At 64.8% G+C, this 110,970-nt stretch carries 113 protein-coding genes, 1 tRNA gene and 6 pseudogenes (1 of these 120 only partly in view); 52 read left to right on the plus strand and 68 right to left on the minus strand.

Going from position 1 to position 110,970, the window contains the following annotated elements; genetic code table 11:
- Positions 1-678 precede the first annotated feature (678 nt).
- From BJF89_RS20080 to BJF89_RS16280, 5 genes are all read left to right on the plus strand, one after another.
- Positions 679-828, plus strand: a complete 150-nt coding sequence (locus tag BJF89_RS20080; protein WP_369803768.1) for a helix-turn-helix domain-containing protein — start codon at positions 679-681, stop codon at positions 826-828.
- A gap of 784 nt (positions 829-1,612) precedes the next feature.
- Positions 1,613-1,777, plus strand: a complete 165-nt coding sequence (locus tag BJF89_RS18940; protein ID WP_158026090.1) for a hypothetical protein — start codon at positions 1,613-1,615, stop codon at positions 1,775-1,777.
- The gene (locus BJF89_RS16270) at positions 1,761-2,096 is read left to right on the plus strand and encodes a hypothetical protein (protein ID WP_075816133.1); all 336 of its coding nucleotides are present in this window, start codon (positions 1,761-1,763) and stop codon (positions 2,094-2,096) included. The genes BJF89_RS18940 and BJF89_RS16270 overlap by 17 nt, the downstream gene beginning before the upstream one ends.
- 610 nt (positions 2,097-2,706) lie before the next feature.
- Complete coding sequence (locus BJF89_RS18715; protein WP_139312131.1) at positions 2,707-3,192, plus strand: hypothetical protein; 486 nt, start codon at positions 2,707-2,709, stop codon at positions 3,190-3,192.
- Positions 3,189-3,518 (plus strand): hypothetical protein, encoded by a 330-nt coding sequence (locus BJF89_RS16280; protein WP_075816135.1) that lies wholly within the window; start codon positions 3,189-3,191, stop codon positions 3,516-3,518. Before BJF89_RS18715 ends, BJF89_RS16280 begins: the two co-directional genes overlap by 4 nt.
- Before the next feature lie 286 nt (positions 3,519-3,804).
- On the opposite strand, the gene BJF89_RS16285 is transcribed toward BJF89_RS16280, so the two are convergent.
- From BJF89_RS16285 to BJF89_RS16330, 10 genes and pseudogenes are all read right to left on the minus strand, one after another.
- Positions 3,805-4,194, minus strand: a complete 390-nt coding sequence (locus BJF89_RS16285) for a DUF1304 domain-containing protein (RefSeq protein ID WP_075816136.1) — start codon at positions 4,192-4,194, stop codon at positions 3,805-3,807.
- A 52-nt stretch (positions 4,195-4,246) separates the two neighbouring features.
- On the minus strand, positions 4,247-5,224 hold the full coding sequence (locus tag BJF89_RS16290) for a zinc-binding dehydrogenase (protein ID WP_075816137.1): 978 nt from the start codon (positions 5,222-5,224) through the stop codon (positions 4,247-4,249).
- Between the two features lie 59 nt (positions 5,225-5,283).
- Positions 5,284-5,705 (minus strand): annotated as a pseudogene (locus BJF89_RS16295) (organic hydroperoxide resistance protein).
- A gap of 1 nt (position 5,706) precedes the next feature.
- Positions 5,707-6,159: a MarR family winged helix-turn-helix transcriptional regulator gene (locus BJF89_RS16300; RefSeq protein ID WP_075816138.1), complete on the minus strand. Its 453-nt coding sequence runs from the start codon at positions 6,157-6,159 to the stop codon at positions 5,707-5,709.
- A gap of 131 nt (positions 6,160-6,290) precedes the next feature.
- Positions 6,291-6,776 carry a DUF805 domain-containing protein gene (locus BJF89_RS16305; protein ID WP_075816139.1) on the minus strand — a complete coding sequence of 162 codons (486 nt, stop codon included), beginning with the start codon at positions 6,774-6,776 and terminating at the stop codon, positions 6,291-6,293.
- Positions 6,777-6,813: 37 nt separating this feature from the next.
- Positions 6,814-7,335, minus strand: coding sequence for a hypothetical protein (locus BJF89_RS16310; protein ID WP_075816140.1), 522 nt, complete (start codon positions 7,333-7,335; stop codon positions 6,814-6,816).
- A 365-nt stretch (positions 7,336-7,700) separates the two neighbouring features.
- Positions 7,701-10,736 (minus strand): hypothetical protein, encoded by a 3,036-nt coding sequence (locus BJF89_RS18945; protein ID WP_158026091.1) that lies wholly within the window; start codon positions 10,734-10,736, stop codon positions 7,701-7,703.
- A gap of 132 nt (positions 10,737-10,868) precedes the next feature.
- Positions 10,869-11,105, minus strand: coding sequence for a hypothetical protein (locus BJF89_RS16320; protein WP_075816142.1), 237 nt, complete (start codon positions 11,103-11,105; stop codon positions 10,869-10,871).
- 237 nt (positions 11,106-11,342) lie between these two features.
- Positions 11,343-11,747 (minus strand): hypothetical protein, encoded by a 405-nt coding sequence (locus tag BJF89_RS16325; protein WP_075816143.1) that lies wholly within the window; start codon positions 11,745-11,747, stop codon positions 11,343-11,345.
- Positions 11,748-11,870: 123 nt separating this feature from the next.
- Complete coding sequence (locus BJF89_RS16330) at positions 11,871-12,707, minus strand: MspA family porin (RefSeq protein WP_083650961.1); 837 nt, start codon at positions 12,705-12,707, stop codon at positions 11,871-11,873.
- 593 nt (positions 12,708-13,300) lie between these two features.
- On the opposite strand from BJF89_RS16330, the gene BJF89_RS16335 reads away from it, so the two are divergent.
- Entirely contained in the window at positions 13,301-13,624 is a 324-nt protein-coding gene (locus BJF89_RS16335; protein WP_187344732.1) for a hypothetical protein, read from the plus strand.
- Between the two features lie 463 nt (positions 13,625-14,087).
- Here the strand turns inward: BJF89_RS16335 and BJF89_RS16340 are convergent.
- Positions 14,088-15,291, minus strand: a pseudogene (locus BJF89_RS16340) (IS3 family transposase).
- A 337-nt stretch (positions 15,292-15,628) separates the two neighbouring features.
- Between BJF89_RS16340 and BJF89_RS16350 the strand changes: the two are divergent.
- Positions 15,629-16,699, plus strand: coding sequence for an NAD(P)-dependent alcohol dehydrogenase (locus tag BJF89_RS16350; protein WP_075816145.1), 1,071 nt, complete (start codon positions 15,629-15,631; stop codon positions 16,697-16,699).
- Between the two features lie 423 nt (positions 16,700-17,122).
- Here the strand turns inward: BJF89_RS16350 and BJF89_RS16355 are convergent, their stop codons facing one another.
- On the minus strand, positions 17,123-17,704 hold the full coding sequence (locus tag BJF89_RS16355) for an LGFP repeat-containing protein (protein ID WP_075816146.1): 582 nt from the start codon (positions 17,702-17,704) through the stop codon (positions 17,123-17,125).
- Positions 17,705-18,281: 577 nt separating this feature from the next.
- Positions 18,282-18,557: a hypothetical protein gene (locus tag BJF89_RS16360; RefSeq protein WP_075816147.1), complete on the minus strand. Its 276-nt coding sequence runs from the start codon at positions 18,555-18,557 to the stop codon at positions 18,282-18,284.
- 501 nt (positions 18,558-19,058) lie between these two features.
- Between BJF89_RS16360 and BJF89_RS16365 the strand changes: the two genes are divergently transcribed.
- Complete coding sequence (locus BJF89_RS16365; protein WP_139312134.1) at positions 19,059-19,451, plus strand: hypothetical protein; 393 nt, start codon at positions 19,059-19,061, stop codon at positions 19,449-19,451.
- A gap of 650 nt (positions 19,452-20,101) precedes the next feature.
- On the opposite strand, the gene BJF89_RS16370 is transcribed toward BJF89_RS16365, so the two are convergent.
- A complete protein-coding gene (locus BJF89_RS16370; protein WP_075816149.1) occupies positions 20,102-20,548 on the minus strand; it encodes a MarR family winged helix-turn-helix transcriptional regulator in 447 nt (148 codons plus the stop codon).
- Positions 20,549-20,650: 102 nt separating this feature from the next.
- On the opposite strand from BJF89_RS16370, the gene BJF89_RS16375 reads away from it, so the two are divergent.
- The 3 genes from BJF89_RS16375 (at position 20,651) to BJF89_RS16385 (ending at position 21,916) form a co-directional block, all read left to right on the plus strand.
- A complete protein-coding gene (locus tag BJF89_RS16375) occupies positions 20,651-21,286 on the plus strand; it encodes an NAD(P)-dependent oxidoreductase (protein WP_075816150.1) in 636 nt (211 codons plus the stop codon).
- 138 nt (positions 21,287-21,424) lie between these two features.
- On the plus strand, positions 21,425-21,604 hold the full coding sequence (locus BJF89_RS16380; RefSeq protein ID WP_075816151.1) for a hypothetical protein: 180 nt from the start codon (positions 21,425-21,427) through the stop codon (positions 21,602-21,604).
- A gap of 102 nt (positions 21,605-21,706) precedes the next feature.
- Positions 21,707-21,916 (plus strand): hypothetical protein, encoded by a 210-nt coding sequence (locus BJF89_RS16385; protein ID WP_075816152.1) that lies wholly within the window; start codon positions 21,707-21,709, stop codon positions 21,914-21,916.
- A gap of 6 nt (positions 21,917-21,922) precedes the next feature.
- Here BJF89_RS16385 and BJF89_RS16390 read toward each other — a convergent pair whose 3' ends face one another.
- On the minus strand, positions 21,923-22,867 hold the full coding sequence (locus BJF89_RS16390) for an ABC transporter permease (protein WP_075816285.1): 945 nt from the start codon (positions 22,865-22,867) through the stop codon (positions 21,923-21,925).
- A gap of 95 nt (positions 22,868-22,962) precedes the next feature.
- Between BJF89_RS16390 and BJF89_RS20085 the strand changes: the two are divergent.
- Positions 22,963-23,064, plus strand: a pseudogene (locus BJF89_RS20085) (TetR/AcrR family transcriptional regulator); the annotation flags it as partial.
- 26 nt (positions 23,065-23,090) lie between these two features.
- Here the strand turns inward: BJF89_RS20085 and BJF89_RS19050 are convergent.
- Positions 23,091-23,309 (minus strand): hypothetical protein, encoded by a 219-nt coding sequence (locus BJF89_RS19050; protein ID WP_187344734.1) that lies wholly within the window; start codon positions 23,307-23,309, stop codon positions 23,091-23,093.
- Between the two features lie 48 nt (positions 23,310-23,357).
- On the opposite strand from BJF89_RS19050, the gene BJF89_RS19055 reads away from it, so the two are divergent.
- The gene (locus tag BJF89_RS19055; RefSeq protein WP_187344735.1) at positions 23,358-23,537 is read left to right on the plus strand and encodes a hypothetical protein; all 180 of its coding nucleotides are present in this window, start codon (positions 23,358-23,360) and stop codon (positions 23,535-23,537) included.
- On the opposite strand, the gene BJF89_RS16400 is transcribed toward BJF89_RS19055, so the two are convergent.
- Positions 23,497-24,501: a DNA glycosylase AlkZ-like family protein gene (locus BJF89_RS16400; protein WP_075816153.1), complete on the minus strand. Its 1,005-nt coding sequence runs from the start codon at positions 24,499-24,501 to the stop codon at positions 23,497-23,499. The two genes, BJF89_RS19055 and BJF89_RS16400, sit on opposite strands and share 41 nt — an antisense overlap.
- Complete coding sequence (locus BJF89_RS16405) at positions 24,502-25,398, minus strand: GDSL-type esterase/lipase family protein (RefSeq protein ID WP_083650972.1); 897 nt, start codon at positions 25,396-25,398, stop codon at positions 24,502-24,504.
- A gap of 146 nt (positions 25,399-25,544) precedes the next feature.
- On the opposite strand from BJF89_RS16405, the gene BJF89_RS16410 reads away from it, so the two are divergent.
- On the plus strand, positions 25,545-26,597 hold the full coding sequence (locus BJF89_RS16410; protein ID WP_139312136.1) for a methyltransferase: 1,053 nt from the start codon (positions 25,545-25,547) through the stop codon (positions 26,595-26,597).
- Here BJF89_RS16410 and BJF89_RS16415 read toward each other — a convergent pair.
- Positions 26,594-27,043, minus strand: a complete 450-nt coding sequence (locus BJF89_RS16415; protein ID WP_075816154.1) for a DUF4442 domain-containing protein — start codon at positions 27,041-27,043, stop codon at positions 26,594-26,596. The genes BJF89_RS16410 and BJF89_RS16415 overlap by 4 nt on opposite strands.
- A gap of 161 nt (positions 27,044-27,204) precedes the next feature.
- Here BJF89_RS16415 and BJF89_RS16420 point away from each other — a divergent pair, with 161 nt between their 5' ends.
- From BJF89_RS16420 to BJF89_RS16460, 9 genes and pseudogenes are all read left to right on the plus strand, one after another.
- Entirely contained in the window at positions 27,205-28,230 is a 1,026-nt protein-coding gene (locus BJF89_RS16420; protein ID WP_139312137.1) for a glycerophosphodiester phosphodiesterase family protein, read from the plus strand.
- 94 nt (positions 28,231-28,324) lie between these two features.
- Complete coding sequence (locus BJF89_RS16425) at positions 28,325-29,377, plus strand: triacylglycerol lipase (protein WP_075816155.1); 1,053 nt, start codon at positions 28,325-28,327, stop codon at positions 29,375-29,377.
- Between the two features lie 129 nt (positions 29,378-29,506).
- Complete coding sequence (locus tag BJF89_RS16430) at positions 29,507-30,556, plus strand: ABC transporter substrate-binding protein (RefSeq protein WP_075816156.1); 1,050 nt, start codon at positions 29,507-29,509, stop codon at positions 30,554-30,556.
- Between the two features lie 271 nt (positions 30,557-30,827).
- Positions 30,828-31,223: pseudogene (locus tag BJF89_RS19775) on the plus strand (lipase family protein); the annotation flags it as partial.
- Positions 31,224-31,790: 567 nt separating this feature from the next.
- Positions 31,791-32,567 (plus strand): SDR family oxidoreductase, encoded by a 777-nt coding sequence (locus tag BJF89_RS19780; RefSeq protein WP_255372725.1) that lies wholly within the window; start codon positions 31,791-31,793, stop codon positions 32,565-32,567.
- Between the two features lie 93 nt (positions 32,568-32,660).
- On the plus strand, positions 32,661-33,521 hold the full coding sequence (locus tag BJF89_RS16445; RefSeq protein ID WP_075816157.1) for an ABC transporter ATP-binding protein: 861 nt from the start codon (positions 32,661-32,663) through the stop codon (positions 33,519-33,521).
- Positions 33,518-34,285 (plus strand): ABC transporter permease, encoded by a 768-nt coding sequence (locus tag BJF89_RS16450; RefSeq protein ID WP_075816158.1) that lies wholly within the window; start codon positions 33,518-33,520, stop codon positions 34,283-34,285. Before BJF89_RS16445 ends, BJF89_RS16450 begins: the two co-directional genes overlap by 4 nt.
- The gene (locus BJF89_RS16455; RefSeq protein ID WP_075816159.1) at positions 34,282-35,346 is read left to right on the plus strand and encodes a sensor histidine kinase; all 1,065 of its coding nucleotides are present in this window, start codon (positions 34,282-34,284) and stop codon (positions 35,344-35,346) included. The genes BJF89_RS16450 and BJF89_RS16455 overlap by 4 nt, the downstream gene beginning before the upstream one ends.
- Positions 35,343-35,954: a response regulator transcription factor gene (locus BJF89_RS16460; protein WP_075816160.1), complete on the plus strand. Its 612-nt coding sequence runs from the start codon at positions 35,343-35,345 to the stop codon at positions 35,952-35,954. The genes BJF89_RS16455 and BJF89_RS16460 overlap by 4 nt, the downstream gene beginning before the upstream one ends.
- Here the strand turns inward: BJF89_RS16460 and BJF89_RS16465 are convergent.
- From BJF89_RS16465 to BJF89_RS16495, 7 genes and pseudogenes are all read right to left on the minus strand, one after another.
- Positions 35,936-37,117, minus strand: coding sequence for an MFS transporter (locus BJF89_RS16465; protein WP_255372713.1), 1,182 nt, complete (start codon positions 37,115-37,117; stop codon positions 35,936-35,938). The genes BJF89_RS16460 and BJF89_RS16465 overlap by 19 nt on opposite strands.
- A gap of 73 nt (positions 37,118-37,190) precedes the next feature.
- A complete protein-coding gene (locus tag BJF89_RS16470; RefSeq protein WP_075816161.1) occupies positions 37,191-37,769 on the minus strand; it encodes a hypothetical protein in 579 nt (192 codons plus the stop codon).
- Positions 37,770-37,850: 81 nt separating this feature from the next.
- Positions 37,851-41,137 (minus strand): annotated as a pseudogene (locus BJF89_RS16475) (carboxyl transferase domain-containing protein).
- A complete protein-coding gene (locus BJF89_RS16480) occupies positions 41,137-42,867 on the minus strand; it encodes an AMP-binding protein (protein WP_075816162.1) in 1,731 nt (576 codons plus the stop codon). The pseudogene BJF89_RS16475 and the gene BJF89_RS16480 overlap by 1 nt, the downstream one beginning before the upstream one ends.
- Positions 42,851-43,519, minus strand: a complete 669-nt coding sequence (locus tag BJF89_RS16485) for a TetR/AcrR family transcriptional regulator (protein WP_083650986.1) — start codon at positions 43,517-43,519, stop codon at positions 42,851-42,853. The genes BJF89_RS16480 and BJF89_RS16485 overlap by 17 nt, the downstream gene beginning before the upstream one ends.
- A gap of 253 nt (positions 43,520-43,772) precedes the next feature.
- On the minus strand, positions 43,773-44,651 hold the full coding sequence (locus BJF89_RS16490) for an HAD family hydrolase (RefSeq protein WP_222843858.1): 879 nt from the start codon (positions 44,649-44,651) through the stop codon (positions 43,773-43,775).
- Between the two features lie 24 nt (positions 44,652-44,675).
- Entirely contained in the window at positions 44,676-45,605 is a 930-nt protein-coding gene (locus tag BJF89_RS16495; RefSeq protein WP_075816164.1) for a LysR family transcriptional regulator, read from the minus strand.
- Between the two features lie 493 nt (positions 45,606-46,098).
- On the opposite strand from BJF89_RS16495, the gene BJF89_RS19785 reads away from it, so the two are divergent.
- Positions 46,099-46,584, plus strand: coding sequence for a DMT family transporter (locus tag BJF89_RS19785; RefSeq protein WP_255372726.1), 486 nt, complete (start codon positions 46,099-46,101; stop codon positions 46,582-46,584).
- Positions 46,585-47,373: 789 nt separating this feature from the next.
- Here BJF89_RS19785 and BJF89_RS19790 read toward each other — a convergent pair.
- Positions 47,374-48,093: pseudogene (locus BJF89_RS19790) on the minus strand (flavin-containing monooxygenase); the annotation flags it as partial.
- Positions 48,094-48,133: 40 nt separating this feature from the next.
- On the opposite strand from BJF89_RS19790, the gene BJF89_RS18950 reads away from it, so the two are divergent.
- Positions 48,134-48,289, plus strand: a complete 156-nt coding sequence (locus BJF89_RS18950; protein ID WP_158026092.1) for a hypothetical protein — start codon at positions 48,134-48,136, stop codon at positions 48,287-48,289.
- A gap of 24 nt (positions 48,290-48,313) precedes the next feature.
- On the opposite strand, the gene BJF89_RS16510 is transcribed toward BJF89_RS18950, so the two are convergent.
- Entirely contained in the window at positions 48,314-49,966 is a 1,653-nt protein-coding gene (locus tag BJF89_RS16510) for a hypothetical protein (RefSeq protein ID WP_075816166.1), read from the minus strand.
- Positions 49,967-50,183: 217 nt separating this feature from the next.
- Here BJF89_RS16510 and BJF89_RS16515 point away from each other — a divergent pair, with 217 nt between their 5' ends.
- The gene (locus tag BJF89_RS16515; RefSeq protein WP_075816167.1) at positions 50,184-50,717 is read left to right on the plus strand and encodes a peptidylprolyl isomerase; all 534 of its coding nucleotides are present in this window, start codon (positions 50,184-50,186) and stop codon (positions 50,715-50,717) included.
- A gap of 137 nt (positions 50,718-50,854) precedes the next feature.
- Positions 50,855-51,334 carry a rhomboid family intramembrane serine protease gene (locus BJF89_RS16520; RefSeq protein ID WP_255372714.1) on the plus strand — a complete coding sequence of 160 codons (480 nt, stop codon included), beginning with the start codon at positions 50,855-50,857 and terminating at the stop codon, positions 51,332-51,334.
- Here the strand turns inward: BJF89_RS16520 and crgA are convergent.
- Entirely contained in the window at positions 51,297-51,581 is a 285-nt protein-coding gene (gene crgA, locus BJF89_RS16525; protein ID WP_075816169.1) for a cell division protein CrgA, read from the minus strand. The genes BJF89_RS16520 and crgA overlap by 38 nt on opposite strands.
- 91 nt (positions 51,582-51,672) lie before the next feature.
- On the opposite strand from crgA, the gene BJF89_RS16530 reads away from it, so the two are divergent.
- Positions 51,673-52,350, plus strand: coding sequence for an aminodeoxychorismate/anthranilate synthase component II (locus BJF89_RS16530; protein WP_075816170.1), 678 nt, complete (start codon positions 51,673-51,675; stop codon positions 52,348-52,350).
- 9 nt (positions 52,351-52,359) lie between these two features.
- Here BJF89_RS16530 and pknB read toward each other — a convergent pair whose 3' ends face one another.
- From pknB to BJF89_RS16565, 8 genes are all read right to left on the minus strand, one after another.
- A complete protein-coding gene (gene pknB, locus BJF89_RS16535; RefSeq protein ID WP_075816171.1) occupies positions 52,360-54,297 on the minus strand; it encodes a Stk1 family PASTA domain-containing Ser/Thr kinase in 1,938 nt (645 codons plus the stop codon).
- A gap of 97 nt (positions 54,298-54,394) precedes the next feature.
- Positions 54,395-55,966, minus strand: coding sequence for a serine/threonine-protein kinase (locus BJF89_RS16540; protein WP_369803757.1), 1,572 nt, complete (start codon positions 55,964-55,966; stop codon positions 54,395-54,397).
- Positions 55,967-55,989: 23 nt separating this feature from the next.
- A complete protein-coding gene (locus BJF89_RS16545; RefSeq protein WP_075816172.1) occupies positions 55,990-57,444 on the minus strand; it encodes a penicillin-binding transpeptidase domain-containing protein in 1,455 nt (484 codons plus the stop codon).
- On the minus strand, positions 57,441-58,847 hold the full coding sequence (locus BJF89_RS16550; protein WP_083650989.1) for an FtsW/RodA/SpoVE family cell cycle protein: 1,407 nt from the start codon (positions 58,845-58,847) through the stop codon (positions 57,441-57,443). The genes BJF89_RS16545 and BJF89_RS16550 overlap by 4 nt, the downstream gene beginning before the upstream one ends.
- Position 58,848: 1 nt before the next feature.
- On the minus strand, positions 58,849-59,574 hold the full coding sequence (locus tag BJF89_RS20090) for a hypothetical protein (protein WP_255372730.1): 726 nt from the start codon (positions 59,572-59,574) through the stop codon (positions 58,849-58,851).
- Positions 59,469-60,446 (minus strand): PP2C family serine/threonine-protein phosphatase, encoded by a 978-nt coding sequence (locus tag BJF89_RS20095; protein ID WP_369803758.1) that lies wholly within the window; start codon positions 60,444-60,446, stop codon positions 59,469-59,471. Before BJF89_RS20095 ends, BJF89_RS20090 begins: the two co-directional genes overlap by 106 nt.
- On the minus strand, positions 60,443-60,937 hold the full coding sequence (locus BJF89_RS16560) for an FHA domain-containing protein (RefSeq protein WP_075816173.1): 495 nt from the start codon (positions 60,935-60,937) through the stop codon (positions 60,443-60,445). The genes BJF89_RS20095 and BJF89_RS16560 overlap by 4 nt, the downstream gene beginning before the upstream one ends.
- Positions 60,938-61,022: 85 nt before the next feature.
- Positions 61,023-62,024 carry a DUF3662 and FHA domain-containing protein gene (locus BJF89_RS16565; RefSeq protein ID WP_075816174.1) on the minus strand — a complete coding sequence of 334 codons (1,002 nt, stop codon included), beginning with the start codon at positions 62,022-62,024 and terminating at the stop codon, positions 61,023-61,025.
- A 270-nt stretch (positions 62,025-62,294) separates the two neighbouring features.
- On the opposite strand from BJF89_RS16565, the gene BJF89_RS16570 reads away from it, so the two are divergent.
- Positions 62,295-62,377 (plus strand) — tRNA-Leu (locus BJF89_RS16570).
- A 645-nt stretch (positions 62,378-63,022) separates the two neighbouring features.
- Positions 63,023-63,181: a hypothetical protein gene (locus tag BJF89_RS18955; RefSeq protein ID WP_158026093.1), complete on the plus strand. Its 159-nt coding sequence runs from the start codon at positions 63,023-63,025 to the stop codon at positions 63,179-63,181.
- 46 nt (positions 63,182-63,227) lie between these two features.
- On the opposite strand, the gene BJF89_RS16580 is transcribed toward BJF89_RS18955, so the two are convergent.
- Both BJF89_RS16580 and BJF89_RS16585 read right to left on the minus strand, forming a co-directional pair.
- Positions 63,228-64,238: a hypothetical protein gene (locus BJF89_RS16580; protein ID WP_139312140.1), complete on the minus strand. Its 1,011-nt coding sequence runs from the start codon at positions 64,236-64,238 to the stop codon at positions 63,228-63,230.
- Between the two features lie 209 nt (positions 64,239-64,447).
- Positions 64,448-65,161, minus strand: a complete 714-nt coding sequence (locus BJF89_RS16585) for a helix-turn-helix domain-containing protein (protein ID WP_075816177.1) — start codon at positions 65,159-65,161, stop codon at positions 64,448-64,450.
- 346 nt (positions 65,162-65,507) lie between these two features.
- Here BJF89_RS16585 and BJF89_RS16590 point away from each other — a divergent pair, with 346 nt between their 5' ends.
- On the plus strand, positions 65,508-65,819 hold the full coding sequence (locus BJF89_RS16590; RefSeq protein ID WP_075816178.1) for a hypothetical protein: 312 nt from the start codon (positions 65,508-65,510) through the stop codon (positions 65,817-65,819).
- Between the two features lie 276 nt (positions 65,820-66,095).
- Here BJF89_RS16590 and BJF89_RS16595 read toward each other — a convergent pair whose 3' ends face one another.
- Genes BJF89_RS16595 through BJF89_RS16605 form a run of 3 tightly spaced genes read right to left on the minus strand, consistent with a single transcriptional unit; the run spans position 66,096 to position 66,828 of the window.
- The gene (locus tag BJF89_RS16595) at positions 66,096-66,386 is read right to left on the minus strand and encodes a helix-turn-helix domain-containing protein (protein WP_075816179.1); all 291 of its coding nucleotides are present in this window, start codon (positions 66,384-66,386) and stop codon (positions 66,096-66,098) included.
- Between the two features lie 27 nt (positions 66,387-66,413).
- The gene (locus tag BJF89_RS16600; RefSeq protein WP_075816180.1) at positions 66,414-66,596 is read right to left on the minus strand and encodes a hypothetical protein; all 183 of its coding nucleotides are present in this window, start codon (positions 66,594-66,596) and stop codon (positions 66,414-66,416) included.
- The gene (locus tag BJF89_RS16605; RefSeq protein ID WP_075816181.1) at positions 66,589-66,828 is read right to left on the minus strand and encodes a hypothetical protein; all 240 of its coding nucleotides are present in this window, start codon (positions 66,826-66,828) and stop codon (positions 66,589-66,591) included. Before BJF89_RS16605 ends, BJF89_RS16600 begins: the two co-directional genes overlap by 8 nt.
- 250 nt (positions 66,829-67,078) lie before the next feature.
- On the opposite strand from BJF89_RS16605, the gene BJF89_RS16610 reads away from it, so the two are divergent.
- A complete protein-coding gene (locus BJF89_RS16610; RefSeq protein ID WP_075816182.1) occupies positions 67,079-67,270 on the plus strand; it encodes a hypothetical protein in 192 nt (63 codons plus the stop codon).
- A gap of 88 nt (positions 67,271-67,358) precedes the next feature.
- Here the strand turns inward: BJF89_RS16610 and BJF89_RS16615 are convergent, their stop codons facing one another.
- The 4 genes from BJF89_RS16615 to BJF89_RS18735 all read right to left on the minus strand — a co-directional run bounded on the left by BJF89_RS16615 (position 67,359) and on the right by BJF89_RS18735 (position 71,782).
- Entirely contained in the window at positions 67,359-67,634 is a 276-nt protein-coding gene (locus BJF89_RS16615) for a hypothetical protein (protein WP_075816183.1), read from the minus strand.
- Positions 67,624-69,093, minus strand: coding sequence for a metallophosphoesterase (locus BJF89_RS16620; protein ID WP_075816184.1), 1,470 nt, complete (start codon positions 69,091-69,093; stop codon positions 67,624-67,626). The genes BJF89_RS16615 and BJF89_RS16620 overlap by 11 nt, the downstream gene beginning before the upstream one ends.
- Before the next feature lie 315 nt (positions 69,094-69,408).
- A complete protein-coding gene (locus tag BJF89_RS16630) occupies positions 69,409-70,161 on the minus strand; it encodes a hypothetical protein (protein WP_075816185.1) in 753 nt (250 codons plus the stop codon).
- Between the two features lie 46 nt (positions 70,162-70,207).
- A complete protein-coding gene (locus BJF89_RS18735; RefSeq protein WP_075816186.1) occupies positions 70,208-71,782 on the minus strand; it encodes an N-6 DNA methylase in 1,575 nt (524 codons plus the stop codon).
- A gap of 124 nt (positions 71,783-71,906) precedes the next feature.
- Between BJF89_RS18735 and BJF89_RS16640 the strand changes: the two genes are divergently transcribed.
- The 4 genes from BJF89_RS16640 to BJF89_RS16655 all read left to right on the plus strand — a co-directional run bounded on the left by BJF89_RS16640 (position 71,907) and on the right by BJF89_RS16655 (position 76,529).
- Positions 71,907-72,680: an HNH endonuclease gene (locus tag BJF89_RS16640; RefSeq protein WP_083650994.1), complete on the plus strand. Its 774-nt coding sequence runs from the start codon at positions 71,907-71,909 to the stop codon at positions 72,678-72,680.
- Between the two features lie 527 nt (positions 72,681-73,207).
- Complete coding sequence (locus BJF89_RS16645) at positions 73,208-73,423, plus strand: hypothetical protein (RefSeq protein ID WP_075816188.1); 216 nt, start codon at positions 73,208-73,210, stop codon at positions 73,421-73,423.
- A gap of 224 nt (positions 73,424-73,647) precedes the next feature.
- Positions 73,648-74,742: a hypothetical protein gene (locus BJF89_RS16650; protein ID WP_075816189.1), complete on the plus strand. Its 1,095-nt coding sequence runs from the start codon at positions 73,648-73,650 to the stop codon at positions 74,740-74,742.
- On the plus strand, positions 74,739-76,529 hold the full coding sequence (locus BJF89_RS16655) for a hypothetical protein (protein WP_075816190.1): 1,791 nt from the start codon (positions 74,739-74,741) through the stop codon (positions 76,527-76,529). Before BJF89_RS16650 ends, BJF89_RS16655 begins: the two co-directional genes overlap by 4 nt.
- Before the next feature lie 558 nt (positions 76,530-77,087).
- Here the strand turns inward: BJF89_RS16655 and BJF89_RS16660 are convergent.
- From BJF89_RS16660 to BJF89_RS16685, 6 genes are all read right to left on the minus strand, one after another.
- Positions 77,088-77,801, minus strand: a complete 714-nt coding sequence (locus BJF89_RS16660) for a helix-turn-helix domain-containing protein (RefSeq protein WP_075816191.1) — start codon at positions 77,799-77,801, stop codon at positions 77,088-77,090.
- A 279-nt stretch (positions 77,802-78,080) separates the two neighbouring features.
- The gene (locus BJF89_RS16665; protein WP_075816192.1) at positions 78,081-78,371 is read right to left on the minus strand and encodes a helix-turn-helix domain-containing protein; all 291 of its coding nucleotides are present in this window, start codon (positions 78,369-78,371) and stop codon (positions 78,081-78,083) included.
- Between the two features lie 27 nt (positions 78,372-78,398).
- On the minus strand, positions 78,399-78,707 hold the full coding sequence (locus BJF89_RS16670) for a hypothetical protein (RefSeq protein WP_369803760.1): 309 nt from the start codon (positions 78,705-78,707) through the stop codon (positions 78,399-78,401).
- Positions 78,700-79,944: a hypothetical protein gene (locus tag BJF89_RS16675; protein WP_075816193.1), complete on the minus strand. Its 1,245-nt coding sequence runs from the start codon at positions 79,942-79,944 to the stop codon at positions 78,700-78,702. The genes BJF89_RS16670 and BJF89_RS16675 overlap by 8 nt, the downstream gene beginning before the upstream one ends.
- A gap of 39 nt (positions 79,945-79,983) precedes the next feature.
- The gene (locus BJF89_RS16680) at positions 79,984-80,163 is read right to left on the minus strand and encodes a hypothetical protein (protein WP_075816194.1); all 180 of its coding nucleotides are present in this window, start codon (positions 80,161-80,163) and stop codon (positions 79,984-79,986) included.
- On the minus strand, positions 80,157-81,086 hold the full coding sequence (locus tag BJF89_RS16685) for a metallophosphoesterase family protein (RefSeq protein WP_075816195.1): 930 nt from the start codon (positions 81,084-81,086) through the stop codon (positions 80,157-80,159). Before BJF89_RS16685 ends, BJF89_RS16680 begins: the two co-directional genes overlap by 7 nt.
- Before the next feature lie 1,067 nt (positions 81,087-82,153).
- Between BJF89_RS16685 and BJF89_RS16690 the strand changes: the two genes are divergently transcribed.
- On the plus strand, positions 82,154-82,552 hold the full coding sequence (locus BJF89_RS16690) for a transposase (RefSeq protein ID WP_255372727.1): 399 nt from the start codon (positions 82,154-82,156) through the stop codon (positions 82,550-82,552).
- A 10-nt stretch (positions 82,553-82,562) separates the two neighbouring features.
- Here BJF89_RS16690 and BJF89_RS16695 read toward each other — a convergent pair whose 3' ends face one another.
- From BJF89_RS16695 to BJF89_RS16700, 3 genes are all read right to left on the minus strand, one after another.
- Positions 82,563-84,311 (minus strand): AMP-binding protein, encoded by a 1,749-nt coding sequence (locus BJF89_RS16695; protein ID WP_075816197.1) that lies wholly within the window; start codon positions 84,309-84,311, stop codon positions 82,563-82,565.
- Positions 84,312-84,449: 138 nt separating this feature from the next.
- Positions 84,450-84,587, minus strand: coding sequence for a ribbon-helix-helix protein, CopG family (locus BJF89_RS18335; RefSeq protein ID WP_083651003.1), 138 nt, complete (start codon positions 84,585-84,587; stop codon positions 84,450-84,452).
- Between the two features lie 127 nt (positions 84,588-84,714).
- On the minus strand, positions 84,715-85,044 hold the full coding sequence (locus BJF89_RS16700) for a helix-turn-helix domain-containing protein (RefSeq protein ID WP_075816198.1): 330 nt from the start codon (positions 85,042-85,044) through the stop codon (positions 84,715-84,717).
- Positions 85,045-85,165: 121 nt separating this feature from the next.
- Here BJF89_RS16700 and BJF89_RS16705 point away from each other — a divergent pair, with 121 nt between their 5' ends.
- A complete protein-coding gene (locus BJF89_RS16705; RefSeq protein WP_075816199.1) occupies positions 85,166-85,375 on the plus strand; it encodes a 2-hydroxymuconate tautomerase in 210 nt (69 codons plus the stop codon).
- 33 nt (positions 85,376-85,408) lie between these two features.
- Positions 85,409-85,750 carry a VOC family protein gene (locus BJF89_RS16710; protein ID WP_075816200.1) on the plus strand — a complete coding sequence of 114 codons (342 nt, stop codon included), beginning with the start codon at positions 85,409-85,411 and terminating at the stop codon, positions 85,748-85,750.
- On the opposite strand, the gene BJF89_RS16715 is transcribed toward BJF89_RS16710, so the two are convergent.
- The gene (locus BJF89_RS16715) at positions 85,690-86,304 is read right to left on the minus strand and encodes a GNAT family N-acetyltransferase (protein ID WP_075816294.1); all 615 of its coding nucleotides are present in this window, start codon (positions 86,302-86,304) and stop codon (positions 85,690-85,692) included. The two genes, BJF89_RS16710 and BJF89_RS16715, sit on opposite strands and share 61 nt — an antisense overlap.
- Positions 86,305-86,360: 56 nt before the next feature.
- Here BJF89_RS16715 and BJF89_RS16720 point away from each other — a divergent pair, with 56 nt between their 5' ends.
- Positions 86,361-87,893: a diacylglycerol kinase family protein gene (locus BJF89_RS16720; RefSeq protein ID WP_075816201.1), complete on the plus strand. Its 1,533-nt coding sequence runs from the start codon at positions 86,361-86,363 to the stop codon at positions 87,891-87,893.
- Here BJF89_RS16720 and BJF89_RS16725 read toward each other — a convergent pair.
- Genes BJF89_RS16725 through BJF89_RS16735 form a run of 4 tightly spaced genes read right to left on the minus strand, consistent with a single transcriptional unit; the run spans position 87,860 to position 90,433 of the window.
- The gene (locus tag BJF89_RS16725) at positions 87,860-88,528 is read right to left on the minus strand and encodes a phosphatase PAP2 family protein (RefSeq protein ID WP_075816202.1); all 669 of its coding nucleotides are present in this window, start codon (positions 88,526-88,528) and stop codon (positions 87,860-87,862) included. The genes BJF89_RS16720 and BJF89_RS16725 overlap by 34 nt on opposite strands.
- A complete protein-coding gene (locus BJF89_RS16730; protein ID WP_255372729.1) occupies positions 88,525-89,694 on the minus strand; it encodes an NAD(P)/FAD-dependent oxidoreductase in 1,170 nt (389 codons plus the stop codon). Before BJF89_RS16730 ends, BJF89_RS16725 begins: the two co-directional genes overlap by 4 nt.
- Positions 89,583-89,966, minus strand: a complete 384-nt coding sequence (locus BJF89_RS19810) for an NAD(P)-binding protein (RefSeq protein WP_255372715.1) — start codon at positions 89,964-89,966, stop codon at positions 89,583-89,585. Before BJF89_RS19810 ends, BJF89_RS16730 begins: the two co-directional genes overlap by 112 nt.
- Before the next feature lie 38 nt (positions 89,967-90,004).
- Positions 90,005-90,433 (minus strand): hypothetical protein, encoded by a 429-nt coding sequence (locus BJF89_RS16735; protein ID WP_075816203.1) that lies wholly within the window; start codon positions 90,431-90,433, stop codon positions 90,005-90,007.
- Positions 90,434-90,658: 225 nt separating this feature from the next.
- Here BJF89_RS16735 and BJF89_RS16740 point away from each other — a divergent pair, with 225 nt between their 5' ends.
- On the plus strand, positions 90,659-91,972 hold the full coding sequence (locus BJF89_RS16740; RefSeq protein WP_083651007.1) for a DUF3500 domain-containing protein: 1,314 nt from the start codon (positions 90,659-90,661) through the stop codon (positions 91,970-91,972).
- Between the two features lie 143 nt (positions 91,973-92,115).
- Here the strand turns inward: BJF89_RS16740 and BJF89_RS16745 are convergent, their stop codons facing one another.
- Entirely contained in the window at positions 92,116-92,784 is a 669-nt protein-coding gene (locus BJF89_RS16745) for an enoyl-CoA hydratase-related protein (RefSeq protein WP_075816204.1), read from the minus strand.
- Between the two features lie 24 nt (positions 92,785-92,808).
- Positions 92,809-93,210, minus strand: coding sequence for a thioesterase family protein (locus BJF89_RS16750; RefSeq protein ID WP_075816205.1), 402 nt, complete (start codon positions 93,208-93,210; stop codon positions 92,809-92,811).
- A gap of 155 nt (positions 93,211-93,365) precedes the next feature.
- Here BJF89_RS16750 and BJF89_RS16755 point away from each other — a divergent pair, with 155 nt between their 5' ends.
- Genes BJF89_RS16755 through BJF89_RS16775 form a run of 5 tightly spaced genes read left to right on the plus strand, consistent with a single transcriptional unit; the run spans position 93,366 to position 97,603 of the window.
- Entirely contained in the window at positions 93,366-94,418 is a 1,053-nt protein-coding gene (locus tag BJF89_RS16755; protein ID WP_075816206.1) for a pirin family protein, read from the plus strand.
- Positions 94,415-94,780 carry a GNAT family N-acetyltransferase gene (locus BJF89_RS16760; RefSeq protein ID WP_075816207.1) on the plus strand — a complete coding sequence of 122 codons (366 nt, stop codon included), beginning with the start codon at positions 94,415-94,417 and terminating at the stop codon, positions 94,778-94,780. The genes BJF89_RS16755 and BJF89_RS16760 overlap by 4 nt, the downstream gene beginning before the upstream one ends.
- Positions 94,777-95,247: a carboxymuconolactone decarboxylase family protein gene (locus BJF89_RS16765; RefSeq protein WP_075816208.1), complete on the plus strand. Its 471-nt coding sequence runs from the start codon at positions 94,777-94,779 to the stop codon at positions 95,245-95,247. The genes BJF89_RS16760 and BJF89_RS16765 overlap by 4 nt, the downstream gene beginning before the upstream one ends.
- A 60-nt stretch (positions 95,248-95,307) precedes the next feature.
- The gene (locus BJF89_RS16770; protein ID WP_075816209.1) at positions 95,308-95,697 is read left to right on the plus strand and encodes a helix-turn-helix transcriptional regulator; all 390 of its coding nucleotides are present in this window, start codon (positions 95,308-95,310) and stop codon (positions 95,695-95,697) included.
- Positions 95,690-97,603, plus strand: coding sequence for a cation-translocating P-type ATPase (locus BJF89_RS16775; RefSeq protein WP_075816296.1), 1,914 nt, complete (start codon positions 95,690-95,692; stop codon positions 97,601-97,603). The genes BJF89_RS16770 and BJF89_RS16775 overlap by 8 nt, the downstream gene beginning before the upstream one ends.
- Positions 97,604-97,609: 6 nt before the next feature.
- Here BJF89_RS16775 and BJF89_RS18740 read toward each other — a convergent pair whose 3' ends face one another.
- Positions 97,610-97,963: a hypothetical protein gene (locus BJF89_RS18740; RefSeq protein WP_139312141.1), complete on the minus strand. Its 354-nt coding sequence runs from the start codon at positions 97,961-97,963 to the stop codon at positions 97,610-97,612.
- Positions 97,964-98,104: 141 nt separating this feature from the next.
- On the opposite strand from BJF89_RS18740, the gene BJF89_RS16785 reads away from it, so the two are divergent.
- The 5 genes from BJF89_RS16785 (at position 98,105) to BJF89_RS16805 (ending at position 103,777) form a co-directional block, all read left to right on the plus strand.
- Positions 98,105-98,773 carry a hypothetical protein gene (locus BJF89_RS16785; RefSeq protein WP_075816211.1) on the plus strand — a complete coding sequence of 223 codons (669 nt, stop codon included), beginning with the start codon at positions 98,105-98,107 and terminating at the stop codon, positions 98,771-98,773.
- Positions 98,774-98,949: 176 nt separating this feature from the next.
- A complete protein-coding gene (locus BJF89_RS16790; RefSeq protein WP_075816212.1) occupies positions 98,950-100,305 on the plus strand; it encodes an MFS transporter in 1,356 nt (451 codons plus the stop codon).
- Complete coding sequence (locus tag BJF89_RS16795) at positions 100,305-101,531, plus strand: CaiB/BaiF CoA-transferase family protein (protein WP_075816213.1); 1,227 nt, start codon at positions 100,305-100,307, stop codon at positions 101,529-101,531. The genes BJF89_RS16790 and BJF89_RS16795 overlap by 1 nt, the downstream gene beginning before the upstream one ends.
- Positions 101,528-102,733: an acyl-CoA dehydrogenase family protein gene (locus BJF89_RS16800; protein ID WP_075816214.1), complete on the plus strand. Its 1,206-nt coding sequence runs from the start codon at positions 101,528-101,530 to the stop codon at positions 102,731-102,733. Before BJF89_RS16795 ends, BJF89_RS16800 begins: the two co-directional genes overlap by 4 nt.
- Positions 102,734-102,742: 9 nt before the next feature.
- Positions 102,743-103,777: a LysR family transcriptional regulator gene (locus tag BJF89_RS16805; RefSeq protein ID WP_075816215.1), complete on the plus strand. Its 1,035-nt coding sequence runs from the start codon at positions 102,743-102,745 to the stop codon at positions 103,775-103,777.
- Here the strand turns inward: BJF89_RS16805 and BJF89_RS16810 are convergent.
- The 4 genes from BJF89_RS16810 to BJF89_RS16825 all read right to left on the minus strand — a co-directional run bounded on the left by BJF89_RS16810 (position 103,767) and on the right by BJF89_RS16825 (position 109,272).
- Positions 103,767-104,351, minus strand: a complete 585-nt coding sequence (locus BJF89_RS16810; RefSeq protein WP_075816297.1) for a nitroreductase family protein — start codon at positions 104,349-104,351, stop codon at positions 103,767-103,769. The genes BJF89_RS16805 and BJF89_RS16810 overlap by 11 nt on opposite strands.
- A gap of 61 nt (positions 104,352-104,412) precedes the next feature.
- Positions 104,413-105,648 (minus strand): oxygenase MpaB family protein, encoded by a 1,236-nt coding sequence (locus BJF89_RS16815; protein WP_075816216.1) that lies wholly within the window; start codon positions 105,646-105,648, stop codon positions 104,413-104,415.
- A gap of 108 nt (positions 105,649-105,756) precedes the next feature.
- Positions 105,757-107,694: an alkyl/aryl-sulfatase gene (locus tag BJF89_RS16820; protein WP_075816217.1), complete on the minus strand. Its 1,938-nt coding sequence runs from the start codon at positions 107,692-107,694 to the stop codon at positions 105,757-105,759.
- Between the two features lie 204 nt (positions 107,695-107,898).
- A complete protein-coding gene (locus BJF89_RS16825) occupies positions 107,899-109,272 on the minus strand; it encodes a glutamate decarboxylase (protein WP_075816218.1) in 1,374 nt (457 codons plus the stop codon).
- A 267-nt stretch (positions 109,273-109,539) separates the two neighbouring features.
- Here BJF89_RS16825 and BJF89_RS16830 point away from each other — a divergent pair, with 267 nt between their 5' ends.
- The gene (locus BJF89_RS16830) at positions 109,540-110,874 is read left to right on the plus strand and encodes a DUF1254 domain-containing protein (protein ID WP_083651010.1); all 1,335 of its coding nucleotides are present in this window, start codon (positions 109,540-109,542) and stop codon (positions 110,872-110,874) included.
- Between the two features lie 38 nt (positions 110,875-110,912).
- Here BJF89_RS16830 and BJF89_RS16835 read toward each other — a convergent pair whose 3' ends face one another.
- Positions 110,913-110,970, minus strand: the end of a protein-coding gene (locus BJF89_RS16835; protein ID WP_083651013.1) for a DUF1254 domain-containing protein. 1,259 nt of this gene lie beyond the right edge of the window; only the last 58 of its 1,317 coding nucleotides appear in the window; its start codon lies off the right edge, out of view — the gene reads right to left on this strand; it ends in the stop codon at positions 110,913-110,915.

Below are 110,970 nucleotides of genomic sequence, written 5' to 3' on the forward strand. Positions count from 1 at the left end.
CTACATGCGCCACTCGCAGGAGCATCTGACTGAGGGCGTGGAGCGTGTGGGGAGACCGTCTGCGGGGGGATTGCGCCTACCGAGTAGGGGGCGGGGTGGTCGCGCGGACGGGGTTGGGGGGGGTTGACTCTGTGGGGGAAGTGTGGGCGGTGTGTCATGCCAGGTCCGGGAGGTGGGTTTGGGCTGAGTCTACCGTGTTCTCGCCTAGTTTTGGGGGATTCCAGGGCTGATCTGGGCTGTTTGTGTAAACAATAGATGAAAAGTTGGTCACGTTTTGGTCACTAACTGAATGGCGTTAACCCGAATAGTCGTAACGTCACGCTCTCTACCAGCGGTTATCCAAAAGTCATGGTCACATTTGCGCTTAAAAGTAGCTCAAGATTCAAGATAGCGTGTGGTATACTCTACGAAGTGGGAAAAAACTCCGGGTTCAATCACAAGCCAACGCAGGCGAACTAACCCGTCGCAGTACGCCCCATCACCCGCCAGACTCCGCTGCCCCGGACACAAAGGGTGCAACGAAGCGCGCCCAAAATAGGCGACTAGCGGACCCAAACAACACTCCCGGGCTGACCGCCCGTCCTCTTCCCATGCCCGGAAGAGTCGGCAGGTCAAGCCCGTAAAAAAGCAGCTCTAACGAAAGGAGACGGATGAATGATTGCCCCCTCTAGAAGCTACATGTCGGTCGCGGAAGCAGCAACCTACGTGGGCTGTCACCCTCAAACGATACGCCGCTGGCTCAAAGCAGGACGAATCCAGCGCTACCAGGTCGGTGGCCTTATCCGGGTTGACCAGAACGACCTAGATCAGCGTATGGCCGGCGACTAGCCAACCAGAATCCCCCAGAGTCCTACAGAAAAGAGCGCCAATGACCACTTGCATTATCGATAGGAACGCACTGCTCGGCGGTATCACACCGGTACAGCCTGAACCACGAATCGCACTCACTAAGAAGGAGGCGGCCGCCGCTCTCGGCGTGAGTGTAGACACTTTCGATCGCCACATTGACGCTGGTGTATTTACGCCGCGCAAGCCAGGTGGCCGGGGAAACCTTGTCCTATTCCGCGTAGACGAACTAACCGATGCGCTTATCGCGCTCCCGACTGCAGGGACTATCGCCAGAGGGCAAGTACCGGCGTGAGCCAGGAGAACACACGTCTTCCACGGTGACAGCGGCCATGGTGACGCGCCGGGAGGTTCGCCAACCCCTTAGACGGCTTCTCAGCGCGTTTATTGTTTGGCTCCCGGTGCGAAACTAGCGGCGAAAAAGACATATTCAGAACATATTAGTGAAGGAGCACGGAATGCATGTTTATGAAGACTATCCGCTGACACTGGTGTGTCGTGATCGACAAACAGGCCTTGACTGGATGAATGACGTTGTCCGTTACCACCGCGCCGGGGCACGATTGTCGGACGGGGCGGTACGGGTAGCGTCCGCGCTGGAATACCTTGTTCAGAAAGCAGGCGGCACATTCGTAGTTGACTGGACTGAGGTTGAATCTACGGCCGGCGTGACCGGTGGACCGTCTGCGGTTGCGTCTGCGTTCCGCTCATTGGCAGAGGTTGGTCTGATGCGTGGTTTCAGTGCCGAGAAGACGGAGGTAGCGGCATGAAGGGTAGGCCATTTATCCAGCGGTACCGAACGAAGGACGGCACGCTGCTGTGGGAGGTTGGTACGTCCGACTGGAATCGGAGGATGCTGCTCAACGATGAGCAGTTGAGGGAACTGTCCGCTATCGCCGGAAAGGCTATCGAGAATGACGAATCAGACTGAGTACTACGCCAACGGCAACCGTAAGCGCGACTTCACCATGCACGACAGGTCATTGCACCTGACTATCGCCAGGAATGAGGACGCGCCGAACTGGTTGCGTGTCGCTCACTACTGCTATGCCATGATGGACAGTAACGGCAGGTATGACCCGAGGCCGGGGGAGCTGGTGGAGCTGCTGGGGATGCGTGACAGTCGCAACGTGTCGCATTACGTGTCGAAGGCGGTGAAGTGCGGCCTGCTTGAAGAGGGGTCGCGGGGGTCGAGGTTGGTGGCTCCTGGTGGAGTGGAGTACCGGCCGAAGAAGTGGGATGGGAGCTAGTTTCATTCTCTGGGTACTTATTATACTAAGTAGGGATACTTACTATACTAAGTCAAGTACTTACTATACTAAGTAGCGCAACGCTGTGACCTGCGGTTTCTACACGCCCTTCTAAAGGAATCTAAGTAGGGACGGGCACGTCCCAACTCGGCGTAGCCGCTCTCTTTCTTTTCATCGCTGGGGAACAAGGACAGCAGGGGGGAACCATCGGGGCATCGGGCGTGGATCACGTCGGGGAACATTCATCGCCGTCATTTGACCGCTTCGCAGTTGGCGGCGGTTGCCCAGGACTGGTTGGCCTACTTCGAAGCCGACGCGAAACAGAAGCAGAGCGAAAACGGACGACTCCGAGCATCTATAAACAATGGGAAAGCCGCACAGAACGAGGCAACAGCGTCTCATTCTGGCGAACGTGCCCCGCAGTCTCGTGACATTGCCGCCGCAATGTTCCACGTCAGTGGCCGCTCAGTCGGGACCGCCAAGGCAGTCAAGAAGGCTGACCCCGAACTGTTCGACAAAGTCAAAGCCGGCGAACTACCCGTCAGTGGCCCCTCAGCGGCTCTCACTGACCCCTCTCGCGCCCTCAAGCCTGGATTCCTACCCCTCCGAAATGGAATCTCAACCTCTCAAATCAACGATCAGACGATCAAAACTGAAAGGCTACTACATGCGAATACTCAAAGATCCTTTTCCAGCCGTCGATCCCCGTCCAGACGTGAGGGTGGTGAATCCAATTACCGAGTTCTGGCCTGCGCCCATCACGTTCGATGACGAAACGGCACCTACCCGGAATGACCACCACGCCCCGGTCACGAACTGGCACATCCGAAAGAAGCCAATTGACCCAGTGCTAGACCCCTGGAATGCCGCGATTGAAGCCTTCATCGACTACCTGACGGGTACCGAGAAAGCACCGTCAGTGGCGCTATCTCATCATTCCGACGACATGCCCGAGTACGGTGCCCACGGCTACGACTCAACGATTACGACCTTCGAGGAGTGGGACCTGGACGGCGACCCGATCGAACCGGCACTACCCGAACCGCACGGCTGGACGATCCAGACTGAGGATGCACCGCTCGAGGTGGCGGCATGAGCGAGTCCAACATCATGCACGAAGCAACAGCCCGCATCTACCACCAGTGGAATGCTGGCCTACCAATCAACGCCGGACAACTCATCCGAGCGTGGTTTGAGGCACCGCAACCGGAATCGGACATTCCTCCGGCCTGGTGGGTCGCCCGACTGAGGGAGACGAACCCCGACACTAATGCTGTGAATCTAGTTCACCTGTACCGTGCGGCAACCACGACCGAGATAGATAACGGCTTCATGGGGGTGCAGTGGACGACAGCGCGGGGCCACGCTGAGGCCGAAGCGCGGAAGTGCTTGCGGTGTGACTTTGTTCGCTACATGGCGTGAAATCTTGAGTACTGTGTGGCGCCTCGGAGTGCCTCCTCGTGAGACACGGCTCCGGTATGACGGTCAGCATTTACGATGGAGCGTGCGTCGGGCAGGATCATATGGTCGGTGTCGAGCTGCTCGTCCGCGGGGCGTCGTCTGTCGCCTCGAGGCGCTGCCAGGCCGTGCTGCGCCAGGCGTATTCGCACTAGACACGCCAATCCGGCGACCTGGTCCTATGGCACCGTCACGGCTACTGACGGCGCGAGGATGCCTGCTCGTCCTCACGGACGGAGCAGGGATGCGGCTACATAATCGCAGCGACTGTCAACATCACGGTGGCCAGCAGGGGGAGCGCTCCCTGTTTGAGGGCCGCGCCACGCTTGTCTGGTGACGTCAACCAGAGCACCGCGGCGGCGCATGACATGCTCGCGGTGCCGGCCAGGACCAGTGCCAGTCCGGCTCCGTCGGAGGCACCTGCCGTGAGAAGGACCACGCCGAAGATGACCTCGATGGCCAGGAACAGGTTGTAAAAGCCCTGGTTGAAAGCCATCTCTCTGGTGCTGTCCGCCTCTTCCTCCGTGAAACCGAAGACGGCCCGGGCGCGCTCGGACGTCCACACCATAGATTCGAGGTAGAAGATGAACACGTGAAGTAGTGCGGCTGCGACTGCCAGGATCGAACCTGTGATGAGCATTGCGTGTCGGCCTCTGTTTCTTTGTCTGTGGTCTGGTTTTGGTGTGGACCGGTCAGAACCGGAGAAGCACTTTGCCGGTACGCCCGGAGGACTTGCTGGCGAGCATCGCCTCGCGGAAGTCGGAGACATCGAAGACGCCGGCGACCGGAAGGGTGACACTACCGTCCGAGATCCGTGAGATCAGTTCGGCGAAGAGCCCGGACTTCTTCTCAGGCTCCATCTCTTGGCTGACCTTGCTGCCCCAGAATCCCCGGACGGTGATGTCCTTGAAGATCACCGGGCCGGAGGGGACCGTCATCGTCGGACCGCCCATCGCACCGAAGCACACCAGGGTGGCGCCTTCGCCGAGCACCGAGACGAGATCTGCGGTCGACTTGCCGCCGACCGAGTCCAGACCGGTCGAGACGGGTGCGCCACCGGTGAGGTCGAGGAGCGTGTCACGCCAGGCCGGGTCCTCGGTCGACAGCACCTCGGTGATGCCCTCTGACGCCAGTTGGGCGATAGCCTCGTCGCGTCGGACCAGGCCGATGACGTGGATGCCACGTGCCTTGGCGAGCTGGGCAAGAATTCTGCCGACGGCTCCGTTGGCGGAGTTCTGGATCAGCCAGTCACCCTCGTTCAGGTCCAGGAAGTCCAGCAGACTAATGGCGCTGAAAGGCATCGATACCAGCTGCGATGCACTGTCGTCGGTCAACTGGTCGGGAACCGGGATCGCTCCTGCAGCATCGATCAGCGCGTACTCTGACCAGGTTCCGAAGGAGGTTCCGCTGACGACCCGCTGCCCGGCTACGAGGCCGGAGACGCCGGGGCCGAGAGCATCAACGGTGCCGAGGACCTCCGTGCCGGCGTGTGCGGGGAGATCGGGCACGAAGCCGTAAGTTCCCCGGATCGTCCAGATATCGTGGTTGTGGATGGGTGACAGGGTCACCCGGATCCTGACCTGCCCCTCCGAGGGCTCGGGTATGTTTTCCTCGGTGAGGTGCAGGACATCCTCGGGTTCTCCGAAGCTGTCGTGGATGAGGCTACGCATTGGTGTCTCCTTCGTGTGTGGTTGGGGGATACTGGTCCGGTAGGTGGCCGCGGGAGTGGTTAGTCGTCGACGACGGAGACTGTCACCTGAATGTTCCCGCGGGTGGCGTTGGAGTAGGGGCAGACCTGGTGAGCGGCATCGGCGAGGGCCTGAGCCTCCTCGGTCGGCATGTCGGGAATCGTGACTTCGAGGTGCACGCTGAGCTCGAATCCGCCGTTGCCGTTGGAACCGATGCCGACCCGGGTGCCACCGTGCTGTCGGCCACGGAGACCTTCTTCGTTCGGGCAACCGTCTGGAGAGCGGAATGGAAACAGGCCGCGTAACCGGCAGCGAAGAGCAGCTCGGGGTTGGCGCCGTCGCCGCTGCCTCCCATTTCGGTGGGGATGGCGAGATTCAGGTCCAGGCGTCCGTCGGGTGTTGCGACGTGTCCGTTGCGGCCGGCGCCTGTGGCTAGTGCCTCTGCGGTGTAGAGCGGGTTCATGTCAGTCCTTTCGGGTAGGGGTGTGTGATGTGGGGGCGGGGCCTTGATGGCCGATTTGCCGCAGGCTCCGGATGAGCCCGCTGGCGGTGGCGTCATCGGGGACTCCCATCGCGGCTGCGACGTCCCGGGGGATCCGGGACAGTGGTTCCCGCAGTTGCTCACCGGCTTCTGTGAGCCTGATGTTGACCACCCGCTCGTCTTCCGGGGTGCGGTGCCGGCTGACGTAGCCGGCCTGCTCCAGGCGCTTCACCAGGGGGGAGAGGGTGCCGGAGTCCAGTTCCATCTCCTCACCGAGTTTGCGGACGGTCTGCGATCCCTCGTTCCAGAGGACGTAGAGCACCAGGTACTGGGGGTACGTCAGGTTCCAGGGGTCGAGAAACTCCCGGTAGGTGCGTATGGTCTTGCGGCTTGCGGAATAGAGGGCGAAGCACAGCATGCGGTCGGTGGCTCCCATGACGAAAACTATTGCACACATTTCAATTGTGCGCAACCTTTATTGCGGCAGCAGGCCCCTCACGGTGCCATCCTCAACTTTGCAACAGCACCCTGGATCGTCACTCCTGAGCGCGGTGGGGTTGATGGTTTTTAGGTGTGTGGTGTGAGGGTCGTCTGTCCGGGGTGATCCCATGAGGCGGAGCGCTTGTCGGTGCGGGTGGGCAGCATAAGCATGATGAGCACCGCAAGGCCGCCGAGAACCGGGATGAGACTGATGAAGAACCATGGTCCTGCGAACCCGGCGTCGTGCAGTCTTCGCCACAGCAGTGACAACGTCGGAACCACGAACATTAGGAAGAAGACCAGACTCAGCCTGTTGGCGATCTCCGAAGAGATAAACAGTGTTGCCAGGATGCTGAGAACTGAGCTGGTGAGGAAGGTGAACAGGAAAAACCACCAGTATTCACCACGGGATGCGTAGCCTTTGAAGTCGATGGTTTTGTGGAGTGCTCGTAGTATCGATTGACCGAAGCTGATTCCGTAGTAGGGGTCGGCCAGGTTGTCCTGGTCATTATCGGGCGGTGTGTGGTTGCGCAGGCCGTACGGCGATGGATATGGATTGTGCAGTTCTGACATGGATAATCGTTACCTTCGCTGTGACGGTGCCGAAGAGCTATCGGGCTGGATTCTCGCGCAGTGCATTCAGTACGATCTTTCCCTCGTGCTCGGCATTGGTTGCCACCACCGCCCAGACAACACCCCGGTCAGCGTCGTGGTAAAGGTACTCGGTCACGTAAGCGTCGTGTCCGCTGTCGGTGGTGTAGGTCGCTGACATGCTGGCAGTCGTGTCAGTGTTATCCCCGGCGCCTGCGGTCACGGAGCTTTCGCGGTAGAGCGGGCTGGTCGCCTCCAGGTGCAGGGCGTCGGTCAGCGCAGAAGGCAGTGTCGAGGGTGATTTTGTTGAACAGTAATGGCCGTAGGCGATCACGGTGGGTGAGAAGCCTGCGGGCCGTGGTGGATTGGGCAGGGTGACCATCACATTGTCCGCGGACGTAGCCGATCCCCACTGAGGTGCCAGGGCGCCAGCGATGTGTTTCAACTGTTCTTGATCCCAGGGGACAGTTGTGGTCAGTAGTCCTTTGTCGAGCAAATGCTGCACAGCGGAGAACACGGCTGCGGAGGTGATGTGGGTCATGGGTGGTCCTTCCTCGTGATGGATCTAAAGAGGGTCTTCTCGGCGTTCCAGATGTATCTCGGAGACGGCGGAAGTGCGCGAAGACCCATACGAGAACGCATGGCAATATGAATTAATGATGCTCCAATGCAAAATAGGAGCATCTCCTTGGTGGATCCCTCTAAAAAAAGTGTTGCAGGGACGGGGATAAAAAGGCAAACCGTAGAGGTGAAAAATATTGCCTCGGAAACTTCTTTTGGATGCTGAACTGACTCTATGAACTCTCCGAAAATTGGCACGAGAATGCCAGATATGAGGAATACTGCTAGCGATGTCAGAAACCATAACTCCATGGCGGTCATAAAGAAGTGCACACCACCTTCAAGTTACTTGAATAGGTTCTGGATTGCTTGGCCGACTGGCTTAAGGGCTCGTTTCCCGACTTCTCCGCCAATCACTCCGCCAATAGCACCACCGAGGGGGATCGTCACTGGGGCAAGCGGGCCGCCCAGCGCTCCAATAGCCCCGCCGACATAGGCGCCACCAGCTCCGCCGCCGACTGCCCCCAGTCCGCCGCCGAAAGCTCCACCAGCGTGATCTGGGTTATCAATCGCATCGGAGATTGCTTGAGCTCCCGTGACGGCGTTTCCTGCGAAGCCCAGTGCTCTGGCCGGGACTTTCGCGCCGACACCTCGGCCGGCTCTTTCCGCTGCCGTATCTTGCCTGTGAACTCCGACGGGTTTCCCGTTTCGACCGTTTTCGTTGTTGGCACGGTCAGCGGCACTGGCCGCTCCTGCAGCACCACCAAGAGCAACGTCGCCGGCACCCGGCCCTGCCACAACAGCACCGGGGTCGCCACCCCCCGGGTCAGCAGACGCCGGGTCTGTCGCTGGTGGTGTGTTGTTGATGGTGTCGGGTACCCAGTCGAAGGTGCGGGGTACAAACGGTCCCTGCTGCGGATTGTCGGTGGTGCCCAAACCGATCTGCTCACCAGTCTGCGGGTTCACACGCACGGTCTGTTGTCCATCCCCGGGGTTCACGTCAGCAGAGTTCTGTCCCGGATGGTTCACCACACTCGGAGGGTCTGCAGGATTGATCGGCTCGGCACCTTGCACGGCTTGTCCCGCGATCGGCGGATCCGCCGGAGTAGTGTTCGGGTCGGCGGCTACCCTAGGCGGATTCGACGGGATGGTACCTAGGGCTCCCAACGCCTCCGGGGAGCCTTCCGGGGCAACACTATGGGGTTTGCCAGGCTTGGTGACCTCGGTGCGCTGACCGTTTTGCATCATCACCTGGGTGGTTTGATCGGTTTCCGCATCGTAGTGGATACTCTCGACGAAATTACCTCCACCATCCCCACCATCTTCTGGGGCTGGGATGTAGCGGGTGATGTTGCCGTCGGCGTCTTCCGTCTGGGCAGAGCCGTCCTCAAACCTGGTGACCTGTGAATCCTCGTCCATCCTGAGTGGATCGATGTCATAGGCACCGTTTTCATCCTTGGTGAGATGGTCGCCGTACTCCGAGGGTGCGTCTGTCAACGGTGGCTGGTTGGCGGTACCGCCGCTGCGGCCGTCTGGGTCAGGATCCTTGGGCTGTGAGGCGCCCGCGCCAGCAGTGCCTGCGTTTCGGCCCGTATCACCATCGCTAGCACCCGATGTGCTGTCTGAGTCCCCAGCGGCGTCAGCTGGGTTCTGGTTACCGTTGGCAACGCGGGAGAAATCGTTGTTGTCTTGCCGCTGCTCTTCAGGGTCAGGTTGCGGTGAGTTCTGGTTACTGTCAGCAGGAGGCGTGTTGGCCTCAATGACGGCGTCCTGGGCCCTGGCTGCCGGACTATCCGACAGATCTTCGGTGTCCTTGCCGCTAGCATCACCGCTGGTGTCAGCGTCGGCGGGGTTCTGGTTGCTGTTGGCAGCGCGGGAGAAATCGTTGTTGTCTTGCCGCTGCTCTTCGGCCTTTTGCTCTGCCGCAGCGTACACGTCTTTCGTCGACCCCTCATACATGGGATCCAGGGGATCACGCTCGCCACCGGAGTCACTATCGGAGTCGGTGTTGGCGTCTTGTGTGTCGGGGTCGGCGAGGATCGGTAGGGCCGTGGTGTGCTGCGGGTCTATGACCTGCACCAACTCCCCGGTCTCATTGTCGACCTCGTAGTAGGTCTCCACGGGCCGGCCGAGTGCATCATAGGCCCACGGGGCCTTGACGTGCTTCACCACGATGCCGTCTGCGTCGAGGACATCGACACTACCGTCAGCGTTTTTCACCATCTGTCCGCCCTCGGGCACATCCATGTCAAAGCGGTGCTCACGCGGGGAGTCCGGGCCCTCCAGCAGGATGAGGGACTGCTCACGACCACCACCCCAGTCAATATCAGCGCGGTGGGTACCATCACGCCGGCGCCCCCGCGCTGAGCCTGCGCCACGTTGGGCCAACAGTGCCCCGACACCACCGGCAACAGCACCACTGGCACCCAACGGGCCGGCCAGGCCCGCTGGAACTGGGGTGCCACCATCATCACCGTCGCCGGTGGCCCCGCCAGCGCCACCGGCACCAGCGGCCTCGGACGGCTCAGAAGACTCAGCAGGCTCAGAAGACTCCGTGGGGCGCGGGGTGCTAGGGGTGCTGGATGTGGTGGCGTCTTGCTCGGTGAGGTTCACCCCGGCCAGGCCCTCGACCCGGCGAACACCGGGGCTACCGGCGCTGTCATCATTATTCGTGGTGTCGGTGCTGGTAGCGCTGGTGGTGAGGATCTCACCGGTGGCGACACCATCATCATCGATGACCGCTGGGCCGGCATCGGTATCGATGACCCGCACACGTCGGGGGTTACCGTCGTCATCGGTGATGGTGTCTTGCCTGGGTGTGGCCCAGGGGGTGACGGTGGGAACATTCGACCGGGCGGTGTCAGTCGCCCGTGGCGCACCACCACCGGCACCGTCCGTTGCAGCCGTGGTGTCACCGGGGGTGTTCATCCGCTCAGCCAACCCGGTGCGTGGGGAACCCAGGGGGCCCAGATCCATGTCCTGCTGGTACTGACTGGGCCCACGATCGAAGCCTTCATACTGGTGGTCACGCCCCGGGGAACCGTCCCCACCATTGTTGTCCCCACCGTTTCCACCGCCGGGTAGGGGCGGGGGTGTGGGGCCGTCCTGACACACATAGGGTGGCCACGCACCGGGACCGGGTTCTTCACCCGGGTGGGCGGCCCGCCATGCGGTGTCCATGGCCTGATTGTAGGCGGCGGTGTCGCGTTGGCAGCGTTGTTCGGGAGTCTCCTGCGCGGAGGCGACACCAACCACACCACCACCGGTGCTGCCTGTGCCGGTCGTGCCGGTTGTGCTGAATGGTCCGGCCCAGATCGGCGCGGTGATCAACACGGCAGCGGCGACACCGGCACCCCACCGCACACCCAGTCGTGCGCCCACACGGGAACCCAGCCGACTGCCCAGTCTTCTGTCCAATCTTCTGCTCGGTCTACTGGCGGTGGTCGTGGGGAGGGTACTATCGCCGCGGTTGGGGACCTGATCGTGACGCGGGGATGTGTGGTGGGTCATGAGTCACGACTCCCGTGATCCCCGGTTGTCCCGCTTGCCGCGGTTGTCTCGGGTGTCGAGGGTGAAGGCGGTGAACCCGGTGACCATCAGTGCCCCGCCGATGATCATGATGATGATGTAGACGAACATCACCGGGATGTAGCCGAAGCGGTCCATGGCGCCGTCGAAGTGCTGGGACCACGCCAACGCGGCGATGATGATGGCCACACCGATGATCAGTTTGACCAGGGGAATCCACACCGGCGATGACTGCTCATCACGACCGGCAGCCGATGACTGTGGCTGCGTCTTGGGGCTGCCGGGTGCGGCGGTGACCGGATAGGCCTGGGAAGCCTGGGTGGGTTGGGGCCGTGCGCACCGGTGGTGTGGGGCGTGTTGTCGGTCGTGGCGTGGGTCATGGTGTGGGACAGCTCCTATTACAACGAGGCGGGCAAACAGTGGCTAGGAAAACACCGCCATCGGCGGGATCGGCAACGGTCAGGGCACCGGAAGGTTCCACTGGTTCAACACGAGCCCGGTGTAGGTGTTGCCGTCGGGAGCGGCGACACTGCCGATGAACCACACCCCGGGGTATGACCCTGCACCGGGGGTGTACTCACCGGTGGCTTTACGGCAGTTGCCGTCGGTGGTGCCGGCGACAATCGGTCCGGCCTGGACGTCGTGATCCACGACGCAGTCGACTCTGGTGCCATGTGTTAGGGCGGTACCCGCTGTTGCCGCAGCGCTGGTGGGTGCGGTGATCCCGGCGGTGAGTGCGGCGGTGGCCACTGCTATCGCGGCGGTGCCGGCAAGACGACGTGCACGCTGAGCACGCTGAGCACGCCGGGGGCGACGGGTGTGCGGTGTGCGGTCGGTGATGCGGGGTGAGGGGGTGGTGGTCATGGCAGCTGACATCTCCTTGAAGCGAGCTCTGTGGTGGTCGGTGCGGGACCGACTCGTGGGTGGTTCTGGCGGGGTCAAACCGGGTGGTACCGGTTCGAGTAGCAGTGTGCGGGGCTGGGTGCTCTAGCGGATGCGGGTGGCGGTGCCATAGACACTCACCGCATCGACTGAGGTCGGCGAGGTGGCCGACACGGTGACATAGGAGCGCACACTGACTGGCCCGGCACAGCCGTTGACCTGAAGATGAGCACCGGTGAACCCACCGGAGGCGCGCTTGTACTCGGGGTTGATGGGCATGGACACCAGATCCACATCAGTGACCCCACCAGGGTCCAGGTGGGCCGACACCGTTGGGGAGGCCTCGATCTTGCCGTCGAGACCGACTTCACCGCGTCCGGTGGCATCAGCGCCGGCGGACACCCCGGTGATGTTGGGCAGTTCGACCTGCACGCTGGGCCCGCCTTCGATGCCGGCGGTGGCATTGGGTGCGATACCGGCGGTGCCGGCGAGTTCGACGTCCACCCCGCCGGAGATGTCGACCCCGCAGCCGATCTGGTAGCCGGTGGTGAACATCGCTCCGGTGAGTTCGGGGGCGCCGGCACCGTCGATGACGACGTTGCCGGTGAGGCTGGCGAAGGTCTCCCCGGTGGTGGTTGAGGAGTCCAGGGGCGGGGCGATGTTCAGTGACTCGCCGGTCTTGGAGGCGTGCAGCACCCAGCCATCAGCGGTGGTGCGTGAGACCTGGCGGTCAGGCAGGTCGGTCGGCCCGCCGGTGACCGGTACCGGCCACGGCAGGTCAGGCAGGGTGGGCGCGGCCGCCGCCGGGGTGATCGCTGTCAGGCCGAGGGTGGCGGTTGCAGCGATGCTCAGCGCTGCAGCCGAGACCTTCGAGGCTGTCGAGGGTCGCGAGTTCTGGGAGAGCCGGGAGCTTTTATGTGTGGTTGTCCTCGTGGTCGTCATGGCAGGTAAATGTAGTGTGCGCTCTGCAGGTGTGTTGGGTGAATGATTGTCACAGTTTGGTCTCATCACTGCAGGCCGGGGGTGTTCTACCGTCACGGTCAGGTCACAGCAGAGGTGCACAGATGCTGGATGGTGCGCAGCAGGTGGGCCACAGTTGCCGTGTGTGCGACAGCCTGACAGATAGACCATGTCGACTGGGGTCGACCAGGACGAACTGTTCTGATTGTGATGGTTGACATGTCACAGAGATAGATACCGCTCAGTATGTGGGCAGGTTACTGCCAGTATTCTGAAAGATTGTCAGGGGCTGTCAGCGGCTGCCGGAGTCTTTGTGAGCGCTGCCGAATGTTATCGGGCCGCACGGAGTTGTGTGGCTGCGCAGGGCGCTGCGGTGTGGTGGTGTTGATCGTGCTGCTGGTGTGGGTGATTGCTGTGGTGGCGGTCACGGTCAGGTCACGGCGGGATGAATGCCGGGGGTATGTGTACCCAGGTGGCTCGATAGATGAGTTTGCCCGGGTAACTCCTTTCGGGGGTAGGTACCCCGCAGGGTGTTGAACCCGACGCTTCTTAAGTGCAGTAGTGCCGTCAGGGCCATGTGGAACAACTACGCCGCCGACGGGTATCGCCGGCTGGTCTACACCAACACCATCAGTGTTCTGGAAGCAGACAAGCTAGCTCAGGCACTGGGGGAACAGACAAAAGTAACCTCCGTACTGCTGCAAGCATCAGACAAGACGGCGGAACAGAGGCTGGGGCGTCGCGAACAAGGCGACAGCCTGAGCGAACATGTCGCCAGGAGCATCCGGACTGACCGATTCCTCGACGCACGCTCCCCGAGTTTCGTTCACCGGATCACCACCGACACCCTAGAGTCCGGCGACATTGCCGAGGAGATCATCCAGATCCTTAGATGGTGAACCCTACACATTGTCCTTAGTAGATAAAACATATAAACAGCGTATATTCCGAACTTCAGGTGTGCATGCCTCTTAATCGTAAAGATTTACAAGACACCTACAGCGAACGCACCAAAACCGGGCGCTTGTCGTTTTCAGAAGCTGGATGCACTGAAGCCCACGGCAACAACGACGTTGACCTCCACTCCTGAAGCCCTGTTCATCAGCACTCCTGTGCACTAACGTGGGATCTGCAGAACTCACCTGCACCAGGAGATGCAGCATGGCCCACAACGGCCGCGAAGTTACCGCCACTGAGCAGCTAACGATGTCTGACCAGGGATGGAAACTCGCCGTTCACCGTCATCGGGTGGTATCGGAGCTGGCTTTAAAGCAGCCTGCAAGCCGAGTGTTAGTTGCCGAGGCCTCAGATGAGCTCGGAGTATCACCGGGGTCTGCTGCACGTTTAGGTGACAGTTTGTAGTCACGCCGCGAGGGCGACGTCCTTGGTCATGATGGCCTCGAATTTAATCGGGGTCAAACGTCCCAGACGGGCTTGCCGTCGGCGACGGTGGTAGGTCCTCTCGATCCAGGTGATGATCGCGATCCGCAACTGCTCACGCGTGGCCCATGAACGCCGATCAAGGACGTTCTTTTGCAGGAGAGAGAAGAACGATTCCATGGCGGCATTGTCGCCGCTGGAACCGACCCTGCCCATCGAGCCGACCATGCGGTGACGGGCCAGAGCGCGCAGGAACTTCTTGCTTCGACATTGAGATCCCTGTCCGAATGAACCACGCAGCCGCCCACGTCGCCACGCATCTGGACCGCGTTCTCGAGCGCGTTCTCGAGCGCGTGAACAGCCAAGCGGGACTTCATCCTGGAGTCGATTGAGTAGCCCACGATCCGCCCGGAGAAGGCGTCTTTGATCGCACACGCGTAGAGCTTGCCTTCACTCGTTTTATGTTCCGTGATGTCCACGAGCCAGAGCTCGTTCGCCCGCGTCGCGGCGAACACATGCCGGGTGCGTCCGTGCTCGTCAACGACAGCGCAGCGGTCGTCATGGACGGGCGGGCCGGGCTTCTTCCCGTTCTTGCCGCGTTTCTTCCCGAACACGGACCACCAACCATTCGCTGAGGTGATCCGCCACGCAGTCCGGTCAGCCATCGCCTCACCCGCATCGCGGGCTTTGTCAGCGAGAAAGCGGTGCCCGAACTCCGGATCGTCACGATGCGCGTCGAACAGCGCGTTCGCGCGCTATGCCTCCACCACCTCGCTGGGCGTGATCGGAGCGGAAAGCCACCGGTAGTAGGGCTGGCGGGAGAGCTTGAGAACCCGACACGTCGCCGTCACAGGGATCCCTGCTTCGGCGAGCTCCGTCACGAGCGGGTAGAACCTTTTCCCGGCAGGTTCGCCTGCGACAGATACGCCGCCGCCCGGCGCAGCACCTCGTTCTCCTGCTCGAGGAGCCGGTTCCGTTTCTTCAGCTCTCGGATCTCCGCCGCCTCGGCCCGCGACTGGCCCGGCTTCACACCCTCGTCAACATCGGCACGACGCAACCACTTCGTCAGCGTCATCGGGTGAACCCCGAAGTCTTTCGCGATCTGCTCGATCGTCACTCCAGGCTCCCGGTTCCTTGCGACGCGCACGACGTCATCACGGAACTCGGTCGGATAAGGCTTTGCCACGATGCCATCCTTCCAGGCCAGCCCTCCCAGGCAAGCCAGATCAGATGTCACCTAACCGTGCAGCAGACCCTATAATTCTCTCGTTGAGAAAGTTTCGTACGCCGACCAATCCGACTGTGATGTTTTCGCGGGCGGGCTTTGGTGGAAGTACGCTCGGTCGTGTTCTCGTCGTCGGCCCGCGGTCTACAGGCATTAGTCGCGTTGACGGCCGAGCGGTCACGAGGTGCGGGCAGCAAGGGGATCAGGTTTCATGCCACGCACGGAGAGCGTACGATCTCGTCAGGTACAGCCACGTTACCTGGCGGCTAATGCCAGAAAATAGCTACAGGAGGCTATCTTGTCCCTCACCGTGAAGGCACTCCAGAAGACCAGCGCCGACGACCCGTTCCGTGTTGTAGAGATAGAGCGCCGTGACCCGCGTCCTGATGATGTTGTCATCGACATCGCAGCGGCCGGCATCTGCCACAGCGACATCCACACGATCCGTAACGAGTGGGGTAGCGCCCACTTTCCCCTTACCGTCGGCCACGAGATCGCGGGCACGATATCCGCTGTCGGCTCCAACGTGACGAACTGGAAGATCGGGGACCGGGTCGGCGTCGGCTGCATGGTCAACTCCTGCGGCGAATGCGAACAATGCCGAAACGGCCAAGAACAAGACTGCCTCAAGGGTGCGATCATGACCTACGATTCTGTCGACGTTGACGGAAGCATCACACAGGGTGGTTACTCGCAGAAGATCGTCGTTAACGAGCAGTTCGTCTGCCGTGTCCCTGACAGTATCGACTTCGACGTTGCTGCGCCGCTGCTGTGCGCCGGGATCACCACATATGCGCCCCTGAAGCGATGGGGCGCTGGGCCGGGAAAGAAGGTCGCGATCCTAGGCCTTGGCGGGCTGGGGCACATGGGCGTCCAGATCGCTGTCGCGATGGGTGCGGATGTGACGGTGCTGTCGCGTACCCGTAAGAAGGAACAGCTCGCCGCCGAGCTCGGAGCCTCTGGAACACTCGCGACCGAGGACGAGGGCTTCTTTAGCGACCATGCCGGGGAGTTTGACCTGATCCTCAACACGATCAGTGCCGACATCCCCCTGGACAACTACCTGTCCCTGCTGAAACCCCATGGTGCGTTGGCCGTGGTGGGCATGCCGCCCGCAGCACAGCCCCTGCACTTCGGCTCAGTGGTTGGGGGATCGAAGATCCTCGCTGGGTCGATGATCGGCGGAATCACCGAGACTCAAGAGATGCTGGACTTCTGCGCCGAACACAACATCGGTGCGATCATTGAAAAGGTCGGTGTAAACGAGGTGGACACTACATACGATCGGGTCGTACGAGGCGAGGTTTACTTCCGCGCTGTGATTGATACGAGCGAGTTCGATGGTCAAGAGGCCACCGCGTTGGCGTGACATTGCTGCGGCCCTTGCGCGATTCACGATATAAACGAGATTCGCGGGACATGTACGCCGGTTCAGACTATGGCTTCTGGGGAAGTTATTGAACGAGGCATCCTCGTCCGCCCGCCGCACATCCATCTCCCCGGTGATGCCTGAGACTGCGCTTCGAGAACTGACCGACATTATTCGAGAGCACCGACTCAACCGCTCGATCGTAATCGCCGTGTACGACTTCGATATCGAGGCTAGCTTCAATAAGTATGGCTTGATTGAGGGGAACGACGGGTAGATTAGCGAGGTACCGGACGAATCGGACGCCGAGATTGAATCCGGAACACGCCGGGTGCTCATCGACGGCAGCAACAGGCCCTCAGCGATGGTAAAGCGACAAACCCCCCGCCATGTAAGGCAGGGGGAAGGGTCGAGAGGTTTTGGCTACTGGCCGCTCTCAATATCAGCGTCCCAGTTGCCTTCGTCATCCTGCATCCACGAAATCGTGCCGTTCTCGAACTGCTGAGTCCAGCCCTGCATCGCGTCGCCTGATTCCGGGGCGGTTGGCAGACCGATGTCATTATCGAGGCCACCGTCGTTGGCCCAGGTCTCGCCGATCTTCCCGATCAGCGGGGTCACCTCGCCGCTATCATTCTCAACCGCCCAGCCATTCTCAAACGTAGCCAGGGTCGCACCGTCAGCGCTTTCAACGCTCTTCACAGCGCCCCAAGCACCCTGCTCGCCGCCTGCCTCGTCGTAGGCGGACTGCAGGCCCTCGGTGAGCTCGGTGTTCGCAGTTTCCTCCGATTCTGAGCCTGCACCCTCCGACTCAGTGCTGGAAGCGTCCGCAGATTCAGACGAATCCGAACCGCTCATTGCGTCGGATGCTTCCGCTGCACCGCTTTCAGCGGCTGAACTTGCGCCTGAAACGGCGTCCGAAGCGTCATCTTCACTGCATGCTGCAGCTCCGAGGAGTAGGCCGCCTGCAGCAACGACGGTGATTGTGCGCTTGAGGTTGATTCTCATAGTGGAACTGCCTTCCGTGTCAACGTGCGGGATGTAGTTCACTTCCTGTTGTACATGAGACCTCGGTTTCTTGCATGGTTTTTCTTCGGTGCGAACGAGGGGATGTGGCGAAAGTATCGTTCCTATAAATCTCGGGAATGATTTCCAAAAAGGTTCAGAACCCGTACAGTTTTAACGGCTCTATGACCTCGGTGGCGGCTGAACCGCAGTTGTCGGGTGCCCCCCGGGGTGGGTACGTGGTCGTGGTGGTCGCTGTTTGTGCCGGTGGTGGGGGTGTCTTATGTGTCGAGACGGCGGAGGTTAGGGGCTGTCGTTCGTGATGACGAGGTGCGGGGCATTGGCGGGTGAGGTGGTAGTCCTCCGAGGGTCGTCCTTCGGTGGTCTTCTTGACAGCACCGGCAAGAGGCCTGTTCACGTCATGTCTTCCCCGGTTGTCCGACCCCCTGTGCCGCTTCCGTGAGTGCCGCCGTATGCGGCCTGTACGCCTGTCTGAGAGGTCGAATAGTAGGATGACGTAGTGAAGCCCCAATGCCGATGTGAGCGGCATTGGGGCTTCTTCTGTGCTTGCTGGTCAGTGTTACTCGGTGGTGTTCATGCCTGCTTCTTGTGCCTGGCTGGTGAGGATGTCCAGGGTGTAGGCGAGGTCGTGCGCGTGAGCGGCTGCGTCTGCATACATGTCGGCCTGAGCGCGGTATCCGTCGGGCTGTCCGGTGCGCTCGTGGTGTGCGAGGGTCAGTAGATCGTTGATAGCGTCGGTGGTGCGGAGGGCCAATCGGCTGTTCTCATTCGGGGTATCGATGTTCATGTAGTCGTCGAGGATGATCGGGCCGTAGGTCTCGGTGTAGTCGCTCATAGCTGGTGCCTTTCTGCGGCTGTTCTACTATTCTTTTCCTACAGGATCGTAGGGGAGTAGCATGGTTACTGGTCCTGACCTGCAGATAATGTCATTATGTTGTGGATTCCCCATAGCTCCACAGAGTGCCGTTCATGAACTGCAGAGGCCGGGGATCACACACTCTTTACGAGAGTGTGTGATCCCCGGTTTTTCGTTGTCCCACCGGCGCGGGGCTCGAGAATCGCAGGGTACGTTCCTTTCGTCAGAAGCAGCGCGTCGGGGCCGCGGCGCTTCGTGAAGGCGCCTCCCGACAGCCGTTCAAGACGGGACTGCAACTACCTAAGCGGATGAATGTTGCGAATAGTCGTGCGGGACGAGGGGTCTCATCACATATATCATGCACGTAACGAGTTCCTGACTGCGATGGGACGATACAATCGCCACGTAGGCTTCGATGATATTTGTCTCCGCCCGACCGTAAAGGGGCCCATCATGCTATCCAACCCCAAAATCCTTCAGATGCAGAACGAACACCAGGCGGAGGTTCGTCGGCTCAAGGAGGAATCAGGATCAATCGACCACCCGGACCTCGTTGAGATCCTGAAGTGTGATGACCCGGCTGATCAGGACCAACTCGGTGCTTCTCTCGACGCCCTCGAATCCTCGATACGGAGCGGCGAGTTAGCTGTTAACGAGCGAGAACTTCTGCTCTTTCTCGGCCGGATGCTACTCCAACACCACGGAGGGCAGTGGGGAGTTATAACGCGGACAAAGAGTGACGGAGAGCCGACGCCAATGGCAGGGGTCTTCGCGATGGGCGGCACCTCGTTCGATCCAGTTTCCATGTGGGCAGAGTACCTGCTTAATGATCGCACTGCCCCGCCACTGAGGCTGTTGATGGGGTTCGAGTGACCGCTCGTTCATCGGTTAGAGTCCGGACTGTTCATGGCCAGGCTCCAACTCTTGGGTACGGCGGCGGTGAGGTCTTCGGTATGAAGACTGGAATCACGCGGGAGCCATTGAAGACAAGGGGTTGTAAGGCGTGTTCAAGGCGTCAACTACAGTGGGCGCCAGCAACGTTGCTGAAATTCTGAAAGAACCCGTGATTCCCGGGAACTTTCCAGTCTCGGGGGAGTGCCCGTCCACTCTCTTCGGCGGTGGGGTCGCCACCCATAAGGGTGGCGGACGGGGTCTCTGTGATACCCCCGGCCGTATGGTTAATTCACCGTATGAATTACTGAGCCGTTAGATTCTCCTTAGGCGTGTCACCATCCTGCGCGTAACCACCACAAGGAGGGCCCGTGAACAACCGAAAGCTTGCTACGGCAGCCGTCGTCGCCGCACTAGCCCTCGCCACGGCGGCCTGTGGTGGGGAATCCGAGGCCGAAGACGCACCGAAGGTGCCTGCGGTGACGAGCTGCATTACTCCTGTGCCACCGCATACGACCACGCCCGCGCCCAGTACTGAAAAAAGTGCAGAGCCTGCCCCTCATCAGGAAGATGACTCCTCAGTCGCTGACAAAGCGGCACGTTAGTGGACATTCGGCTGTCGCTATGCGTGTTCAGCGCCGGGGATCATCCGGTGTGTAGAACTCGCGCATGGCTGTGAGGAACCGGATGACGGTGTCGAGCTCATCGGCACTGAAGCTGGCCGCGAGGGTGGCGAACCGCTCGTCGACGTCGCCGTAGAGCGACTGTAGGGGACCGACGGCTTCCGGGATCAGGTTAATGACCGTGCGGCGGCGGTCCATGTTGTCAGGGGCTCGGCGGACGAAACCGGCGCGTTCGAGTCGGTCGACGATCCGAGTGACCGTGCTGGTCGGAATCCCCGTTGCTGCGCTGATCTGCCGTGGAGTGCGAATGTCCTCATTGAGGACCAGCAGGTGCAGGGTCTGCAGGTCGGTCATCTGCAGTCCGTTGTCGCGCGCGATGCGGTCATTGCCCAACGTGGCATCCACGATCTGCCGTTGTAGTGCAATGCGTACCTGTTCTACCAGCGCATTCGTCACAAGCGAACCTCCTTGTTAAAGTATTCCCATATCGGGAATATCTATGATCGGGATTATCTGGCGAGTATATCTGGTGATCCCTCGGACAGGAGGCGAGACACGATGAGAATTCTGGTGCCCGGCGCCACCGGCATGGTTGGCCGTCACGTCGTTGAACAGGCCCTGGAACGGGGTCACGAGGTCACCGCCATTGCACGGCGGCCGGAGTCCTTGGGCGTTGAACACCCCCGCCTTTCGGTTGAGCCGGCGGATATCACCAAAGCCGGATCGGTCGACCCGCTTCTCGAGGACATCGATGCGGTCGTGAGCACGGTCGGTATCGGCACATCGAGGGAACCGACGACCCTCTACTCGGAGGGGACTCGGAACCTTCTGCGTGCGATGAAACATCACGGAGTAACACGCATTGTCCTCATCTCTTCCGAGGTCGCTGACCACTGGGCACACCAGGGCCTGCTGAAACTCTGGGTGGTGCTGCCGCTTCTCCAGAAGTTCCTCGGTGCCACCTACGACGACATGCGCCGCATGGACGTCGTGCTCTGGGAGGGGGATGCGCAATGGACGGCGGTCCGTGCTCCTCGCATCCGTCCCGCGAAGGCCAAGGGAAACTACCGCCTCAATACCGAAGAACCATTGCGACGTGGGTGGTCAATCACCGCGCCAGACATGGCCACCGCGCTGCTCGACATTGCAGAGCGTCAGGATCTCGGTCGCACCCACCTCTACGTCGCGAACTGAGCGGCTTGCAGCCGTACGATATCCCGGTGCTGAGCGCGGAGGAGTTCTTTCGCTATTTTCCCTTGCACGGGAAAAGTTCCGCCTAGTGTGGTGTTCGTCACTTTGGCAACAGGCACCAACACTATCGGAAGGTAATTCATGGAATCTCTGATCAACCTCATCGAGTCGCTCATCGGCTTCGGATCGTCGACCCTGGATCTCGGATCCTCGATTCTTTCCGGAGACGGATCACTCGCCGTCGGTTCCAACGTTCTCGACCTCGGCTCGTCCGGAGCGGAACTCAGCGGCGCAGGCTCCGACGTGATTTCGGGGAGCTGACCGGGGGTAGCTGCAACGTTCCTGTTGCAAGAGGGGAAGGGTTGCCTAAGATAGTGGCCGTACAGCGTCCGCTGGCACCCCTCTCACGTGGAAAGGTCCACCATGGATACTCTCATCGAGCCCCTCATCAACTTCCTGACCTCTGCCTTCAGTCTCGGCTCGTCGGTCGCCACCGGTAACCCGATCGGCATCGGTTCCTCCACCCTGGAGCTCGGCTCCTCGGCGATCGATCTGAGCAGTGCCGGCTCCTCCGTCCTGGAGGGTGCAGGGGTTGGCGACGGTGCCAGCGCGGCCGGAGAAGCTGCGAACTAGCCTGTACTAGGCCTCCACCGGGTGCTTCTCTCCTGCGAGCCGGGAGGTGAACCTGTGGTACCGCAGTGCGGCGAGCCCCACCAGGCCCATGCCGATCACCACCCAGGCGAGCAGTACCCACACGGAGTGTGCGATGCCGGCACCGTCGAAGAACGCCACGGAACGGGTGGCGTTCCCGGCGGCACCGATCGGCAGGAACTGGCCGATCGCGCCCCACGGGGAGGGCAGCCACTGCCATCCCGTGGCGATACCCGACAGCGGGTTGGAGACGAACAGCGTCAGCAGTGCACCGATCCCCAGCCCGGGGAAGCCGATCAACGCCTCGAGTCCGAGCACGAACAATGATGTACCGGCGATGCCGAGTGCGAGCACGCCCGCGGTCTCCCAGTAGTTTCCGTCGAAGGTGCCGAAACCGAACTGCAGGATGGCTCCGACCACGAGACCGGCGAGGATCGAGAACACCACCGATCCGATGATCCGCAGGCCGTAGCGCTTCTTCATCGTCATCGAGAGGACGGCCGCGGACACCATGCCGCCGAACGCCAGCGGCAATGCGAGTGCGCTGAGCCCGCCAGTGGTCGGATCGTCCTGCGTGGTCGGAGCGACGTCCTCGACCTCGGCCTTCATGCCTTCTGCGACGCCGGTGAGGACCTGGGTGTACGGCTGACCGGCGCCGGAGGCGGTGTAGACGGTGGCCCCGTCAGGGGTGACGGTGACGGCACCGACAGCATCGCGGTCAAGAACGGCCTCCTTGGCGTCAGACGGATCGTCGTAGACGGTGACGTCGAAGTTCTCGCTGAGCTGGTTGACCACCGGCTCGGGTGCGGTGACCGCGACGGGAATGTCATCGGGGCCTGAGTTCATCTGGGGTGAGAGGAAGGCAAGCAGCATCAGGGTGACGGCCGCGGTGAGGCCGAGGATGATGCCGCCGAGCTTGAGTGTCGTCTTCACGGGGATCTCCTGCATGGTAGCGTATTAATCGGAGCGAAACGCTCCGTTTTTCTGGAGCGTAATCCTCCGGTTACTGAGATGCAAGAGGAGAGTTGATGCGAGCCGATGCACGGGAGAAGAGGGCCGCGTTGATCGCCGCGGCCTGGGACCTGTTCGCCCTGAACGGTCCGGAGGTGCCACTGCGTACCGTCGCCGCCGAAGCAGGTGTCGGTATCGGCACGCTCTACCGCCATTTCCCCACGCGGGATGACCTCGTGATCGGTCTCATCGAGGACATGGCCCACCGTGTGCTCGAGATCATTGACCGGCACACCGGGAACTGGGACGGATCGGCGGAGGGGTGGCGCACCTTCGTGCATGAGGTCGCTGCGCTGAAAGTCGCGGCACTGGCGGAACGCACCATCGCCGTCACCCCGGTGGACGGACGGGTGTGGATCGACACCGAGCCGCTCCGCGAACACTTCCTCTCCGCCTACCAGGCATACTGGAGTTGGCTGCAGCCTCGGGTTTCGTGGAACCGGGGCTGTCGCCCTGGCGTTTCCACCTCGGGCTGGCGGCGGTGTCACGTCCGATGCCGGAGAAGGCCGAGAGTTTCGCTCCCGGTCAGGCGGAGTGGTTGGTCGACACGTTCATCGCCGGGCTCGCGGGTAATTCCGGACCGCGCGGGTGACATCGCGTTCTGCGGTGGCGCTCAGTGGAGTGAATGGTTCAACTCCGGCGGCCGACCAGGTGGCGATGAACTTGCCGCCGCGCACCACTGTCCGACGGAAGACGCCACGGTTGCCGGGCGCGACCTGGTCGTGGTGGGTGGACGCCATGAAAGCCAGCCGGTCACGGTAGCCCAGCACGATCTCGTCGAAGGCGGGTAGCGCGAATGTTCCGTGCGCCCGTCGTCTCATGCTGGCGACCTCGTCGTACAGGCCGGGACGGTGGTGCAGTCCGTCGGTGGTCTCCACCTCATCGGCGATCTCGGTGAAGGCCTCCTTCACCACCCGTTGCGGCAGTTTCGTCCACCAGGCGAAATCCCGGAGGTCCGCCGGGCCGTGGCCGGTCAGGTAGCGCAGCAGGAGTTCCGAGGCGGGGGAGTGCTCCCCGGTGTAGGGCACCGGCGTGGCGGGGACGATGAGCTGGTCGTCACCGTCGAAAGGTCCGTAGACCGCTGTGCCGTGCAGCATCATGTCGCGGATCATCAGGTAGCGGAATCCCGTGTCGTCCGGGAAACCGTGACGGGCCCAGAGGTTGCCGAGGGCCTTACGGGACAGTCCGGGCGACTCCAGGAAGACATCGTGGGCGCGGGTCACCTCGGCGGGGCTGAGCCCTTCCTTCTCCCAACGGCGGGTGGATTCGCGACGTTGCTGGCCCGCGCACAGTTCGGTGATCCAGCCGGCGTCGCGGGCAGACATCGCGAAGACGGTGGAGCGCATCGGGTACCCCCGCACGAGTTCCCCGGCGGTGAAGGCGTCGCGTACGTCTGTGACGTCCGTACCCGAGGGAAGACGCAGGGCGAGGGAACTGAGGACCCCCGTCAGGTCCTGACCCTGCATCGGGCCCATGGTCTCGAGGAGGGCGACGGCGGAGTCGGCGGGTGTGAGCAGCCGCTGCGCCACCAGTCGCGCCTCAACGAGTGAGTCCATCTAGACGGCGCCGGCCATGCGGTCGGCGATGAAGGTGGAGCCCTTCAGAGACGGGTGGATCATCATGTTGTAGTTCGGGGTGGTGGTGTCCAGGATGCCGGCGACGTAACGGTTCTGGTCCGGCGAGCAGGTGGCGTTGCCGGCCGTCTCGGTCTTCAGGTCCACGAAGGATGCGCCGATCTGGCGGGCGGCCTCCTGCTGGTTGCCGCGCAGCCACTTCTCCACGTCGCTGAGCACCGGGATCGGCAGGCCCGCGGGGAAGTTGGGTACGACATTGGCGAAGCAGAACATGCCGTTCGAGGTGATCGCCATCTGCCCGGCCATCACGATCCGGGCACCCGGGGCGGCGGAGCGCACCTTGGCGGCGGCTGCACGGACGTCGGCGAGGTACCGGTTGCGGACGTCGCCGGGGTTGAGGAAGTCGGCGCCGTTGTCGGTGCCGCCGGGGCCGAAGTTGTTCATGCCGTAGTTCAGGACGACGGTGCGGGTACCGCGGTGGATGTCGCCTGCGTTCACGGCCCGGTCGATCCGGCCCAGGGCGCTGTGCGAGGTCATGCCGGAGCACGACCAGTCGTTGACGGCCAGACCGTGGCGCTGCTGCATCAGGCGTGGCCAGTTGTTCGGGGCCTGCAGGCAGTTGCCGGTCACGGGGTAGTTGTCCGGCACGAATCCGTCGATACCGCGCAGCGTGTTGTAGTACTGGTCGGGGTTCGCCGCGTAGGAGTCGCCCATGATCACGACGTTGCCCGCGGGGGCGGCGGAGGCCGCCGGAGCGGCGACGACAGCACCTGCGCCGACGGACAGGGCCGCGGCAACGGCCAGTGCGCCGGCCCGGATGCGCCGGACGAGTCTGTTGCGGTGGGGCCTGGGACTGGGGGTTGCCCTGTGGGTGGTCACGTCGTTCGTCCTCTCGAAACGCAGGCGGGTGTCGGCCGCGCTGGTGTGTAACAGTGTGAAACAGTCTAAGGGATCCCAACGCTCCGGTGGGTGTTCTTGTTACTTTTGGATCCGAGATCACCGCGTCCCGTGGGAGAATCACTGTCATGACCGAGACTGCGGACGACACCACCACGGCTGACCAGGCATTGCGCCACCTGCGGGCCGGAAGGTCACTGGTGTGGAGGGGCGACTTCCACAATGGTCGTCAGCTGCTCAAGGCCGTCGACCGTCGGTTGAACCGACAGGCCCAGAAAGCCCAGAAAGCCCGGAAAGCCCGGAGCAATGCGCCGGCGGACGCGACGGCCTTGTTTCTCCGGCAGCGTGCTGACCGGGCCGACCGGGCCGATGTCCTCGGGCGCATCCTCGTGGAACTGGGGGAGGACTACACGCTGGACCTGCGGCGCGCCCCTGACGTCCGCGACGCCTGCCGTCACGCCTACGGCGACGATCATCCGGGGACGGTGCCGTTCACCGAACTGCAGGGCGTGCTCGGCGCCTGGCAGTGGCACCAGCGGGGGGTCTGGGTCGAGGAACTGGGGGACCACATCTACCCGGACTACGGTGTCTTCTCACCGACGCGCAGTGAGTACATCGGTCTGGTCGCCGCACTCGCCGACGAGGTGGCCGGCCGGGACGTCCTGGAGATCGGGACGGGTACCGGCGTTCTCGCCGCGGTGCTGGCACGTCATGGCGCGACGGTGACGGCGACGGACGTCAGCCCCCGCGCGGTGGTGTGTGCACGGCGGAACCTGGAGCGGCTGGGATGCGAGGTCGACGTGGTAGAGGCGGACCTGTGGCAGGAGGGCCACCGGGCGGACGTGGTCGTGTTCAACCCGCCGTGGCTGCCGGGGACGCCGACCTCGGACCTCGAACTGGGGATCTACGATGCGGACTCCGGGGCGCTACGGCGTTTTCTCGCCGGACTGGCCGACCACCTGACCGACGGAGGGGAGGGATGGCTCGTCCTCTCCGACCTGGCCGAGCACCTGGGGCTGCGGAGCCGGGAACAACTCGACCAGTGGATCGCCGAGGGAGGTCTGCGCGTCGTCGGACGCGAGGACACCGCCCCACGTCATCCCAAGGTCCGTGACGCCGACGATCCGTTGCACGTCGCGCGCTCCCGCGAGGTCACCTCGTTGTGGCGGTTGTCGGTCTAGCGCTTCCTGCGGTAGTAGACCTGCCGTCGTACCCGTGCGACGGTGTCCCCCCGGTCGTCGGTGACGTCCACCTCGAACCAGTGCAGGTACTTCGCACCGTCGGCGGTGCGTTCCCTGATGAGGTCGTAGGTGGCGTCGTCGATCCGCATGTCCGCGGTGATGGTGCCGCGGCCGGGTTTCACGAAGTCGACCTCAGCCTTGATGTCCCACACGTTGTAGTCACGACCCAGGCGTGCCATGGACGCGAGCATGTAGAAGGGGTCGGTCATGGACATGATCGTGCCGCCGAACGCCGTGCCGACGGCGTTCTTCGTCAACCGTCCGGGTCGGTGGGTCACGACGACGCGGGAGCCGTCGTCGGCGAAGTCCCTGATTTTCACACCGGCACCGAGGAACGGCGGCCAGTACTGCATGAATCGTCGGAGCTGCTGTGGTGAGAAGGCCATGCACCGTATGTACCACGATAGACAACTTGTTTCCTATGTTTCGGTGTTCTGGAGCGGAATATCCGGTGAACAGTCGGTACATCGGGGTCCTGCGCCCGGCGGCGCCGGCGCCGGTCCTTTACCGTCATCGGCGTCAGTGAACCGACGTTCCAGGAGCCTCCATGTCCCGCACCCTGCGCACCCTGTACACTCCGCGCCTTATCGTCTCCCTTGCCTCCCTTGCCTCCCTTGCCGCCCTGGCCGTCGCCACGGCCCCGATCGCCGTCGCCGACGAACTGACGGGGAGCGTCTCCGGCAGTGTCGGAACCCCGGACGTCTCGCCCGTGGACAACCTCCCGTCCACCTTCGACCTGCAGGCACACCGCGGTGGTCGCGGGGAACACACCGAGGAATCCCGGGCGGCCTTCGACCACGCCCTCGACCTCGGGGTGACCACCCTGGAACTGGACGTCCACCTGTCGAAGGACGGTGTCCCCGTCGTCTGGCACGACGCCTCCGTCCAGGCCGACAAATGCACCGGCGAATACGTCGGTCAGGACGTTCACGACCTCACCTGGGAGCAGCTGCAGACGCTGAACTGCAGTCGTGCTCTACCGGACTACCCGGAGGCCGTCCATGACCCGGACAACCGGATGCTGCAGCTGGCGGACGTCTTCGACATCGCCGCACGTGATCCGCAGGTGCACTTCAACATCGAGACCAAGATTGAGGCGGAGAACCCGGAACGTTCCGCGCCTGCACAGGACTACGTCGATGCCATCCTCGATGCGGCGGAGGACGCCGGGACCACCGACCGTATCGCCGTCCAGTCCTTCGACTGGTCGTCCCTGCCGCTGGTCCGGGAGCGCGCGCCGCAGGTCCCGCTGATTGCACTGTGGGACGGGACCACGTGGAACGCGGACTCGCCCTACCTCGGGCCGGTCGACTACGACGAGGTCGGCGGGGACGTCATCGCGGCTGCGCAGCAGCTGGGGGTCGAGGTGCTGAGCCCGGACTACGGCTACGAGGACCCCACCACGTTCATCGACCGTGCTCACGCCGCCGGTTTCCGTGTGGTGCCGTGGACGGTGAACGAGACAGCCGACATGGAGGAGTATCTCGCCGCGGGCGCCGACGGCATCATCACCGACTACCCCACACGGTTGAAGGGGGTTCTCGAGGAGCGCGGAATCGCCTTCCGGATCTGAGACGCCCCACAGGTCAGTAGTCGGCCGGGCCAAGAAATGCGAGAAATGACCGAACCTCCCATGCGTCCACACCGCCCGCGGTATTCTCCCGTTCATGTTGAGCATCAAAACCAAATCTGTCGTTGCGCTGCTGGGCGCCGCTGCCGTCGCGGCGGTGGCGACAACGGCCCCGACGGCCGTCGCTGAGACCCGTTCGCCGTCCAACTTCGTCGACGCCTTCGTCGACAGCTTCCATGACCCGCAGCGGTCACCGGCCGGGGCCAACGACTGGGACTGCACCCCCGGCAAAGACCACCCGAACCCGGTTGTCCTCATCCACGGAACATGGGAGAACGCCTACGACAACTGGTCAGGGCTGGCACCGCAGCTCGCCGCCGACGGGTACTGCGTCTTTGCCCCGAATTACGGTCGTGCCGAGATCCTCGACAAGGGCGGGGTGGGCACCGTCCTGCCGAACACCTTCGGCACGGGCGACATCGCCGCCTCCGCCGGTGAGATCGCGGCGTTCGTCGACCGGGTGCTCGAGGCAACCGGTACGAGGGAGGTTGACCTGGTCGGTCACTCCCAGGGTGGGTTGCTCGCCCGCCAGTACCTGGCCTACAACGGGGGAGCCGAGAAGGTCGACAAGACAGTGACACTCGGCGCGACGAACCACGGCACCACCTTGTCCGGCATCGCCAATCTCAACCGGTTCATCGGTGGTCTCGGCCTGGATCTCGACCCGGCCCTGGACTACGTCATCGGGGAGGCGGGGACCCAGCAACAGTACGGATCACCTCTGCTCACCAGGCTCAACGAACGCGGTGACACGGTACCCGGCGTCGACTACACCGTGGTGGCCACGGAGTACGACGAGGTCACCACCCCGTACGACTCCACTTTCCTCACTGCCGGGGAGGGCGCGACGGTCAGCAACGTCACGGTTCAGGACGGCTGCGCACAGGACCATTCCGACCACATCTCCATGTCCTACTCACCGCGGGTCGTCGACATCGCGCGCGACGCCCTGGATCCGGGCAGCGTCCCGGAGAAACGCTGCACCCCCAACTCGCCGATCATGGGTGGCGGGACCACGGAATTCACCGAGGGACTGACCGGACCGTTCGGACGGTTGTCTGAGAACGCCAGGCCTTTGATCGGTCACTGAACGGTCACTGGACGGTCACCGAACCGTGCGGCACCAGGGCTACCTTGCTTTAGGCTTGCCTTGCTAAGTATCTCTCCGTAGATTGAGAGCGGTCCGGAGTGGCCGGACCGTTTCCGAGGAGAACTCCATATGACCGTCACCTTCCGTCGCCGCCCTGCTGCGGCCCTCATGTCAGCCGCCCTGCTGGGGCTCAGCATCAGTGCCTGTTCATCGGACGGAGGTGACGACACCGCCGCCTCAGACTCCGCTGACGGCACGTACCCCGTCACATTCACCTCCCCGTGGGGAGAATCCACGCTCGAGGAGAAACCGACCCGCATCGCCTCACTCGGGTACAAGGACTCCGATGTGCTCGCCGCGCTGGGGGAGACACCGGTGATCATGTCGGACGCCACGCAGGCACAGGAGTTCTACACCATGGACGCCATGCCTGGGGAACCTGAGTTGACCTTCACCTACGACGAGAACCAGATGGCGCCGATCGAGGAGATCGCCGCCGCCGAGCCGGACCTCATCGTGGCGAGCCAGATGGACCTCAGCGCCGACTACGACAAGTTGAGCGAGATTGCTCCCGTCATCGCCGCCGAGACCACCGAGGACGTCGCCGGTAACTGGCAACAGACAGCCACGAACCTCGGTGAGGCGCTCGGCAAGCAGAACGAGGCGGAGGCCGTGATCACGGAGACCACAGAGACCGCCACGAGGATCAGGGACGAACACCCGGAGTTCGACGGTAAATCACTGACGATGATCAACTACTTCGGACTCGATCAGATGCTCCACCTGAACCCGGAGGGCACCGATCTCGCCGATCTGCTCTCCAGCATCGGCTTCAGTGGTACCCCCGGAGCAGTCGATCTGCCGGAGGGCTCCATCCCCGAGGAGCGCATCTCCGATCTTGCCGCCGACGTCCTCGTCATCATCGACAATTCTGACGGCAAGATCGCCGAGCTGGAGGACAATCCGGTATTCCAGAACCTGCAGCCGGTGAAGGACGGGCACGTCCTGGTCATCCACAACCACGCCTTCATGACACCTCCGGAGGCTGCCTTCGACATCGACGGGGAGAAGCAGGAGGGCAATCTGGCGTGGGCCATCGGATACCCCGGACCCCTGTCGACCCAGTGGGAGCTTGAGACGCTCGCCCCGTTGCTGGCAGACACCGTGTCCGGTGAATAGCCGTCGTCGGACCACGACAGGTCTGTTGCTCTGTGTGGCATTGGCGGGTGCCGGTACCGGCCAGGCTGCTGCCGGTCAGGCGTGGCCTGATGCGCCGGGGACAGTGATCCGGACTGAGGACGTCTCGGCCGTCCCGGACGCCGGAGTACGTGGAGCGGTCGCAGTGCACAGGATCACCTACATCTCCGTGGGGGCTACGGGCGGTCCGGTGGAGACGCAGGCGAACGTGTACGTCCCCGCGCGTACGCGTGAGGACGGCACCGTGCGGCTGATGGCCTACAACCACGGCACCGTCGGACTCGGCCCGGAGTGTGGCGTCGGACTGCGTCTCGGCACGGGAGGAGGATACGACGACTGGCTCGGGCCCTGGCTCGAGGAGGGTTACGCTCTCGTCGTGCCGGAGTACGCCGGCATCGGGCAGGACGGTGACGCCGTCGGCCACGCCTACAACCACGGCGAGATCTCGGCGAAGAACTCTGTCGACGCAGTCCGTGCCGCCCGGGCGGTCTACCCGGTTCTCACCGGGCAGGAACTCGCGCCGGGCTTTGTCACCGACGGCGGCTCGCAGGGTGCGCACACCTCCGTCTGGGTCAACCGGATCATCGAGGACTATGCGCCGGATGAAACTCTGGTGGGCAGTTCAGCGGGGTCACTGCCGGCCGACATCGGCGGCTACGTCAGTTTCCTCAGCCCGGGTATCCCCGCCGTTCCCCGGGTCACCGGGCAGCTGGTGACCTATGTCAGCTATCTGCTCGCGGGGATGGACAACGCCGGGACCGGGATCGCCGGAAGCCCGGTGTTCACCGACCGTGCCCGGAACCTTGTCGCAGCCGGCCAGGACCTCTGCTACCGGGACATGGTGGACAAGTCATCTGGAGTTGCCCCGGGAGATCTGGTGACCCGTCCTCTGGCGGGGACCCCGGAACTCGCACGGCTCCGGGCCGACACGGCGATCCCTGACAGCGGTTTTTCCGCTCCCATCCTTGTGCAGCAGGGTGACCTTGACGTGGTCACGCCGCGTGCACAGGTCGATCCCTGGGTGTCACGGGTGAGAGGTACCGGCGCCGAGGTGGAGCTGCGAACGTATCCGACACAGGGACACGGACTGTCGGCGATAGCGAGGCGAATGCTTTGGCCTGGTCAGAAGAGCAGGACTGGCCTCTGTAGCGAGGAATACCTAATCTTTTCTCCGAATGTGATGTATTTATGTTCGAGCCCTGATAGATTGCCGTCCATGAACAACTCGAAGAGCATTTTCATCTCCGGTGGTGCCGCCGGCATCGGCCGCGAAGTGGCGCTGAAGTTCCGCAACGCCGGGTGGACCGTCGGCGCCTACGACATCGACGAACAGGGGCTGGAACTGCTCAAGGAGCAGTACCCCGACATCATCACCGGACGCCTCGACGTCACCGACTACGAGTCCTGGGAGCAGGCCCTGGCCGACTTCACCTCGCACACCGGCGGCAAGCTCGACGTCCTCGACAACAACGCCGGCATCATCGGCGACCACGATGTCGCCGAGCAGGCTCCCGGCCTCATCGCCAAGCAGATCGAGATCAACTGCACCGGAATCACCTTCGGTGCCCGCGCTGCCCACCGGTACCTGAAGAACACCAAGGGCTCGCACATGGTGTCGATGGGGTCGGCGTCCGGCATCTACGGACAGCCGCACATCACCCCCTACTCGGCGTCGAAGTTCTACGTCCACGGTTTCACCCAGGCCATGAGTCTGGAGTGGCGCAAGGACAAGATCCGCGTGGTCAACATCATGCCGCTGTGGGTCAAGACGAAGCTCGCCGACGTCGAGGCCGCCTCCACCAAGCGTCTCGGCGTGCGGATCAAGACCGAGGACGTCGCCGACGCCGTGTGGAAGTCCGTGCACCCGAAGAACTGGTTCGAGCGTCAGCGCCAGGACTACTCGGTGTCCACACCTGACCTGTTGCTGCGGTGGTCCGCCAAGTTCGCCCCGTCGCCGGTGGTGCGTCAGGTGAACAGGCTCATCGCCGGCTGACGGTGGCACTCCGCTGACACCATGACAACTGTCACGGGGAAACGGTGACAGTGGGGCGGGGTACCGGCTGCGGTCCCGCGGTTGAGTGGGGGTATGAACACCGCAGACACCACAGGTACCGCAGCGGTACACACAGAGCGGCTGGGCAAGACGTTCCGGGGAACCGGTAACCGCCGGGTCGTGGCTCTGGACGACGTCGACCTCACCGTCGACCGGGGCGAGATCGTCGCCCTGCTCGGCCCCAACGGAGCAGGCAAGACGACCCTGATCGACCTCATCCTCGGCCTGACGAAACCCACCACGGGCAAGGTCGCCGTCGTCGGAGGAACACCGCGGCAGGCGGTCACGGGTCAACGGGTCGGTGCCGTGATGCAGACCGGGGGGCTGCTGCCCGACATGACCGTCGAGGCGACGGTGAAGATGATCGCCGCGACCCTGACCAATCCTCGTCCCGTGGACGAGGTGCTGGAGCACGCCAAGCTCACGGACATGCGCCGACAGCGGGTGGGACGCTGCTCGGGCGGTGAACAGCAGCGGCTGCGCTTCGCCCTCGCCCTGCTCGGCGACCCCGAGCTGCTCATCCTCGACGAGCCCACCGCAGGGATGGACCCCGCCAACCGGCACGAATTCTGGGAGTCGATGCGCGTCCAGGCCGACCGCGGGGTCACCGTCCTGTTCGCCACCCACTACCTGCAGGAGGCGCAGGACTTCGCCCGACGCATCGTCCTGCTCGACGCGGGCGTGATCATCGCCGACGGCACCCCGGCCGAACTCCAGGACGGCGACGTCGTCGTCGAGTACGACCTGGACGGACACCACCGGGTGACCACCACCGCGTCCGATGAACTTGCGCGCGAGCTGCTCGCCCGTGGCGCGATGAACCTGCGGATCTCCGCACAGACACTGGAAGACACCTTCATCCGGCTCACCAGCAACGGGAGTGACCAGTCATGACCACCACCCTGCACTTCGCCCTCCACGACCTGCGCCGCCTGTACCGCGACGGTGCGATGCTCTTCTTCTCCATGGGACTGCCGGTCCTGTTCTACCTGGTCTTCGGCCAGGCCATGGGTTTCGGCGATGAGCCTGTCGGGAAGGGTGACGTCTCCGCCTACATCATGATCGGGATGGCGCTCTACGCCGGCGTGACCGGTGCGGTCGCCGCCGCCGGTCAGATCGTCGTGGAGAGCACCACCGGGTGGGGACGCCAGCTTGCGCTCACCCCGTTGACCCACGGACAGTTGCTGGCGTCGCGTCTGCTCGGCATCACCATCCGCTCGGTGCTGCCGGTGGCGGCCGTGTTCACTGTCGGAGCCGTGACGGGGGCATCGATGCCCGGTACGGCGTGGGCGACGTCCTTCCTGCTGTGTGTCGTCGGTGCGATCCCCTTCGGCTTCTACGGGATGATGTGGTCGCAGATGTGGCCGACCGAGAATTCGGTGAGTATCGCCGGGACGAGCATCGTTGTGCTGGCATTCCTCGGCAATCTCTTCATGCCCCTGCCGGAGACCATGATGACCGTCGGACGCTTCAGCCCGCTCTACGGTCCGGCGTCCCTGGCACGCTCGCCGCTGACCGAGGGTTACCAGTCGGTCTCGTACGACCCGGGCCTGGTTCATGACCCGCTATGGTGGGCCATAGTGAACTTCCTGGCCTGGTCGGCGGTGTTCATCCTCATTGTCCTGGCACTGCACAACCGGGAGAAGGGTCGGCGATGAAGAATTTCGACGGTTCCTCCAGCCTGATGGCCTCCATCTGGCTGGTCGTCCTCGTCGTACCGGCCCTCGTGCTCGTGGTGACGGAGGGGGTGACGGGGCGCACTGTCGCCGGTATCGCCCTGCTCATCCTCTTCAGCGCCGTCTACGCCGTCGCCTTCGGGATGATCGACCAGTGGCCGCAGCGGTTGACGATATCGCGGCGGTACCTGTTCTGGTTCACTCTGCTCGCGCTGGTGGCTGTGGCGACCGCCGCGGTGATCGGCTCCCTCGCGGCGTTCCTCGTCCCGTTCTTCGTCGCCGTGCTGGCCTTCCCCCTGCCCCTGGTACTCAGTCTTCCGGCGACGGTTGCGCTGGTCCTCGGGTCGACGGGGCTGATCTACCTCACTGAGCCCGAGGCCATGCCGGGCGTGTTGGGAGGCACGCTTGCGTCACCGTTGATGGTGTACGCCGTGGTGCTGGTGACCCGTCGGTACGAGGAGAGGGCGCATCTGGAGCACGAGCTCGCGATCGCGCGGGAGCGCGAGTCCATCGCCGCGGACGTCCACGACCTGTTGGGCCATTCCCTCACTGTGGTGACCCTGAAGTCGGAGCTGGCGGGCCGGTTGATCGACACCGACCCCTCTGCGGCGAAGAATGAACTCGAGCAGATCACGCGGCTGTCGCGGACGGCACTGGCGGAGGTGCGTTCCACGGTGACCCGGATGCGGTCGCCGGACCTCGCCGGTGAGGTCGAGGCCGCACGCCGGGCGTTGACCACGGCGGGTATCGAGGCTGTGTTGCCGGGGGACGTGTCGGTGGCGGGCGTGAACGCACACCTGTATTCGTGGGTGGTGAGGGAGGGCGTCACCAACGTCATCCGGCATTCGCGTGCACGGCGTTGCGAGGTGACCATGTCCACCGATCGCGTCGAGGTCGTCGATGACGGCGTCGGGTGGGACGGTGAGCGGGGCAACGGGCTGTCAGGGCTGGGCCGTCGGGTGGAGGACGCCGGCGGCACGCTGACGGTCACGGCGGTGGAGCCGGGGACGCGCCTGTCGGTGTCGATGACGGGAGAATCATGATCCGTGTCCTGATAGCCGATGACCAGGATCTCGTGCGGGGTGCACTCGCGGCACTGCTGGGTACCGAGGATGACCTGGAGGTGGTGGCCGAGGTGGGCCGGGGCGATGAGGTGGTTGAGGCGGTGCGGTCGCACCGGGTCGATGTCGCGTTGCTCGACATCGAGATGCCGGGGATGACCGGGATCGAGGCGGCTGAAGCGTTGCAGGCAGAGGGGTCGGGGCTGTCCTGTCGGACGGTGATCGTCACCACGTTCGGGCGTCCCGGTTATCTGCGCAAGGCGCTGGCCGCCGGGGTCAGTGGCTTCGTCGTGAAGGACACCCCGCCGTCCCAACTGGCCGAGGCGGTGCGGCGTGTCCACCAGGGACTGCGGGTCGTGGACCCGGCGTTGGCGGAGGAGTCGCTGTTCACCCCCGACTCACCGCTGACCGGCAGAGAGGTCGAGGTCTGCCGCGCGGCACGGGGCGGTGCGGGCATCCGGGAGATCGCGGCGGAACTGCACCTGTCCCAGGGCACGGTCCGTAACCACCTCTCCTCGGTCATCGGGAAGACCGGTGCCTCGAACCGTTTCGAGGCGGTCACCGTCGCGGATCAGAACGGCTGGCTGTGACGGGAGGCGACCGCCACGGCCACTGCGGAAATCACGCAGACCGCGACACCGACGAGGAACACGGTGACGTATCCGACCAGTGGTGCGATCAACGCGATGGCGAACGGCATGAAGAACCCCAGGTAGGTCAGGGCGTAGAACACGGCGGTGAGGGACCCCAGCTCCTCCGGTGCGGCGATACGCTGCACCTCCCGCAACCCTGACACCATCATGATGCCGTAGGCGGTGCCGAGGATCATCGCGGTCGGCACCAGGAACCACACCGCATGGGTGGTGACCACGATGACTGCAGCGCCCATGCCGATCACGGCAGTGCCTAGTGCGTACAGCGGCGGGGAGACGGGTGCCCCGGTCGGCAGCCGTCCGGCCCAGGGTTGCACGACAGTGCCGGTCAGCATGGCGACCCCGGCGATCAGACCGGTGTACGCCACGGGCGCGGACACGTCCGACGTCACCAGCGGCGGGAGCACGGCGAAAGACGTCGTCGCCAGTCCGAACGCCCACGGAGCCCACAGCGCCACGGTGAACAGGAACCGGGGAGTCCTCGCCGACGGCGGGAACTGCAGACGGGAGGCTGTCCGCCGTCCTGCTTCCGGGGTGACCCACACCAGTGGGGTCAGCACCAGGATCATCACCAGGTGGATGATCAGCGGGGTGGTGTCCGGCCCCGGCAGCCATTCCGCGACGGGCCCACTGACCAACGGGCCGACACCGAACCCGGCGGAGGTGGCTGCGGTCGCGCGTCGGGCGGCCGCACCGTCGTTCCCGTCGGTCACCGCGGTGACCTCCTTGAGCCACGACGCCCCGGCGGCGAGCACCAGGCCCACGGCGATGCCGGTCAGCATCCGTCCGACACAGAGCAGGACGGGCCCCCACGTCGCGTCGACGCCGAGATGGGCCGCGAGCGTCACCACCGTCCCTGTCGCGGAGAACAGCAGCGCGGGCCGGACGACGGAACGCCGACCCCGCCTGTCGGACAACGGTCCACCGACCATCAGGGCGGGGATGAGGCCCAGGACGTACACGGCGAGGATGAAGTTCACCGGTGCCTGGCCCAGCCCGTGCATCTCGCGCATCACAGGCAGGAGTGGGGCGAAGAGGTTCGCGCCGTAGGAGACGGCGAACATCCCCAGGGCGATCCGGACCCAGGGTGCAAGTGTCATGGCTCACACTCTGGCATAGGATTCACATAATGTCGGATACTTATGGTTCCGGGGTGGGCTGACGGGGGAGGGCTCAGTTCACCACGAGGCCGGTCTGGGACGCGCCGCGGGCGCAGGCGTCCGGCAGGCCGTCGAGCTCGCTGAGCTTCATGGACACCACGTCGACATCCATGTTCTCGCCCACATACACGGTGTCCTTGTCCGGCAGCGTCACCGACGGACGACCACCCTGGGTGACGAATTCGGAGTCCACGGGCAGAACCAGCGGCCGGGGAGTGTTGTCGCCACCGCGGTTGCCGAACTCCTTGAGCGCGAAGCACGAACCGGGGCCGACGACGAGCGTGCCGGAGGTCCCGTAGGTTTCACCCTCCGGGGTGTCCTCGGTGGTGATCGCCGTCGGCCCGCTACCCGAGGTGGAGACGGTGATGTGACCCTCGGGGACCTGGGTCTCAGAGGTCTCAGAGGTCTCAGAGGTCCCAGCGGTCTCGCTGGCTTCCGTGGTCACCGTCTCGGTCACGGTCTCCGGGGCAGCGGTGCTGTCAGCGCTGTCGGCGGTGTCACTGTCATCGCTGCAGGCGCTGAGGGTTCCGAGGGTTCCGAGGGTGAGGACGGCAGCCAGGGCGGTGGTGCCGGCGGCGCGGCGTCGGTTCATCGTTGTTCTCTCTCCACGTCGAGGTACGTTCAGGTACCCCCCAGGTTTACCAGGCCTACCAGGTCACGTCCCACCTCTCCCTCAGGGCACGAGGGTCCTGATCCACGCACGCGTGTCCGCAGGGTCGATGACGTCGTCGAGTTCGAAGGTCATCGCCGCGTTCACGGCCCGCCCCTTCGCGTAGGCGTCGGCGAGCAGTGAGTCGAAGAGCGCGTCCCGGTCGGCTCCGTCCACCGCGGCGAGCTCCTTGCGGTAACCCAGACGGACGGCACCCTCCAGACCCATGGCGCCGATCTCGCCGGTCGGCCAGGCGACGGTGAACTGCGACGCGCGGAAGGACCCGGCCGCCATGGCCATCGCACCCAGCCCGTACGCCTTGCGCAGGATGACCGTCCCGGTCGGTACGGTCAGCTTGGCGCCGGCCACGAACATCCGGCCGAAGCGTCGGACGGTCGCCTCCTTCTCCGACTCCGGTCCGACCATGAACCCGGGGTGTCACAGAAGGACACGACGGGCAGGCGGTGGGCCTCACAGAGAGTGAGGAAGTCGGTGAATTTGTCGGAGGCGACGGCGTCGATGGCACCGCCGAGGGAACCTGCCGCGTTGGCCACGACACCGTAGGGCTGTCCCTCGACCCGGATCAGGGCGGTCACGGCCCCGGTCGCGTAGTCGGGACGCAGTTCGAGCACCGATCCCACGTCGGCGACGGCGTCGATGGCCGCGCGCATGTCATAGGCGCGCAACCGGTTTTCCGGGACGACGTGCCGGGCCAGCCGCGGATCCGGGGCCTCCCAGTCGCCGGTCCCCGACGCACCGAAGTAGGAGAGGTACTGCCGGGCCAGTGCGACGGCGTGCGCCTCGTCATCGGCGGGCAGGTGGATGACACCGTTGTGCCGCTGAATCTCGACCGGTCCGATGTCCTCAGGGCGGTGTGCGCCGAGGCCACCGCCCTCGATCATCGCCGGGCCACCCATCCCGATGTTCGCGTCCGGGGTGGCGATGATCGTGTCGCACACTCCGGCCAGGGCGGCGTTGCCGGCGAAACACCGGCCGGAGACGACCGCGACCAGCGGTACCTTCCCGTTCAGGGACGCCAGGGAGCGGAAGGTGCCGACGTCGAGCCCCACCCCGACGACGTCCGTGTCCCCGGGACGACCGCCGCCGCCCTCGGCGAACAGCACGAGGGGGATACCGCGCCGGGTAGCCACGTCGATGATGCGGTCGGTCTTGGCGTGGTTACGCATGCCCTGGGTGCCGGCGAGCACGGTGTAGTCGTAGGAGAGCACCGCGGTCTCCCGGCCGTCGATGGTGGCGACACCGGTGACCATGCCGTCGGCGGGGGTGTTGGCGATGAGGTCCTCCTCGCTGCGGCGGGAGGCCTGGGCCGCCACGGCCAGGGCACCGTACTCGACGAAACTGCCCTCGTCGACGAGGTCCTCGATGTTCTCCCGTGCACTGCGGCGACCGCGTCCGTGACGCTTCGTCATCGCCTCGGGACGCGCCTCGTCGAGGACGCCGGCATGACGGTCCCGGATCAGGGTGAGGTCGTCACGGGTGGCGTCGAGATCGACGGCCTCGGCGGCGGCCGTGTCGGCCCCGGACGTCCCGGGACGCAGGACGGCGACGGGGTCCCCGGCCACGACGGTGTCACCGGCGGAGACGAGGATGCGGGAGACTGTCACGTCCTGACCTGCGGTTACGCCGTGGTGCATCTTCATCGCCTCGAGCAGGATGACCTCCGCGTCTGCGGTCACCGAGGTTCCGTCGTCCACGGCCTGGACGACGACACCGGTCATCGGTGCGTCGAGGGTGATCTCCCCGGGCTCCAGATCCGGTACCGCGGCGGAACGGACGGTGGTGTCCTCCGGGGCCGGTGCAGTGGCGGGCGGGTATGCCGCAGCGGTCTCGACCAGGTCGGGGAGACGTCTGGCGAGGTAGGACGTCGGCACGGCCCCGGCACGGAACTCCTCGTCGTCGAGGACGGCGCGCAGGAACGCCGCATTGGTGGCGACACCGTCGACGGTGAACTCGGCCAAGGCGTCGGCGGTCTTGCGTGCGGCGGTGTCCAGGCCGCCGGTGCGGGTGTGGGCGATGACCTTCGCCAGCAGGGAGTCGTAGCGGGGGCTCGGGGTCAGGCCGGTGCGGCCGAAGGTGTCGACCCGGATGCCCGGCCCGGCGGGTGGGGCGAAGAGGCGCAGGGTGCCGGAGGACGGTGTGGTGGAGCCGTCCGTCGACATTGTCTCCATGTTCACCCGGGCCTGGATCGCGGTGCCGGTGGCGGCGGCGGGCGACCCGCTCACCGCGGTGTCGCGGGCGCCGGTGGCGGTGACACCGTCCGGCAGGTCCAGGTCGTCGGTGGCGGTGCCCAGGGCGATGAGGAGCTGGAGCGCCACGAGATCGGTCCCGGTGGTTTCCTCGGTGACGGTGTGCTCGACCTGCAGGCGCGGGTTCATCTCCAGGAACACAGCGCGGTCGCCGGAGACGAGAAACTCGACGGTGCCTGCACTCCGGTAGTCCACGGCGGCACCGAGGCGGACCGCCGCCTCATGCACCGTCCTGCGCACGGCGTCGTCCAGCAACGGGGCGGGGGCGATCTCGAGGAGCTTCTGGTGGCGACGCTGCACCGAACAGTCCCGGTCTCCCAGCGCACGGACGACGGTGGCACCGGAGCGGTCGGTGCCACCGAGGATCTGGACCTCGATGTGACGGGCGTCGAGCAGGAGCTCCTCGGCGAAGACCGAACTGTCACCGAAACCGGCCTCGGCTTCCGCGGCGCAGGCGGAGTACGCGGCAGCGACGGCGTCCGGGTCGATGGCTCCGCCGTCGGCGCGGAGTTCGCGCATACCGCGCCCGCCACCGCCGGCGAGTGCCTTGATCATGACACCGTCGCGCCCCTCGGTGAAGGTGAGAACCTCGTCCAGGCTGCTCGGACCGCTGGTCGCGGGCAGGACGGGGACGGAGGCGGACTCGGCGAGTCGTCGGGCGGCGGACTTGTCACCGCAGTTGTCGAGGACCTCGGCCGCCGGGCCGACCAGGGTGAGTCCGGCGCGGTCGCAGGCCCGGGCGAACTCGGGGTCCTCGCTGAGGAACCCGTATCCCGGATGGACCAGCACCCGGTCGCCACCGTGCGCGACCCCTGCTGCGACGATCGCGTCGCGGTCGAGGTAGGCGCGCGGGCCCGCCCCGTCCAGCGCGACGGCGTCATCGGCGGCGGTGACGTGTGGTGCTGCCGCATCGTCCTGCGCGTAGACGGCGAGGGTGTGCAGGCCCAGTTCCCGGGCGGTACGGATGATGCGCAGGGCGATCTCCCCGCGGTTGGCGACCAGGACGGTCACGCCGGTCTCATCGGCGGTGTCGGTGCTGGTCATCAGCGGTTCTCCTCGTTCTCGAACAGGTCGCCCTTGCGGATCTTCCCGGTGGTCGTCATCGGCATCTCGTCGATGATGGTCACGACGGGGACCTTGTACCCGGCCATGTTCAGCTTGGCCCAGGCGTGCAGGGCCTCCTCGCCGGCGGCGCTGTGTTCGGTGTCGGCGTCCTCGGTGAGAGTGACGAATGCGGCCGCGACCTGGCCCTTCTCCGGGTGGGACCGGGGGACGACGGCGACGGTGTCGATGTCGGGGTGCAGCCGCATGATCGTCTCGACCTCCGCGGGGAACACCGACATGCCGTTGGTCTTGATCATCTCCTTGTTGCGTGCCCGGTAGTGCAGGGTGCCGCCCTCATCGATGCTGCCCACGTCGCCGGTCCGCAACCAACCGTCGATGAACGCCTTCTCCGTCGCCTCCGGGTTGTTGTAGTAGCAGGTCAGGATGGACGGACTACGCAGGATGATCTCGCCGGTCTCCCCGAGTGGGACGGGGTGACCGTCCTCGTCGATGATGAGGATGTCGGTGCCCGGCAGTGGCATCCCGCAGAAGATCGGCTCACTGTGCAGGTCGGCGTCGTCGTCCTGGAAGCCGAGGGTGAAGGTGTCGAGGGTGTGGGTCTCGGTCATGCCGTAGGACGCCTCCCGCAGGGTCTGGCCGGCGGCGTCCCTCCACCGCTTCCGGATCTCCGGGTTGAGCTTGGTGACGAAGGAGATGCCGAGGACGCTGACCAGGCTGCTGACCTTGTCCTGGCTGAAGTCCGGGTGGTCGAGCAGCTCCAGGGCGTTGTCGACCATGCCCGACAGGTCGGTCGCCTGGTGACGTTCCACCGCGTCCAGCACTGCGGTGGCGTCCCAGCGGGTGAACAGCACCGAGGTGCCGCCGTTGACCAGGGGGAGCAGGATGCCGAGGTCCTCACCGGCGATCCAGAAGATCGGGAGGAAGGCGATCGCGCGCAGCGGGTGCTCACCGACCTGGCGTCCCGTGCCGACGGTCCCCGACGCTGCGGTGTAGAGCATGTGGCCCTGGGTGTGCTCGCACCCCTTCGGCAGCCCCGTCGTGCCGCCGGTGTAGTTCAGTGAGGCGAGCGCGTCCGGGTCACTCGGGCGACGCGGAGCGCGGTCGGCGGACAGGATCTCATTCCAGTCGTCGCTGGCGCCGGGGGAGACGGGGAACGGCGGTGCCACCGGCGGGGTGTCGGTCAGCATGTCGCTGAGTCCGGTGGTTGCCACGTGCCGGACGCTGGTGTCCGGCCGGATCTCCTCGACGATCTGCGCCGATTCGACGTCGGTGAGCAGGACGGTCACCCCGGCGTCGTTGAGCTCGTGGCGAAGTTCGTGCTCGCGGAACAGCGGGTTGATCGGCACGTGCACGGCCCCGACCTTCAGGATGCCGAGCATGGCGATATTGAACTGCGGGCAGTTCGGCAGGTGCACGCCCACACGGTCGCCGGGTTGGACGTCCTGCGCCAGCAGCCACCCGGCGAAACGGTCGCTGAGCTCGTCGTACTCCGCGTAGGTGATTGTCCTGCCGTAGAAGATGATCGCGGGTTCATCGGGGCGGGTGGCGGCCCAGTGCCAGAGGTACTCGACGATGCCGTCGGTTCCGGCGGGGTAGGTGACGGTGCGGGGCACCTGGGACGGCCAGTTCTTCTCCTGGACGGCGCGGACCTCGGCGATGGCTGCGTCGAGAACGGTGGGTGTGGTGGGTGTGTCAGTTGTGTCGGTCATCGGGGGTCTCCTCGGTGTGGTTGGTGTGGTGTGGGATGCCCAGCAGACGGAGGAACATCGCCGTGGCGTCGGCGACGACGCGGTCGCGCTGACCCGGGTCGGCGGCCACGACGTCGGCGTAGGACGCCAACATTCCGCCTGCTGCACGGGCGACGGCATCGGGTGGAGCGGCCGGGTCAGCGCGACCGGCGGCGACGAGCCGCTCGATGTAGCGGGCGGAGCGGCGGAGCGACCGGTGCTGCGTCTCGACGTACAGCGCCCTCATGTCGGCGTCGGCGAGCGCCTGGTGTTCCAGGACAGTGAGGAACGCGAGGTTGTCGGTGTAGGCGTCCAGGTATGCCCCGACGGTGGCGAAGGCGACGGCCCGGTCATCGTCGCCGTCGAGGTTCCTGAGATCCTGCGCCGCGAGGAACCGGTCGCGGACCTCGTGGGCGAGTACGGAGAAGACGTCCTTCTTCGAGGAGAAGTAGACGTAGAAGGTGGCGCGGCTGACACCGGCGGCGGTGGTGATGTCACTGACGGTCATGCGCGTGTAACCGCAGTCCGAGACCACGGTACGGGCCGCGTCGAGCAGAGCCTTGCGGGTGGTGCTGTCCTCCCGGCTCTTTTCGGTGCGGACCGACCATTCTGTGGCCTGTGGTGTGTCCATCATCACATCATGTGTGACATTGACGTCAATGTCAATAGGTTGGACCTACTAAGTTATGGGTCAGCGTTGGCGGGAGGCTGGGAACCCCAGGGTTGTGGTGGTTTTTCGCTGCTTGACCACCCCCTGCAGCGTCCATGCCAGGGGAGGGTGTGTCAGGGAGGGGGCGTCAGGGCCTGCGGCGGAAGGGGTACAGCACCTGTTCTGTGTAGTTCATGCTCGTATTTCCCTCGTTATCGATAATGAGAATCTGCGCGGTTCACACCCCCAGTAACTGCCGCAGCACCTGCACCACGCCGTCCTCGGTGTTGGCCGGGGCGGTGTAGTTCGCCGCTGCGGTGATGCCGGGGTGCGCATTGGCCATTGCGAAGGACAGGTCGCCCTCGCCGATCATCTCCAGGTCATTGAGGTAGTCGCCGAACACGGCGGTGTCGGCCGGCGAGACACCTAGTTCTTTCTGCAGGTCACGCAGGGCAGCACCCTTGTTGGCGTCCGTACGCATGATGTCGATCCAGTTCGCCCCGGAGATCACCACCGCGTTGGTCTTCTCCACCTCGGGAGCTGCGGCGTCCTCGCCCGTGAACAGGCCCGGGGCAGCGTCCTCGGCGGAACCGAAGGCGAAGACGGCGACCTTCACCACCGGAGCGTCCACCGTGGTGAGGTCATCGACCTGCTCAAGGGAGTGGTAGTACTTCGCGGCCTCGTCGAGGAACTCGCGGTCGGCGCTCTCCACGTAGGCAACGTCGGGCGTGCAGATGACCAGGCCTAGACGACGGTCGGTAGCGCGTACCGCAGAGATGCACTGCCGCACCGTGTCGTCGGACAGGGGAGAGGTGGCGACGACCTCGTCATCGTGGACGACGACGGTACCGTTCTCCGCGAGGTACGTCCGGATCCCGTGGTCACCGAACATGTCGTGCAGCGTCGCGTGTTGACGTCCGGAGGCGGGCACCACGACAATGCCGCGGTCCTGCATCACCGGCAGCAGGTCCCAGAACCCCGGGGGCACAGTGCCGTCCGCCCGGAGCAGGGTGCCGTCCATGTCAAGGACCACAAGGCCCAGGTCAGGGGTGGGGGAGAGGTCGCGCCAGGAGGTGGAGGCGGCGGTGGGCTCGGAGGTGGTCGGGGTTTCCGTCATGCCCCCATGGTTTCACATGAAACATCAGAGTTGCTCCGGCGTGTCCGGTGACTCCCGCCGGGCAGCCGCCCCCAGTGCGGTACGGAACGCGCGCACACCGGGATGGCCGGTGTAGCCGTCGCGCACCGCGGTGAACAGCTGACGGTGCGGCGAGCCGGGCATCGCCAACGCCTGGGTGTGGTCAAGGTGGGGTCCGGCCAGCATCGCCGGGATCACCGTGACACCGTGCCCGGTCCTAGCCATGTGAGCCCGCAGGATGGGATCGGTGGTCTCACACTTCACCCGCGGCTCCACTCCGGCTTCGCGCAGGACGGTCCGTTCCCACCGGCCCTGCGGCATCGTCGCCGGCTCCAGGATCCAGGGGGTGTCGGCCAGGTCGGCCAGCCCGTCCAGTTCCTCGGCCGGTACCGCCCAGCGTCCCGCTGTGGGCAGGACCAGCAGCATCGGGTCGGCGAAGAGCTCCTCGCGGTGCAGCCCGGGGCGCACCGGCTCCGGCTGTCCGGGGAACTCGTCACCGATGACCACGTCGTAGGAGTGTGCGGCCAGCCCTTCGAAGGCCTCGCCGACCTCGCGGTGGTAGACCTCCACATTCAACTCCGGGTGCCGCTTCTCCAGCATCGTCAACGCTGTCGGCAGGATCGTGGCCAGCGCGGACTGGAAGCTGGTCACCCGCAGCGTCCCCTCCGCGCCGGAGCGCGACGAGGCGAGCTCGGCCTCGGCGGTGTCCAGGATCGTCAGGACCTCGTCGGTACGTGCCACGAGCCGGAGAGCAGCCTCGGTGAGCCGCACACCACGTCCCACCGTCTCCAGCAGCGGAACCCCGGCCTCACGCTCCAGCTGGCTGAGCTGGTGGGACACCGCGGACGGGGAATAGTGCAGCTCGCGGGCCACGGCGGCCAGAGTGCCGCGCTGGTGGACCTCACGCAGCAGGGTCAGACGGTGAATGTTCAGCACAGTTCACCATTATCGTTCATATTCCTGAGATAGACGAACCAATACTCCGGGCCCCACAATGAGAGCCATGAGCATCACCCGTTCCTCCTCCCTCGTCCTGGCGTCCTGCGCATCCCTGCAGTTCGGCGCGGCGACCGCTGTCGGCCTCTTCGATTCCCTCGGGACCTGGGGCGTCACCTTCCTCCGTCTGACCATCGCAGGTACCCTGCTGCTGCTGATCGCGCGGCCGGCACTACGCTCCTGGTCCCGGGGAGACTGGCGCGCCGTCGTCTTCTTCGCCGTGATGATGGCCGCGATGAACGGGTTCTTCTACGCCTCCCTGGACCGCATCCCGATGAGCGCGGCGGTGGCCATCGAGTTCATCGGTCCGCTGGTCTACGCCGGGCTGACGTCGAGGCGTCGCGGCGACCTGGTCTGGGTCGGCCTCGCCGCCGCCGGCATGGCCGTTCTCGGCCTCGAGGCCCTGTCCGACGCCGCCCTCGATCCGGTCGGCATGCTGCTGGCGCTGATCGCCGGGGTGTTCTGGGTCGGCTACATCGTCGGTTCCGCCGCCGTGGGACGCCGCATCGCGGGCACCGGTGGCCTGGCCGTGGCCATGCTGCTCGGCGGTCTGATGCTCGCACCGGTCGGAGGCGCCGCCGTCGAAGGCATCAGCGTCGACCCGTGGCTGCTGATTCCCGCGGTGGTCACCGCACTGATGGCCTCGGTGATCCCCTACTCGCTGGAACTCGCGGCGCTGCGCCGCCTGCCGGCCGCCGTGTTCAGCGTCCTGATCAGCCTGGAACCCGCATTCGCCGCACTCGCCGGGTTCGTCCTGCTCGACCAGGAGATGACGGCGATGCGCGGCGTCACCGTCGTGCTGGTCATCGCGGCGTCCGTCGGCATCACATGGTCGGCGCACCAACGGACTGTCCGGCCACCGCGGGAAGAGCGCGTGCGACGTCCACTGCTGCGTCGTCGAACACCATCTCATCAGTGAGGTCGCCACGGGCGAGCTCCGGCCATTCGCGCAGGTAGTCCTGGCGGTACAGCCACGGCGACCGGTCGCCTGCCGGGGTGTGATGTGCTCCGAGCGTTTGATGTAGCCCGCCTCGAATTCCAGCAGCGGCCGCCGTCCGACGTCATCGCCGGGGAACACCGGGGCCGCGACAGTCTCACCGCGGTTGACCATGTGGTGCCACAGCCGGACCAGGTACCGGGCCGTGAGGTCCGCCCGGGTCGTCCAGGACTGGTTCAGGTATCCGACGGTGAAGCTCAGGTTGGGTAGAGCGGAGACCAGCACGCCGCGGTAGGCCACGGTCTCGGCCGGGTCGACACCGCGGCCGTCGACGGTGACCTCCGCGCCGCCGAACAACTGCAGCTGCAGCCCCGTCGCAGAGATCACCGTGTCCGCCTCCAGCACCGTCCCGTCCGACAGCCGCACCCCCTCCGGGACGAGACGGTCGATCGTCGCTGTGACGACCTTCGCCCCCTTGTCCCGGATCGCCGCGAAGATGTCCCCGCCAGGCGCCTTGCATACACGCTGGTCCCAGGGCTTGTAGGGCGGCGTGAAGTCCCGTTTGATCTGTGCGGGTGTCAGCCACCTCAACTGCAACGCATGCAGGAAGCCACTGAACAGGAACGGCGTGCCCTTGGCGAGGTACCACTGGACCATGTCACGGGTGATGTGGTTGACGCGGGCGACCTTGTGGGCGAGCCGTTTGTTCGGGATCAGTGTCGTCCAGATCGTGGAGATCGTGTCGAAGCGCGGCAGAGCGGCGACCCAGGTCGGGGTGCGCTGCAGCATCGTGACATCCGCACCGTCCTCCGCCAGTGCCGGAAGCAGGGTCACTGCAGTGGCGCCGGAGCCGATGATCACGATCTTCTGCCCTGCGACGTCCCCCTGCTCGTCGGGGTGCCACTGCTGCGCATGGATCAGCTGACCCTCGTAATCTTCCTGGCCGTCGAAGGTGGGCTGGAACCCCGCCCGGTGGTCGTAGTAACCGCACGCCATGTGGAGCCGTCGCGTCCGGGTGACGGTCTCGACCGTTGCATCATCGGCAGCGTCCGGACGGTCATCGGGTCCGTGTCGCCATGCGCGGACGGTCGTGACCTCCCAGTGGGGTCCGTGTGCCTCGGCCTCGGGACCGGTGGTGACGAAGTTGATCCGTTTGACCCAGGTGTTCAAACGGATACGCTGCAGGAACCCGTCGTCCTGAGCAGCCTCGCGCAGGTACTCCTTGATGTGTGCGCCGTCGCCGAGGGTGCCCTTGTGCGGCCAGGGCTTGTAGGGCAGCGCGAAGCTGGCCATGTCGGAGTCGGAACGGATCCCGGGATAGGTGAAGGTGTTCCAGGTGCCGCCGAGGTCGTCGTTCGAGTCGACGATCTCCCAGCTCCAGCCGGGGAACTCCGAGACGATGTGGTGGGCGAGGTCGATGCCGGCGATCCCCGCGCCGACGATCAACAGGTCGAGGACGCGGTCGGTGGTGGTGTCGTTCGGGGTGCTCATGGTCGCCACAGTACTGAGTAGGTATTGACTCCGGAACAAAATGTCCAAACTGTCCCGGTTACCCGTCCTCGCTGTCCCGGCCTTCCTCGCCGTAGCCCGCGGCGTCGGACGGACACGTGGGGGTGGTCAGGGCCGGGAAAAACAACCAGGGGTTGTCGTCCGGGAGACCGGCGCACAGAAGAACCCCCGGACCTGAGGCCCGGGGGTTAGTCAGTGGAGCTTAGAGACGGTGCTTTCCGCCGTCATCCTCGGGATCGTCGGCATTGCCGGCAGCCTTCGGGGCGCCAGGCGCACCGGGTGCGCCGGGGGCGTTCTTCTTGGCGTCCTGCTTAGCCTCGGTGGACTTCCCGGTGGACTTCTCGGCGGGCTTCTCCTTGGCCTCAGCGGCCTTGTCGGCAGCCTTGTCCTTCACCTCGGCAGCCTTCTCCTTGGCGGCCTCAGCCTTGTCCCCGGCCTTGTCGGCGACCTCATCGGCCTTCTCCTCGGCCTTGGCTGCCGCTGCCTTCGGCTTCGCGGCGGCACCGGTCGCAGGCGAACCGTTGGTGCGCGGGGACTTCGCCGGAGCGGCGGCAGAACCGCTGCCCTTGGCCTTCTGGGCGACGAAAGCCACGGCGGCGGCGATGATGGCGAGCAGCAGGACGTTGCGTCCCGTGTGCTTCTTCTTGTTCGCCTTCGCTGCCTTCTTCAGCTCCTTCGCGCGGACCTTCTCGGCCTTCTTGGTCGCGGTCTTCTTGATCTTGCGCTGGGAGCGGGACAGCTGCTTGTTGGCGGTCTTCGCATTCTTCTGGGCGAACTTCCGGGCCTTCTTCGCCTGCTTGGCGGCCTTCTTCTTGCCCTTGGCGCCTTCCTTCTTGGCGGTGTCGCCGACCTCGGAAGCGACCTCGGACGCCTGGGACCAGGCGCTCTCGAGAGACTTGCGTGCGGAGCTGCTGACCTTGTCGGCCTTCTTCTTCGCGGCCTTGATGTCCTTGCCGTGCTTCTTCTTGAGGTTCTTCTTCGTCTTCTTGGCGGACTTCCCGGCATCCTTACCGGCCTTGCGGCCAGCCTCGACGCCGGTCGCGGCGAGGGCGGCGCCGGCCTTGCCGACCTGCGAAGCACGGTCACGGGCATCGTCGAGGGCGTCGCTGACGGCGTCGGACTCCAGGAAAGCGGTACCGCGCTCCTGGGCCTGGGAGAACAGCTCGCCACCGCGCTCGGCAGCGGTACGGCCCCACCGGGTGACAGTGTCGGTGAGGTCAGCGTCCGGAGCGTGGCGGACCTGGTCGGCCAGAGCGGACGCGCGGTCGCCGGCGGCAGACGTGACAGCGGAGAGTCGTTTCTCCACGACGTCGCGGGGGCTCTCGTTCCTACCGGCGGCCTTCTTGGCGACCTTGTGCTGGCGCTTCAGCGCCTTCGCCTGGGTCTTGTCGGCCTTGGCCCGACGCTTTTCAGCCTTCGAGGAGATCTTGTCGGCCTTCTTGGTGGCCTTCGACGCCTTCTTGCTGAGCTTCTCGGCCTTGCTGTCCTTCAGGGTCTCCAGAGTATTCTCGGCCTCCTGTACGGCCTGGTCGAGACCCTGCGTGGTGTCATTCTTGATGGCGTTGCTCACCGTATTTCCTTTCGAGGCGGTACTTTTGTCAGACATCGTGGGGGCCGTGGAAGGCCGCGGTCGGGCTGCCCGGTCCTCGGCGAGGAGCTGTTCCACGATCAGCCGGTGGTGGCCCGGTGCCGAGGACAGGTCCCGTGAAGCTCCCTTGCTGCTGGCCGTGGGCCGGAGGGCGTAGAGACCGGAGACGTCACGGACGTCCCCCTTCCTGCGCTTGCTGCCGCCGCCGAGGGCCGACGAGACCTGCCGTGCGGCACGTAACGCGGTGAATGCGGTGTTCGGGTCCATGGACCGTGCGTCTCCTTACTCATTCTCGGCGGCCGACCAGCGGGGAGCCGCGGGAACCCGCGCAGTCGGCGGGTCGGTCGGTTGTCTGTCACTTCACTAACGGTTCTTCTGTCGACACAAAATGGGTCGTCATCCAACGATAACCAAATCTGTGTCCGAGGGTAGTCGGAATCGGACGATCAGGGGTGTCGGACCGCTGTCCGGTAGCCTTGCCCCCATGACTGTTCAGAAAACCGCGACAGCGACCCTGCACACCAACTACGGCGACATCGCCATCGACCTCTTCGGTGACCACTCGCCGGCCACCGTGAACAACTTCGTCGGCCTGGCCACCGGCGACAAGGAGAAGGCTCCTTACACCACCGAGAACGCCTCGGGCAGCACGGAAGGCCCGTTCTTCGACGGCGCGATCTTCCACCGCATCATCGACGGCTTCATGGTCCAGGGCGGCGACCCGACCGGCACCGGTCGTGGTGGCCCGGGCTACGAGTTCGCCAACGAGAACCACCCGGAGCTGCAGTTCGACCGTCCCTTCCTCGTCGCCATGGCGAATGCCGGCCGCGACACCAACGGCTCCCAGTTCTTCATCACCGTCGGTGCGCACCCGCACCTCAACGGCGGCTACACCATCTTCGGTGAGGTCACCGACAAGGAGTCCCAGAAGGTCGTCGCCAAGATCTCCCGCGTCTCCACCAACCGGATGGACCGTCCCGACGAGGACGTCGTCATCGAGTCCGTGGACGTGGCCTGATCATCAGGCGTTTCTTCGCCGGGGCCCCGGCCACGGCGAGTCTGATCGCGGCCTGTCTGCTGGCCTACGTCGTCACCGGGATAGACAGCGGAAGCCTGGCCCGGCCCGCCTCCGCACCGGGGGTGGCATGGGACCTGATGGTCGACCCGGCCGCCATCACCGGCGAGGGCCAGTGGTGGCGTCTGCTCACCGGCGCGTTCGTCCATCTCGATCCTGGTCATCTCCTGATGAACATGCTGCTCATCGGGCTGATCGGGCGGGAGTTGGAACGCGCCTACGGGACGTTCACCATGGTTGTGTCCATGGTCCTCTGTGCCGTCGGCGGTGGCCTCGCCGTGATGTGGCTCCAGCCCGACAGTGTCGTCGGTGGGGCATCGACGATCGGCTACGGCATGTTCGCCATGCTCGTCGGTCTCTCCCTTGAGCGGAAGACGGACGTCCGGGCACCGCTGGTGCTCATCGTCGTCAACCTGTTGTATTCCGTGACGGCCGGTGGCGTGTCCCTGCCGGGACATCTCGGCGGACTCGCCGCCGGGGCGCTGATCGCCGTGGTGCTGACCGCGACCCGTCGGGGACGTGCTACTTCCACCCCATGGTCATCAACAGACCCACGATGAACAGCCCGAAGCCGATCAGGTAGTTCCAGGCGTTCAGGTCCGCCATGAACGGGATGTTCGGCCCGGCGATGTAGTTCACGACCAGCCAGGCCAGGCCCAGCACCATGAGGCCGAGCATGAGCACGATGTACCAGCGCGGCGTGCCGGTCGCGTTGAGCTTGACCGGTGTGCGGCGGTCGGCGGCGGATGCGCCGACGGAGGTGGCGGAGTTGTCCTCCGGCGAATCGGAGATCCGAGACTTCGGCATGTATATCCCTCACTGACATGGTGACGTGTTCGAACTGAACCAACCCTACCAGCACGAACTGCTGTTTCCGCTACGGGATAGGATGTGCGTTATGCGCATCCTCGTCATCGACAACTACGACAGTTTCGTCTACAACCTCGTGCAGTACCTCGGGGAACTCGGCGAGGACTGCACGGTGTGGCGTAATGACGCCGTGGAGCTCGGCTCCACGGGCGAAGACCTGGTCGGCGCACTGGAACCCTTTGACGCGGTGCTCGTTTCCCCGGGTCCGGGTGACCCCTCATCTGCGGGACGCACTCTCGACGTCATCGCGCACTGCGCTGCCCGCCGCGTCCCGCTGCTGGGCGTCTGTCTCGGGCACCAGGCCCTCGCACAGCATTTCGGTGCCGACGTGGTCCGCGCCGACGAAATCTTCCACGGTAAGACCAGCCCCGTCACACACGACGGCACGGGTGTTCTCGCCGGAATCTCCAGTCCGTTCACTGTCGCCCGGTACCACTCCCTGACGGTTGATCCGGCGACTGTCCCGGCGGAGCTCGTCGTCATCGGTCGGGTCGCCTCCGGGATGATCATGGCGATGCGTCATGAGTCCCTCCCGTTGCACTCGGTCCAGTTCCACCCCGAGTCTGTGATGACGGGCAACGGCCACCGCATTCTGGCCAACTGGCTCGCCGACGCAGGACGGCCCGTCGACGAGGCGGAACTCACCCGCCTCGCGGAACGTCACGCCGCGACCCTCGCAGGGGCGACTGCCGCGGTGGGGAGCTGACCTAGCCGGTCACGGAATCCCCAGGGCGTTGACCCGCACGGTGATCGGGGCGTTCCGGTCGATCGTCTCCCCCTCCCGGGCGGACTGTCCGACCACCCGGTCGACGGCGAGAGGATCGAGCTGGTTCACGTTCGTGCGGGTCACCCGGTCGGGGCCACCGCGCCAGCCGGCCTGCTGCAGGGTGCTGTAGACCTCGTCGTAGTCCTTGCCGACGAGCTGCGGCATGGTGAACTGGTTGCCGCGGGAGACCTCGATCGTGATGGTCGTGCCCCGTGGCTGGGTGGTGCCCTCGTTGGAGGCGGACAGTACCCGGTTCTCGTCCTCGGAGGAGTCGACCATGGAGACGTCGACCTCGAATCCGGCGTCCTCGAGGTTCTGCACGGCATCGTCGCGGGACTGGCCGGTGACGCGCGGCACGCGGATGTCCTCAGGCCCGGTCGAGACGGTGATGCCGACCTCGGTGCCCTTGGAGACCTGCGAACCCGAGGGGTGGGTCTGTTCGATGATGTGGCCCTCGTCGACACTGTCACTGGACTGTTCGGAAACATTCGACCGCAGGCGCAGACCGGCGTCCTGCAACGCCTGCTGTGCCTGTTGGGTCGTCATGCCGGTCAGGTCGGGGACGTCGGTGACCTCCTGTCCGGAGGACACCAGCAGTGTCACCTGGGAACCGGACGGGACTGATGACCCGGCTTCAGGGTCGGTACGGATGGTCTCGTCGCGAGGTACCTCGGCATCCGCGCGGTCCTCGACGGTGACGTCGAAGCCGGCGTCCTCGAGGGTGCTCATCGCCTCGTCCCGGGGCTGCCCGGAAACGTCGGGGATCTGTTTCTGCTCGCTGGCTTGTTCGGTGTCGTCGCCGCCGAACCAGTTCCAGGCGACGGCGGTGCCGCCGCCGACAAGAGCCAGGATGGCGATGATCCACAGCGCCACGACCCAGCCGCGGCGGGGCTTCTTCTCCTTGCGGGGTGCCTCAGGGGCAGGCTCCGGGGCGGGGGTAGCAGCCGCCACCGGCGCGGCAGCCGGCATGTGCGTTGTCGTGGCCTCGTGCACGGGTTCATCCGTGTAGGCCTGCGCCGCGAGGGGCATTCGTCCCTCGGCCATGCGTTGCAGGTCCGCCGCCATGTCCGCGCTGGAGTCGTAGCGGTCGGACGGGTCCTTCGCCATGGCCGTCAGCGTGACCGCATCCAGGGCGAGCGCCGGATCCGGGTCAAGGTTCATGCCCTGGACCTGTGACGGTGGGAGCGGGGTCTCCTGCACGTGCTGGAAAGCCACGGAGAAGGGGGACTCGCCTGAGAACGGGGGTTGGCCGGTGGTGATCTCGTAGAAGACACACCCGGCGGCGTAGATGTCGGAACGCGCCTCGGCGGACTTGCCGCGGGCCTGCTCCGGGGAGAGGTACTGGGCGGTACCGATGACGGCAGCGGTCTGCGTCATCGCTGAGCTGGTGTCCGACAGCGCACGGGCGATGCCGAAGTCCATCACCTTCACCGCACCGGTGTTGGTGATCATGATGTTCGCGGGTTTGATGTCGCGGTGGATGATGCCCGCCTCGTGGGAGAAGCCCAGGGCCCGACACACCTCCGCCATCACGCGGGACGCCTCGTCGAGGGGGAACGGGCCGGAGTCGCGCACGATGTCGCGCAGCGTCTGCCCGTGGACCCGCTCCATCACGATGTACGGCACGGAGCCGTGGGCCTCGTCAGTCTGGCCGGTGTCGTAGACGGCGACGATCGCGTGGTGGTTCAGTTTCGCGGCGTTCTTCGCCTCACGGCGGAAGCGTTCCAGGAAGGTGTCGTCGCGGGCGAGATCCGCCCGCATCATCTTCACCGCGATGTCGCGTCCGAGTAGTTCATCGGTCGCCGCATAGACGTCGGACATACCTCCGGTCCCGATAATGGGCCCCAGGAGGTACCGACCGCCGAGCCGGGTATTGCTCAGGTCCATGCTGCTCCCTTCCTCACGTTCTGGCGCAGGTGACGCCGCGAACACTCCTTCTTCAGGAGACTACCGATGTCTCGGCTCCTGGTGCGAATAACACCCGTCACAGAGGCCCCATGACGCTCCAGCCGGACTCCTCGTCCCCGGAGTCACCGTCGCCGGTGGTCCCGGCGTTACCACTGGGATTCGGTTGTTCCTGGGATGCCTGGTCAGAGGTGTCCGGGATCGACGGCTCCTCCGTCGGCACCTCGGGCTCCGGAGCCGTGGTCTGGGTCGGTTGCGACGGGTTCGTCGTGTCCGTCGGACCATCCGTCGGAGTCTCTGACGGGACGGTCTCGGTGGGGGTGTTGTCGTCCGTCGGGGTCTCGACGGGGTCCTCGGTCTCGATCGGCTCGGGGACGACGGTCTGCTCTTCGGTGACCTCACTGGTGACCGTGGTCGTCTCCGTCGGTGCCACCGCGCCGTCGTCGTCACCCTGGGTGAGGAACCACACCAGGACGCCGAGGAGTGCGACGAGGCCGATGCCCAGCGCCCAGATCCAGCCTCGGCCCCCGCGGGTCCGGGGTGCCGGCCCCATGTTCGCCTCGTCGGTGACCTCACTGAGCCGGCTCTGGCCCGTCGGGGACTGGGCGGCGGCTGCGGCAACCGCGGCGGCGGCCGGCTGCACCCCGTTCGCCGGATCCGGGGGCATCTGACCGTCGCGCACCGGAACGGTGGCCGCGGCGAGCTCCGCACCGTCCTGGTAGCGGCGGACGGGGTCCTTGCGCAGACAGACCGCGATCAGCTGGCGCATCGGCGCGCTGATGGTGTCGGGGAGCTCGGGTGCGGGTTCGTTGATGTGCTTCAGCGCCACCGAGACCGTGGAGTCCCCGGAGAACGGCCGTTCACCGACGAGGACCTCATAGCCGACGACGCCGAGCGAGTAGACGTCGCTGGACGGGCGGATGGACAGCCCCTGCGCCTGTTCCGGGGACACGTACTGCGCGGTGCCGACGACCATGCCCGTGCGGGTCAGTGGCACGGCGGAGGCGGCCTTGGCGATACCGAAGTCGGTGATCTTCACGACGCCGTCGGCGGTGACCATGAGGTTGCCGGGCTTGATGTCGCGGTGGATCAGCTGACGTTCATGGATGGCCTGCAGGCCGACGGCGGCCTGGGCGATGAGGTCGAGGACCATCACCTCCGGCAGGGTGCGTTGCCGGCCGAGGATGTCGGCCAGCGACTCGCCCTGGACGTACTCCATGACGATGAAGCAGTAGGCGATGCCACTGCCGTCGACGTCGGCCTGCTCGCCGTAGTCGAAGGTGCGCACCACGTTCTCGGACTGGATGGTCTCCGCGGCCTCTGCCTCCTGGCGGAAGCGGTCGCGGAACTCCGCGTCATCGGTGAGTTCGGGTTTGAGCACCTTGACGGCCACGTCCCGCTCGCCGATGGTGTCGAAGGCCAGCCAGACGGTGGACATGCCGCCACGGCCGATGATGCGGGACACCTCGAACCGCCGCCCGGCGGCGGAGTCGTAGTGGGTGTCGAGGACGCGCTGGAGGCGGTCGGCGGCCGCCCGGTCGCGTGGGGTCATGTGTTCGGGATCCACGGGGCCGGAGTGCTCTTCGGGGGTGCTGAAGACACGGGTGCCGTCGGGGTCACTGGGGTTGTCGGGATCGTCGGGACCGGTCACGTCTGTCACCTCGCTTCCTGGACTTACTGGGCTTCTTGGAGTGCTGCATTGATGACTGCCCGTCCGATGGGCCCGGCGACGGAACCACCGGTGGCGGCCTGTCCGGCGTCGCCACCGTTCTCCACCAGCACGGCGACGGCCACGTCGGCGTCCTCGGCGGGGCCGAAGGCCACGTACCAGGCGTGCGGGTTGGAGTTGCGGGAGTCCTCGCCGTGCTCGGCGGTACCGGTCTTCGAGGCGATGTCCGACGACCCGCCGGCGTACTCCTCGGCGCCCTGCATCAGCTCGGTGAGCTGCGAGGCGACCTCGGAGTCGATGGCGCGTCCGGCTTCCTTGGGCCGGGTCTCCTGGATCACGTTGAGATCGGAGCCGGTGACCTGCTTGATGATGTGCGGCTTCATGCGCACGCCGTCGTTGGCGATCGTCGCGGCGATGACCGCGTTCTGCAGCGGGGTCAGCGCCACGTCGCGCTGGCCGATCGCGGACTGGCTCAGCGCCGCGGAGTCCGGGATGTCACCGATGGTGGAGTTCTGGATCGGAAGGCCGAAGTCCTCGTCGTCCTCCGCACCGATGCCGAAGGCTTCGGCGGTGGCACGGAAGGACTCCTCGCCGTGGCGGTTCACCAGGTCGACGAAGGAGGTGTTGCAGGACTTCGAGAACGCCGTGCGCAGCGGCACCTCGGGGGCGCCGCAGGACGTCCCGTCGTAATTCTCCAGGGTGGTCGTGGTGTCCGGCAGCGTGATCTGCGACTCGCCGTTGACCATGGTGTCGGCGTTGTCGCCCGCGGCCAGGGCGGCCGCCGTGGTGATCAGCTTGAACGTGGATCCGGGGGGCTGGGTCTGCTGGGTCGAGCGGTTCAGCAGCGGGGCGTCCGGGCTCGCCTGGAGCTCCTCGAAGGCGGCGTCCGCGGTGGCGGAGTCGGTGCTGCTGACGACGGACGGGTCGAAGCTGGGGGTCGAGGCCATCGCCAGCACCTCGCCGGTGGACGGGCGGAGGGCCACGACGGACCCCGAGTAGCCGCGCGACGACAGCTCGTCGTACGCGACCTGCTGCACGTTGGGCTGCAGCGTGAGTTCCACGTTCGCCCCGCGGCGCTCCTTACCGGTGAGGGTGTCCCAGGCGCGGGTGGCGAAGAGTGAGTCGTCCGTCCCGTCGAGGATGGAGTTCTGCGACGCCTCGATGCCGGAGGCGCCGTAGCGGTCGGAGAGGTAACCCAACACGGCACCGTAGGAGGCGGGGGTGGTCGGGTAGTCGCGGGTGTAGAAGCCGTCCTCGTCCGCCTGGGACTCGGCGAGCACCTGGCCGCCGGCGGAGATCTGCCCACGCGGGATCGACTTCATCTCGTAGTACTGACGGGAGTTCAGTGAATTCTCCGCGTAGCGGGAGGTCTGGAACCCCTGGATCCATGTGAGGTTGACCAGGAGGATCACGACCAGCACGAACGTGAAGACCGAGACGTTGCGGATGGACCTGTTCATGAGCGGGCCTCCCTGGCGTTCTGGCTGACGTTCTGGTCGTTGACGACCGGGTGGACGGATGTCTGCGGGTCGGCGTACCGGGCATCGGCGTCCGTGGTCTGCTGCTGTGCGGCCTTGCGGGTGTTCACGTCATGGGAGATCTTCAGCAGGATCGCCAGCAGGATGTAGTTCGCCAGCAGACTGGACCCGCCGTGGGACATGAAGGGGGTGGTCAGACCGGTCATGGGCAGCAGTTTGGACACACCACCGGTGACCACGAACACCTGGATCGCCAGGGTCAGCGACAGGCCGGCGGCGACGAGCTTGCCAAAGGAGTCCGGGGTCTTCAACGCGATGATGAAGCCACGGGTCACGAACACCGCGAACAGCATGAGCACGGCCGCCAGCCCCACGAACCCCAGTTCCTCACCGATGGAGGACATGATGAAGTCGGCGTAGGCGACCGGCACGTTCTGCGGGTAGCCCTCGCCGAGTCCTGTCCCGGTCAGCCCACCGAAGGACATGCCGAACAGGGCCTGGGACAGCTGGTAGCCGGTCCCTTCCTCGTAGGTGGCCAGCGGGTCGATGAAGTTGGTGAACCGGTCCTGGATCTTGTCGGAGATCTGGAAGACCCCCCAGGCGCCGATGACGGCCAGCCCGAGTCCGACGACCAGCCAGGACGATCGTCCGGTGGCCATGTAGAGCATGCCCAGCACCGTGCCGAAGAGCAGCAGGGCAGGGCCGAAGTCGTTCTGGAAGATCGAGATGAGGATCGCCAGACCCCAGACGAGCAGGATGGGTCCCAGGTCGCGCAGGCGGGGGAACTGCAGCCCCAGCACGCGGTAGCCGGCCACGGAGAACAGGGCGCGCTTGTTGACCAGCAGGGCGGCGAAGAAGATCAGCAGCATGATCTTGGCGAACTCGCCGGGCTGGATGGAGACCGGGCCGAGGGAGATCCAGACCTTGGCGTCGGCGTTGATCGAGGTCGGCCACACGATCGGCAGGGCGGATAGGATCAGACCGCCGAGACCGAGCAGGAACGCGTAGTTCTGCAGGCTGTTGTGCGACTTCAGGAACCAGATGACCGCGGCGAAGATGACCAGCGCGATCACCGTCCACATCACCTGTGAGTTGGACCGGGTGGTCTCCGCGGCCAGGTCGATCCGGTAGATCATCACCAGACCGATGGCGTTGAGCATCGCGGCGACCGGCAGCAGGATCTGGTCGGCGTTGGGGGCCTTCAGACACATCACCACATGGGCCACGCCGAAGATGGCGATGTAGCCGCCGACGAGGACGGCGACCTCGGAGTTGAGCTCATTGCCCTGCGAGAACTGCAGGGCGATCAGCGCGATGCCGAGGATGACGGCGGAGAAGACCAACAGCGCCAGTTCGGTGCCGCGGGCGTGGGCGTCACGGAACACGTCAGTTCACCTCCCGGCACGACACCCCGGGTGTCGTCAGGTCGGAGGGCTCCCCGCCACGCGAGCCTCCTCCGGTGTCGCGGGTGACACAGACCGGCAGGGTCTGTTCGGCGAGACGACGGATCTGCCCCTGGATCTCGTCGTAGGAGTCACGCGGGAGGTTGTCGAGTGTGCCCCGGGCCGCCGGGGTCAGGTCGGCGGTGGAGAAACGGTGGCAGTCGTCGTCACTGTCGGCGGGAAGCAGCCGGACGTCCGCGTCATCGGAGAGGCAGACCTCCTGGTAGACCGACTGCGTCGAGATGCCCAGGATGCTGCCCGGGGCTCCCTGGTAGATCTGGATCGGCGAGCCGGACTCGGCGGCTGCCGCCGTGGTCGACGGGGCCGGTCGGGCCTCCGAGGAGACCGGGGCGTCGGACGGGACCGCGGGTGCCGACGGGACGGCCGGTGCGGCCGTCGAGGTGCCTGCCCCGCCGGTCACCGGGGGTGTCGAGACCGTGGTGGTTGCTGCGGCGCCGCTGTCGGCGACCGCGATGAAATAGGACTGGCTGAGGGAGTCGCGGACGTACCAGATCGTCGCACCGGCGGCGACGATGAGCACGAGGGCGGCGGCGAGAGTGATGATCAGCCCCTTGCGGCGACGCTTCTTCGGTTCGGGCTCCTCGGCGTCCGGGTCCGGCGACGGGGACTCGGCACCGGGTTCCGGCTGCGCGGCACGGGGGCGCTGCACGATGTTGACCGCTGAGGCACGGCCCGCGGAGGTGTTCGGACGGGGCAGTTCCGGGGCGTGGTGTTCACCGCCCCGGCCAGGGCGGGGGCGGTGGGCAGGACGGCGCCCTCCGGCAGGGTCGCCGGGTCGACGACATCGGCCACGACCACGGTGACGTTGTCGGGACCGCCGCCGCGCAGGGCCAGGTTGATCAGCTGTGAGCCGGCCTCCTCCGGGGTGCCGGTGGCCAGGACGTCACGGATGGTGTCGAAGCTGACCGGGTCGGACAGACCGTCCGAGCACAGCAGGTAACGGTCGCCGGGCTGCGCCTCACGCAGCGACAGCGTGGGCTCGACCGGGCGACCGGTGAGGGCCTTGAGGATCAGCGAACGCTGCGGGTGGCTGCTGACGTCCTCGGGGGCGAGCTTTCCCTCGTCCACCAGGGACTGCACGAAGGTGTCGTCCTTGGTGATCTGGGTGAGGGTGCCGTCGCGCAGCAGGTAGCCGCGCGAGTCGCCGACATGGCAGACACCCAGCGACGCCCCGTCGAAGAGCATGGTGGTCAACGTGCAGCCCATGCCCTCCTGGGTGGGGTTGTCGTCGACGTGGGCGGCGATGGCACGGTTGCCGTCGTCCATGGCCTCGGCGAGCATCGTGAGCAGGCGCTCGCCGGACGGTTCGACGCCCTGGGACAGGGTGTTCTCCAGAACGTAGAGCGAGGTGATCATCAGCTCGGAGGCGACTTCGCCTGCGGCGTGACCGCCCATGCCGTCGGCGAGGGCCAACAGGTGGGGCGAGGCGACGGCGGAGTCCTCGTTGTTGGAGCGCACCAGGCCGCGGTCGGACAGGGCCGCGTAGTTCAGGGCGAGGGGCGTGGCGGTGGTCTCTGTCATGCTTCCAACCTCACCGTGGTCTGGCCGATGCGGATCTCCTGACCTGCGGAGAGCTGTTCGGGCTGGTCGATGCGCTGGCCGTTGAGGAAGGAACCGTTACGTGAGTCGAGGTCCTCGAGCAGCCAGGTGCCGGACTGCTGGAACAGCCGGGCGTGGGTTCCGGAGGCGAAGTCGTCCTCCAGGACGATGGTGCAGGACCCGGAGCGGCCCAGGGTCACGTCCTGGTAGCCCTGCAGATTGAGTGTTGTCCCGGTCAGTGGGCCGGACGTCAACGTCAACGAGCCCGGGGGAGTGGCACGACGGAATCCGCGGCCGCCCGACGGTTTCGGGCCGGACGCGGCGCCCGTGGACGGGCCGGAGGCAGGCGCAGCACCTGCTGTGGCTGCCATGGCGTTCACGTCCTTACGCATGGCGCGGACGGCCACCCAGACGAACAGCCACAGCACGACGAGCAGGGCGATCTTGGCGAGCAGCACCAGAGTCGTCTGCATTCGGGGTCATCTCCTTCGTGCCGGTGGGTTGACCGGTCGGTCAACGTTTGATCCTACCGGCTGAATCTACCTTCCGGAGGCCCCGTCAGCTGAAACGAACGTCGATCTCGCTGTGCCCGATGGTGATGACGTCGCCGTCGGCGAGCAGCCAGCTGTCCACCGGAATCTCGTTGACGGTGGTGCCGTTCGTGGACTTCAGGTCGGTCAGCACGGCGTCGTACCCGTCCCAGGTGATCTCGGCGTGCTGACGGGAGACGCCGGTGTCCGGCAGGCGGAAGTCGACCGCATTACCGCGGCCGATGACGTTCGTGCCGTGCTGCAGCAGGAAGCTGCGGGCCGAGCCGTCCTGGAGGTAGAGGGTCACGGTGGTCTGGGGGACCTGTTCGCCGGCGGCGGCGTTCGCGGCACCGGTAGCCTCGTCGGCGTTGTTCGCCGGGGCCTGGGCGTTGTGCGAGATCACCTCGGTGCCGGGGTAGCTCTGCAACGGCTCGCCGAGGTCGGGGTCCTGTTCAGGCTGCTGGTCCTGCGTACCTGGGTGGTCCTGCTGCGCTGCCTGGGCGGCCTGCGGGGACTGGGACGGACGCGCCAGCCCGACGAGAGGATTCGGGTCGGCACCGGGGGAGGGCTCGTCGGCGTCGTAGGAGTGGGCGACGGAACTGCGCCCGGAATCCGGTTCGCTGCGCGGCCAGTGCGGTTCGGGCTGCTCGGTCTTCTCGAAGGAGGAGCGGGCCTTGAGCTGCCCGGTGTGCAGGCCGTCGTCCTTCACGATCTCCACGGCGACGGGATGGTGGCTGTCCCATCCTTCGTTGCGGATGAAGCGTTGGAGCCGGCCGCGGAGTTCGTTGGCGAGGTCGGGGCGCTTCTCGAGCAGGGCGGTGTGGTCGTGTTCGGAGACGTGGACGCGGTAGGAGGAGGGGGCGTAGACGGTGCCGCTGTGGTCCTCCATGAGGGTGTCCTCGACCTCCTGCTTCAGCAGTTCGTCGATTTCGGCGGGGACGACCTCGCCGCCGAAGACGCGCGCGAAGCCGTTGTCCAACCCGCGCTGCAGGGAGCTGTCGAGCTTACGGAAGCGACCGAAGAGGTCCATGGTGGTTACGCCTCACCTTTCGTTCTCTCGTCCCGTAGGGCCGGTTGCCTTCATCGGGGTGCTGGTCCGGCGGGGTGCTGGACCGGAGACGGCACACGTTGTCGGCCCACTATACGGACTGCAGCTGTGAAGTGGGTGCAGCTCGCCGGGTGTGTGGCGGGGAGAGGGTCTGAATACCGGCGTGGCCTGTGACTTTGTGTGTGGTGGGTGACGGTGATAATGTTGCTCTCCGTTGCAGAAGCAACCCACGTCGATACGTATCGATGCCACGGGCGAGTGGCGGAATGGCAGACGCGCTGGCTTCAGGTGCCAGTGTCCTTCGGGACGTGGGGGTTCAAGTCCCCCTTCGCCCACAGTGAGCGGTTCACGAATTGAACCGGCCGGAGGTCACAAACTCGAAAGGGTTTGTGACCTCCGGTTTTTCGTTGTCTGGGTGACGTGACGGCTGAGAATCTCAGTCGGGGGAGTTGCGTGGCGAAGTCCCGAACAGCGGTGGACGGGGCGGATTCCCCGAGGGTTTTCGGTGGGGTCGGTCATGAACTCTCTGTGCCCCGGGAGTCCACCGTCTCTATGCCCACCGTTGCTGGCGCTCACATTGTGTGTTGTGGTGTGGGTGCTGTTCTGGAGCGCCGGTGGAAGACCTCGGGCTCCGCGCCGAGTGCGGAGTATCGCGGCCACTTGATTCGTGGGGCGGTGGGGATTTTGTGATCAGGGGTTGCCGGTAGCTGCGGTCCAGGGACCTTTTGATGAGGAAGAGTCCATCAGTGAGGAGGTTGTCATGCTGTCGAAAGGGCTCAGTGAGGATATTGCAGCCTGGGGGAGACTCTCTGAGGCTGAGCATGCCGAACGCCTGCGTGGCTGCGTCGCCGATGAGGTGGTCGGAAACAAGCGTATGGCGGGTCAGCCGGTTTCCGCTGCCTGGGAAGCTGAGGCGCGCGCAGTAGAGTTAGCCGCTGGCGGATACACCACTCAAAAGGACTTGACCCTGGGGTGCCGCGATGCCCACCCAAACTTCGTTTGATCGCGGCCCACCCCAGCCCACGATGAAGATCGGCCACCGACGTCCCTCCGGTGTCCGGACTTTGAACCCCACTGTCTGTCTCGTCCTCGCTTCGCTGCCGGGATTCATGGACGGGTTGGACAACGACCAGGAGTGAACCCTGGTCCACTACAAGGGTGTACGGCGGTAGAGGTGACCCATGACTAGTCACGGGCCCGACGATTGACCTCACGGACAAAACGGGTCGCTTCCTGATGCTTCCTAGCGCTAGCGCTCGTGATCATCGAGCCTCCATCCGGAAGCTCTACCGTCATAAACAACAGCCCCTCATCCTTCTTCGCCGAACTACCCACAATCGCACCTGCAGCGCCAAACAATAGAGCACCACCGAGCACACGACCCCCACTGACACGGTTGCGCGCCGCCGCGCCCGTATCAATCGTCGCTTTCGCCCCGGACCTGGGATAGATCTCACCGTCATACCAAATAGAGTCCGCCGTGACGAAAATGTCACCGAACTCCACCACGACATCCTTACTGCTCAAGTCATCCGGAAGCCGTGCAAGGCCCGCACCCTGACGAAACAGGTCCGAGTGTGCCCGTTTGATGTCCTTCCTGGCATCGGCAGTCTCCTGCTTCGCTTTAGCTAGACTCTCCTTGGTGCGCTGTCGGCTTTCCTCCAGGTTCTTCTCCCGCTGCTCCTTCTTCGATTCCTTCTTGTGCAGGGCTTCCTCACTCTTCGCCCGCTCCAACTGAAGGTCAAAACCCTTATCGCCTTTGCGGGATGCAATATCAACCCCGGCCTGCAGCTGCGGAACCGGTTCCCACCCCTCAGGCAACGTCATCTCGCGACCAGCTTCGATAACATTATCCAGAATATCTCGCACCTTACCGGCGTGTTGACCGGACGCAGTAAAAGAGTAGAGGTCATGAATCGAGTACTTGGGGCCAGGGTGCGCCACATCCATGGGGCCGATCTGCAAAATAAAAACACGCGCCATAGTGCCCTTGGAGAAGTAACCTTCTACAGCCGCATACGGTAATTCGACTGGACTTAGACGACGCTTTTCTTTTGACCCGGCGAGCAGATTGTGACTAAGGGTGAGGATTCCCCTTGAGTCATCCGACTCCAATGTGCAGTCCTGAACTTTTACCCTCACCATGACTCCTTTGTCTACGTATCGCTTCGCAATACAACTACGATCGTTACTCACCCAATGACGTTACCCGCCCGACGGGGGAGGTGCGTGGGGTGCCGCCGCGCCCACCCAGCCTCACGGCCGCAGCCTCCAGACTAGGGCAAGGGCCGACGGCAAACCGTCGGGTGTTGACTCCACCGCCTGTCTCGTCCTTGCTTCACTGCGCTTTTCGAAAGCACGCAACAGAGCCTAGTGACGTGTGGACATCCTCGATAGCCTTCTGTTCACTTCTCCCATTCCTGATCGGTCAGTACCTGAGCAAGTAACCGGCGTCCGGCGCTGCGGGTCCGGGCGTCGGTGTCGTCGGCCAGGTCGGCGCCGGCAACCAGGCGGGGCACCACGAGCCGATCATCAACCGTGCGGGCAGCGGCACGATAGAGACCGACATCATCCACACGCACCGTCAGGTTGCCTCGGCTACTGGGCAGCAGGACGTATCCTCTGACGAGCTGCACGAGGTTCTCACTTCTGACGTAGACGTCCGCGTCGCCTCCGGTGCCGAGTCCGAGGTGGTAGCTCTCCACCGCGCTGATCCCGGTACGAACGACCCTGCTGTCGGTGAGCAAGGCCGTCAGGTCCTGTGGCCCTACCTTGTAGTGGTGGATGCTGCTGGCGCGTCTGCTCATCCAGCGGCGGACAACATCGACCTCGGTGGCCGACGAGAGTCGGCGGCGCAGTCGGGAGCGTTCCGTGGCGCTGAGCCAGGCCCCGGGTCCACCGTCGGCGAGGTCCGCGGCGGCCCAGGCGGCCCGCGGGGACATCGCCCGGCTATTAGCTCCGGCAGAGGTGAGGCCCCGTTGGTGCTCGACGCTGGCGGCGTCGATGAGCCAGAAGGTGCTGACATGTCGGGCGGTGAGCTCGCCGGAGTTGATTAGGGCCCGGACCCGAGCCTGGGAGACGTCCAGACGTGCCGCGGCCTCATGGGTGGTCAGCTCCATGCGCACAAGTGTAGCGGTGGCGCAATAGAAGTGTTCACATCTTGGCGGGGTGGCTACTTGACTGTCCAGTTGTTTCCGCAGCTTTGGCAGACTGCGATCTTCTGATTGCTGAACTTTTGGCGGGTCGTTCCCTCGGGTCACGGACACCTACCGGCCTGTGCCTTTTCACGGCAGAACGGCGAGGGTGAGCTACGTACCGCTGGTGCCGAATGACCGCCTACGATGACTGCCTTTTGTGTGCCGTCGAGGGTGACGGGACCCGCGCACAGGAACTAGAAGAGATCCGGCACCCGTGGGGATCCCTCGCGGGGCCCATGGTCGGTCCGTTGGTGGAAGGATTGAGGCTATGAACCACGTCATCCATATCGAACAGCATCTCGCCGAGGACGGTCACGCTGCTGGAAGTGTCGACCAGTTCCTGGATCGGGTTCTTGATGAGCTGTATGACCAGGGAGTTGAGGCTGACTACCAGGCGACGGTCAGTGCCCTGGAGGTGGTCTGGACGCTGAACTCGAACGCTGGTGACCGGTTGGCTGCGCTCATTGACGCGTGCACGTGCATGCGGGTCGCCCTGAACGCTGTGGGGCGGTCGGGTGGATGGATGGTTCGCGATGGTGGTGACGGGATCGTCGAGGTGAAAATGTCTGGCGAGAGGTAGGTGTGCGCCTAGTGGTCTGGTGAGAGCCGTGTCGGTCATTCTGGGGGTCCTCTACTTTCTGCGGTGTCCCCACAGTCCCGGGGTGCTGTTGAGTTTCGGGGAGACCGACTCCCACATATCGCGCACCCGGGTGAGGATCCGCAGCCCCAGCCAGGTTCCCACGAGAATGTCCCAGTTCAGGTGGCCCAGGTGCTCTTGGGTGAGTGCTTACTCTCAGCGCGCTGGTCGACATCGTGCCCCACCTGCGGCTGCAGCAGGGCGGAGGACGCCAGGTGTTTAGCCCTGCGCCCTGTCGTGGGTGACCTCCAGGTGGATCCCGACGGTGATGCCGATGCTCACCAGGTCGTCGAGGGTGAACCTGTCAAGGCGCGCTGCGGACAGTTCGGCCAGGCGAGGTTGGGTCACCCCGAGTGTGCCGGCGGTGGTGTCGGCGTCCCACCGTTTTTCGGCGATGCGGTCGTTGATTGAGGACAGCAGTGCTGAGCGTATTCGGAGGTTCTCGGCCTCTGCCGGTGTGTCGGCGAGGGCGTCCCATACGCTGGTGGTCCTGGTGACGGGGTTGTTCACGGGGTGTGTTCTTTTCTGCGTGTGTGGTTAGTCGGGGACTTCGTTGCGGATGCGGGCGATGGTTTTCAGTTGGTCGGGTGTCAGGTCGTCGAGGGGGAGCTTGTCCATCGCTATCGCCCACCACACGGTGGCGTCGATGCCGCAGACTTCGCAGATGTGCTCGAACCGGTCGGTGGGGCTGAAGGCTCGGTGGTCGAGACGGTCATTCATGGTGGGGGTCTTGTGGTGGGAGTTGGGTGTCGGGTTCATCCTGGCTGTAGAGGCGGATGTAGTGGTGGGCGTGCTGTTGCCGCCGGCGGCGGGCGTGTTCGTAGCTCAGGTGGATCTCGGTCTCGGCGGCCATGGCGGCGTAGGCGGCGGCGATGGCAGCCTCCGAGTTCGGGCCCTCGGTGTCGCTGTTGGTGCCAGGGGCGGTGTCGTGGTCGGGGTGATGGTTGGGCATGGGGGTGTGCCTTCCTGGTGACTCCATCCCGTGGAAGGGTGAAGAGATCGACTGTAGCGGTGGTGGGACGTCATTCTCAAGATTCTGAGCCGACTTCTGCGCAGGTGGGGCGGGGTGTGTCATGTTCTGCGCAGCCTGACAGTGAAGGTTCCGGCACTGTGAAGCCGAAGGGGCGCAACGGCCGGGGTGAATCCCCGGCAAGCACTTGTAGGGTGGGGGTACTTCAGAAGGACAGACGGCAGGAGAGTGGATGGCTTCGCGCACGGGCTCGACCCCGTCGGCGGGGAGGCGCCGGGCGCTGGTGACCGGTGTCGGCAGCCTGGTGGACCTGAATGGTGGGGTCACCTATCGCAGGATGCAGGAGTTGATGCCTGCGCCGAAGCGGCCGATGACCCGTGAGGAACTCGAGCAACTGCTTCAACGGTTGGATCCTCAGGCGTAGGGCAGGCTCATGGCCGGCTGCGCAGAACTCGACACATCCCGGTGGTGAGTTGGCTTCTGCGCAGCCTGAGTTCTGTCAGGACCAGGGGTCATCGCTCGGCGGCCTTGTCACGGGCAGAGGCGTTGGCGCCTTCGGGGGTGTCGGTGCGTGCGATGCGCCTGGTGGCGAGGCGGTACGGTAGTCCGGAGCTGTGTTCGCGCCCGGTGACTTGTTGCAGCGTCATGTGGTGCGCGGTGATCGACTCGACGGTCTCCTGCCCGACTGCGCCGTCGTAGTCCTCGAGCTCCACTTCGCGGGTGGGGAGTTCGATGGTGTCCCACTTGAATAGTCGCTGGTAGTCGACATGGCACGTTCTAGGCGTCACGCAGCCGGTTCATGAGGTCGGCGTGTTCGGTGACGAACTCGTCGGCGAACCGGGCGAATTGTTCTGCCGGGGTCTCGGCAATGTCGTCGGAATCATGGGAATCGGGAAGGTGTGGTGTGCCGGCGGGGTGGTTGACGGCGGTGTGCGCGGCCCACAGGCGGGCTTCCTCGGTGCCCCACAGTTCGATGATGGGGCTGAGGTGGCGGTAGATGTAGAAGGCGGGGCGTGGGTCCAGAAGGTGGGTCGTCAGGGTGTCGATGTCTTCGGTGGCGATCCAACGGGTCAGTTGTTCGGCGGTCTCAGTGTGTTCGGGGTCCGGTTCTGCCTCCGGTTTGCCGGCGGTGAGGTGTTTCGCCGCGGCGGTGATTTCGTTGCGTGCTACGGCTTTTCTGCCCTCGCCCAGCCGATAGCCCCTGCCACGGATTCTTTGCAGCGTCATGCGGTGCGCGGTGATCGACTCGACGGTGCTCGGGTCTACCTGCCCGGCGTAGCCCTCGAGGTTCACCTCAGGGGCGGGGAGTTCGATGGTGTCCCATTCGAACAGTCCCTGGTACTCGACATGGCGGTGGCTTGTGGGGACCTGGGTCAGGTCATCGTTGGGGTAGGTGTAGGTGAACCGCTCCACCGCTATCGTCCAGCTCCAGTCGGTGGTGTCGAGGATGGCCACCGAGCCGTCACGGGTCTCCTTGTTCAGGCTGATGTCCAGTACACCGGCGACTGGGGCGGCGAAGCGGGTGTGGTGGTGGCCGTGAACATGTACTCGTGGGCTCGCGGCGTCGCGGACGCCGGTGAGGTGAGCGCGGTTGGTCTCGCCGGCGGGTTCACCGGCTTTGTCTTGGGCGTGCTCGCTGCCGTGGGCCAGGGCGGTGAAGGCTTCGGTGGTGGTTTCGTGGGTGACCAGGATGTCCACCGGCGGTTGGTCAGGATCAGTCGCTGCGGCGATGGCTCGGTCGGCCTGGGATTCGGTGATGTTCTCTGCGGGCCACCAGTTGAGTCCTTCGGTGCGCCACTGCTTGTCGATGGAGGATGCTCCGCCGAGGAACAGGATCTCCACCCCGGCGAGGCGGGCGCGGGTGCCGCGGGGCATGTAGGTGACGTTGTCACTGATGCGTATTGGGTGGGGTGTGTCCGGGTTCAGGAGGTTGGGGTTGTCGTGGTTGCCGTCGATGAAGCGGACGTCGACCAGGTCGGTGGGGATACCGGTGTCGTGGCAGGCTTGCTCGATAGCGGTTTGTGCCTTCTGCGCCATGTCGGGGTGCCCCGGTGGCTGTGGTGGGACTTCGTCGCCGTAGAGCCAGTAGTCGCCGCATTGGATGATGGTGGTGGCCCCGGCTTCGAGGGCGAGGGCGACGGTGGTTTCCAGCGCGATGTCTTTGCGGTGGATGTCGCCGATGAAGGCGATGAGGTTGGGGTCGGGGGTGACGGGGTCATGGTTGTCGACGGTGTCAGGGTTGAGCACGGCGGGTGTGTCCTCGGTGGTGTTGTGGGAGCGTGACGATAGCACCGGCGGGAGCGGGTTGGCTAGAAACTTGTGTCCACTTCTGCGCAGGGTGCGCGGTGTCAGAATTGTCGGGCAAAGCCACCGCCCCTACCTCAGCGAATCATTGCGTGAGGCGGAGTACGAGCAGTTCCTCCACTACCAAACTCATCACCGAGCCCTCGCGGCTATCGGAGGTTCGCCTCCCTCAGCGCGTGATCACAATCTCACGGGGAACGTCAGTGTAGCGATGCTTCGTCCAGCGGGTCTTCCTGATTCGGTGCTGGTGAGGTGGTTTTAGTTGCCGACGACCTTGGAGACGGCCTGAGTGAGTTGCTCATCGGTGAGAGTGCCATTGTCACGCAGCGCCACCAGGCGCTCGATCTCTGCACTTGTTGACTTGTCAAGGAGTGGCTTCGCTTCGATGAACGGGCGGGCCAGGTGTGGGAATGTCGCTGGGTCGAGGATCGACTTTGGGAATGCTGAAGAATCGTAGGGTATGTCCCCGGGATTGACGGCCACTTCAAAGCTGGCGTGGTTCTCCGGATGCTCCTTCTTGTAGTCGACGATCGCCTTTGCTCGAATGGATAGGGAGTCACCGCCGCGTTTCATCTTGTTCTTGACCTCGGTAGCTTCGTTCGGGTCGACCAGGACTGCGCCATCCAGGTACGGTGCGACGAACAGAGTTGGTTCGGTCCAGTCACGGTTTGCACCAGATCCTTGGAAGTTCACGAGCTTGATGTCTGCTGGCTTTGCAGCAGCAGAGGCCTTCACGCTCCACAGATCGGCACGGGCCTTAGTTAACAAGTCACCGAGATCAAAGCCATCGGCATTATGCCCTGCAGGGGCGACGAGGACGCCAGCTGACCACGCGGCAGCAGCGAGGATCCATTCGGCTGCGCCCCCGAACAGGAAGCGAGCGCCGCGGTCCGTCGGGTTGGCGGCGGTCAGTAGTTTCGAGAATGCAAACTCTACCTCTCGACGCACGGTGGCGTTGGACTCGATGTGATGCTTGAACTTGTCGAACTCGGGTGAACCGCTGGTCGCCATGGCTGACTCCTGAATCTGTGTAGGAAGTGCTCAGGAACAGATTCAATCAGATTTTGGCGGCCATGTCCTCGGTATAGAGCAGGGTCAGGTCAGGAACGGTTCCGAGGACAGCTTCGTCAAGGCGGGCTACCTGCTCCCGCGGCCGTTTGACGTTCTCGTTGTGTTTCCCGGCGTTGAGCTTCGTGGTGATGTGCTCCTCCTCGGTCTCCTGCAGCTCGTCGGCGAGGGCTGCGGCTGAGTCTGGGTCGACGAAGTCTGGGACCGGTGTGCTCATAAGGACGCGGCGGGGGAGGGTTACGCCCCCGTCCAACGCGCGCCACCATAGGTACGGGATAGTTGAGTTCAGAACGATGGCCGCGCGATCACGGTCGCTTGCGTTCCCGAAATACAGGGTGGCCTTAGAACCACGCCTGAGGTTCCGGAAGGCAGCGGATATGAAGTAACGGGGTGTCAGGGCGACGGTGAGTGAGTAGTCGGTCTCGTGTTGGACGATGAGGTCCCTCAGAGCCGTAGGTGCTTGAGTCAAGTGTTCCCAGAGTCCTTCGAGTCCTGGGGCGAGCTTCACCCACTCCTCGGCTGGTCCAATGTAGCGTGGGCACAGTAGTTCGGCTGCCAGGGAGAAAACACGTGGGCGACTGGCAGAGCGCCAGCGGATGATCGGGGTGATTTTCCATTCGGTGGTCTCAGGTGAGCACACAGTGATGGCGGCGCGGACGAAGTTCGTGCTCGAGGTGTTCGTGGAGCCGAACTTGTATCCTCGGAACAGGGTATCCGGAACGTTGTCGAAGACGTAGATGCGCCCTCCTGTGCCGCAATTGTTGACGACCTCGCGTAGAACGCGGAACTTCGGTGCCGACAGGTACGCGGCGGGCGTGACCGAGATGAAGCCCTTTGACGTAGTGGCGATGCGCTCCAGGAAGTACGCGAAGAGCTCCCGGCTGTCCTTAGTCTTGTAACTCGGTAGGGTAGCGGTTCGCGCGTAGGGCGGATTTACGATCACAAAGTCGTGGTCAGGCAGCCGGGTGAGTGTTAGGAAGTCTCGTCGGATCGAGCGTGAATGTAGAGCCCTTAGCCCCTCCACGTCGCCAATATCCAGGTAGCCAGCGCCGATTAGTGCCACTGCGGATAGTAGCGCGGTCTTGTCGATGTCCATGAGAACCAGGCGGTCGCGTACGAAGCTAGCGCGGTCAGTCTGTGCTTTGGCCAGGTACCAGGCCAGGGTGCCGACGCCGCAGCAGGGGTCCAGCCAGATACCTTCCGGAAAGCCGGTCGAGTGCTGAGCCATGAACTGTGCGGCGTCGTCCGGAGTGAAGTACTGTCCAGCAGCTTTGCGTGAGTTTGCATCAGATAGGGCGGTCAGGGCTTCGTAGCAAACCCCTACTTCGCCGATGGTTAATCCCTTTAGGGGGTTGTGGAGTGGATCGAACGGAGTGGTGCCGAGGATCTGCTCCATTTCGTTGGAGAGGTCCTCGCGCTGGTCGGTCACCAGCGTAGCTATGGCTCTCAACCAGTTGATTCGGGTCTGCATTGGCGTGGCTGACAGCAAGTCACGGATGACCGCTGACACGGCGGACGGAGAGAACGCCGCCCGGGTTTCGGGGTGGGCGTATGAGGTGGTCATGGGGGCCTCCGAGATATTTTAGCTATAAGCTCTTTTTTGATAGTACACGCCGGGCGGTTGTGAAGCCATTCCGAGACGGCAATTTTTCCGCATCGGTCGGGGCGAGCTCAGGTAGCTTCGAACTATGCCTCTCAAACACAACGAACCTGAGCGCGCTGCGATGTCCACATTGTCGGACCTGCTGGGCATCGAGCACTTCACTACTAGCCGCGGCGGTACGGTGAGAAAAGACTTCATTACGGCAGTAGCTCGATCCCTCGGTGCGTCCGATGCTGACTTCTTCCGCGGCTCGGAGTCGGGGCGGCCGGGAACATCGAAGAACAAAGACGAGGTACTGGCTCTCGCCTGGGAGCTGGCGCGTAAGGAGCCCTTCCCCACAGAACAACTGGTTGAGGGCATGACGATCACGAACGACCACATCGAAGCGATCGTCGAGGGTGTTATGGAGTTCGGCCTCGGGCCCGCACTGGACCCTGAGCAGACGACTGGGTTCCACGACTTGGAAGACGAGCGCCGACGTCGGGTAGCGAAGCAGACGGTCCGTGAGGGGCAGTCGCGCTTCCGTAATGCGGTACTTGATGCTTACGGCAACAAGTGTGCGATCACCAAGACCAATCTCCCGGTAGCGCTGCAGGCCGCGCATATTGCGCCGTACAAGGGGCGCGACAGTAACCGGGTGAGTAACGGCTTGTGCCTGCGATCTGACATCCATGCGATGTTCGATCGGCATATGCTTGCCATTCACGAGGACAGCTTCGCTGTCTTGCTCTCACCAGCAGTACGGGCCACCACCTATCACCAATTGGAGGGAGCGAAGCTGCACGTCCCCAGCCGAGAGTGCAACCACCCCGACCGTCGTGCGCTAGCACATCACCGCGAAAAGTCCGGCCTCGACTGAGGCTCAGCGTGATTGGTGCTGGGAGGGTCGCATAAACTAAGTTCTGCAAATCTCCCCTACGGCCTCGCCCGCGTGTCATACTGTCCCCGGCCGCATCCCCCAGCGGCCAGACCCCGGGTCGAGCACCCCCCTTGCCGCGTCACGCGGTAGCGCTCCCCGGGGTCGACCTATACGCCGCGACACTAACCAACCCCGCACGGGGGTGATTTGAGGGGACACATGACCCAAAGGTCACCAAGGGAACTGTTACACCTGGCCACACTATCGCGTACAGCCATCTCACTGACGCGATTGGGGCATGGAGCACGCACGATTCGAAAGAACCACAGTGGCAACTAGAACATTGCCCGTACGATTGCGTTAAACACCGTTCGCGGCGAAGTTGTGCTGACCTGCATGTTTTCCTTGCGGTGGGGGTCTTCATTGGTACATCGTGGACACATGTCGCTGACGCTAAAGCGCTCCGGAGGCAGGACATCACAACGTTAGTTCCAGAGCACCACGATGCTTCGAGGAAGGAGACCGGTATGAACGACGACGTGCAGCCCGCGTTCGGTCGACGCCGTAGCGAGCTCCCCGAGGACGGCCTGGTGACGATGAAACTGAAGGTCCCCGCCCGGGTGGCCCGCCTGATGCGGCGGCAGTCCGCGATCGAGCGGCGCACCCTCAGTGGCATCGCCTCTGTGGCGTTGTCCGAGTACTTCGACCGGCACCCCGAGGAGAGCTGGACGCAGGCGACATAACCCAACCGAAAATGAAAGAACGGGTCCCGGCTGGCACCGGAACCCGTTCTGAAAGACCAAGACCTCCCGACTACCAATCAAGCGGTTTTGGCACTGACCCTGAAAGGATCAACGATGTTGATTTTGCCATGCCCGGGCACGTCGGGCAACCCTCAGCCCTATTCTGACCTGCGGTGTGTCGACTTCTGCGCACACAAGGGGCTTGTCGGGGCGGTGAATCTCTGATGGGCCGGCACAAGAAGATGGCCGCAGCATCCCCACCCACCCCGGCATCGCAGAACGATGTCTACGGCCCTTTCCTTGAGGCCGCTCCGGCGCCGGTGCGTAAACTCACCCGACGCACGCTGCCCGATGGTGGCGCAGCCCGCCTGGCGGCGTTGTCGACGGTGAGTATCTATGGGCCTGTCACCCCGTTGAAGACGCTGGCTGTGCAACGTGCGGCTTTGGTGGTGGCCCATACTCCGTTTGTCAGCGAGTACCAGGACCGCAAGGCCACCCGCCTGATCACCAGGGTGCTGGTGGATGACGCCCTGGACTCGCAGGTCGTCGACGAGGAGCGCACGCTGACTGGTGCCGGGGTGGCGCGTTGGTTGGCCAGGCAGTCAGGGCGGGTCACTCCGCGCAGTCTAACGACCTACCGGCTGATTCTGGAGGCCGCCGGCCGGGTGCTGTATCCCCAGCAGTTTCCGCCGTCTCGGCGTAGTCGAGCGTCGGTGCCGCGCAAGAAGGCGCCTGCGGCGGTACCTGCCGAGCGCGTCACGGAGCTCTACACGATTGCCTCAACGTTGCGGGAGGGTCTGCGGCTGCGGTTGCTGTTGGCGTTGGATCTGATCACCGGGGCGGGGTTGCGCGCTGATGAGGTTCGGGAGGTTCTGGGCACGGATGTCTCCATGGTGACCATCGGCCCGGGACATGACGTCGTGGTGATCACCGTGCGCCGTTTCGGGGTAGTGCATCGCCGGGTGCCGGTGATCAGCCCGGCCAAAGGCCACCGGCTGATCACCCGGGCAGGCGAGGTCGGTTCGGCGCCGTTGATGCCGGTGACCACCAGTGGGCAGGTCAGCAGGAACGCGGTCAACAAGATTGGTGAGGACCTGCGCAAACTGGGGCATGTCGGCTTCGACGCGGTCGGGCTGCGCAATCGCTGGATCGTCGATCTGGCGGTGCGGCACGGGGTCCCGGCTGCGGCGCTGCTGCGCCTGGCCGGTGTCAGTGATCTTCGCGCGCTGGCTGATCAGGTTGATCTGCTTCCCGCCTACAGTCCCGAGCAGCTGGCGCAGATCCTGCTGGCCGCCGACGAGCAGGGGGATGCGGCATGAGTGAGCGGGAAAGGCCGGCGACATACTGTTTCTTCGACGAGCATTTCGAGCGCTGCGTGCAGTTGATCGAGCGCTCCGGGATCGTCAAGATGATCGAGACGTACCACCGGATGCATCGGGGGCCGGGTGGGCGAACACCGACAGGGCGGCGTTACACGCTGACGGCGGTGTTCGCCACTCAGTTGGCGATACTGTCGGGAGTGGCGCGGGTACCCAGCTACGCTGAAACCGCTCGGCAGATCGATGTGCTCAGTGATGCCCAGACAGTCCGGGTGGGGATGGACCCGTCCAACCGCTCTCTGGTGCAGAGTGACTACAAGGCCATGTTGGGATGGCTGTCCCGGATGCTGGCCCCGTTGGATCCGGGGGCAGACCTACCTGCCAGGAGGGTGAGCAACAAGGCTCATCGTGAGCAGATCGCCGGGCGTAGCGAGGAGCAGCAGGTGGCCTCTGATCTGGCCAGGCAGCGCCTGCATGACATCGTCAACGCCCTGCTCGCCGCGTCGATCACCATCGACATCCCCACGGACGGCGAGGTGTGCCGGATGGTCGATGAGACCACGGTGGATCTGGCCCGACCTGATCGCGAGCTGGGATCTCGGGACGACAAACTGCGGGGTGCGGCGTCGATGGGGCGATACTACGTCCGCGACGCGATCGACAACGCCGTCCATACCGACGGTGCCAAAGTCAGGAAGACCAAGAAGCATGGCTTCGGTATCGGGGTCACCGCGCTGAGCGTGGGCGGACCGCCGCAGCATCCGACGAAGATTCCCGCTCTGTTCACCGCCGCGGCGATCGACCATCCGACGTCAGCGTCTGTCGAGGCCCTGGCGACGGTGATCAGCTACCACAAGCTGCATGGTTTCGATCCGGAGCGAGGCCAGCGGGCCCGGGCTCCGTACCTGGTGGTGGACATGGGCTACAACCCCAAGGTTCGCTTCAACGATGTGGTGTTGGATGCGGGGTACGCGCCGGTGGTGCGTTACCCGGCACATTTCCATACCGTGTGGGCCAGTGACAGCGCTGAGCATGGCTACGGTGGGGTCTCGGCTGGGCCGGTGCAGATCGCCGGGGATTTCTACTGTCCGGTCGCCCAGCAGGTGCTTGGCAACGACCGGATGATCAAGCGGACCGAGGACATCAAGAAGGCGAAAAACGACGGTTTCGACAAGCATGACCGTCTGCTGGAACGGATGTTTCCCCTGTTGATGGGGCTCAACTCGCGTCCGTACCGCAAGCGGTCCCGCCCCGGGCGCCGCGGCCGGGCGCAGGATGATGCCAAGCAGTCGGTGCGGATGGATCTGGTGTGCCCAGCCGTGCAGGGGCGGGTGCGGTGCCCGCTCAAGCCGGCCTCGCTGGACAACGATGACCCGCAGGTCCCGCTGCTGGAGCCGGCATGGTCGGCGGATCGCTACCGGTGTTGTCAGGGGTCGCAGCTGACGGTGAGTCTGTCGAAAGATCAGTGGCGCATGGCTCAGTGGGGCGGACTGGTGCCCGGGTCGTGGGAGCACACCTTGTACTACGAGACGGTGCGCTCGGCGACCGAGCGGCAGTTCTCGAAGCTGAAGTCCCCACACATCAGCGGGTTTGAGCACCTGACGTGGTCGGCCCGCCGCGAGCCGGCGATCAGCATCCTGATCGGACTGTGGTTCGCCGCGACGAACATGGCCACCGAGGACGCCTTCATCGCCCGAGGCCCTGCGGAGTCGTCAGTGAGGTATCGGATGCGTCAGTTGGCCGAGGATCTGGGGCATCCGCCGACGAGGATCCCGCCGCGCACGTAAGTGGTGGCACCTCCCCACAGTTCGGAGGCGGGGTGAAAAAGAAGGGTCCGCCGGTTATGTGACCGGCGGACCCTTTGTGGTGCTGGGGTGGCCTGGAAAACCATCGGGAGTTTTGGGCTCTGTTTCGACCTGATGCGGTTGTACAGGTGACTGGCGCGTGGATGATCGCAGGTGACTGGAGGTCGTCGGTGAGTTCTGTGTCGGTGGGGTGGGCTCTGGGGGCCGGCTGTCGGGGTGGCCCGGTCAGCTGAATAGACGGTGAAAACCCTCGGGAGATGGGGAGGAAACCATCGGGAACCAGAGGTTGAATCTGGCCGCTGAGCTGGTTTCGAGGACCGTTCACAGTGAGCGGTTCACGAACTGAACCGGCCGGAGGTCACAAACTCGAAAGGGTTTGTGATCTCCGGTTTTTCGTTGTCTAGAGTTCGGACCCCTCGAGATTAGTAGTTGGGGGAGTTGTACGGTGAAGTCCCGGTAGTGCTGTGCGCGGCCGGATTCCCCGAGGGTTTACGGCGAGGTCGGTCAGGAACTCAGAAGGGTCCGTCGGCGTAGCCGAGGTCATCGCTCCCACCTTCGCTCGTCCATCACAGCGGCGAGCAGCCGCCGCCCAGCGCTGCGGGTCCGGGCGTCGGTGTCGTCGGCGAGGTCGGCGCCGGCGATCATCCGGGGCACCACGACTCGCCCATCGATCGTGCGGGTAGCAGCACGATGGAGGTCGCCGTCATCTATACGCACCGTCAGGTTGCCTCGGCTACTGGGTAGCAGGACGTACCCTCTGACGAGTTGCCCGAGGTCCTCACTGCTGATGTAGATGTCGGCGTCGCCGCCGGTGCCGAGTCCGAGGTGGTAGCTTTCCACCGCGCTGATCCCGGTACGCACGGCCCGGCAGTCGGTGAGCAAGGCAGTCAGATCTTTTGGCCCTACCTTGTAGTGGTGGATGCTGCTGGCGCGTCTGCTCATCCACCGACGGACAGCATCGATCTCAGGGGAGCCGGAGAGTCGGCGGCGCAGCCGGGAGCGCTCGGTGGCGCTGAGCCAGGCTGCGGTTCCACCGTCGGCGAGGTCCGCTGCGGCCCAGGCGATCCGCGGAGACATTGCACGGCTGGTGGCTCCGGCGGTGGTGAGGCTGTGTTGGTGCTCGATGCTGGCGGCGTCGATGAGCCACAGGGTGCCGACACGACGGGCGGTGAGCCCGCCGGAGTTGATTAGGGCCCGGACCCGGGCCTGGGACACGCCCAGACGTGCCGCGGCCTCACGGGTGGTCAACTCCATGCGCACAAGTGTAGCGCTAGCGTAATAGGAGTGTTCATGACGTGACATGGCGGCACTATCTCCTACCGTGGCCATGCACCCCAGGGTTGCCGGTGAGTTCCGGGTAGATCGCCTCCCACATGTCGCGTACGCGGTTGGGGATTCGCAGCACCGGCCAGATCTGCACCAGAGTCTCCCAGTTTCAGGTAGCCCAGGTGCTCTTGATTGAGTGCTTACTCTCAGCACTGTGGTCCACATCGTGTCCACCTGCGGCTGTAGCAGGGTGGGGGCGCCTGGTGCTTAGTGCTGCCTCCTGTCATGTGTGGCCTCCAGGCGGATCCCGATGGTGATACCGATGCTCACCAGGTCGTCGAGGGTGAACCTGTCGAGGCGCCCTACGGACAGCTCGGTCACTCGAGGTTGAGTCAACCCCAGCTGGACCGCAGCATGGCCTGCATCCCACCGCTGTTCGGCGATATGGTCGTTGATTGAGGAGAGCAGTGCTGAGCGCAGTCGGAAGTTCTCAGCCTCAGCCGGGGTGTCGGCGAGGGCGTCCCACACGCTGGTGGTCCTGGTGGCGGGGTTGTTCATGAGGTGTGTTCTCTCCTGGGTGGGTGGCTAATCGGGGATCTCGTTGCGGATGCGGGCGACGGTTTTCAGCTGTTCGGGGGTCAGTTCGTCGAGGGTGCGTTTGTCCATCGCGATGGCCCACCAGACTGTGGCGTCTATGGGACAGTGTTCGCAGGTGCGTGGTGAGATGATTCCGAACTCGCCCATGTCCGGTGGGTAGTCCCATCCGGCCCAGTAGGCGGCCTGTGCGGTCAGCATTACGGTCTTGCCGCAGACCTCACAGATGTGCGTGAAGGCATCGGTGGGTGTGTAGTCGCGGTGGTCGGGGTGTGTGTTGTCGCCGGGCTGGTCAGTCATGGCGGGGGTCTTGTGGTGGGAGTTGGGTGTCTGGTTCGTCGTGGTCGTAGAGCTGGATGTGGCGGTGGGCGTGTTGTTGTCGCCGGCGGCGGGCGTGTTCGTAGTTCAGTCTGGTCTCGGCGGCCAGGGCGGCGTAGGCGGCGGTGATGGCGGCGTCAGCGGCCCACAGGCGGATTTCCTCGGTGCCCCATAGCGTGATGATGGGGCTGAGGTGGCGGTAGATGTCGAACTGTTCCCGTGGGTCGAGTAGGTGGGTCGCCAGGTTGTCGATGTCGTCATTGCGAATCCAGGCGGACAATTGTTCGGCGGCCTTGTCACGGGCAGAGGCGTCGGTGTCCTCGGGGGTGTCGGTGCGGGCGATGCGTCGGGCGGCGAGGGTGTGCCGTAGCCCGAATCCGCGCTGGCGTCCGGTGACTTGTTGCAGGATCATTCGGTGGGCGGTGATCGACTCGATGGTGCCCGGGTTCACCGGTTGGTCGTAGGTGTCCAGGTTCACCTCAGGGGCGGCGAGTTCGACGGTATCCCACTCGAACAGTCCCTGGTGCTCGACATGGCGGTGGCTTGTGGGAACCTGGGTCAGGTCATCATTGGGGTAGGTGTAGGTGGACCGTTCGACCGGTATGCTCCAGCTCCAGTCGGTGGTGTCGAGGATCGCCACGGAGCCGTCACGGGTTTCCTTATTCAACCCCACGTCCAGTACACCGCCGACAGGGGCGGCGAAGCGGGTGTGATGATGACCGTGGACATGTACTCGTGGGGATGCGGCGTCACGGACTTCGGTGAGGTGGGCGCGGTTGGTCTCGCCGGCGGGTTCACCGGCCTTGTCTTGGGCGTGCTCACTGCCGCGGGCCAGTGCGGTGAAGGCTTCGGTGGTCGTCTCATGGGTGACCAGGATGTCCACCGGCGGTTGGCCGGGGTCGGTGGCTGCGGCGATGGCCCGGTCGGCCTGGGGTTCGGTGATGTTTTCGCCTGGCCACCAGTTGAGTCGTTCGGTGCGCCAGTCTTTGTCGATGGAGGAGGCGCCGCCGAGGAACAGGATCTCCACTCCGGCCAGCCGGGCCCGGGTGCCGCGGGGCATGTAGGTGACGTTGTCACTGATGGGTACCGGGTGGGGTGTGTCGGGGTTCAGGAGGTCGTGGTTCTCGTGGTTGCCGTCGATGAAGCGGACGTCCACCTCGGCGAGGTCGATGCCGGGTGGGCAGACGGATTCGAGTGTCGCCTGGGCCATCTGCGCCATGTCGGGGTGGTCGTCGGGTTGGGGTGGGATTTCGTCGCCTTAGAGCCAGTAGTCGCCGCACTGGATGATCGTGGTTGCGCCGGTGCTCAGGGCGAGGATGAGGGTGTGTTCGAGGGCGGTGAAGCTGCGGTGGATGTCGCCGATGAAGGCGATCAAGTGCGGGTTCGGGGTGACTGGAGCGTGATTGTCGCGGGTGCCGAAAGCGTCAGGGGTCAGCATGGCGGGTGTGTCCTCGGAGGTGTCGTGGCGGTTGGGGGTTGTGTGTCGTGTTCTGCGCAGGCTGTGGTCTCGGGTTCACGGCCGGGGATCGGGAGCTTCTCGTCGTCGCCGGTGTCCTGCCGACCGACCGGGCTGGTCCAGGTGAGGTCGCGGGTGTCGCAGATGGCGACGGAGCCGGTGGTTTTCTCCAGTGACAGGGAGATGTCGGTGACCGGGTGACCGTCGAGGTCATAAGTGCAGCTGTGTCTGGTGTGGTGGTGGCCGTGGACGTGGAACCGCGGCCGGGCGCGCGCGACTATCGAGTCGAGGTGGGCGCGGTTGGTCTCGCCGGCGGGGTCGTGTTGTTTACCGCGGGCGTGGGGGCTGACGGTGCACAGGTCAGTGAAGGCGGTGGTGGAGGTGTCGTGGGTGACCAGAATATCGACGCGGGATGAGTCGGATGTGTCGGCTGGATCAGCCGCGGTGACTCGTTCGGCTTGGCCGGTGGTGATGTTCTCCGCCGGCCACCAGTCTTTGCCTTCGATGCGGTGTTCGCGGTCGGTGGAGGACGCCCCGCCGAAGAACAGGATGGCAGCGCCAGCGAGGTGAGCCCGGGTCCCGCGTGGCATGTAGGTGACGTTGTCGGACATCTGCACCAGAGCAGCAGCGCCGGGGTTGAGCACGTCGAAGTTCTCGTGGTTGCCGTCGATGAACCGATAATCGATGTCCTCCACGGCGATACCGTCGGGGCAGATCCGTCGCAGCGTTCGCTGCAGTTTGGGCAGCTCCTTGGGTCCGTCGTAGATCCAGAAGTCACCGACCTGGACGATAGTCGTGGCCCCGCGATTCAATGCCTGGGCTGTGGTGTGCTCAAAAGCGGCGAGTTTGCCGTGCAAGTCGCCGACGAAAGCGATGAGGTTCGGATTGGGTGCGGCGGTGACCATGGGGGCTCCCCGGGAATGCGGGCTGTGGTTGGTGGGACGGCGACGGTAACACCGGTGTGATCGGGTTGGCCAGATACATGAGTGAACTTCTGCGCACCTCGGGTGGATACTTCCCAATTTCATCGTTGCCAGCCTGAAAGGTTCCCTGATGCGCATTGTTGCTACTGCTGCGCTCGGCCAAATCGGAAGAAGCGGGCGAAGCACGCAGAAACGTTGGCACAGTTGTCGGCACATGCTCTGTCACATGCCCCATCGCATGCACTGTCACGTGCTCTGTCACATTGTCTGGCACGTACCCTGTCACGTGATCTGGCACACGGGGGTTGACGCCGGGCGCGACTGGCTCCGGCACGTGCGTATGCGCGCGTCAGGGAGGCTAAATCCGGTACGTAGGAGTGTGGTCTCCATGCTTTCTCGCAGTGACTCGGGAAGGGCCTGCTGGCACAGGGGCCTGTCACGAGCCGAACCCGTCATTTACGGAGACGTTCATTTGCCCGGCATGGCCGACTTGTGGATCCTCCGGCCCAACATTTTCGTCGTAGTCTGAGCTGTTCCCGGTGCGTGTGCCGGGCTATTGTGACCGCACATACAGATAGCTTGTTCTAGGGCATGTCTCCTATAAGATTCGTCCGGAACGTAACAGCCTGGAGGTATGGGCGAACAGCCGCTACTGCAGTTCACCGACGCCCAAGGGCCCGCATCGAAGGGTTCTTCCGGTGGTAGGCCGCCGGGATTCGATACTGAGGCGTACAAGAGCCGCAATGTTGTCGAGCGGGCGTTCAACAAGGTGAAGCAGTGGCGGGGTTGGCGACCCTGTACGACAAGTTGGCGTTGGTGTATCGGGCAGCGTTGTCGTCGATTGTCGCCTGGCCCGCGCCTTTAGGAGTCACGCCTTAGACCGTGTCGGTGGATGCCGCGATCAACCGGGCTCATCTGCACATGACGTGCACGACTCGACTTGAGCAGCACACAGGGGGGCGCGAGCAAATTACACGAACCAGGAATACTGCCCTATTGAACCGGCAGATCACGGTTCCGGGCGATCGCGGGGAGGGTAGTCTATCAAGATTCAAGTCGGCGTCGATGGCGCCGACAGACTGCTGTCGGTGGTGGTCACCAGTGGGCAACGTAATGACGGTGCGGTCCTGCGCGAGGTCATCGACGATGTCCGGGTGCCACGGGTCGGCGATGGCAGGCCACGCGCCAACCCGAATGCGGTACTCACCGACCGGGCCTACCCAACCAAGGCCACCCGGGAGTATTTGCGGGCTCGGGGGACCAGGACAGTCATCCCTGAGAAAATCAACCAGGTTACTGCCCGGAAGAAGAAGGATTCGGTCGGCGGCCGGCCACCGGGTTTTGACGCTGAGGTCTACAAGGGCCGCGATATTGTCGAGCGGGCGGTCAGCAAGATCAAGCAGTGGAGGTGGTGTCGTCCGTGGTCGTTACCCGGCCGGCACCTTTAAAAAACACGGCCTAGAGAGAATCACGTTGCTGAACAGTCAATAGCGATATCCTTAAATCCAAGAGGCCGCCGGAGTCACAAAATCCCGGAGACGCGAAATAGATCAGCCGAGGCTCCAGCTCGCGCTTGACGACCTTGCCGATCGGGTTGCGCGGCAACGGCTGGTCCATCAGGACCACGTCGCGCGGGACAGCCGGGGCCATGAAGTTCTCCCGCACATGGTCGCGAACGTCGTCCTCACTCACCTCAGCGGAGCCGTCGGTGACGACATAGGCCTTGACGCGCTGGAACTTCTCGTCGTCCTCCACTCCGACACAGTAGGACTCGGCAACGCCGTCGAGCCGGTCGATGATGTCGGACACGGAGGTCGGCCAGATGTTCTCGCCGCCGACGATGATCATGTCGTTGTTGCGCCCCAGCACGCGCAGTCGACCGGTCTCCGGGTCGATGACACCCTTATCGCCGAGACTCAGCAGTCCCCGCGCAACGTCCTCGTGATCTCGACTGCCAAGATAGCCCTTCATGGACATGGCGTTGCGGGCGTGCACCACACCCACCTGACCTGGCTCGACCTCTCTCCCGCTGTCGGGGTCGAGCAGCGCCAGTCGGCCGTTCCACACCGGGTGTCCGGCAGTCAGCGGATCCTCCCTGAGGTCCGACGGACTGGAATAGGACACGAGCAACCCCTCGGTGGATCCGTAACCGGAACCGAGGATGTACCCGTAGCGCTCCTGCAGGCCACGAACCAGGTCCTCGCTCATGGCGTTTCCTGCGTTGAGGATGAATGTGAGTGAGGAGGTGTCGTACCTGCCGGGGGCAGACTCATGGACCGCGAGCTGGTCCTTGAGGAAGACAGCGGAACTGATCAGACCGTCGCACCGGTATCGGTCGAGCTGGTGGAGGACGTTCTCCGCATCGAAGTTTCGCTGCGTGACAATCGTGCAACCGGCGAACAGCGCAATGCACGACGCACCCCACCCAAGGACGTGAAACATGCTCGCAGTCATCTGCAGCGTACATCCCGCCTGCAACCCACAGGTCTCGACGGGGGGACCGAGGACTCCTAGCGGTACATGAGGCTCCCCATGCCCCACCGCTTTCGGGGTGCCGCTCGTCCCTGAGGACATCAGGACAACTCCGCCCTGACTGGGGCGGCGGCCGAAAGTCACGTCCGTCGTCCCCGGAGTGGCCCACAACTCACGGAAGGAGGGGAAGGCGATGTTCTTCCGCGCATCGTCTCCGACCCACGAATGGCAGATACTGACCCCTGCACTCTCGTCGGGGATCCTGTCGTCGAACTCAGAGTCCATGAAAAGGAAGCTGATGTCGTGTTCGTCGACAATGTTACTGATCTGCGTCCTGCTGGCCCCCACGTTCAGGAGGAAGACGGTGAATCCCACGTACCCTTTGGCCGCCAGAGGAATGAGGAACCCCCTGCCGTTGCGCGCCATTATTCCTACCCGACTGTCGGCGTCCACCCCATTGGCGACGAGCGCCTGTGCGGTGAGGACCGCCTGGTCACGTAGCTCCGCATAGGTGAGCTCGCCGTCATCGTCGACGAGAGCAACCCGGTCGGGGAATCGCGCCGCTGCGACGTCGAGCAGCCCCGACAGGGACGCTCCATAGCGGACGAGGCTCTTGGCCGTCGCAATACCGTCCTTGACCTGGAATCCGGTGAAAAATCCTGCGGAAACTGCAGCTCGCGCACCTCGGAGAAGCCCCTTCGTGTCGTACACGAACTGCTGCGCCTTATTTCTCACTTTACAAATCACCTTTCCTCGCACCTCTTCGGATGCAGGAAACCCTACTGTGTGGCGCACCCGACTGCAGGCCGGATCCGCGAATCCGGTACACGACGCGTCGGTAGCCGGGACTGATGAAGCTTAGGCGTCATGTGTTCACTGGCGTATCGCTGCCCGAATCGCCTTTGAGCGTGCGGTGATCCGCTCGGTCTTCGTGCGCTCGGTCAGTGCGGCGATCGTCACGTCGTCGAGGCGAACCGGGACGCGTGAGACAGCCGGGGCCTGTCGTGCCACAGGCGCAGGCCACTGAAGAGATCCTGGATGATGAGGGCAAGGACACCGCTGTCGGAGGTCTGACTCCCTCGGTGCGTGTTCACGACCTCACGGGGAACTACAGCTAGCGACGGGGTCCAACCTCCGATCACTCCCGGTGCGGTTGGTCGTCTCCCCATTGCTGCAACGCGGAGAACACGCCCTCCAAGCTTCTGCCTCGCTCCGTGATCCGGTAGGTGACTTGTGGTGGGACCGTTGCTTTCACTTCGCGTTCCACAAGTCCGGCAGCTACGAGTGACTTGAGCTCGCTGGAGAGCACCTTCTGCGAGATACCACCTACGCGGCGCTGGAGCTCGGCGTAGCGGCACTCCTCCTGCAGCAACTCCCACAAGATGAGCATCGACCACTTGCCGCCGATGACGTCCAACGTCCTGCGTACTGACTCTCCGCAGTACCTGTCCGGTCGGGAACTGGCCATTCCCGCATCCTACCTACAGGTGTGTTCCTGACCTGAAAGTGCCTTCTTCCGCTGGTGAGCGCACGGTGCAAGGGTGGAAGAGGAAGTTCTCATTGAATGACACATCCCACCAGGAGGAAGCATGCCCATCGTCAATCTCAGTATCGTCCCGGAGCTCATGGAAGGGGACCGGGACCCCCAGTACCGGCAGATCTCCGCGGGCATCACCGACGCCATTGTCTCAAGTACCGGTGCACCGGCAGAGTCGGTCCACGTGTTGATCAACGAGGTGTCGGACAGTCGTTATGCGGTCGGAGGCACGATGCTGCGCAACGCGCGGCCGCGTGACTGAACGCCATTGTGATATCCAGGCTAAAATCACCTGATGGCGAAGTTCACGACAGTCGAGATGTACTCCACCGATGCCGCAGCATCAGCCGCCTTCATGGCTGATGTCTTCGAGTATCCCAACACGCTCTACGGTGACTCCTACTACGACGTACACGTCGGCGACGGCTTCACCGTCGCCTTCCAGACGAACCCTGAACCGCCGCGGCCGCTGACGATCTTCCAGGTCGACGACCTGGAACAGATGCGCGAGACCGTGATCGCAGCTGGCGGGGTCATCACCGTCGAACCCTTCGGCTTCCCCGGCGGACGTCGTTTTCAGTTCCGGGAACCCGGTGGCAACGAACTGTCTGTCTGGACCTCGGCAGACGACCAGTGATGCGCTCCCCGGGCGTCCTCCCGCAGCAACCCAGCCACCGTCAGGTCGTGCCTGCGGTCACCACGTAGTACCGCCTGTCGCCTGACACCCTCGAGGGTGAACCCCACCTTTTTGGCCACCCGGGCGGAGGCGATGTTGTCCGCGAAAGCCTCCCAACCGATACGGGTGAGGCCCAACCCCGTCGGTGCCGCAGCGAAGCCGTAGTCGACGACCCTTTCCACTGCCTCCGTCATAAAGCCGTGGCCACGGACCCGGCGGTCGATCCAGTAGCCGAGGTCAGCGCTTCCGTCGCGGACCTCGGACAGTGAAAGCACGCCGAGAATGTCCGGATCCGCACGTCGGTAGATCCCCCAGGTGAGCATTGTCCCGGTGGACCAGCCGTTCGGGATCACGTCCTCAATGAACTGGCGGGCATCGTCACGACGGTACGGGTCAGGCACGTCGGTGAATGCGGCGATCTCAGGGTCCCCGCAGATCCCGGTCACCCGGTCGATGTCTGCACTCGTGGGGCACCGCAATGACAGACGATTGGTGGACAGGTCACAGGGCTCCATGTCGAGAGTGTATCGGTCAGGCAACACCGGCCACGGCCCCTCATCCACCAGGTAGCATGAGCACACCGGACAGTCGCCGGCAACCAAACGCAGCGGAGGGCCAGACAGTGGGAGATCGTCGCAAGAAAACGGCGTTGGACGAGGTGCGGGCCGGCCTGCAACGCATGGACCACGATGTCTTCGCCGCGATCGCCGGCGCGGACAATCCCCAGCTGGACGCAGTGATCCCCCGGCTCACCACCGCCGCGAACTACTCCAGGTTGTGGGTCGGTCTCGCCGGCGCCATGGCGCTCACACGGAAACCGAAGGTGCAGCGTGCGGCGACCCGCGGCCTGGTCACCCTCGCATGCACCAGCTTCGTGGCCAACCAGCTGGCGAAACGGTCGTGGAGTCGCGACCGTCCCGGCCACGCCTCCGTCCCGCTCGCCCGCAGGATCCGGCGGTACCCGCGGTCGAGCTCGTTCCCGTCGGGCCACTCCGCCAGTGCCGCCGCCTTCGCCGTCGGAGCGGGGCTCGAGGACGCCCCGGCCGGGGCGGCTCTCGGCGCGCTGGCCGGGCTCGTCGGATTCTCACGGGTGTACACCGGTGCGCACTATCCCAGCGACGTCCTGGCCGGGTGGGGGTTGGGCACGCTCATCGCCGTCATCGGCGGCAAGCTCGTCCCTCCGCCCACCACCCGGAGTCGCGTCTCCACCGAACCCTTCTACCTGGATGAACCGGGCCGTCCGGACGGCGAGGGTCTCGTCCTCGTCGTCAACCCGGCGTCGGGCGGCGGTACAGGGGAGCGCATCCTCAAGCATGTCGAGAAGGCCCTCCCGTCCGCCGAGATCGTCGCGCTGACCCCGGAGGACGACGTGGTCGAGGTCCTGGAACGTGCCGCGGCCAGGGCGGAGGTCCTGGGTGTCGCCGGTGGTGACGGCACCGTGGCCACGGCGGCGGGTGTCGCACGTGCGGCGGGGAAGCCGCTCGCTGTCTTCCCCGCCGGGACGTTCAACCACTTTGCGAAGCAGATCGGCTGCGCCACGGCGGAGCAGACCGTCCGTGCCGTGCGGGCGGGGACGCTGGAGATGGTCGACGTGACCACCCTGAACAACGACACCACGCTGCTGAACACCGCGAGCATCGGCGCATACCCCCAGTTCGTCGCGATCCGGGAACGGTACGAGGGCAAGATCGGCAAGACATTGGCCTCCGTCGTCGCCGCCTGGGGTCTGTTGAAGGAGGAGAATGCCGTCGAGATCCGGTACGACAACACCACGTTGACGACGTCGCTGTTCTTCCTCGGTAACTCCCTGTACCGCCCCTCGGGTTTCGCGCCGGTCGACCGTGCCGGTGTCGGCGACGGTCTGCTCGACGTGCGCATGCTGGAGATCGGCAAGCCCTTCGCCCGGCTGCGCATCACGATGGCGCTGCTGACGGGACGGCTGAACCGCAGCCCGTTCTACCACGAGCTCCACCGTCCGGTCTTCCGGTTCACCGTGCTCCGTGGCCCGTCAGAGGTGGCGCATGACGGCGAGGTCGGCGACAAGCTGTCGGAGGTCGAGTTCGTCTCGCACTACCGGGTGCTGCCCGTGTACCGCCCCCGGTAGGGAAATCCGGAGGGACACGAGAGATACAGGCACAGCATCAGCCATGCGTAGCCCAGCGCCCAGCCGGCCAGCACGTCCGACGGATGGTGCACATTGAGCGCCACCCGTGCCACACCGATCGTCACGCACAGCAGGACACCGATAACCACGATGACGGTACGCCAGGACCTGCGTACCAGGTGCGAGTACACGATCAGCAACGCGCCGACGGCGACCAGGACGCCGAGCGCGTGGCCGGACGGGAACGACGTCCCGGACGCCGCGACGAGCTGGGTGACGGGCCGGTCGCGGTCGGCCAGCTGCTTGACCACCGTCGAGACGATCCCGCTGCCCCAGACGCTGACGGCGAGGAACACCGCGACACGCACCCGGTGACGCCGCAGCTCCAGCACGACCGGCACCACGACCAGCACCCGCCACACCCCGGGGCCGAAGACATGGCTCAGCCCGTTCCACAACGGCACCCACCACCCGTGGGTACCGGCCATGTCGTAGGCGGTGTCCAGGGCCCGGGAGTCAGGCCGGTCGATCCAGCTCCAGTGGTGCACCCATCCAGTCCACAGGACGGCGACGAACACCAGCGCCGCGACGACGGACACGGTGACCGGAACCACCGCCGGGCGTCGGTCCGTCATTCACCGAACACCATCTCACGCCGCTGGTCACCGTAGGAGAACTCCAGCAGCTCCCTGAGGTAGTTCTGCGAGTACACCCACGGCGAGGAGTGCCCCTGCATGGGGAACCGGTCGGCGCTGCGTCGCAGGTAGGCGGCGGCGAAGTCGAACAACGGCCGGTCCGCAGGTTCCGACGGCGGGGCCGGGCGGTAGATCTCCGCGCCGCTCTTCCACAACTTGACCATGTAGCGGGACACGAGATCCGAGCGCAACGTCCAGGAGCCGTTGATGTAGCCGACGGTGAAACTGAAGTTCGGCAGACCGGCGATCATCATGCCACGGTAGAAGACCTGCTCGTCGACCTGCAGGGGACGTCCGTCGATGCTCAGCGTGCCACCGCCGAATGCCTGCAGGTCCAGCCCGGTGGCGGTGACGATGATGTCGGCGGGGATCTCCTCCCCGGAGCTGACCCGGATACCGTCGGCGGTGAACCTGTCGATGGTGTCGGTGACCATGCGGGCATTTCCACCCAGTGCGGTGAAGATGTCGCCGTCCGGCGCCTTGCACACCCGCTTCTCCGAGGGCTTGTGCCGGGGCGTGAAATGTTGCTCGATCAGTTCCGCGTCCAGGTACGGCCGCTGCATACGCCGCAGCGCGCGGGTGAACAGCCAGGGGGCGCGGCGGCCGATGACATGCTGCCCCATGTCACGCACCGCGTGATTGAGACGCGCGACGGGATAGGCCGACGTCTCCGGCAGGACCTTCTTCCAGAACGCACTGATGGTGTCCGTCGCCGCCATCGGGGCCACGTAGGTGGGGCTGCGCTGGAGCATCGTCACCTGCGCCCCGAGCCGCTCGAGGGCCGGGACCAGTGTCACGGCCGTCGCGCCGGATCCGACGACGGTGATCCTGCGCCCCGCGCAGTCAAGACCGTCGGGCCACTCCTGCGGGTGGATGATCGTCCCGGTGAAGTCCTCCTCGCCGGGGAAGTCGGGACGGTAGCCCCGGCCGTGCACGAAGTACCCCGACGCGTAGTGGACGCGGCGGGCGTAGATCGTCCGCTCGCCGTCCGCCGTCACCGCAGTGACCGCGTACATCCGCAGGTCCGTCCGCCAGTTCGCATCGCGGATCCAGGACCCCGTCCGGAGCCGTTCGAGAGCGCCGCACTCCTGCGCGACGCCACGGATGTACTCCTTGATGTCCGCGCCTGCCCCAGGGTGCCGTCGTGGGGCCAGGGCGCGAATGGGAACCCGTAGGTCGCCATGTCGGAGTCCGACCGGATCCCCGGGTAGGTGAAGGTGTGCCAGGTCCCGCCGAGGTCACTGTTGGCGTCGTGGATCTCCCACGTCCACTCCGGGAAGTCGTGCGCGACATGGTGTGCGAGGTCCACGCCGGAGAGTCCAGCGCCGACGATCAGCAGGTCGAGGGGGTTGTCCGGGGAGCCGGCGAGTATGGCCATGCACACAGCGTACAAGCGTGGGACGCGCTACGGAGGGGTCACGGTGAACCCAGTGAACCCAGGGAACCGAGTGAACCCAGTGATCCTTCCGGCACGACCAGCGCGCCGGGCTCCCAGACCGGGTACACCAGGCGCGGCGGCACCGTCTGCCAGGACTGCGACAGTTCCGCAGTCGTGCGGATGTCGGTCATCGTCTGCCACTGGCCGTCGGGACGCTGCTGCCAGCACTCGGTGGTCTGCCAGTGGAAACCGTCGCAGACGACCTTCCCCCGGTACGGCGAGTACACCGTGGCGACGGCGGTGACGTCCTCCCGCCAGATCGGGCTGGGCTGTTCGTGCTCGGGAAGCTGGGGGAGGGTCTCCGCACCGGCGGTGGGTGCGAGCCCGGCGCCCAGACCGCCCAGGGCAAGTGTGGTGACGGCGAGGGTGACTATCTTCCTCCGGATGGTCGTGACTGTTCCGGACATGACGGGAACACTTCCTTCAGCCGCAGAGCGGCGGTAGTGAATGGTTCATGTAGTTGAGACATCGAACAGACACCCTCCGGGGTTAGCAGAAGGCCGTATACCGCGGCGGTGGTAGCCGAGGTGTCTGCGCCAGGGGGACGCGGTGGGCGCCCACGGCGACGAAGCTGATGGACATCACGGAGATCCAGTACTCCAGGACCCAGTACACCGACGAAGGAGCGTCCCATGGCCACCCCGGCTGCCGAATCAGCGTCCACCACCGACCCCCGTCCCCGCAGGAGAAGACTGCGCCGCCACACCGCGTGGATCGCCACCGCGCTGATGACGACCGGTCTCATGCTCACCGGCTGTTCCACCGACACCGACGCCGCAGCGACGACCTCGAGTTCGGTATCGAGTTCGGTGTCGAGTTCGGTTTCGGGCACGACGTCGGACGCAACCACGGCCGACACCACGTCGGCGACGATCTCCGACACCGCGACCGCAGCGCAGGCGTTCCTCGACACCCTGTCCGACGAGCAGCGTGAGACCGTCCTCTACGACTACGACGACGAGACCAAGACGACGTCCTGGTCGAACTTCCCCGTCACCTTCGTCGAACGCGCCGGGCTGAACCTCAGCGACCTCACCGACGAGCAGAGGACCGCGGCACTCGCCGTCCTGGAGAACCTGCTCAGTGACGAGGCGTACGAGACGGTCTCCGGCATTATGGGCGGCGACGAGTACCTGCTGGAGAACAGCGACAGTACCGAGGACTCCCTCGGCCAGTACTACATCGCCTTCTTCGGCGACCCGTCGGACAGCAGTGCCTTCGAGGTGCAGTTCGGCGGCCACCACCTCGGCATCAACGCCACCCTGGACGGCGCGGTCGGCACCGTCACCTTCGCACCCACCCACCTGGGCGTGCAGCCGGCGGTCTACAAGGACGAGGACGGCAACGAGGTCCAGCCGTTCGACGGCATCTACACCGACGCCTTCGCCTTCTACGACAGTCTCACCACGGAACGGCAGGAGACGCTGACCAGCGGGGATGTGAGCATGTGCGCACCCGGCGACACCTGCGACTTCGAGTCCGGCGACGGTCTCACCGGCGCCGACCTGGACGACGACCAGAAGGAGCTGCTGCTTGACCTCATCGCCAACTGGTCCGAGATGGCGGACGACGAGAGCAACGCCACCACCCGTGCCGAGATCGAAGCCACCCTGGACGACACCGTGATCGCCTGGTCCGGTGAGAGCACCTACGACATGAGCACCGGCGACGGGATCTCATTCTCGATATCGGGACCGAATGTCTACGTCGCCTTCCAGGCACAGCAGGGGTCTGCCGGTGCGGACGTCGACGGCGTGACCACCTCCGGGTGGGGCCACGTCCACACCATCTACCGGGACCCGACCAACGACTACGCCGGAAGCGTCGAACAGCAGGCGTCCACCGGAATGAGTGGTGGCCCCGGCGGCGACGGGGACATGGGCGGAGCGCCCGCCGGTGGGCAGCCGCCGAGCGGCATGCCGGGGGACGCCGACGAGGCGGCGTAGGCGGGACGGCGTAAGCGGCGATCCCCGCCAGCGCCTGTCCGCCTATCACCTTAAGTGAGCCTGCGCCGGTGTCCTACGCCCGGCAGCACCTCACGGGCCCGACACTTATGGGCGTGTCGTCTTAGATACGTGTCGGCCGAGTGTCAGAACGACGCCCCTGCGTGCCGGAGTTTCGCCAGCGTCGGGGCGTACATCCGTTCCTTCGTCGTTGCGAGTGTCTCGCCGGCTTTGGGGGCGTGCTGGGTGGCGATGTCGACGGCGGTGTCGAGGACAGCGTCCTGCGCGACGGCGTGGTCGACGATGCCGGCCGACACGGCGTCATGTCCTCCGTACCGCAGCGCGGCGAGCATCGCCGTGTGCGCGGTCTGCGGAGTGAGGCGCGACTGCACCAGGGAGGCCATCCCGACGGTGAATGTCATGTCGATGTCCGTCTCCGGTAGACACCAGAAGCCACGGTCGGCACGCATCACGCGGACGTCGTGGGACAGGCTGAGCATCGCCCCGGCAGCGAACGCGTGGCCCTGGATGGCGGCGACACTGAACACCGGGAGCGACAGGGTGCGGGCGAAGAGCTGCTCGACGGCGGTGAGGTACTCGTCCTTCTGTTCCGGGTGTTCGCCCAGCCACTCCAGGTCCAGTCCGTTGGAGAAGAACTTGCCGGTGGCGGTGGTGACCAGTGCACGGGGGCCGGTTGCTTCGGCGACATCGTCCAATGCGCTGGTGATCTCGGAGACCCAGGTGGGGTGGAATCGGTTCTCGGTGTCTCCGATGTTGAGGATGAAGACATCGTCGTGGCGGTCCAGGGTGGTCATGTGGTGACGGCTCCTTCGGCAGTTCTACGTGTCCAGGATGTCCCGCAGCGCGGCGGCCGCGGTCGGTGACAGTGGACGTGAACGGGCGTTGGGTGCGTCGACGTTCACGTACGTCAGCTTTATCGTGTTGACGTGACGCTCGCCCGTGGTCACCGTGAGCACCACTGAGAAACTGCTGCGGCCGACGTGTGTCACCGTCACGTCGACATCCAGGACGTCGTCGAACCGTGCGGGGCTGCGGTACTCCAGTGCGGCGGTGACGACGGAGGGGTCGAAGTCGTTCTCGTCAGTGGGGGTTATCTCGAGACCGAGCGCCCTGGCCAGTTCAGTGAAGGCGACGTCCGCGATCTCCAGATACCGGGCGTTGAACAGGTAGCCCTGTCCGTCAACTTCGTGGTACCGGACGCGGTGACTGTAGGTGTGCATGCGGGTGTCGATCCTCGTTCTCGTCAGCAGGGGACAGGCCACCAATAGTATAACCGGCGAAAGTATACCGCCGTGCTCAGCGGGGATGAGCTACACTGATGTAGTTGATGTATCAACTATATCCGTCATGAACGATGTCGGCTGAAGGGTCTGCAATGTCGAACACCGAAGAACACCCTGTCCCCGTACACTGCGGCGACGGTGACACCGACGAGGACCGGCACGTCCCCGTCGAGATCATCACCGCCCGCGACGTCCCCCTCGGCGGCCCTCGGGCGATGACGGTGCACCGGACGTTGCCGCAGCGCCGCCGCAGTCTCATCGGCGCATGGTGCTTCCTCGACCACTACGGTCCCGATCCGGTCGCGGAGTCCGGGGGCATGGATGTGCCCCCGCACCCGCACACCGGTCTGCAGACCGTGTCCTGGCTGTTCGACGGCGAGATCCGTCACGACGATTCCCACGGCATCCACGAAACCGTCCGTCCGGGCGAGATCAACCTGATGACGGCCGGGGCCGGGATCTGCCACTCCGAGGTCTCCACGGAGGACACCACCGAGTTGCACGGTGTCCAGCTGTGGACCGTCCTTCCCGAGCATGCCAGGCACGGGTCGCGTCGGTTCGACCACTACGCACCCCGCCCCGTGCCCGTTGACGGCGGTTCGGCGCTGGTGTTCCTCGGCAGTCTGCTGGGGTCGACGTCGCCGGTCCCCACGTTCACGCCCCTGGTCGGCGCTGAACTCCGGCTGGATCCGGGAACGCGACTGGTTCTCCCGGTCGACCCGTCCTTCGAACACGGCTTACTCGTCGACGCCGGAGACGTCACCGTCGGCGGGGTGGCGGTGGCGCGGACAGAACTGGCCTACACCGGGACCGGTGCGGACTCCGTGTCCGTGGAGAACACCGGGAGCACCGGTGCGAGGATCATCCTGATCGGTGGTGAACCCTTCGGCGAAGACGTCGTGATGTGGTGGAACTTCATCGGCCGCGATGACGCGGAGATCCGGCGGTACCGTGAGGAATGGAACTCGCACAGCACCCGGTTCGGTGAGACCCGTGGATACATACCCCACGACCCGGACGGGCCGTTCCGGCTGCCCGCGCCGGAGATGCCCGAGACGCACATCCGTCCCCGTAGCAACCCTGCGTCCGTGGCCCGGGCCGGGGACGATCCCTACCGCCCACGAACAGAGGAGAACCGCTCATGACCGACAACCACGACAGGACGGGAGCGGCCGTCACCGTCCGGCTCACCCCGCAGGGGGACGCCTACGCCATCTGTCTCGACGGGGCTGACGAACCGGCTGGCGCCACCTACTTCATTGAGGTCGGTGACGACCGCATCTTCTTCCACACCACCGTCGGTGACGAGTATGCGGGACGGGGGCTGGCCGGCATCCTGGTCGACCACGCCCTGTCCGATACGCGTGCACGCGGGAAGACGGTCGTTCCGGTGTGCCCGTATGTTCGTGCCCGCGTCGAGAAAACGGCGTGGGACGGGCCGTGGCGCACACCGACGGCCGCGGACCTCGCCGTGGTCGGAAAGCACACGGAGGGTGGCGCCGAATGACGCGGCGACCGTACATCGACAAGATGAACCCGGAGATCTACCGCGCGCTCAACGGGGCGGTCCGGGCAGCACGGAAATCCTACGACGAGGCTGGACTGCCGCTGGCCCTGGTCGAGCTGGTCAATGTCCGGGTCTCGCAGATCAACGGTTGTCCGACGTGCCTGAGCGTCCACATCCCGGCGGCCCGTGACGCCGGGGTGGATCAACAGGTCCTGGACCTGCTGCCCAGTTGGAGGCAGGACACGTCACAACTGTTCACGGCTTCTCAGCGCGCTGCGTTGGAGCTTGCCGAGGCACTGACTGAGCCGCAGCCCGGGCGTGGTCGCACCAGCGTCGAGACCGCTGTGACGGCGGCGTACGGGGAGTTCAATGAACAGCAGATCAGTGCCTTGGAGTGGGCGATCGTGCTGATCAACGCATACAACCGGATCTCCATCGGATCAGGGCACCCGCCGACCCGCCGGTGACCGGGCCGAACTGGCTTGACACCGTTGTCCATTGGTCAGCATTCGCTGTATAGTCAGCGTATGCTGACCATTTCCTCCCGTATCGACGTGATGAACCGTCTGGGACGCGCCATGGCCGACCCCACCCGGTCACGTATCCTCCTCCACCTCCTGAAACAACCCGGCTACCCGGCACAGCTGTCCCGCGATCTGGACCTGACCCGGACGAATGTGTCGAACCACCTGGCCTGTCTCCGTGGTTGCGGACTTGTCGTCGCCGTCCCCGAAGGTCGTCGCACCCGCTACGAGATCGCCGATCCGCACCTCAACCGTGCGCTGGATTCCCTGGTCAACGTCGTTCTCGCCGTCGACGACGGCCGGCCGTGCACCGATGAACACTGCGAGGTGCCCGGATGCTGCGCGGACTGCAGCGCTGACAATGCGGCTGCTGCCGGAGGCGATGATGAGTGAGGCCTGCTGTGGAGCCGGGGCTGAGGAGGACGTCGGTCAGGAGGTCGCGCCGCCTTGGTGGCGGGACACCGATCTGCTTCCATCAGTGATCAGTGGGGTCGCCCTGGCCGCCGGTTACCTTCTGGTCTGGTCAGGCGTTCCGGTGGGCGCCGCCGTACTCCAGTGGATCGCTCTCCTTGCCGGTGCCTGCACCTTCGTTCCCGGAGCTCTGCGCCAACTGGCGCGGCGGCGTCTGGGGGTGGGCCTGTTGATGACCATTGCTGCGGCCGGTGCGGTGGTGTTGGGGCACGTCGGGGAGGCGGCCGCGCTGGCTTTCCTGTTCTCCCTGGCAGAAGCACTCGAGGACCGGGCCATGGGCCGTGCCCAGGAGAAACTGCGGGCGTTGCTGACCCTGATACCCGATACGGTGCGTGTCGCCCGTGGTACACGGGCGGTCACTGTCACTGCTGCGAAAGTGCGCAGAACCGACGTCCTGATCGTCGGCGCCGGCGAACGCGTCGCCACTGACGGCGTGGTCGTGGACGGTCGCTCGAGTATTGACACCTCCGCTGTGACCGGCGAATCCATTCCTGTCACCGTCGAAGCAGGTGACGAGGTCCCTGCTGGTGCGGTCAACGGGGCGGCGACGCTGCGGATCGCGGCGACAGCGGACGGGGTTGACAATTCCCTGACCCAGATCGTCAGTCTCGTCGAGCAGGCCCATGCCAGGAAGGGCGAACGTGCCCGGTTGGCCGACACCATCGCCCGACCCCTGGTGCCGACGGTGTTGATTGCCTCCGCACTGATCGCGCTGATCGGGAGCATGCTCGGTGATCCCACCACCTGGATTGAGCGGGCGTTGGTTGTTCTCGTCGCCGCCTCACCATGTGCCTTGGCTATCGCGGTACCGGTGACCGTGATCAGTGCGATCGGTTCGGCCTCGAAGTTCGGCGTGGTCATCAAGTCCGGTGAGGCGTTCGAGCAGTTCGGGACGATCAGGACAGTGGCCCTGGACAAGACCGGTACGCTGACCCGTAATGAGCCCCGGGTCGTTGACGTCCGGACCGCCGCTGGATGGGAGGGGGACGAGGTCATTGCCTTCGCCGCCGCCCTGGAGACGGACAGCGTGCACCCGCTCGCCGCGGCGATCACCACCGCTGTCGCAGCGCGTCCCCGTCACGTGCTCTCGGCCCGGGACGTCGTGGAAAACGCCGGTCACGGTATCAGTGGTCGTCTGGGGGAGAGGACTGTCCGGGTCGGCAACACCCGCTGGCTGTATCCCCGGGGGCTCGAGGTCGAGGCCGGGTCGATGGCCGACAACGGAATGACGGTGGTGGTCGTCGAGGCCGATGGCCGAATTGTCGGGGTGATCGGCATCCGCGACGAGCTCCGGACCGAATCCGCCGAGACGATCCGGCAGCTGCATGCACAGGGTCTTCGTACGGTGATGCTCACCGGCGACAATGAACGTACCGCGGGTGCAGTGGCGGATCTGGCGGGGATCACCGACGTGCATGCGGACCAGCTGCCGAAGGACAAGGCTGACGCTGTGACGGCTCTTGCCGCGGAACGTCCGACGGCGATGATCGGCGACGGGATCAACGACGCGCCGGCGTTGGCGAACGCGACGGTGGGTATCGCCATGGGTGCCAAGGGGTCGGCGGCGGCGATCGAGTCCGCCGACATCGCCTTCACAGGTCACGATCTCCGTCTGATCCCGGGCGCGCTGGCGCATGCCCGGCGGGGACGGCGGATCATGACGGCCAATATCGTCCTGGCATTGGCGATCATCGTCCTTCTGTTCCCGCTGGCTCTGTTCGGCGTCATCGGCCTGCCCGGGGTGGTTCTCGTCCATGAGGCCGCCGAGGTCGCGGTGATTCTCAACGGGGTGCGGGCGTCGTCGTCATTATCTGCATTTTCCCGTTGATGCTTTCTACGGCCTGTGCAGTCGCCGCCGTATTTCCCGTGCCTGTGCGCCGGTGACCACGATGGCGACACCGGTATTGAGTGCTTCCTCCAGATCGGAGGTATTCAGCTTGTGGAGAGCTGCGGCCGTCAGTGCCTCACCGTGGATATTCGTCAGGATTGTATCGGGATCGAGAGTGTAAACCTGACTCGCTGTGTGGATCACCTGGGGCTCCGGCAGGAGCAGGCCAGACGTTTCGAGGGCGGCGACAGCAAGGTGCCGCTCATATTCAAACCGTATATATCCCTCGAGGGCCTTGTGGGCCCGCCTGTTATCTCGCAAAAGTCGCAGTTCCTGTAGTTGTGTCTCCGTGTCCGCCACGGATCTTTCTGAGTTCTCTCCGCTGTTCTTCCGGAATCCCGCTTCCGGAGCGCGTTTCTGTCCCGCCCTAAAAGCACATGCATAACGTGAACAGCGTAGTGTCGCTCGGACAGGCAAACACCACCCCTAGGGACCCTTTTCATGGACTCCACCGATGCTTCCGGTGCGCGCTACACAGTGGACGACAAAGACAGGGCCGCCCGACACGGCCTTGTCGAGGCAGTGAAACGGGGCTACGCGCCACTGCTGGCATCCGTGACGGGCTCAGCACTACGCGGACTGGACCATGCCGGAAGTGACCTGGATGTCCTGGTCGCCGTGGTTGATGCACTCCCCAGGCCGGTCGCGGACGTGACCGAGGACCTGGATCTCACCTTTGCTCCGCTGCCGCACATCCTCGGCAAAGTCGGGGAGTCTGTCCCGTACACCGAGTGGGCGGCGAGTCCCTATCTCGTCTCGCACGGGCCCCTCGGAGAGGCGTGGCTCCCGATGGTCCGTGCAGTGAGGTGCAACCGGTACAACCTGGCTGCCCATGCGCAGTCGATGGCGAGGAACACCGCTGCACGGCAGCCGGATCCACGGAAGGCGGCACGACTCGTCCTCGCTGCCTACCGTTTCACCCACACAGCTCCCGGTGACCCCGTGCAGCCCCGTGCGGTGTTCGACCTGACCTGTGACGACGCCCCCGCCGCCGCAGACTGGTTGACGGATGCCGCTGGTGCCGTTGACGTCGCCAGCCCCGCTGACACCACCAAGGTCGCCGGTCTGCGCATTGAGAGGGTGTCGGGGCTGCTGCGCTCCGCCGGCTGACCCTGATTCGTTCTCCGGATGTGCTGTCGGCACGCCCTTTGAACAGTGCAGATAGGTGAAACTGAACGGTGTGGCCGCATATTGGCCGTTGATGCAGGTCACAAATGATTATCTACTGTGACTCGCACCCCACCGCATCTTCCGCGGACCATCACTGACACCCTCCGGAGGCCACCATGGCGATACGCGCCGCAGCCCCACCCCGCAAGAAAGCTCCCTCGGCCACGCGACCGTGGGTCATCGTCTTCCTGCTCTTCTGGTTCTTCACGCTGAACTTCGCCGACAAAGCCGCGGTCGGTCTGGCCAGCAAGCAGATCCGTGAGAGTATGGACCTCACCGCGAGTCAGTACGGCCTGCTGAGCAGCGGGTTTTTCTGGCTCTTCGCCGTCGGCGCGGTGGTGCTCACCGCCGTACTGCGCAAGATCTCCTACCCCTGGGCCGCAGGACTGCTGATGATCAGCTGGATCGTCACGATGGTTCCGCTGACCATACCGACGTCTTTCGGGGTTCTGCTGGGCAGTCGTATCCTGCTGGGTTTCTTCGAAGGTCCGGCGCACGCTCTCTGCCAGTCCATCGTCGCCGACCACTTCCCACCCGAGAAACGTGCCACAGCCGGTGCCGTGGTCAATGCCGGTTCCTCCGTGGGGCCGATGATTGCGGCACCAGCACTGACCTGGGTGATTCTCACCTGGACATGGCATGCCGCATTCGCCGTCCTTGTCGGTGTCGGACTGCTGTGGCTCATCGTGTGGTTCAGTTGCACCCCTCGCTCACCGTTGCGGGCCCAGGCTGCCGCCGACGGACCTTCTGCCGACGCCGTCGTGCACGAGGATCCCAACGGTAATATTCGCGTCCCCTTCCTCAAGCTCCTGACCTTGCGTAGCTTCTGGGGAATCGCGATTCTCTCCTTCGCCGGTTACCTGATCTCGTCGCTCAAGGTCGCCTGGTTGCCCGCCTATCTCAACGAGGGCGCCGGGTACTCCGAGAGCACCGTCGGTACCCTCGTGACTCTGCCGTACATCGCCGCCGTGGTGGTTCTCCTTTCCGCCGGTATGCTGTCCAGCCGGATGCTCAAACGGGGCTTCAGCAGCCGCGCGGCACGTGGCTACGTCACCGGCGGTTACCTGCTGGTCGGTGGTATCGCGATGATCCTGTTCACCCAGGTCGGTCCCGGGCTGCTTCAGCTGTGCCTGGTGATGCTCGCCTTCGCCGTGAACAGTGTGGCTTTCTCGGTGGCATTCGCCGGAGCGTCGGACTTCCTGCCGGCGCGCCAACGCGTCGCCTTCTTCGGCTGCATCATCGCCGTGTACAGCGTCGCAGGGGTCGTCGCCCCCTGGGGTCTCGGTTTCATCGTGGATCACGCCACCACCCCGGCGGACGGCTACGCCCAGGGCTTCCTGATCGTCGGCATCATGGTCGCCGTCCTCGGCGTCATCGGGGGCATGATGCTTGATCCGGCCCAGTCGCGTCGCCGACTCGAGGAGATCTCCCGGGAGCACGCTTCCCATGACCTGGGTGAGGAGGTGCGGTGATGCCGGACGATCAACCCTTGCACGGCATTCGGGTCATCGACCTCGGTCAGTACATTGCCGGCCCCAGCGTCGCCCAGACACTGTCCGACCTGGGGGCGGACGTGATCAAGGTGGAGAGTCCCGGCGGCGACCAGGCCCGCAGCGTGGGCCCGTTCGGTGAGGCGATGGTCCGCGCGTACAACAGGGACAAACGTAGTATCGCGCTGAATCTCCGCGCCGGTGAAGGGCGTGGCATCCTCCACCGTCTCATTGCTGATGCAGACGTTCTCGTCGGCAACTTCCGGCACGGCTCGGCGGACCGCCTCGGGATCGGCCCGCAGACGTTGAGTGAGAAGTACCCGCGTCTCGTCCACGCCAGTATCACCGGGTTCGGGACCGGCGGACCGTCGAGCGCCAGACCGGGTCTGGACATTGCGGCGCAGGCGGAGTTCGGGTTGATGCACATGACCGGTGCCGGTGACGGTGAACCACAGCGTGTCGGGGCGGCGGTGGCCGATGTGTCAGCCGCAAACGCCGTGGTACACGGTATCCTCGCCGCGCTTTTCCGCCGCGAGCGCACCGGCAGGGGAGGGCACGTTGAAAGTTCGCTCATGGAGGCCACACTTGCCGTGCAGGCCGCGGTGTGGGGTGAGTACCAGCTGACCGGGAAACCGCCCCGCCGTCGTGGCAACGGCCAGGCCAATGCCGCCCCCGCCGCGGACGTTGTCGAGGTGGCGGACGGACATATCGTGGTCTCGGCCTACGCCTCCGCGAAATGGCTGGCGCTGTGCCGGCTGATCGGCAGGCCTGACCTGGCCACCGACCCCCGGTTCCTCGACAACCCGTCGCGCGTGGTGAACCGTCCGGCTCTCCTCGCGGTCCTCGCGGAGGCATTCAGCAGTCTCACCCGCGCGCAGGCTGTCGCAATGCTCGACTCCGCCGGAATCGTCTGCGGTGCGGTCCGTGCCTACGACGAGATCGACCGGGACGAGGACGTTGAAGCGTCCGGCATTCTCGTGCAGGTCGCCGACCCCGGGGGCGAGGACTACCGCGTTCCGGGCCAGGCGTTCACCGTCGACGGCGCACGACGCCACGCCAGCGCGGCAGCCCCGGTGGTCGGAGCGCACACCGTCGAGATACTCACCGACCTCGGCTATTCTCCCGACGCGATAGACGCCATGTACACCCGCGGAGCCGTCGCAGGTGTTCCCCGCCACGAACCAATCCCACGAAAGGTAGCACTGTGATCCGCACCGACATCCACGACATGGACTTTCCTGAATACCTCGCCACGATCGCCGCCTTCACCGACGACGAGCTCATCCCCGCAGAACCGGAGATGGTGCGGGAAGGGGAGGTGCCGGCACGGATCCTCCACCGGATGGCGGAGCTCGGGCTGTTCGGGATCTCGATCCCCCGCGAATACGGCGGTCTCGGTTGGTCGATGGAGCAGCAGGTTCGCCTGACGCTGGAGTTCACCCGCGCGTCATGCGTCTACCGCTCACGCTTCTCGACGGTCATCGGGTTGTGTTCGCAGGCGATCCTCGACCACGGGACGGATGAGCAGCGGGCCGCCATGCTGCCGGCAATGGCGGCGGGGGAGCGGGTCACCGCTTTCGCACTGACGGAACCGCAGGCAGGTTCGGACGCATTCAGCCTGCAGACCACCGCTGAACGTGACGGGGACGCCTACGTCCTCTACGGCGAGAAACGTTTCATCACGAACGCCGCCTGGGCTGACTGGTTCATCGTCTTCGCCCGGACCGATCCGTCGGTGCAGGGCGCGCCCGGAGTCTCCGCGATACTGGTCGACGCTCACACCGACGGAGTGCGGACGGCGCTGCCGGACCAGATGAACGGGCATGCCGAAGGTCCTGTCGGGGAGATCTACCTCGACGGTGTCCGGGTCAGCACTGACGCCGTCATCGGCGGGGCCGAGGGGCAGGGTCTGCCCGTCGCATTGCGCGGCATCAACCATGCGCGGTTGCACGTGGCGGCGACCTGTGTCGGACAGGCGACGCGGATGCTGGAGGAGACAGTCGCCTATGTCAGCGGGCGTGAACAGTTCGGAGGCCCCCTTGCGGACCTCGGTGCGGTGCAGTCGGACCTCGGCGAGAGTTTCGCCGAGGTTGAGGCGGCCCGTGCGCTGACCCTGGAATGTGCCCGGGCATTCGACACCGGTGCGATTCCGCGGCACCAGATCAGCGCCGCCAAGCTCTTCGCCTCGGAGACAGCGAGCCGTGTCGGGGACCGGTGCGTCCAGCTTCTCGGTGGCGTCGGCATTGTCGGTGACCATCCGGTACCTCGGATGTGGCGTGATGTCCGTGCCCTGAGGATCTACGAGGGCAGCTCACCGGTGCACCGGCGCAACCTCGCCAAGGCGATGGTGCGCAGTGTGCACACCGACGGTGCACTCCCGGATACCTACCGTGTCATTCGGGGAGGATGATGGGGTCCCATGGACATCCGTCACCTTGAGTATTTCCTTGCCGTCGTCGAGCAGGGTGGAGTCAACCGCGCGGCGCAGCACCTGCACGTCGCTCAGGCATCGGTCTCACAGGCGATCCAACAGCTCGAGAGGGAGTTCAAGCTGTCACTGTTCCACCGGACAGGACGCAACCTCGTACTCACCCCTGCCGGAGAGCTGCTGCTCGACCCTGCCCGCAAAGTGCTCGGGGACGTGATCGGTGTTCGGGACCTCATGCGTTCCGCCCACGACATGCAGGTCGGAGCAGTGACCATCGGAACGATGCCGGAAATGTCGAGTGAGGCGGTCGCGGCATGGAGTGGGTCATTCACCCGTGCGTACCCGGATATCCGTCTCGAACTGTCGGAGTTCAGTTCCTCCGAGGAGCTCTGCGCGGAGGTGGTCGCCGGGCACTGTGAGATCGGGTTCACCACTTTTCCGGTGGACGCCGAAGGACTGCAGTCGGTCGGGTTCGGTGAACAGCGACTGCTCCTGGTCAGGCCACCGGGGACGGATTCTGACTCTGACGACGGGGGCCGGACCGGCACGGGCTTCCCGATGTCCGATATCGCGGCCGTTCCACTCGTGGTCAGTAGTGCAGCAACATGGGAGGGGAGCGTGGTGGCGAACGCCCTCAGCGCGGCGCGACGCCCCGCGAAGATCGTCGCCCGGGTGCCTAACCGTCACGCACAGCTCGCTCTCGTGCTCTCCGGTGCAGGCAGCGCATTTCTGCCGATGCGTATGGCCACGGCGGCACACCGGCTCGGTGCGGTCGTGGTCGAGACGGATCCGGAGATCCGGACTGCATTCGGCATCGTGCACCGTGCCAGCGGGCTCAGCCCCGCTGCCAGCAGTTTCGTCGCCCTCAGTCGTGCGAACCTCGTGCACTGGCACAGGAGGATCGCCACACACCGCGCCCGGGGAATGAACCTGCTGCAGGCCGCGGTGAAAGCGGACGACGAACTCCACACGGACCAGCAACGGCTGGTGAAAGGGCTCGTCGACGACGGTGCCGTCAGTCGTTGACCAGCACCGACTCCGAGAGAGGTCGTCGTGTGCGCGGCGCATTCTCCCGGGCGAGTACAGCGTCATCGGCATCGCCTGCATCCCCGAGCACCCCGACGGCGATCACGGTGAGCGGGACCAGGGTTTCGTCGAGGGAGAACGCCTGTGAGACCACCGCCGGATCGAAGCCACTCATCTGGTGCACCAGCAGTTCATTGGCGTGCGCCTGAATGGTGAAGTACGCCGCTGCCTGACCGGCGTCGTAGCGTGCCTCAGGAAGTGGGCTCCCGTCCTCGCCGACGGTCTCGGTGAGGACCACCACGAGTGCGCCGGCGTCCTTGGCCCATCCCTGGTTGAAGCCGATCAGGGAATTCAGCACCGTCTCGTGGGCGGAGCTCCCTCGCCGGGTCACCAGGAAACGCCACGGCTGACGGTTGTAGGCGGACGGTGCCCATCGGGCAGCCTCCAGAGCACTGCGCAGTGCGTCCTCGTTGACAGGGGAGTGGCCGTCGTAGATGCGCGGGCTCCAGCGTTCCGAGACGATGTCGAGGACGGGGGCGTCGGTCTGTGCGGTGCGGTCGTTGATGAGGGTCATGTCCGGGATCAACCCCACGACCGCGCCGCATGTTCCCGTTTTATTCAACGGGGAGCGGACGTCAGCCGATCTTGTAACCGTCCGCGGTGAGGACCTCTTCGGCGGTGTCTGGCGCATCCGCCGCCCGGAACTCGAGGATCTGGTCGGTGTGGTTGTGACCGTAGGCCTTCTGGCCTGTCCCTTCCTGCCGCTTCCTCAGCAGCTCCTCGCGCTGTTCCAGCGGGGTGAGCGGGTTGCCGTACATCCGTCGGGAGACCTCGGGGCTGAGGACGCGCGGTGTTTCGGCCGGAATCCCGAGGAGGGCGGGCTCGTAGTAGCGCAGTGCCCGGGGGCAGATACGGGCAATCAGCCAGAGGAACAATTTCGGGTTCGCGGCCAGGACCTTGTAGATCGGCTTCCAGGCGGCGACTGACAACGTGTCCATGAGACGGGACTGCTTCACTCCGAGCATCGGACGCATCCACCGTGGGTAGGTGGCGATGATGCTCTTTCGCAGCAGCGGACGACCGAGCTTCTGCAGCCACTTCGGCAGATCCGGCTCAATGTTCACGAAACCGTCGAGGATGACGTCGACATTGCGGATCGCGGCTTCGGAGGCGGAGAGCTTCTCTCGCCAGTCATCGAGGTACTTCTGCACCTCACCGCGGGTGCGGGGGACGTCCTCCTGGCGGATGGGCTGTGCCGCAGCAGCGGTCACCATCTGCGACCAGTACTCATTCTCCTCGTCCCGGGAGAGCTTGCCGGGGCCGAAGGTCTCGTAGACGTAGAGGATGGAGTGCCAGGCGGTCACGTGAATCCACAACTGTGATGACGGGCGGTTGGCCTCGAAGTTGTTGCCGGTCACCGGGTTTACTCCGTAGGAGCGGTCGTGGACCTTCATCAGGATGTCGGACATCCTGATCACGGTCTGTGAGTCGGCGGTCAGCCAGGAGACGAAGTACTCCATCGTGCGGTCATACCGGGTGGGCGTCCGCTTGTACACCTGTCCGGAATCGTCGACGGCGGCGACAAGATCCGGATCGAGGTGTTCGATGGTCACGGCACGGGCGAAGCCCTGCAGCGCAGCGGTCGGGTAGAGCCAGACCTTCCAGGCGACGGAACCGGGGCCGAACCAGCCTTCGTCAGCGCGGGTGATCTTGTCGTCCTTGCCCCCGCGACGGAATGCCTTCTGTCTGGCAGGGGCAGGTTTCTCGTTTTTCTTGGTGTCGTTGTGGTCGGTCGCGGATGCCGCACCCGGGATCGTGGCATCGACCAGACCGAGGGTGTTGCTCTCGTCGCCGGTAAAGGGGCAGGACATGATGTCCTCCTTCGGTAGACATCGAAAATGTAGTGCGTGTCACAGAAGTGTAACCGGGAAGGAATCATTGTGGAAGCGAAATTGTCTTATCGCTGCTGACCGTGCTGGTCAGGGGGTGACGATGGAGAATCCGGGATCCGGCTGGTCGGTGACCTCGGGCAGCACGGTCAGGGCGTCAGAGTCTCCCTCGACCTTCACATCGCCGGATGCCGTCAGTGCGGCGGGAGATGTTCCGTTGAGGAGCTGCAGGAGCGCGTTCTTGTCCAGTGTCAGAGTCGCCTGTGCCGGTGGAAGATCATCGAGGCCGGCGGTGGGGAAGTGCGTGAGGACGCCGTTGCTCAGTTCCACACGATGCACGTCACCGGAGCCGTCGGTGAACTGCCAGTCCGACACCAGGGAGATGTCCCACGCCTTCTCCCCGTCGATGCGGAGGGCGAGGGAATCAAGCAGCTGCGGGACGGTGAGTGCCGTCGCGAGAGCCGGTGCGGACGATGCCCGGGACGGTGTGTACGGGCCGCGTCGGAGTTCCTGTGCGCCGGTCAGATAGAAATTGCGCCAGGTCGCATTCTCGGAACCGTAGGCGAGCTGCTCGAAGGTGCAGGCCTGCAACAGCTTCGCAGCCTCGTTGTCTTCATCAGCGAAGATGACGTAGTTGGCTACCTGCGCAGCCCACCGGAAGTCACCGTCGTCGTAGGCCTTCTGAGCGACTGCCAGCGCTGCGTCCGCTCCGCCCATGGCGTCGACATGCCGTTTCGCGCCCTCCACCGGAGGATGCTCCCACAGGTGGGCCGGGTTCCCGTCGAACCAACCCATGTAGCGCTGGTAGATTGCCTTCACATTGTGGCTGACCGAGCCGTAGTACCCACGGGTGGACCATGTCTTCTCCAATGTGGGAGGCATCGTGATCTGCTCGGCGATCTCGCTGCCGACGTACCCTTGATTCAACAACCGGAGTGTCTGGTCGTGCAGGTAGCCGTACATGTCACGCTGGACCGTCAGGTACTCCACCAGGTTCTCGTTGCCCCAGGTGGGCCAGTGGTGGGAGCCGAAGCAGACGTCAGCTCTGCGTGCGTACTTGTTGATCGTCTCTGTCAGATACCCGGCCCACTGGCGGGCGTCCCGGACGAGCGCCCCCCGCAGTGTGACGATGTTGTGCATGTTGTGGGACGCGTTCTCTGCGACGCACAGGGCACGGTGGGCGGGGAAGTACATGTTCATCTCCGCCGGTGCCTCGGTGCCCGGCGTCAGTTGGAAGATGATTTCGACGCCGTCGATTTCCTCGACATGCGCCGTCTCGGAAATGTACCGGGTCGGCGGGATAAGCCCCGTGCGACCACGGGAGACGGCCTGCCCGAGGCCGGTGCCGACCCCGGCGAACGGGCCCGTCCCCAGAAGAGCGCCGTACATGTACGTTGACCGGCGCGTCATCGCCGTGCCGGCGTACACGTTCTCCGCGATGGCTTCCTCCGTGAAACCTGCCGGTCCGTAGACGGGGCAGCGCCCCGCTTCCACATCCTCCCGTGTGGTCACGCCCAGGACGCCGCCGAAATGATCCACGTGTGAATGGCTGTAGATGACACCGGTGACCGGCTTCCCGCCCCGTTCCGCGCTGTACAGCGCCAGCCCGGCTTCAGCGGCCTCCGTCGAGGTCAACGGGTCAACGATGACGACGCCGGTGTCGCCCTCAACGATGGTCATCACGGACAGGTCGAGACCCCGGATCTGGTAGATCCCCGGCACCACTTCGTAAAGTCCCTGCCGGTTGTTGAGCTGCGACTGTCGCCACAGACTGGGGTTGACGGAGGGTGGACATTCACCGTCGAGGAACCGGTACGCGTCGACATCCCAGACGGTCCGACCTTTCGCGTTCTTGATGACGCCGGGAGTCAGTCCGCGGAGGAATCCGCGGTCGGCGTCCTCGAAGTCTTTCGTGTCATCGAACGGCAGCGCATCGTGAACGGCCGCGTTTGCACGGGTCACGTGGTGCGTAGGTTCGGTCTGACCGGGGGCTACGGGGCCGCCGCTTGTCGGGTCGTCGTTACTCATGTGTCTCCTGGATCGGGTCCGTGTCCGAGATGAAAGTCTTCGCTGACATCGAGTGATACTCCGTATGTACAGCCTAGTGAACCACTTGCCGGAGCGCTATGACTACTTTTTCAAACCTACATTGACAGCATTGTGCCTGAGCCAAGGTGCCCGGCACCGGGTGGATCGCGAAAAGCTGATCCGGAGAGAACGGGCGCGCGCCGCTCAGTGATGGAAGCCGGACCGCTTCTCGTCGGACGGCGTGCCGTCGGCACGATTGAGGTAGTCCACACAGGTCCGGATGTCGCGCACCAGGAACTGCGCCAGGTCGTGGCTCATACCGTTGCGCACCACGATGCGCTGCACGGTGACGTCGGTGAGATTGTCCGGCATGGGGTAGGCGGGGACGATCCACCCCTTCATCCGCAACCGGTCCGACAGGTCATACAGCGTCCACTGTCCGTCGGCAGCATCAGCGAGTCTCCAGGCGAACACAGGGATGTCCTGGGCTTCATTCCACAGGTCGAGCTCTGGCAGTGAACCGATCTCCGCGGCGAGATACCGTGCCACGTCAATGGTGTTCTGCTGCACCCGCCGGAACCCGTCCATCCCGAGCTGGAGGAACAGGTAGTACTGCAGGAGCACCTGCGCGCCGGGCCGGGAGAAGTTGATGCCGAACGTCGGCATGTCCCCGCCCAGGTAGCTGACCCGTGACACCAGGTCCTCGGGAAGGTCCTCGGGCTGTCGCCATACGATCCAGCCGATGCCGGGGTAGACCAGGCCGTACTTGTGGCCGGAGACGTTGATCGACGCCACCCGGGGAAGGCGGAAGTCCCACTCCAGGTCCGGCTGCAGGAACGGTGCGATCATGCCACCGGAGGCGGCGTCAACGTGGATCCGGATATCCAGGCCCGTGTCGTCCTGGATACGGTCCAGGGCCGCGGCAATGTCCGCGACGGGCTCGTACATCCCCGTGTAGGTCACCCCCAGGATGGCCACGACTCCGATGGTGTTCTCGTCGACGTACTCCTCCAGGTCATGGCCGTCGAGGACCTTGTGGTCCTCCGAGATCGGAACGTACCGGGGTTCCACATCGAAGAAGTTGCAGAACTTCTCCCAGCAGACCTGCACCGCAGCGGACATGACGAGATTGGGGTGCTCGGTCGAGGCTCCGTCCTTGCGTCGGCGGTGCTGCCAACGACGCTTCAACGCCAGCCCTCCCAGCATGCAGGCCTCGGACGACCCCATCGTCGACGTTCCGGCGGTGTTGTCCGGGTCAGGCGCGTTCCACAGCGCTGCGATCATCCGCCAGCACCGGTCCTCGATATCCGCTGTCGCCGGATACTCGTCCTTGTCGACCATGTTCTTGTCGAAGGCCTCACGGTAGAGGCGGTTGGCGTAGTCATCCATCCAGGTGCCGACGAACGTCGCGAGGTTCATCCGTGCGTTGCCGTCGAGCATCGCCTCATCGTGGATGATCTGGTAGGCGGTCTCGGGGAGGGATTCGGACTCGGGGAAGCGGTTGCGTGGGAAACTCGTCGCTTCGCCGATGCGGGCGAACAGGGGGTTGAGCTCAACGTTCCGGCGGTCGTCAGTCATTGCTGGGTGCCTTTCATCCGGGGATCGCTCGAATGGCGTCGTATCCGCGACAGTACCCGGTCATGAAGGGAGCATTCCCGGCTCAGACAAACAATATTTTGTGATACAACACAACCTCTGGCGCGGCCCGTTGTGGTCGGGGCCTCTGGCCCGCAGCTGTGCTGTACACCACACTGAAGAGGGGGTCCGCCCTGCTGATCCCCCTACCACCGACCACCACACTCCGCGTGCGATGCCCGTGGACCGCCAGGAAAGGATGTGGGCCAGATGGGCTCTCCGACTGATTCGAAAACCGACAGTGGACGACGACGTGACCCGATCGCCGAGGCTGCCGAGAAAGGGGGCCGTATCCTCGATCTCGGCATGCGTGCCTATCTCTGGGGCTACCCGGCTGTCATCACCGCCCGTACGCGCGACTATGCCACCGATCCGCTGCGAGACGACTCATTCCCACAGAACACGTTTTCGCACAGCACCGAGCTCTACGACCACCGCAACCGGATCATCGTCAAGCCGAACAACGACACCCTGTATTCATGGGCATGGGTTGACCTGTCCCGTGGACCGGTGACGCTGACCGTGCCCCCGGTGTCCCGCTACCACAGCTTCCAGCTCATGGACGCCTACACGAATACATGGGCCTACGTCGGAAGCCGGACCACCGGGTCAGACGGTGGCACGTACGTGATGGTGGGGCCCGACGCGGAGGACACCGGATCAGACGGTGCCACCGTGCTGCGGTCCCCCACCAATCACGTCTGGCTCTTCGGCCGGACGCTCGTTGACGGTCCGGATGACCTGGCCACCGTCGGTGAGATCATCCGTGGCTACACGCTCAGCGGTCCCGAGATACCGGCCCCGCAGAGGACGGCACCGGCACCCTCGCCGCACACCCTTCCGGAGGCCGGGCTCGAATTCTTCGATGAGCTGTCGCGCGTTCTGGCGTCTGACCCGCCGCCCGAGCATGACCAGGGACTTCTGGACGAGTTGGCCGCTGTCGGGGTTGCCGCGGGGCGGGAACCGTCCGTGGAGATCACGGATCCGGTCGTCCGTGGCGCGCTCGGTGCCGCTGTCGGGACGGCGCACCGGTGGCTGGCGTCCTACGGCCGTGCGCTGTCTGCCCCGGGGTGGAGCTACAGCACCAAGCTGGGTGACTACGGGCGCAACTACCTGCTGCGTGCATCGGTGGCGCTACGTGGTCTCGGCGCCTTGACCGCCGACGAGGCCATCTACCCGACGACCAGGTATGACAAGGACGGCGAGCGACTGGACGGTAGGCAGACGTACCTGCTGCGGTTCGGTCCCGGAGAACTCCCGCCCGTGGGGGATGATCTCGGTTTCTGGTCGCTCACGATGTACGACGAGGACAACTTCCTCGTCGAGAACCCGATCAACCGTTACTCTATCGGCGACCGTACCCCCGACATTGTGTACGGGGATGACGGATCGCTGGAGATTGTCGTCTCCCGTGAGCGTCCGGAACCCGGTGTGAACTGGTTCCCCGCGCCGGCCGGCCCCTTCGAGATAACGATGCGCTGCTATCTGCCGACCGGCACGCTACTGGACGGGGAGTATGTGGTGCCCGCGTTATGCAAGCTCTGACCAGTCTCTGACCAGTCTCTGAGCCGGGGTCGACGCTCTCAGAGGCGTCGCACCGACGGGACGACATACGTCCCGTCGAGTACGGTGCTCTTCGGG

The organism is Corynebacterium sp. CNJ-954 (genome assembly GCF_001942345.1).
Lineage (GTDB): Bacteria > Actinomycetota > Actinomycetes > Mycobacteriales > Mycobacteriaceae > Corynebacterium.

What these genes read in the sequence shown, in the direction of transcription:
- BJF89_RS16560 (WP_075816173.1), bottom strand. Translation starts at nt 60,937, where the DNA reads ATGCAGACGACTCTGGTGCTGCTCGCCAAGATCGCCCTGCTCGTCGTG.
- BJF89_RS16365 (WP_139312134.1), top strand. Translation starts at nt 19,059, where the DNA reads ATGCAGAACGAACACCAGGCGGAGGTTCGTCGGCTCAAGGAGGAATCA.
- BJF89_RS16565 (WP_075816174.1), bottom strand. Translation starts at nt 62,024, where the DNA reads ATGGACCTCTTCGGTCGCTTCCGTAAGCTCGACAGCTCCCTGCAGCGC.
- BJF89_RS16520 (WP_255372714.1), top strand. Translation starts at nt 50,855, where the DNA reads ATGGTCGACCCGGCCGCCATCACCGGCGAGGGCCAGTGGTGGCGTCTG.
- BJF89_RS16465 (WP_255372713.1), bottom strand. Translation starts at nt 37,117, where the DNA reads ATGACACTTGCACCCTGGGTCCGGATCGCCCTGGGGATGTTCGCCGTC.
- BJF89_RS16470 (WP_075816161.1), bottom strand. Translation starts at nt 37,769, where the DNA reads ATGAACCGACGCCGCGCCGCCGGCACCACCGCCCTGGCTGCCGTCCTC.
- BJF89_RS16830 (WP_083651010.1), top strand. Translation starts at nt 109,540, where the DNA reads ATGGGCTCTCCGACTGATTCGAAAACCGACAGTGGACGACGACGTGAC.
- BJF89_RS16660 (WP_075816191.1), bottom strand. Translation starts at nt 77,801, where the DNA reads ATGGAGTTGACCACCCGTGAGGCCGCGGCACGTCTGGGCGTGTCCCAG.
- BJF89_RS16665 (WP_075816192.1), bottom strand. Translation starts at nt 78,371, where the DNA reads ATGAACAACCCCGCCACCAGGACCACCAGCGTGTGGGACGCCCTCGCC.
- BJF89_RS19810 (WP_255372715.1), bottom strand. Translation starts at nt 89,966, where the DNA reads ATGGCCATACTCGCCGGCTCCCCGGACAACCCCCTCGACCTGCTGATC.
- BJF89_RS18940 (WP_158026090.1), top strand. Translation starts at nt 1,613, where the DNA reads ATGAAGGGTAGGCCATTTATCCAGCGGTACCGAACGAAGGACGGCACG.
- BJF89_RS18715 (WP_139312131.1), top strand. Translation starts at nt 2,707, where the DNA reads ATGGAATCTCAACCTCTCAAATCAACGATCAGACGATCAAAACTGAAA.
- BJF89_RS16485 (WP_083650986.1), bottom strand. Translation starts at nt 43,519, where the DNA reads ATGATGGACACACCACAGGCCACAGAATGGTCGGTCCGCACCGAAAAG.
- BJF89_RS16810 (WP_075816297.1), bottom strand. Translation starts at nt 104,351, where the DNA reads ATGACCCTCATCAACGACCGCACCGCACAGACCGACGCCCCCGTCCTC.
- BJF89_RS16675 (WP_075816193.1), bottom strand. Translation starts at nt 79,944, where the DNA reads ATGGCGCAGATGGCCCAGGCGACACTCGAATCCGTCTGCCCACCCGGC.
- BJF89_RS19785 (WP_255372726.1), top strand. Translation starts at nt 46,099, where the DNA reads ATGCTGCTGGCGCTGATCGCCGGGGTGTTCTGGGTCGGCTACATCGTC.
- BJF89_RS16305 (WP_075816139.1), bottom strand. Translation starts at nt 6,776, where the DNA reads ATGTCAGAACTGCACAATCCATATCCATCGCCGTACGGCCTGCGCAAC.
- BJF89_RS16825 (WP_075816218.1), bottom strand. Translation starts at nt 109,272, where the DNA reads ATGACTGACGACCGCCGGAACGTTGAGCTCAACCCCCTGTTCGCCCGC.
- BJF89_RS16290 (WP_075816137.1), bottom strand. Translation starts at nt 5,224, where the DNA reads ATGCGTAGCCTCATCCACGACAGCTTCGGAGAACCCGAGGATGTCCTG.
- BJF89_RS18735 (WP_075816186.1), bottom strand. Translation starts at nt 71,782, where the DNA reads ATGACCACCTCATACGCCCACCCCGAAACCCGGGCGGCGTTCTCTCCG.
- BJF89_RS20095 (WP_369803758.1), bottom strand. Translation starts at nt 60,446, where the DNA reads ATGACAGAGACCACCGCCACGCCCCTCGCCCTGAACTACGCGGCCCTG.
- BJF89_RS16605 (WP_075816181.1), bottom strand. Translation starts at nt 66,828, where the DNA reads ATGCCCAACCATCACCCCGACCACGACACCGCCCCTGGCACCAACAGC.
- BJF89_RS16775 (WP_075816296.1), top strand. Translation starts at nt 95,690, where the DNA reads ATGAGTGAGGCCTGCTGTGGAGCCGGGGCTGAGGAGGACGTCGGTCAG.
- BJF89_RS16270 (WP_075816133.1), top strand. Translation starts at nt 1,761, where the DNA reads ATGACGAATCAGACTGAGTACTACGCCAACGGCAACCGTAAGCGCGAC.
- BJF89_RS18955 (WP_158026093.1), top strand. Translation starts at nt 63,023, where the DNA reads ATGCCCACCCAAACTTCGTTTGATCGCGGCCCACCCCAGCCCACGATG.
- BJF89_RS16770 (WP_075816209.1), top strand. Translation starts at nt 95,308, where the DNA reads ATGCTGACCATTTCCTCCCGTATCGACGTGATGAACCGTCTGGGACGC.
- BJF89_RS16685 (WP_075816195.1), bottom strand. Translation starts at nt 81,086, where the DNA reads ATGGTCACCGCCGCACCCAATCCGAACCTCATCGCTTTCGTCGGCGAC.
- BJF89_RS16285 (WP_075816136.1), bottom strand. Translation starts at nt 4,194, where the DNA reads ATGCTCATCACAGGTTCGATCCTGGCAGTCGCAGCCGCACTACTTCAC.
- BJF89_RS16630 (WP_075816185.1), bottom strand. Translation starts at nt 70,161, where the DNA reads ATGGCGACCAGCGGTTCACCCGAGTTCGACAAGTTCAAGCATCACATC.
- BJF89_RS16450 (WP_075816158.1), top strand. Translation starts at nt 33,518, where the DNA reads ATGACCACCACCCTGCACTTCGCCCTCCACGACCTGCGCCGCCTGTAC.
- BJF89_RS16735 (WP_075816203.1), bottom strand. Translation starts at nt 90,433, where the DNA reads ATGTCCGGAACAGTCACGACCATCCGGAGGAAGATAGTCACCCTCGCC.
- BJF89_RS16530 (WP_075816170.1), top strand. Translation starts at nt 51,673, where the DNA reads ATGCGCATCCTCGTCATCGACAACTACGACAGTTTCGTCTACAACCTC.
- BJF89_RS16420 (WP_139312137.1), top strand. Translation starts at nt 27,205, where the DNA reads ATGTCCCGCACCCTGCGCACCCTGTACACTCCGCGCCTTATCGTCTCC.
- BJF89_RS16645 (WP_075816188.1), top strand. Translation starts at nt 73,208, where the DNA reads ATGAACGACGACGTGCAGCCCGCGTTCGGTCGACGCCGTAGCGAGCTC.
- BJF89_RS16710 (WP_075816200.1), top strand. Translation starts at nt 85,409, where the DNA reads ATGGCGAAGTTCACGACAGTCGAGATGTACTCCACCGATGCCGCAGCA.
- BJF89_RS16740 (WP_083651007.1), top strand. Translation starts at nt 90,659, where the DNA reads ATGGCCACCCCGGCTGCCGAATCAGCGTCCACCACCGACCCCCGTCCC.
- BJF89_RS16640 (WP_083650994.1), top strand. Translation starts at nt 71,907, where the DNA reads ATGCCTCTCAAACACAACGAACCTGAGCGCGCTGCGATGTCCACATTG.
- BJF89_RS16425 (WP_075816155.1), top strand. Translation starts at nt 28,325, where the DNA reads ATGTTGAGCATCAAAACCAAATCTGTCGTTGCGCTGCTGGGCGCCGCT.
- BJF89_RS16670 (WP_369803760.1), bottom strand. Translation starts at nt 78,707, where the DNA reads ATGACTGACCAGCCCGGCGACAACACACACCCCGACCACCGCGACTAC.
- BJF89_RS16820 (WP_075816217.1), bottom strand. Translation starts at nt 107,694, where the DNA reads ATGAGTAACGACGACCCGACAAGCGGCGGCCCCGTAGCCCCCGGTCAG.
- BJF89_RS16590 (WP_075816178.1), top strand. Translation starts at nt 65,508, where the DNA reads ATGAACCACGTCATCCATATCGAACAGCATCTCGCCGAGGACGGTCAC.
- BJF89_RS16515 (WP_075816167.1), top strand. Translation starts at nt 50,184, where the DNA reads ATGACTGTTCAGAAAACCGCGACAGCGACCCTGCACACCAACTACGGC.
- BJF89_RS19780 (WP_255372725.1), top strand. Translation starts at nt 31,791, where the DNA reads ATGAACAACTCGAAGAGCATTTTCATCTCCGGTGGTGCCGCCGGCATC.
- BJF89_RS16280 (WP_075816135.1), top strand. Translation starts at nt 3,189, where the DNA reads ATGAGCGAGTCCAACATCATGCACGAAGCAACAGCCCGCATCTACCAC.
- BJF89_RS16720 (WP_075816201.1), top strand. Translation starts at nt 86,361, where the DNA reads ATGAGCACACCGGACAGTCGCCGGCAACCAAACGCAGCGGAGGGCCAG.
- BJF89_RS16750 (WP_075816205.1), bottom strand. Translation starts at nt 93,210, where the DNA reads ATGCACACCTACAGTCACCGCGTCCGGTACCACGAAGTTGACGGACAG.
- BJF89_RS16790 (WP_075816212.1), top strand. Translation starts at nt 98,950, where the DNA reads ATGGCGATACGCGCCGCAGCCCCACCCCGCAAGAAAGCTCCCTCGGCC.
- BJF89_RS16480 (WP_075816162.1), bottom strand. Translation starts at nt 42,867, where the DNA reads ATGACCGACACAACTGACACACCCACCACACCCACCGTTCTCGACGCA.
- BJF89_RS16680 (WP_075816194.1), bottom strand. Translation starts at nt 80,163, where the DNA reads ATGCTGACCCCTGACGCTTTCGGCACCCGCGACAATCACGCTCCAGTC.
- BJF89_RS16725 (WP_075816202.1), bottom strand. Translation starts at nt 88,528, where the DNA reads ATGACGGACCGACGCCCGGCGGTGGTTCCGGTCACCGTGTCCGTCGTC.
- crgA (WP_075816169.1), bottom strand. Translation starts at nt 51,581, where the DNA reads ATGCCGAAGTCTCGGATCTCCGATTCGCCGGAGGACAACTCCGCCACC.
- BJF89_RS16400 (WP_075816153.1), bottom strand. Translation starts at nt 24,501, where the DNA reads ATGGACTCACTCGTTGAGGCGCGACTGGTGGCGCAGCGGCTGCTCACA.
- BJF89_RS16510 (WP_075816166.1), bottom strand. Translation starts at nt 49,966, where the DNA reads ATGGACCCGAACACCGCATTCACCGCGTTACGTGCCGCACGGCAGGTC.
- BJF89_RS16715 (WP_075816294.1), bottom strand. Translation starts at nt 86,304, where the DNA reads ATGGAGCCCTGTGACCTGTCCACCAATCGTCTGTCATTGCGGTGCCCC.
- BJF89_RS16300 (WP_075816138.1), bottom strand. Translation starts at nt 6,159, where the DNA reads ATGGGAGCCACCGACCGCATGCTGTGCTTCGCCCTCTATTCCGCAAGC.
- BJF89_RS16325 (WP_075816143.1), bottom strand. Translation starts at nt 11,747, where the DNA reads ATGACCACCACCCCCTCACCCCGCATCACCGACCGCACACCGCACACC.
- BJF89_RS16410 (WP_139312136.1), top strand. Translation starts at nt 25,545, where the DNA reads ATGACCGAGACTGCGGACGACACCACCACGGCTGACCAGGCATTGCGC.
- BJF89_RS16755 (WP_075816206.1), top strand. Translation starts at nt 93,366, where the DNA reads ATGTCGAACACCGAAGAACACCCTGTCCCCGTACACTGCGGCGACGGT.
- BJF89_RS16310 (WP_075816140.1), bottom strand. Translation starts at nt 7,335, where the DNA reads ATGACCCACATCACCTCCGCAGCCGTGTTCTCCGCTGTGCAGCATTTG.
- BJF89_RS16455 (WP_075816159.1), top strand. Translation starts at nt 34,282, where the DNA reads ATGAAGAATTTCGACGGTTCCTCCAGCCTGATGGCCTCCATCTGGCTG.
- BJF89_RS16445 (WP_075816157.1), top strand. Translation starts at nt 32,661, where the DNA reads ATGAACACCGCAGACACCACAGGTACCGCAGCGGTACACACAGAGCGG.
- BJF89_RS16545 (WP_075816172.1), bottom strand. Translation starts at nt 57,444, where the DNA reads ATGAACAGGTCCATCCGCAACGTCTCGGTCTTCACGTTCGTGCTGGTC.
- BJF89_RS16585 (WP_075816177.1), bottom strand. Translation starts at nt 65,161, where the DNA reads ATGGAGCTGACCACCCATGAGGCCGCGGCACGTCTGGACGTCTCCCAG.
- BJF89_RS16795 (WP_075816213.1), top strand. Translation starts at nt 100,305, where the DNA reads ATGCCGGACGATCAACCCTTGCACGGCATTCGGGTCATCGACCTCGGT.
- BJF89_RS16360 (WP_075816147.1), bottom strand. Translation starts at nt 18,557, where the DNA reads ATGAGCGACTACACCGAGACCTACGGCCCGATCATCCTCGACGACTAC.
- BJF89_RS16655 (WP_075816190.1), top strand. Translation starts at nt 74,739, where the DNA reads ATGAGTGAGCGGGAAAGGCCGGCGACATACTGTTTCTTCGACGAGCAT.
- pknB (WP_075816171.1), bottom strand. Translation starts at nt 54,297, where the DNA reads ATGGACCTGAGCAATACCCGGCTCGGCGGTCGGTACCTCCTGGGGCCC.
- BJF89_RS16765 (WP_075816208.1), top strand. Translation starts at nt 94,777, where the DNA reads ATGACGCGGCGACCGTACATCGACAAGATGAACCCGGAGATCTACCGC.
- BJF89_RS16745 (WP_075816204.1), bottom strand. Translation starts at nt 92,784, where the DNA reads ATGACCACCCTGGACCGCCACGACGATGTCTTCATCCTCAACATCGGA.
- BJF89_RS16330 (WP_083650961.1), bottom strand. Translation starts at nt 12,707, where the DNA reads ATGACGACCACGAGGACAACCACACATAAAAGCTCCCGGCTCTCCCAG.
- BJF89_RS16705 (WP_075816199.1), top strand. Translation starts at nt 85,166, where the DNA reads ATGCCCATCGTCAATCTCAGTATCGTCCCGGAGCTCATGGAAGGGGAC.
- BJF89_RS20080 (WP_369803768.1), top strand. Translation starts at nt 679, where the DNA reads ATGTCGGTCGCGGAAGCAGCAACCTACGTGGGCTGTCACCCTCAAACG.
- BJF89_RS16385 (WP_075816152.1), top strand. Translation starts at nt 21,707, where the DNA reads ATGGATACTCTCATCGAGCCCCTCATCAACTTCCTGACCTCTGCCTTC.
- BJF89_RS16805 (WP_075816215.1), top strand. Translation starts at nt 102,743, where the DNA reads ATGGACATCCGTCACCTTGAGTATTTCCTTGCCGTCGTCGAGCAGGGT.
- BJF89_RS16375 (WP_075816150.1), top strand. Translation starts at nt 20,651, where the DNA reads ATGAGAATTCTGGTGCCCGGCGCCACCGGCATGGTTGGCCGTCACGTC.
- BJF89_RS16815 (WP_075816216.1), bottom strand. Translation starts at nt 105,648, where the DNA reads ATGTCCTGCCCCTTTACCGGCGACGAGAGCAACACCCTCGGTCTGGTC.
- BJF89_RS16650 (WP_075816189.1), top strand. Translation starts at nt 73,648, where the DNA reads ATGGGCCGGCACAAGAAGATGGCCGCAGCATCCCCACCCACCCCGGCA.
- BJF89_RS16335 (WP_187344732.1), top strand. Translation starts at nt 13,301, where the DNA reads ATGTGGAACAACTACGCCGCCGACGGGTATCGCCGGCTGGTCTACACC.
- BJF89_RS16785 (WP_075816211.1), top strand. Translation starts at nt 98,105, where the DNA reads ATGGACTCCACCGATGCTTCCGGTGCGCGCTACACAGTGGACGACAAA.
- BJF89_RS16610 (WP_075816182.1), top strand. Translation starts at nt 67,079, where the DNA reads ATGGCTTCGCGCACGGGCTCGACCCCGTCGGCGGGGAGGCGCCGGGCG.
- BJF89_RS16600 (WP_075816180.1), bottom strand. Translation starts at nt 66,596, where the DNA reads ATGAATGACCGTCTCGACCACCGAGCCTTCAGCCCCACCGACCGGTTC.
- BJF89_RS16355 (WP_075816146.1), bottom strand. Translation starts at nt 17,704, where the DNA reads ATGAGAATCAACCTCAAGCGCACAATCACCGTCGTTGCTGCAGGCGGC.
- BJF89_RS16380 (WP_075816151.1), top strand. Translation starts at nt 21,425, where the DNA reads ATGGAATCTCTGATCAACCTCATCGAGTCGCTCATCGGCTTCGGATCG.
- BJF89_RS16490 (WP_222843858.1), bottom strand. Translation starts at nt 44,651, where the DNA reads ATGACGGAAACCCCGACCACCTCCGAGCCCACCGCCGCCTCCACCTCC.
- BJF89_RS16700 (WP_075816198.1), bottom strand. Translation starts at nt 85,044, where the DNA reads ATGGCCAGTTCCCGACCGGACAGGTACTGCGGAGAGTCAGTACGCAGG.
- BJF89_RS16430 (WP_075816156.1), top strand. Translation starts at nt 29,507, where the DNA reads ATGACCGTCACCTTCCGTCGCCGCCCTGCTGCGGCCCTCATGTCAGCC.
- BJF89_RS16760 (WP_075816207.1), top strand. Translation starts at nt 94,415, where the DNA reads ATGACCGACAACCACGACAGGACGGGAGCGGCCGTCACCGTCCGGCTC.
- BJF89_RS16460 (WP_075816160.1), top strand. Translation starts at nt 35,343, where the DNA reads ATGATCCGTGTCCTGATAGCCGATGACCAGGATCTCGTGCGGGGTGCA.
- BJF89_RS18950 (WP_158026092.1), top strand. Translation starts at nt 48,134, where the DNA reads ATGTCCAAACTGTCCCGGTTACCCGTCCTCGCTGTCCCGGCCTTCCTC.
- BJF89_RS16415 (WP_075816154.1), bottom strand. Translation starts at nt 27,043, where the DNA reads ATGGCCTTCTCACCACAGCAGCTCCGACGATTCATGCAGTACTGGCCG.